The sequence below is a fragment of the Sphingomonas azotifigens NBRC 15497 genome (assembly GCF_002091475.1).
Classification (GTDB): domain Bacteria; phylum Pseudomonadota; class Alphaproteobacteria; order Sphingomonadales; family Sphingomonadaceae; genus Sphingomonas; species Sphingomonas azotifigens.
The window spans coordinates 1-108,178 of record NZ_BCTR01000035.1 but is presented as its reverse complement, the minus strand read 5'-3'; the positions used below and the strand labels follow the sequence as shown (position 1 = coordinate 108,178).

At 67.8% G+C, this 108,178-nt stretch carries 116 protein-coding genes and 1 tRNA gene; 68 read left to right on the top strand and 49 right to left on the bottom strand.

The genetic code is table 11. The annotated features are described in order from the left end of the window. Window positions 1-43: 43 nt before the first annotated feature. On the bottom strand, window positions 44-832 hold the full coding sequence (locus SAZ01S_RS13720) for an SDR family oxidoreductase (RefSeq protein WP_084582828.1): 789 nt from the start codon (window positions 830-832) through the stop codon (window positions 44-46). 122 nt (window positions 833-954) lie between these two features. Beyond that, window positions 955-2,100, bottom strand: coding sequence for an acyl-CoA dehydrogenase family protein (locus SAZ01S_RS13715; RefSeq protein WP_084582827.1), 1,146 nt, complete (start codon window positions 2,098-2,100; stop codon window positions 955-957). 147 nt (window positions 2,101-2,247) lie between these two features. On the opposite strand from SAZ01S_RS13715, the gene SAZ01S_RS13710 reads away from it, so the two are divergent. Genes SAZ01S_RS13710 through SAZ01S_RS24230 form a run of 3 tightly spaced genes read left to right on the top strand, consistent with a single transcriptional unit; the run spans window position 2,248 to window position 4,338 of the window. After that, window positions 2,248-3,705: an MFS transporter gene (locus tag SAZ01S_RS13710; RefSeq protein WP_174596117.1), complete on the top strand. Its 1,458-nt coding sequence runs from the start codon at window positions 2,248-2,250 to the stop codon at window positions 3,703-3,705. Window positions 3,706-3,720: 15 nt separating this feature from the next. After that, the gene (locus tag SAZ01S_RS24235; protein WP_174596116.1) at window positions 3,721-3,948 is read left to right on the top strand and encodes an AbrB/MazE/SpoVT family DNA-binding domain-containing protein; all 228 of its coding nucleotides are present in this window, start codon (window positions 3,721-3,723) and stop codon (window positions 3,946-3,948) included. Continuing rightward, complete coding sequence (locus tag SAZ01S_RS24230; RefSeq protein ID WP_174596115.1) at window positions 3,949-4,338, top strand: type II toxin-antitoxin system death-on-curing family toxin; 390 nt, start codon at window positions 3,949-3,951, stop codon at window positions 4,336-4,338. 62 nt (window positions 4,339-4,400) lie between these two features. On the opposite strand, the gene SAZ01S_RS24065 is transcribed toward SAZ01S_RS24230, so the two are convergent. Next, entirely contained in the window at window positions 4,401-4,556 is a 156-nt protein-coding gene (locus SAZ01S_RS24065; RefSeq protein WP_019367690.1) for a hypothetical protein, read from the bottom strand. Window positions 4,557-4,570: 14 nt separating this feature from the next. Beyond that, a complete protein-coding gene (gene aceA / locus SAZ01S_RS13700; RefSeq protein ID WP_084582826.1) occupies window positions 4,571-5,860 on the bottom strand; it encodes an isocitrate lyase in 1,290 nt (429 codons plus the stop codon). Between the two features lie 481 nt (window positions 5,861-6,341). Between aceA and SAZ01S_RS13695 the strand changes: the two genes are divergently transcribed. Both SAZ01S_RS13695 and SAZ01S_RS23700 read left to right on the top strand, forming a co-directional pair. Further along, window positions 6,342-7,724 carry a helix-turn-helix domain-containing protein gene (locus SAZ01S_RS13695; protein WP_084582825.1) on the top strand — a complete coding sequence of 461 codons (1,383 nt, stop codon included), beginning with the start codon at window positions 6,342-6,344 and terminating at the stop codon, window positions 7,722-7,724. Window positions 7,725-8,919: 1,195 nt separating this feature from the next. Further along, window positions 8,920-9,327 carry a PBECR3 domain-containing polyvalent protein gene (locus SAZ01S_RS23700; RefSeq protein ID WP_167693159.1) on the top strand — a complete coding sequence of 136 codons (408 nt, stop codon included), beginning with the start codon at window positions 8,920-8,922 and terminating at the stop codon, window positions 9,325-9,327. A 295-nt stretch (window positions 9,328-9,622) separates the two neighbouring features. Here the strand turns inward: SAZ01S_RS23700 and SAZ01S_RS13690 are convergent, their stop codons facing one another. From SAZ01S_RS13690 to SAZ01S_RS13665, 6 genes are all read right to left on the bottom strand, one after another. Further along, entirely contained in the window at window positions 9,623-11,686 is a 2,064-nt protein-coding gene (locus SAZ01S_RS13690; RefSeq protein ID WP_084582824.1) for a S9 family peptidase, read from the bottom strand. A gap of 48 nt (window positions 11,687-11,734) precedes the next feature. Further along, window positions 11,735-12,769, bottom strand: a complete 1,035-nt coding sequence (locus SAZ01S_RS13685) for a phytase (protein ID WP_084582823.1) — start codon at window positions 12,767-12,769, stop codon at window positions 11,735-11,737. Next, on the bottom strand, window positions 12,769-15,564 hold the full coding sequence (locus tag SAZ01S_RS13680) for a TonB-dependent receptor (protein ID WP_084582822.1): 2,796 nt from the start codon (window positions 15,562-15,564) through the stop codon (window positions 12,769-12,771). The genes SAZ01S_RS13685 and SAZ01S_RS13680 overlap by 1 nt, the downstream gene beginning before the upstream one ends. A gap of 267 nt (window positions 15,565-15,831) precedes the next feature. Beyond that, entirely contained in the window at window positions 15,832-16,131 is a 300-nt protein-coding gene (locus SAZ01S_RS13675) for a hypothetical protein (RefSeq protein ID WP_084582821.1), read from the bottom strand. Between the two features lie 24 nt (window positions 16,132-16,155). Continuing rightward, complete coding sequence (locus tag SAZ01S_RS13670; RefSeq protein ID WP_084582820.1) at window positions 16,156-18,990, bottom strand: M16 family metallopeptidase; 2,835 nt, start codon at window positions 18,988-18,990, stop codon at window positions 16,156-16,158. Between the two features lie 119 nt (window positions 18,991-19,109). Then, a complete protein-coding gene (locus SAZ01S_RS13665; protein WP_084582819.1) occupies window positions 19,110-20,000 on the bottom strand; it encodes a phytanoyl-CoA dioxygenase family protein in 891 nt (296 codons plus the stop codon). A gap of 264 nt (window positions 20,001-20,264) precedes the next feature. Between SAZ01S_RS13665 and SAZ01S_RS13660 the strand changes: the two genes are divergently transcribed. From SAZ01S_RS13660 to SAZ01S_RS13620, 9 genes are all read left to right on the top strand, one after another. Next, window positions 20,265-20,909 (top strand): queuosine precursor transporter, encoded by a 645-nt coding sequence (locus tag SAZ01S_RS13660; RefSeq protein ID WP_084582818.1) that lies wholly within the window; start codon window positions 20,265-20,267, stop codon window positions 20,907-20,909. Between the two features lie 20 nt (window positions 20,910-20,929). Then, window positions 20,930-21,829 carry an acetylglutamate kinase gene (argB, locus tag SAZ01S_RS13655; protein ID WP_084582817.1) on the top strand — a complete coding sequence of 300 codons (900 nt, stop codon included), beginning with the start codon at window positions 20,930-20,932 and terminating at the stop codon, window positions 21,827-21,829. 64 nt (window positions 21,830-21,893) lie between these two features. After that, on the top strand, window positions 21,894-22,196 hold the full coding sequence (locus SAZ01S_RS13650; protein WP_084582816.1) for a YggT family protein: 303 nt from the start codon (window positions 21,894-21,896) through the stop codon (window positions 22,194-22,196). Window positions 22,197-22,201: 5 nt separating this feature from the next. Then, window positions 22,202-22,510, top strand: a complete 309-nt coding sequence (locus SAZ01S_RS13645) for a DUF167 domain-containing protein (RefSeq protein ID WP_084582815.1) — start codon at window positions 22,202-22,204, stop codon at window positions 22,508-22,510. Beyond that, a complete protein-coding gene (folD, locus tag SAZ01S_RS13640; RefSeq protein ID WP_084582814.1) occupies window positions 22,500-23,375 on the top strand; it encodes a bifunctional methylenetetrahydrofolate dehydrogenase/methenyltetrahydrofolate cyclohydrolase FolD in 876 nt (291 codons plus the stop codon). The genes SAZ01S_RS13645 and folD overlap by 11 nt, the downstream gene beginning before the upstream one ends. Next, window positions 23,375-23,980 carry a Cif family virulence factor gene (locus SAZ01S_RS13635; RefSeq protein WP_084582813.1) on the top strand — a complete coding sequence of 202 codons (606 nt, stop codon included), beginning with the start codon at window positions 23,375-23,377 and terminating at the stop codon, window positions 23,978-23,980. Before folD ends, SAZ01S_RS13635 begins: the two co-directional genes overlap by 1 nt. Then, complete coding sequence (locus SAZ01S_RS13630) at window positions 23,977-24,600, top strand: MarC family protein (RefSeq protein ID WP_084582812.1); 624 nt, start codon at window positions 23,977-23,979, stop codon at window positions 24,598-24,600. The genes SAZ01S_RS13635 and SAZ01S_RS13630 overlap by 4 nt, the downstream gene beginning before the upstream one ends. 52 nt (window positions 24,601-24,652) lie before the next feature. Next, window positions 24,653-25,771 (top strand): acyltransferase family protein, encoded by a 1,119-nt coding sequence (locus tag SAZ01S_RS13625; protein WP_084582811.1) that lies wholly within the window; start codon window positions 24,653-24,655, stop codon window positions 25,769-25,771. A gap of 103 nt (window positions 25,772-25,874) precedes the next feature. Continuing rightward, window positions 25,875-26,441, top strand: a complete 567-nt coding sequence (locus SAZ01S_RS13620; RefSeq protein WP_084582810.1) for a carboxymuconolactone decarboxylase family protein — start codon at window positions 25,875-25,877, stop codon at window positions 26,439-26,441. A 235-nt stretch (window positions 26,442-26,676) separates the two neighbouring features. Here SAZ01S_RS13620 and SAZ01S_RS24060 read toward each other — a convergent pair whose 3' ends face one another. Continuing rightward, on the bottom strand, window positions 26,677-27,378 hold the full coding sequence (locus tag SAZ01S_RS24060; RefSeq protein WP_084582809.1) for an EF-hand domain-containing protein: 702 nt from the start codon (window positions 27,376-27,378) through the stop codon (window positions 26,677-26,679). A gap of 114 nt (window positions 27,379-27,492) precedes the next feature. Between SAZ01S_RS24060 and ubiA the strand changes: the two genes are divergently transcribed. Genes ubiA through SAZ01S_RS13600 form a run of 3 tightly spaced genes read left to right on the top strand, consistent with a single transcriptional unit; the run spans window position 27,493 to window position 30,569 of the window. Next, on the top strand, window positions 27,493-28,425 hold the full coding sequence (gene ubiA, locus SAZ01S_RS13610; RefSeq protein ID WP_084582808.1) for a 4-hydroxybenzoate octaprenyltransferase: 933 nt from the start codon (window positions 27,493-27,495) through the stop codon (window positions 28,423-28,425). A gap of 31 nt (window positions 28,426-28,456) precedes the next feature. Further along, window positions 28,457-29,803, top strand: a complete 1,347-nt coding sequence (locus tag SAZ01S_RS13605; RefSeq protein ID WP_084582807.1) for a TldD/PmbA family protein — start codon at window positions 28,457-28,459, stop codon at window positions 29,801-29,803. After that, window positions 29,796-30,569, top strand: a complete 774-nt coding sequence (locus SAZ01S_RS13600) for a 3'(2'),5'-bisphosphate nucleotidase CysQ (protein WP_084582806.1) — start codon at window positions 29,796-29,798, stop codon at window positions 30,567-30,569. The genes SAZ01S_RS13605 and SAZ01S_RS13600 overlap by 8 nt, the downstream gene beginning before the upstream one ends. Here SAZ01S_RS13600 and SAZ01S_RS13595 read toward each other — a convergent pair. Then, window positions 30,566-32,083: a pentapeptide repeat-containing protein gene (locus tag SAZ01S_RS13595; RefSeq protein ID WP_084582805.1), complete on the bottom strand. Its 1,518-nt coding sequence runs from the start codon at window positions 32,081-32,083 to the stop codon at window positions 30,566-30,568. The genes SAZ01S_RS13600 and SAZ01S_RS13595 overlap by 4 nt on opposite strands. A 316-nt stretch (window positions 32,084-32,399) precedes the next feature. Between SAZ01S_RS13595 and SAZ01S_RS13590 the strand changes: the two genes are divergently transcribed. Beyond that, window positions 32,400-32,720, top strand: a complete 321-nt coding sequence (locus SAZ01S_RS13590; RefSeq protein WP_064310305.1) for a hypothetical protein — start codon at window positions 32,400-32,402, stop codon at window positions 32,718-32,720. Window positions 32,721-32,747: 27 nt separating this feature from the next. Here the strand turns inward: SAZ01S_RS13590 and SAZ01S_RS13585 are convergent, their stop codons facing one another. The 3 genes from SAZ01S_RS13585 to SAZ01S_RS13575 all read right to left on the bottom strand — a co-directional run bounded on the left by SAZ01S_RS13585 (window position 32,748) and on the right by SAZ01S_RS13575 (window position 34,824). After that, window positions 32,748-33,824: a 5-(carboxyamino)imidazole ribonucleotide synthase gene (locus SAZ01S_RS13585; RefSeq protein WP_084582804.1), complete on the bottom strand. Its 1,077-nt coding sequence runs from the start codon at window positions 33,822-33,824 to the stop codon at window positions 32,748-32,750. Next, on the bottom strand, window positions 33,821-34,306 hold the full coding sequence (gene purE, locus SAZ01S_RS13580; RefSeq protein WP_084582803.1) for a 5-(carboxyamino)imidazole ribonucleotide mutase: 486 nt from the start codon (window positions 34,304-34,306) through the stop codon (window positions 33,821-33,823). The genes SAZ01S_RS13585 and purE overlap by 4 nt, the downstream gene beginning before the upstream one ends. A 62-nt stretch (window positions 34,307-34,368) precedes the next feature. After that, complete coding sequence (locus SAZ01S_RS13575) at window positions 34,369-34,824, bottom strand: DUF2721 domain-containing protein (RefSeq protein ID WP_084582802.1); 456 nt, start codon at window positions 34,822-34,824, stop codon at window positions 34,369-34,371. 241 nt (window positions 34,825-35,065) lie between these two features. On the opposite strand from SAZ01S_RS13575, the gene SAZ01S_RS13570 reads away from it, so the two are divergent. Then, window positions 35,066-36,079, top strand: coding sequence for a GNAT family N-acetyltransferase (locus tag SAZ01S_RS13570; RefSeq protein ID WP_245824853.1), 1,014 nt, complete (start codon window positions 35,066-35,068; stop codon window positions 36,077-36,079). Here the strand turns inward: SAZ01S_RS13570 and SAZ01S_RS13565 are convergent. From SAZ01S_RS13565 to lnt, 7 genes are all read right to left on the bottom strand, one after another. Further along, on the bottom strand, window positions 36,055-36,648 hold the full coding sequence (locus tag SAZ01S_RS13565) for an NUDIX domain-containing protein (RefSeq protein ID WP_084582800.1): 594 nt from the start codon (window positions 36,646-36,648) through the stop codon (window positions 36,055-36,057). The genes SAZ01S_RS13570 and SAZ01S_RS13565 overlap by 25 nt on opposite strands. Continuing rightward, window positions 36,635-37,315 (bottom strand): tRNA (guanosine(46)-N7)-methyltransferase TrmB, encoded by a 681-nt coding sequence (trmB, locus tag SAZ01S_RS13560; RefSeq protein WP_084582799.1) that lies wholly within the window; start codon window positions 37,313-37,315, stop codon window positions 36,635-36,637. The genes SAZ01S_RS13565 and trmB overlap by 14 nt, the downstream gene beginning before the upstream one ends. Before the next feature lie 50 nt (window positions 37,316-37,365). After that, the gene (locus SAZ01S_RS13555) at window positions 37,366-38,106 is read right to left on the bottom strand and encodes an EAL domain-containing protein (protein WP_084582798.1); all 741 of its coding nucleotides are present in this window, start codon (window positions 38,104-38,106) and stop codon (window positions 37,366-37,368) included. A 165-nt stretch (window positions 38,107-38,271) separates the two neighbouring features. Continuing rightward, window positions 38,272-39,033 carry an EAL domain-containing protein gene (locus SAZ01S_RS13550; protein ID WP_084582797.1) on the bottom strand — a complete coding sequence of 254 codons (762 nt, stop codon included), beginning with the start codon at window positions 39,031-39,033 and terminating at the stop codon, window positions 38,272-38,274. A gap of 93 nt (window positions 39,034-39,126) precedes the next feature. After that, window positions 39,127-39,882 (bottom strand): EAL domain-containing protein, encoded by a 756-nt coding sequence (locus SAZ01S_RS13545; protein ID WP_084582796.1) that lies wholly within the window; start codon window positions 39,880-39,882, stop codon window positions 39,127-39,129. Between the two features lie 148 nt (window positions 39,883-40,030). Further along, window positions 40,031-41,242, bottom strand: a complete 1,212-nt coding sequence (metK, locus tag SAZ01S_RS13540; RefSeq protein WP_084582795.1) for a methionine adenosyltransferase — start codon at window positions 41,240-41,242, stop codon at window positions 40,031-40,033. A gap of 73 nt (window positions 41,243-41,315) precedes the next feature. After that, window positions 41,316-42,875 carry an apolipoprotein N-acyltransferase gene (lnt, locus tag SAZ01S_RS13535; protein WP_084582794.1) on the bottom strand — a complete coding sequence of 520 codons (1,560 nt, stop codon included), beginning with the start codon at window positions 42,873-42,875 and terminating at the stop codon, window positions 41,316-41,318. A gap of 290 nt (window positions 42,876-43,165) precedes the next feature. On the opposite strand from lnt, the gene SAZ01S_RS13530 reads away from it, so the two are divergent. From SAZ01S_RS13530 to SAZ01S_RS13490, 9 genes are all read left to right on the top strand, one after another. Then, the gene (locus tag SAZ01S_RS13530) at window positions 43,166-43,741 is read left to right on the top strand and encodes a NifU family protein (protein WP_084582793.1); all 576 of its coding nucleotides are present in this window, start codon (window positions 43,166-43,168) and stop codon (window positions 43,739-43,741) included. Window positions 43,742-43,787: 46 nt separating this feature from the next. Next, complete coding sequence (locus SAZ01S_RS13525; RefSeq protein ID WP_084582792.1) at window positions 43,788-44,381, top strand: malonic semialdehyde reductase; 594 nt, start codon at window positions 43,788-43,790, stop codon at window positions 44,379-44,381. Between the two features lie 32 nt (window positions 44,382-44,413). Further along, a complete protein-coding gene (tsaB, locus tag SAZ01S_RS13520) occupies window positions 44,414-45,055 on the top strand; it encodes a tRNA (adenosine(37)-N6)-threonylcarbamoyltransferase complex dimerization subunit type 1 TsaB (protein ID WP_084582791.1) in 642 nt (213 codons plus the stop codon). Continuing rightward, complete coding sequence (locus SAZ01S_RS13515) at window positions 45,052-45,537, top strand: GNAT family N-acetyltransferase (protein WP_084582790.1); 486 nt, start codon at window positions 45,052-45,054, stop codon at window positions 45,535-45,537. The genes tsaB and SAZ01S_RS13515 overlap by 4 nt, the downstream gene beginning before the upstream one ends. Before the next feature lie 100 nt (window positions 45,538-45,637). Beyond that, on the top strand, window positions 45,638-46,054 hold the full coding sequence (locus SAZ01S_RS13510; RefSeq protein ID WP_084582789.1) for a Ros/MucR family transcriptional regulator: 417 nt from the start codon (window positions 45,638-45,640) through the stop codon (window positions 46,052-46,054). 139 nt (window positions 46,055-46,193) lie between these two features. After that, complete coding sequence (locus tag SAZ01S_RS13505; protein ID WP_010543711.1) at window positions 46,194-46,616, top strand: Fur family transcriptional regulator; 423 nt, start codon at window positions 46,194-46,196, stop codon at window positions 46,614-46,616. After that, the gene (locus SAZ01S_RS13500; protein WP_439951227.1) at window positions 46,594-47,475 is read left to right on the top strand and encodes a lysophospholipid acyltransferase family protein; all 882 of its coding nucleotides are present in this window, start codon (window positions 46,594-46,596) and stop codon (window positions 47,473-47,475) included. Before SAZ01S_RS13505 ends, SAZ01S_RS13500 begins: the two co-directional genes overlap by 23 nt. Window positions 47,476-47,659: 184 nt before the next feature. Next, window positions 47,660-48,970, top strand: a complete 1,311-nt coding sequence (miaB, locus tag SAZ01S_RS13495; RefSeq protein ID WP_084582788.1) for a tRNA (N6-isopentenyl adenosine(37)-C2)-methylthiotransferase MiaB — start codon at window positions 47,660-47,662, stop codon at window positions 48,968-48,970. A gap of 62 nt (window positions 48,971-49,032) precedes the next feature. Beyond that, entirely contained in the window at window positions 49,033-50,382 is a 1,350-nt protein-coding gene (locus SAZ01S_RS13490) for an alginate export family protein (RefSeq protein ID WP_245824851.1), read from the top strand. Between the two features lie 26 nt (window positions 50,383-50,408). On the opposite strand, the gene SAZ01S_RS24455 is transcribed toward SAZ01S_RS13490, so the two are convergent. Continuing rightward, window positions 50,409-51,014: a PEPxxWA-CTERM sorting domain-containing protein gene (locus tag SAZ01S_RS24455; protein WP_084582787.1), complete on the bottom strand. Its 606-nt coding sequence runs from the start codon at window positions 51,012-51,014 to the stop codon at window positions 50,409-50,411. Window positions 51,015-51,545: 531 nt separating this feature from the next. Here SAZ01S_RS24455 and SAZ01S_RS13480 point away from each other — a divergent pair. The 5 genes from SAZ01S_RS13480 to SAZ01S_RS13460 are packed head-to-tail and all read left to right on the top strand — an operon-like array spanning window position 51,546 to window position 54,672. Further along, a complete protein-coding gene (locus SAZ01S_RS13480) occupies window positions 51,546-52,556 on the top strand; it encodes a PhoH family protein (RefSeq protein WP_084582786.1) in 1,011 nt (336 codons plus the stop codon). A 37-nt stretch (window positions 52,557-52,593) separates the two neighbouring features. Next, a complete protein-coding gene (locus SAZ01S_RS24225; RefSeq protein WP_084582785.1) occupies window positions 52,594-52,851 on the top strand; it encodes a hypothetical protein in 258 nt (85 codons plus the stop codon). Next, window positions 52,848-53,243, top strand: a complete 396-nt coding sequence (locus SAZ01S_RS13470) for a type II toxin-antitoxin system VapC family toxin (protein WP_084582784.1) — start codon at window positions 52,848-52,850, stop codon at window positions 53,241-53,243. The genes SAZ01S_RS24225 and SAZ01S_RS13470 overlap by 4 nt, the downstream gene beginning before the upstream one ends. Beyond that, complete coding sequence (ybeY, locus tag SAZ01S_RS13465; protein ID WP_084582783.1) at window positions 53,243-53,752, top strand: rRNA maturation RNase YbeY; 510 nt, start codon at window positions 53,243-53,245, stop codon at window positions 53,750-53,752. Before SAZ01S_RS13470 ends, ybeY begins: the two co-directional genes overlap by 1 nt. Before the next feature lie 8 nt (window positions 53,753-53,760). Then, complete coding sequence (locus SAZ01S_RS13460) at window positions 53,761-54,672, top strand: hemolysin family protein (RefSeq protein ID WP_084582782.1); 912 nt, start codon at window positions 53,761-53,763, stop codon at window positions 54,670-54,672. Between the two features lie 115 nt (window positions 54,673-54,787). Here the strand turns inward: SAZ01S_RS13460 and pgeF are convergent, their stop codons facing one another. From pgeF to lgt, 4 genes are read right to left on the bottom strand one after another with little or no spacing between them, the layout of a single operon-like run. Next, a complete protein-coding gene (gene pgeF / locus SAZ01S_RS13455) occupies window positions 54,788-55,555 on the bottom strand; it encodes a peptidoglycan editing factor PgeF (RefSeq protein ID WP_084582781.1) in 768 nt (255 codons plus the stop codon). Then, the gene (locus SAZ01S_RS13450; RefSeq protein WP_084582780.1) at window positions 55,552-56,055 is read right to left on the bottom strand and encodes a GNAT family N-acetyltransferase; all 504 of its coding nucleotides are present in this window, start codon (window positions 56,053-56,055) and stop codon (window positions 55,552-55,554) included. Before SAZ01S_RS13450 ends, pgeF begins: the two co-directional genes overlap by 4 nt. Further along, complete coding sequence (locus tag SAZ01S_RS13445; RefSeq protein WP_084582779.1) at window positions 56,052-57,146, bottom strand: class I SAM-dependent methyltransferase; 1,095 nt, start codon at window positions 57,144-57,146, stop codon at window positions 56,052-56,054. Before SAZ01S_RS13445 ends, SAZ01S_RS13450 begins: the two co-directional genes overlap by 4 nt. 10 nt (window positions 57,147-57,156) lie before the next feature. Next, window positions 57,157-58,035, bottom strand: a complete 879-nt coding sequence (lgt, locus tag SAZ01S_RS13440; protein ID WP_139810073.1) for a prolipoprotein diacylglyceryl transferase — start codon at window positions 58,033-58,035, stop codon at window positions 57,157-57,159. 131 nt (window positions 58,036-58,166) lie between these two features. Between lgt and SAZ01S_RS13435 the strand changes: the two genes are divergently transcribed. The 4 genes from SAZ01S_RS13435 (at window position 58,167) to SAZ01S_RS13420 (ending at window position 63,366) form a co-directional block, all read left to right on the top strand. Next, on the top strand, window positions 58,167-60,410 hold the full coding sequence (locus SAZ01S_RS13435) for a xanthine dehydrogenase family protein molybdopterin-binding subunit (RefSeq protein ID WP_084582778.1): 2,244 nt from the start codon (window positions 58,167-58,169) through the stop codon (window positions 60,408-60,410). After that, the gene (hemH, locus tag SAZ01S_RS13430) at window positions 60,407-61,414 is read left to right on the top strand and encodes a ferrochelatase (RefSeq protein WP_084582777.1); all 1,008 of its coding nucleotides are present in this window, start codon (window positions 60,407-60,409) and stop codon (window positions 61,412-61,414) included. The genes SAZ01S_RS13435 and hemH overlap by 4 nt, the downstream gene beginning before the upstream one ends. A gap of 33 nt (window positions 61,415-61,447) precedes the next feature. After that, a complete protein-coding gene (phbB, locus tag SAZ01S_RS13425; protein WP_084582776.1) occupies window positions 61,448-62,170 on the top strand; it encodes an acetoacetyl-CoA reductase in 723 nt (240 codons plus the stop codon). Window positions 62,171-62,370: 200 nt separating this feature from the next. Next, entirely contained in the window at window positions 62,371-63,366 is a 996-nt protein-coding gene (locus SAZ01S_RS13420) for an esterase-like activity of phytase family protein (RefSeq protein WP_084582775.1), read from the top strand. A gap of 66 nt (window positions 63,367-63,432) precedes the next feature. On the opposite strand, the gene rpmB is transcribed toward SAZ01S_RS13420, so the two are convergent. After that, entirely contained in the window at window positions 63,433-63,732 is a 300-nt protein-coding gene (rpmB, locus tag SAZ01S_RS13415) for a 50S ribosomal protein L28 (RefSeq protein ID WP_084582774.1), read from the bottom strand. A gap of 148 nt (window positions 63,733-63,880) precedes the next feature. On the opposite strand from rpmB, the gene SAZ01S_RS13410 reads away from it, so the two are divergent. The 9 genes from SAZ01S_RS13410 to SAZ01S_RS13370 all read left to right on the top strand — a co-directional run bounded on the left by SAZ01S_RS13410 (window position 63,881) and on the right by SAZ01S_RS13370 (window position 70,591). Beyond that, window positions 63,881-64,129 (top strand): hypothetical protein, encoded by a 249-nt coding sequence (locus SAZ01S_RS13410; RefSeq protein ID WP_084582773.1) that lies wholly within the window; start codon window positions 63,881-63,883, stop codon window positions 64,127-64,129. 2 nt (window positions 64,130-64,131) lie between these two features. Continuing rightward, window positions 64,132-64,311, top strand: coding sequence for a YqaE/Pmp3 family membrane protein (locus tag SAZ01S_RS13405; protein ID WP_245824849.1), 180 nt, complete (start codon window positions 64,132-64,134; stop codon window positions 64,309-64,311). 249 nt (window positions 64,312-64,560) lie between these two features. After that, a complete protein-coding gene (locus SAZ01S_RS13400) occupies window positions 64,561-64,989 on the top strand; it encodes a nucleoside deaminase (RefSeq protein ID WP_084582772.1) in 429 nt (142 codons plus the stop codon). A 64-nt stretch (window positions 64,990-65,053) separates the two neighbouring features. Continuing rightward, window positions 65,054-65,557: a hypothetical protein gene (locus SAZ01S_RS13395; protein WP_084582771.1), complete on the top strand. Its 504-nt coding sequence runs from the start codon at window positions 65,054-65,056 to the stop codon at window positions 65,555-65,557. Window positions 65,558-65,633: 76 nt separating this feature from the next. Further along, window positions 65,634-66,932: a hemolysin family protein gene (locus tag SAZ01S_RS13390; RefSeq protein WP_084582770.1), complete on the top strand. Its 1,299-nt coding sequence runs from the start codon at window positions 65,634-65,636 to the stop codon at window positions 66,930-66,932. 377 nt (window positions 66,933-67,309) lie between these two features. Beyond that, a complete protein-coding gene (gene yajC, locus SAZ01S_RS13385; protein WP_084582769.1) occupies window positions 67,310-67,648 on the top strand; it encodes a preprotein translocase subunit YajC in 339 nt (112 codons plus the stop codon). Then, the gene (gene secD / locus SAZ01S_RS13380; protein ID WP_084582768.1) at window positions 67,648-69,234 is read left to right on the top strand and encodes a protein translocase subunit SecD; all 1,587 of its coding nucleotides are present in this window, start codon (window positions 67,648-67,650) and stop codon (window positions 69,232-69,234) included. Before yajC ends, secD begins: the two co-directional genes overlap by 1 nt. Before the next feature lie 12 nt (window positions 69,235-69,246). Then, window positions 69,247-70,218, top strand: a complete 972-nt coding sequence (gene secF / locus SAZ01S_RS13375; RefSeq protein WP_084582767.1) for a protein translocase subunit SecF — start codon at window positions 69,247-69,249, stop codon at window positions 70,216-70,218. 1 nt (window position 70,219) lies between these two features. Further along, window positions 70,220-70,591 carry an Mth938-like domain-containing protein gene (locus SAZ01S_RS13370; RefSeq protein ID WP_084582766.1) on the top strand — a complete coding sequence of 124 codons (372 nt, stop codon included), beginning with the start codon at window positions 70,220-70,222 and terminating at the stop codon, window positions 70,589-70,591. A 207-nt stretch (window positions 70,592-70,798) separates the two neighbouring features. Here the strand turns inward: SAZ01S_RS13370 and tgt are convergent, their stop codons facing one another. After that, window positions 70,799-71,929: a tRNA guanosine(34) transglycosylase Tgt gene (tgt, locus tag SAZ01S_RS13365; protein ID WP_084582765.1), complete on the bottom strand. Its 1,131-nt coding sequence runs from the start codon at window positions 71,927-71,929 to the stop codon at window positions 70,799-70,801. Between the two features lie 46 nt (window positions 71,930-71,975). Between tgt and SAZ01S_RS24450 the strand changes: the two genes are divergently transcribed. Next, entirely contained in the window at window positions 71,976-72,611 is a 636-nt protein-coding gene (locus SAZ01S_RS24450) for a cupin domain-containing protein (RefSeq protein WP_245824847.1), read from the top strand. A gap of 11 nt (window positions 72,612-72,622) precedes the next feature. Beyond that, entirely contained in the window at window positions 72,623-72,784 is a 162-nt protein-coding gene (locus SAZ01S_RS24055) for a hypothetical protein (RefSeq protein ID WP_167693158.1), read from the top strand. A 134-nt stretch (window positions 72,785-72,918) separates the two neighbouring features. On the opposite strand, the gene SAZ01S_RS13355 is transcribed toward SAZ01S_RS24055, so the two are convergent. The 3 genes from SAZ01S_RS13355 to SAZ01S_RS13345 form a co-directional block, all read right to left on the bottom strand. Continuing rightward, window positions 72,919-74,172: a NupC/NupG family nucleoside CNT transporter gene (locus SAZ01S_RS13355; protein WP_084582764.1), complete on the bottom strand. Its 1,254-nt coding sequence runs from the start codon at window positions 74,170-74,172 to the stop codon at window positions 72,919-72,921. 110 nt (window positions 74,173-74,282) lie between these two features. After that, complete coding sequence (locus SAZ01S_RS13350; RefSeq protein ID WP_084582763.1) at window positions 74,283-74,897, bottom strand: response regulator transcription factor; 615 nt, start codon at window positions 74,895-74,897, stop codon at window positions 74,283-74,285. Then, entirely contained in the window at window positions 74,894-76,408 is a 1,515-nt protein-coding gene (locus tag SAZ01S_RS13345) for a PAS domain-containing sensor histidine kinase (protein ID WP_167693157.1), read from the bottom strand. The genes SAZ01S_RS13350 and SAZ01S_RS13345 overlap by 4 nt, the downstream gene beginning before the upstream one ends. A 306-nt stretch (window positions 76,409-76,714) precedes the next feature. Here SAZ01S_RS13345 and SAZ01S_RS13340 point away from each other — a divergent pair, with 306 nt between their 5' ends. From SAZ01S_RS13340 to SAZ01S_RS13320, 5 genes are all read left to right on the top strand, one after another. Next, complete coding sequence (locus SAZ01S_RS13340; RefSeq protein WP_084582761.1) at window positions 76,715-77,605, top strand: ROK family protein; 891 nt, start codon at window positions 76,715-76,717, stop codon at window positions 77,603-77,605. Between the two features lie 58 nt (window positions 77,606-77,663). Next, window positions 77,664-77,740 (top strand) — tRNA-Pro (locus SAZ01S_RS13335). 104 nt (window positions 77,741-77,844) lie between these two features. Further along, window positions 77,845-78,411 (top strand): ATP-dependent protease subunit HslV, encoded by a 567-nt coding sequence (gene hslV, locus SAZ01S_RS13330; protein WP_084582760.1) that lies wholly within the window; start codon window positions 77,845-77,847, stop codon window positions 78,409-78,411. A gap of 117 nt (window positions 78,412-78,528) precedes the next feature. Next, the gene (hslU, locus tag SAZ01S_RS13325) at window positions 78,529-79,821 is read left to right on the top strand and encodes an ATP-dependent protease ATPase subunit HslU (RefSeq protein WP_084582759.1); all 1,293 of its coding nucleotides are present in this window, start codon (window positions 78,529-78,531) and stop codon (window positions 79,819-79,821) included. Window positions 79,822-80,015: 194 nt separating this feature from the next. Beyond that, window positions 80,016-82,139 carry a S9 family peptidase gene (locus SAZ01S_RS13320; protein WP_084582758.1) on the top strand — a complete coding sequence of 708 codons (2,124 nt, stop codon included), beginning with the start codon at window positions 80,016-80,018 and terminating at the stop codon, window positions 82,137-82,139. Window positions 82,140-82,159: 20 nt separating this feature from the next. Here the strand turns inward: SAZ01S_RS13320 and SAZ01S_RS13315 are convergent, their stop codons facing one another. From SAZ01S_RS13315 to SAZ01S_RS13295, 5 genes are all read right to left on the bottom strand, one after another. Beyond that, complete coding sequence (locus SAZ01S_RS13315) at window positions 82,160-82,567, bottom strand: hypothetical protein (RefSeq protein WP_084582757.1); 408 nt, start codon at window positions 82,565-82,567, stop codon at window positions 82,160-82,162. A 45-nt stretch (window positions 82,568-82,612) separates the two neighbouring features. Next, the gene (gene gloB / locus SAZ01S_RS13310) at window positions 82,613-83,347 is read right to left on the bottom strand and encodes a hydroxyacylglutathione hydrolase (protein ID WP_084582756.1); all 735 of its coding nucleotides are present in this window, start codon (window positions 83,345-83,347) and stop codon (window positions 82,613-82,615) included. Between the two features lie 4 nt (window positions 83,348-83,351). Beyond that, the gene (locus tag SAZ01S_RS13305; protein WP_084582755.1) at window positions 83,352-83,786 is read right to left on the bottom strand and encodes a VOC family protein; all 435 of its coding nucleotides are present in this window, start codon (window positions 83,784-83,786) and stop codon (window positions 83,352-83,354) included. A 63-nt stretch (window positions 83,787-83,849) separates the two neighbouring features. Continuing rightward, window positions 83,850-84,677, bottom strand: coding sequence for a tetratricopeptide repeat protein (locus SAZ01S_RS13300; protein ID WP_084582754.1), 828 nt, complete (start codon window positions 84,675-84,677; stop codon window positions 83,850-83,852). After that, window positions 84,653-85,384 carry an alpha/beta fold hydrolase gene (locus SAZ01S_RS13295; protein WP_084582753.1) on the bottom strand — a complete coding sequence of 244 codons (732 nt, stop codon included), beginning with the start codon at window positions 85,382-85,384 and terminating at the stop codon, window positions 84,653-84,655. Before SAZ01S_RS13295 ends, SAZ01S_RS13300 begins: the two co-directional genes overlap by 25 nt. A gap of 106 nt (window positions 85,385-85,490) precedes the next feature. Here SAZ01S_RS13295 and SAZ01S_RS24590 point away from each other — a divergent pair, with 106 nt between their 5' ends. After that, a complete protein-coding gene (locus SAZ01S_RS24590; RefSeq protein WP_281252161.1) occupies window positions 85,491-85,625 on the top strand; it encodes a hypothetical protein in 135 nt (44 codons plus the stop codon). On the opposite strand, the gene SAZ01S_RS13290 is transcribed toward SAZ01S_RS24590, so the two are convergent. Next, window positions 85,622-86,668: a M48 family metallopeptidase gene (locus tag SAZ01S_RS13290; RefSeq protein ID WP_245824845.1), complete on the bottom strand. Its 1,047-nt coding sequence runs from the start codon at window positions 86,666-86,668 to the stop codon at window positions 85,622-85,624. The two genes, SAZ01S_RS24590 and SAZ01S_RS13290, sit on opposite strands and share 4 nt — an antisense overlap. Before the next feature lie 220 nt (window positions 86,669-86,888). Then, window positions 86,889-87,782: a KPN_02809 family neutral zinc metallopeptidase gene (gene ypfJ / locus SAZ01S_RS13285; protein ID WP_084582752.1), complete on the bottom strand. Its 894-nt coding sequence runs from the start codon at window positions 87,780-87,782 to the stop codon at window positions 86,889-86,891. 147 nt (window positions 87,783-87,929) lie between these two features. Here ypfJ and SAZ01S_RS13280 point away from each other — a divergent pair, with 147 nt between their 5' ends. The 4 genes from SAZ01S_RS13280 to SAZ01S_RS13265 are packed head-to-tail and all read left to right on the top strand — an operon-like array spanning window position 87,930 to window position 91,881. Beyond that, on the top strand, window positions 87,930-89,081 hold the full coding sequence (locus tag SAZ01S_RS13280; RefSeq protein WP_084582751.1) for a patatin-like phospholipase family protein: 1,152 nt from the start codon (window positions 87,930-87,932) through the stop codon (window positions 89,079-89,081). Between the two features lie 25 nt (window positions 89,082-89,106). After that, window positions 89,107-89,892 (top strand): 3-hydroxybutyrate dehydrogenase, encoded by a 786-nt coding sequence (locus tag SAZ01S_RS13275; RefSeq protein ID WP_084582831.1) that lies wholly within the window; start codon window positions 89,107-89,109, stop codon window positions 89,890-89,892. Next, window positions 89,889-90,515, top strand: coding sequence for a DUF4893 domain-containing protein (locus SAZ01S_RS13270; protein WP_084582750.1), 627 nt, complete (start codon window positions 89,889-89,891; stop codon window positions 90,513-90,515). The genes SAZ01S_RS13275 and SAZ01S_RS13270 overlap by 4 nt, the downstream gene beginning before the upstream one ends. A 52-nt stretch (window positions 90,516-90,567) precedes the next feature. Further along, window positions 90,568-91,881 carry an amidohydrolase gene (locus SAZ01S_RS13265; RefSeq protein WP_084582749.1) on the top strand — a complete coding sequence of 438 codons (1,314 nt, stop codon included), beginning with the start codon at window positions 90,568-90,570 and terminating at the stop codon, window positions 91,879-91,881. Window positions 91,882-91,908: 27 nt separating this feature from the next. On the opposite strand, the gene SAZ01S_RS13260 is transcribed toward SAZ01S_RS13265, so the two are convergent. The 5 genes from SAZ01S_RS13260 to SAZ01S_RS13245 form a co-directional block, all read right to left on the bottom strand. Further along, window positions 91,909-92,520 (bottom strand): helix-hairpin-helix domain-containing protein, encoded by a 612-nt coding sequence (locus SAZ01S_RS13260; RefSeq protein WP_139810071.1) that lies wholly within the window; start codon window positions 92,518-92,520, stop codon window positions 91,909-91,911. A 257-nt stretch (window positions 92,521-92,777) separates the two neighbouring features. Next, complete coding sequence (locus SAZ01S_RS23675) at window positions 92,778-93,008, bottom strand: hypothetical protein (RefSeq protein WP_139810070.1); 231 nt, start codon at window positions 93,006-93,008, stop codon at window positions 92,778-92,780. A gap of 57 nt (window positions 93,009-93,065) precedes the next feature. Beyond that, window positions 93,066-93,482 carry a globin domain-containing protein gene (locus SAZ01S_RS13255; protein WP_084582748.1) on the bottom strand — a complete coding sequence of 139 codons (417 nt, stop codon included), beginning with the start codon at window positions 93,480-93,482 and terminating at the stop codon, window positions 93,066-93,068. Between the two features lie 92 nt (window positions 93,483-93,574). After that, window positions 93,575-94,213 carry an outer membrane protein gene (locus SAZ01S_RS13250; protein ID WP_084582747.1) on the bottom strand — a complete coding sequence of 213 codons (639 nt, stop codon included), beginning with the start codon at window positions 94,211-94,213 and terminating at the stop codon, window positions 93,575-93,577. Between the two features lie 184 nt (window positions 94,214-94,397). Further along, a complete protein-coding gene (locus tag SAZ01S_RS13245; protein WP_084582746.1) occupies window positions 94,398-95,063 on the bottom strand; it encodes a DUF4893 domain-containing protein in 666 nt (221 codons plus the stop codon). 225 nt (window positions 95,064-95,288) lie between these two features. Here SAZ01S_RS13245 and SAZ01S_RS13240 point away from each other — a divergent pair, with 225 nt between their 5' ends. The 4 genes from SAZ01S_RS13240 to SAZ01S_RS13225 all read left to right on the top strand — a co-directional run bounded on the left by SAZ01S_RS13240 (window position 95,289) and on the right by SAZ01S_RS13225 (window position 99,125). After that, entirely contained in the window at window positions 95,289-95,825 is a 537-nt protein-coding gene (locus SAZ01S_RS13240; protein WP_084582745.1) for a superoxide dismutase family protein, read from the top strand. Window positions 95,826-95,940: 115 nt separating this feature from the next. Continuing rightward, entirely contained in the window at window positions 95,941-96,411 is a 471-nt protein-coding gene (locus SAZ01S_RS13235) for a low molecular weight protein-tyrosine-phosphatase (protein ID WP_084582744.1), read from the top strand. A 22-nt stretch (window positions 96,412-96,433) separates the two neighbouring features. Next, window positions 96,434-97,561 carry a zinc-binding dehydrogenase gene (locus SAZ01S_RS13230; RefSeq protein ID WP_084582743.1) on the top strand — a complete coding sequence of 376 codons (1,128 nt, stop codon included), beginning with the start codon at window positions 96,434-96,436 and terminating at the stop codon, window positions 97,559-97,561. A gap of 172 nt (window positions 97,562-97,733) precedes the next feature. Then, complete coding sequence (locus tag SAZ01S_RS13225; protein WP_084582742.1) at window positions 97,734-99,125, top strand: methyl-accepting chemotaxis protein; 1,392 nt, start codon at window positions 97,734-97,736, stop codon at window positions 99,123-99,125. Between the two features lie 9 nt (window positions 99,126-99,134). Here SAZ01S_RS13225 and SAZ01S_RS13220 read toward each other — a convergent pair whose 3' ends face one another. Next, window positions 99,135-99,605: a monooxygenase family protein gene (locus SAZ01S_RS13220; RefSeq protein WP_084582741.1), complete on the bottom strand. Its 471-nt coding sequence runs from the start codon at window positions 99,603-99,605 to the stop codon at window positions 99,135-99,137. Between the two features lie 86 nt (window positions 99,606-99,691). Here SAZ01S_RS13220 and SAZ01S_RS13215 point away from each other — a divergent pair, with 86 nt between their 5' ends. Next, complete coding sequence (locus SAZ01S_RS13215) at window positions 99,692-100,219, top strand: TetR/AcrR family transcriptional regulator (RefSeq protein ID WP_245824843.1); 528 nt, start codon at window positions 99,692-99,694, stop codon at window positions 100,217-100,219. On the opposite strand, the gene thpR is transcribed toward SAZ01S_RS13215, so the two are convergent. After that, entirely contained in the window at window positions 100,201-100,737 is a 537-nt protein-coding gene (gene thpR / locus SAZ01S_RS13210; protein ID WP_084582739.1) for an RNA 2',3'-cyclic phosphodiesterase, read from the bottom strand. The two genes, SAZ01S_RS13215 and thpR, sit on opposite strands and share 19 nt — an antisense overlap. A 161-nt stretch (window positions 100,738-100,898) precedes the next feature. Between thpR and SAZ01S_RS13205 the strand changes: the two genes are divergently transcribed. The 3 genes from SAZ01S_RS13205 to SAZ01S_RS13195 all read left to right on the top strand — a co-directional run bounded on the left by SAZ01S_RS13205 (window position 100,899) and on the right by SAZ01S_RS13195 (window position 103,133). Next, window positions 100,899-101,666 (top strand): Bax inhibitor-1/YccA family protein, encoded by a 768-nt coding sequence (locus SAZ01S_RS13205; RefSeq protein ID WP_084582738.1) that lies wholly within the window; start codon window positions 100,899-100,901, stop codon window positions 101,664-101,666. A 133-nt stretch (window positions 101,667-101,799) separates the two neighbouring features. Continuing rightward, window positions 101,800-102,180, top strand: coding sequence for a hypothetical protein (locus SAZ01S_RS13200; RefSeq protein WP_084582737.1), 381 nt, complete (start codon window positions 101,800-101,802; stop codon window positions 102,178-102,180). Between the two features lie 11 nt (window positions 102,181-102,191). Continuing rightward, a complete protein-coding gene (locus SAZ01S_RS13195) occupies window positions 102,192-103,133 on the top strand; it encodes a cation diffusion facilitator family transporter (RefSeq protein WP_084582736.1) in 942 nt (313 codons plus the stop codon). A gap of 246 nt (window positions 103,134-103,379) precedes the next feature. Here the strand turns inward: SAZ01S_RS13195 and SAZ01S_RS13190 are convergent, their stop codons facing one another. Continuing rightward, window positions 103,380-103,751 carry a response regulator gene (locus SAZ01S_RS13190; protein WP_167693156.1) on the bottom strand — a complete coding sequence of 124 codons (372 nt, stop codon included), beginning with the start codon at window positions 103,749-103,751 and terminating at the stop codon, window positions 103,380-103,382. A 144-nt stretch (window positions 103,752-103,895) separates the two neighbouring features. Here SAZ01S_RS13190 and SAZ01S_RS13185 point away from each other — a divergent pair, with 144 nt between their 5' ends. Further along, window positions 103,896-104,081 carry a hypothetical protein gene (locus tag SAZ01S_RS13185; RefSeq protein WP_084582735.1) on the top strand — a complete coding sequence of 62 codons (186 nt, stop codon included), beginning with the start codon at window positions 103,896-103,898 and terminating at the stop codon, window positions 104,079-104,081. 4 nt (window positions 104,082-104,085) lie between these two features. On the opposite strand, the gene SAZ01S_RS13180 is transcribed toward SAZ01S_RS13185, so the two are convergent. Both SAZ01S_RS13180 and SAZ01S_RS13175 read right to left on the bottom strand, forming a co-directional pair. After that, on the bottom strand, window positions 104,086-104,796 hold the full coding sequence (locus tag SAZ01S_RS13180; protein WP_084582734.1) for an HAD family hydrolase: 711 nt from the start codon (window positions 104,794-104,796) through the stop codon (window positions 104,086-104,088). A 6-nt stretch (window positions 104,797-104,802) separates the two neighbouring features. Then, complete coding sequence (locus SAZ01S_RS13175) at window positions 104,803-106,008, bottom strand: toxic anion resistance protein (protein ID WP_084582733.1); 1,206 nt, start codon at window positions 106,006-106,008, stop codon at window positions 104,803-104,805. A gap of 189 nt (window positions 106,009-106,197) precedes the next feature. On the opposite strand from SAZ01S_RS13175, the gene typA reads away from it, so the two are divergent. Beyond that, entirely contained in the window at window positions 106,198-108,039 is a 1,842-nt protein-coding gene (typA, locus tag SAZ01S_RS13170) for a translational GTPase TypA (protein ID WP_084582732.1), read from the top strand. Window positions 108,040-108,178: the final 139 nt, after the last annotated feature.

Sequence of the window (108,178 nt, the reverse complement as noted above, 5' to 3'; positions counted from 1 at the left end):
CCGGTGCCGCGAAATGCGCTGTGGCGCATTTCCAAACAGACTGTCAGCCGTCGATGCTCGCGCCCAGCGACGCGTTGACCAGTCCGCCATCGACCGTGACGGTCTCGCCCACCAGATAATCCCCCGCCCGGCTGGCGAGGAAGATCGCGGCACCGGCCATGTCCTCGGCAACGCCGATGCGCTTGGCGGGGATCGCCTTGGCGACGCTGTCGCCATGGTCGCGCGCGGCCTTGTTCATGTCGCTGGCAAAGGCGCCCGGCGCGATCGAGGTGACGTGGATCTGGTCGCGGGCGAGGCGTGCGGCCAAGCGCTTAGTAAGGTAGATCAGCGCCGATTTCGAGGCATGGTAGCTATAGGTCTCCCAGGCATTGAGGCGCTGGCCGTCGATTGAGGTGATGTTGATCACCTTGGCCGGCCGTTCAGGCGTGCCGGCGGCCTTGAGGAGGCCATGCAGCGCCTGGGTGAGGAAGAAGGGCGACTTGACGTTCAGGTCCATCACCTTGTCCCAACCCTTTTCAGGAAAGTTCTCGAATGGCTCACCCCAAGCCGCGCCGGCATTGTTGACGAGAATGTCGAGGCGGGGCTCGCGCGCGGCCAGGTCGGCAGCGAGGGTGCGGCATCCTTCGACAGTCGACACGTCATGGGGCAGGGGGATGGCGTTCGGCCCCAATGCGGCGGCGGTCGCTTCGCAGGCGTCGGCGCGGCGCGACGACACATAAACCTTCGCGCCCGATGCGACGAACCCTTCCGCGATCATCCGCCCGATCCCGCGTGAGCCGCCGGTGACCAGCGCCACGCGCCCATCGAGGCGAAACAGCGAAGCTATGTCCATCATTTACTCCCTCTCCCCGCTGTGGAGAGGGCCGGGGAGAGGGGCAGTCTCTCGATCCCGGCCCTTCGTTTCGTGTTGCCGACTGCCCCTCTCCCACCCCTCTCCCGATTGGGGAGAGGGCCTTATCCACCGCGCTTCAGCGTCTCGCGGGCGATGATCAGTTGCTGGATCTGGCTGGTGCCTTCGTAGATGCGAAACAGCCGGACATCGCGGTACAGCCGTTCGATCCCGTAATCGGCGATATAGCCCGCCCCGCCGAAGATCTGCACCGCGCGATCGGCGACCCGGCTGACCATCTCGCTGGCGAAATATTTGGCCGCCGCCGCCTCCATGGTGGTGTTGCTTCCCGCGTCCTTGGCAGTGGCGGTTTCCAGCACCAGCGCGCGGGCGGCAAGCGCCTCGGTCTTCGAATCCGCCAGCATCGCCTGGATCAACTGGTGCTCTGCGATCGGCTTGCCGAACTGCCTGCGCTGGCTGGCATAGGCGACGCAGTCGGCGATCAGCCGTTCGGCGACGCCGACGCAGACCGCGGCGATGTGCAGCCGGCCGCGATCGAGCACCTGCATCGCGATCCGGAAGCCTTCGCCCTCCGCGCCCAGCCGGTTCGCCACCGGCACCGGCACGTCGTCGAAGCGGACATCGGCGACGCGTGCGCCCTTCTGGCCCATCTTCTTCTCGGGCTCGCCGATCGACACGCCAGGCAGGTCGCGCGGCACGAGGAAGGCGGAGACGCCGCGGCCGCCGGCTTCGTCGCCGGTGCGTGCCATCACGGTGAACAGCTGCGCCTTGTCCGCATTGGTGATGTAGCGCTTGGTGCCGCTCAGCCGGTACACGTCGCCGTCGCGCACCGCGCGGGTCTGCACCGCGGCGGAATCGGAGCCTACATCGGGTTCGGTGAGGGCAAAGCTGGTAATGACCGCTCCGCGCGCGATGCGCGGCAGCCAGTGCGCCTTCTGTTCGGGCGTGCCGGCGATCACCAACCCCTGGCTGCCGATGCCGACATTGGTGCCGAAGGCCGAGCGAAAGGCTGGGGTTGTGCGCCCCAGCTCGATCGCGACGCGGCATTCCTCGGCCATGGTGAGGCCGAGGCCACCATGTTCCTCGCCGATCGAAAGCCCGAACAGGCCGAGCGCCTTCATCTCCTCGACGATATGCTCGGGGATCGCATCCGCCGCTTCCACCTCCGCCTCCAGCGGGCGCAGCCGCTCGGCGACGAAGCGGCGGACCGTGTCGATCAGCGCGTCGAACAGCTCGGGTTCGAGGGCCATGGCCATCCTCTCGCTTCTAATTGGTGACAGGTATAGCGCGTGCAGGATCGCCTGCAAGCCATACCCGATCTTCCAAAGTGTTTCGTTTGCGAGGGCGCCCGCGCGTCTGTATCGGGGTGGGTGGGGGACGTAGTGGAGAAGCAATTGATGGAAGGTCGCATCGCCGACACCCCACCCGTGCCGCCGAGCCGGCGCGTGGCGACACCGACGATGCTCGCTTATGGCTTTGGTGCCGCGGCATATGGCGTGAAGGACTTCTGCTTCGTCACCTTCCTGCTGCTGTTCTACAACCAGGTCGTCGGGCTGCCCGCCGCGCAGGTCGGCTTCGTGATCATGTGTGCGCTGCTGTTCGATGCCTTCGTCGACCCGGCGATCGGCATGCTCTCGGACCGGACGCGGAGCCGCTGGGGCCGCCGCCATCCCTGGATGTACGCCGCCGCGCTGCCGATCGCCGCGGGCTGGCTGTTCCTGTGGAACCCGCCTGCATGGAGTCAGAGCGCGCTGCTCGGCTGGCTGTTCGTCTCCGCCGTCGTGGTGCGCACCGCCGTTTCGGCCTTCGAGGTGCCGTCGCAGGCGCTCAGCCCCGAGCTCTCCTCCGACTATGAGGAGCGGACGCGGATCATGGCCTATCGCTTCCTGTTCGGCTGGGGCGGGGGCATGGCGATGCTGATGCTCTCCTATGGTTGGTTTCTCGCCGAGCGGACTGGCCAGCCGCACGGCCAGTTCGATCGCGCGGGCTATCCGGGCTTCGCCATCGGCGGGGCGGCGCTGATGGTGGTGGCGATCCTCGGCTCGGCCTTGGGCACCCACCACGAGATCAGGAACCTGCCGCCGGTGGAAATCCAGCCCCAGCCGCTCCGCCAGAGCATCGCCGAGCTGTTCGCCACGCTGCGCAACCCGGCGTTCCTGGTGCTGATGACCGCGGCGCTCAGCTATTTCGTGGCGCAGGGCATCAGCTTCTCGATGTCCAATTACCTGTATGCCCATGTCTGGCATTTCGGGAATCTCGCGTTCCAGCTGCTGGGGGCGACCCTGTTTCTCGGCGTCGTCCTCGCCTTCCTGATCGCACCCCGAATGGCCCGCTGGCTGGGCAAGCCGACCGCCGCGACCATCGCGCTGGTCGGCGCCGTGCTGCTGCTCGTCGCACCCTATGTCCTGCGCCTCGTCGGGCTGTTCCCGGCGCCGGGCGACCGGCTGCTGCTGCCGGTGCTGTTCACCATCTTCACCGTCAATGCGACCTTTGCGGTTTCCTCGACCATGCTCGGCGCGTCGATGCTGGCCGATGTGGTCGAGCACAGCGAGGTCGAAACCGGCCGGCGTTCCGAAGGCGTGTTCTTCGCCGGCTTCTTCTTCGTCCAGAAATGCTCGAGCGGGCTCGGCATCTTCGCCACCGGGCTGATCCTCAGCCTCTCCGGCTTTCCGGACGGCGCCAAGCCGGGCACGGTGCCGGAGGGCGTGATCGACCGGTTCACCCTCATTTTCTGCGCGGTCTACCTGCTGCTCGGCGGCATTGCCGCGTTCTTCTATCGCCGCTTCCCCTTCGGCAAGGCGGAGCACGCCGCCCGGTTGGCGCAGCTGCGCGGCGTTGAAGGGAGTGCGAACTGATGTTATAACGGACGTATGACCAAGCCGCTCAAGATCATCAAGATCGGCAACTCCGCCGGTGTCATCCTGCCCAAGGAAATCCTTTCCCGGTTGCGGGTCGAGCTGGGGGATGAGCTGTTCCTCAGCGACACCGACAGCGGCGTGACGCTGACCAAGAACGATCCCGACTTCGAGGCGCAGATGAAGGCGGCGCGCGAGGTGATGGCACGTCGGAGAGCGGCGCTCCGCGAACTGGCGAAGTAAGTGTCCGACTGGGTCTGGGTGGATGTCGCGGTGGCAATCGCCGCGCATGGCGAGCAGCTTGCCGAGCATGGCGGCGCGGCCGGCATCCGCGACCGCAATATGCTGGAAAGCGCCATGGCGCGGCCGCTCAACCTTGTCGCCTATGGCGAGCCGGACATTGCGGAACTCGCGGCGGCCTATGCGTATGGCATCGCCCGTAACCATCCGTTCGTGGACGGCAACAAGCGGACCGCGGCGGTGGTCAGCGAAACCTTTCTCGTCCTCAATGGCCATGCGCTCACCTGTGACGACGTGGAGCTCGTGACGACCTTCCTGGAACTGGCGGCCGGGGCTCTGACTGTGGAAACGCTGACCGAGTGGTTCCGGCGCTGGACCGTGCCCATCGCCTGAACACGGGAAATGCCCGCCGGGCACGCGACCCGGCGGGCATCCTTTCCTCCCCAGGAAAGACGTCAGGCCACGCGGCCCAAACGGTGGTAGAGGTTGGAGAACTTCACCGATTCCGGCTTGTCCTTCACCGCCTGCAGATGGGCCCCGACGGCCTCGCGGAGCAGGCGGAAATCCTCGGTGGAAAAGACGGCGCGGCTGCGCTGCGGTTCGTTCGACATGGTACTACGCTCCTTTACGCGGCTTCGGTGGTGAACTGGGCGGCTTCGGTGCTCTCGGCGAGCGCGGTGGTGGAGCTGGCGCCCCCCGCCACGGTCTGGGCAATCGCGTCGAAATAGCCGGTGCCGACCTCGCGCTGGTGGCGCGTCGCGGTGTACCCGTCGGCTTCCGCCGCGAACTCGGCCTGCTGCAGCTCCGAATAGGCCGCCATGCCCCGGTCCCGATAGCCGCGGGCCAGCTCGTACATGCCGTAGTTGAGGCTGTGGAAGCCGGCGAGGGTGACGAACTGGAACTTGTACCCCATCGCCCCGATCTCGCGCTGGAAGCGGGCGATGTCGTCCTTGTCCAGATTCTTCTCCCAGTTGAAGCTGGGCGAGCAGTTGTACGCCAGCATCTTGTTGGGATGCTCCTTCTTGATCGCCTCGGCGAAGCGGCGGGCGTCGTCGAGATTGGGGTGGCTGGTTTCCCACCACAGCAGATCGGCATGCGGCGCGAAGGCCAGCCCGCGCTGGATGCAATGGTCGACGCCGGTGCCCTCCTTCAGCCGGAAGAACCCCTCGGGGGTCCGCTCGCCGGTGAGGAACTGGTGGTCGCGCTCGTCGATGTCCGAGGTGATCAGCTTGGCCGATTCGGCATCGGTGCGGGCGCAGATCACCGTCGGTACGCCGCACACATCCGCCGCCAGCCGCGCCGCATCGAGGTTGCGGATATGCGCCTGGGTGGGGATCAGCACCTTGCCGCCGAGATGGCCGCACTTCTTCTCGCTGGCGAGCTGGTCCTCGTAATGCACGCCCGCCGCACCCGCCGCGATGTACGACTTCATGATCTCGAAGCAGTTGAGCGGCCCGCCGAACCCGGCCTCGGCATCCGCGACGATCGGCGCGAACCAGTCGCGCGTCGCGCCGCCTTCCATATGCTCGATCTGGTCGGCGCGCTGGAGCGTCGCGTTGATCCGCCGCGCGAGCTCCGGCCCGGCATTGGCCGGGTAGAGCGACTGATCGGGGTACATCTGCCCGGCGGTATTGGCATCCGCCGCGACCTGCCAGCCCGACAGATAGATCGCCTTGAGCCCCGCGCGGACCATCTGCATCGCCTGGTTGCCCGAGAGCGCGCCGAGTGCATGGACATAGTCCTCGGTGCGCAGCAGCTCCCACAGCTTGAGCGCGCCGCGGCGGGCCAGGGTGTGCTCCACCGGCAGCGAGCCGCGCAGCTTGGCGACATCGTCGGCGGTGTAGGGGCGCTGGATGCCCTCGAATCGGCCGGTGGGGGCCGGGACCAGATCCTCGAAACGCTGCGACTGGGACATTGTTAATTCCTTGACTGACTGCCTGAACCTTGTGTGGGCAAGTTTAGGAAGTTCAGCGGTGCTTGGAATTCAACTTCGACGTCGCACAGGGTGTGGGTGTGTGGTGGGTTGCGGGGCCTCCTTGTTGTGGTGTAAAGTATTTACATATCGGGCGATCCTAGAATGAGAACGTATCAAGAACTTCCAGTGTAGGAAAGCCGGCATGGGTGGCGCTGACCTGTTCACCGTCATCCCGGCGAAAGCCGGGATCCATTGCCGCTCCAGTGCGGCAAGAGGGATGACGGAGAGGCGAATGGATCCCGGCTTTCGCCGGGATGACGGTGGAGTGCGCGTTCCCCTCCCGCTTGCGGGAGGGGCTAGGGGAGGGGATGACAGGCTCGCGTGGGACGCCGTTCCAGCAGGTGTCGCCACGTCAGCCCCTCCCCCGACCCCTCCCGCGAGCGGGAGGGGAGCGCAGGCGGACAGGGTAGGGAGAAACGACATGGCCGAACGCAAACTCTTCGCCGGGCACGCCATCCGGCGTCTCCGCTTCCAGCTCGGCGTAACCCAGGCGGCGATGGCGGAGGCGCTGGAGATTTCGCCCAGCTATCTCAACCTGGTCGAGCGCAACCAGCGGCCGATCTCCGCTGCGCTGATGCTCAAGCTGGCCGAGACCTATGACTTCGATCCCCGCCGCCTCGCCGCGGCCGAGCCCGGCGGCGGGGCCGAGGCGTTGCGGCGGCGGCTGGCCGACCCGCTGTTCGCCGATCTCGCCATCGATCGCCACCAGCTCGAGGAATGGCTGGCCGGCGCGCCCGACGGCGCCGAGGCCTTTGCCCGCGCCTATGACCGGATGGGCGGCGGCGGCCCCATGCCCGCCCCCGGCGCCGCGCAGGATCCCGGCCCCCAGGTCCGCCGCGCGATCGAGCGCTGGCGCAACCATTTCGCCGATCTCGACGCCGCCGGCGAGGCGCTGGCCGACGAACTGCGCATGGCCGGCGAGCCCTATGGCGCGATGGCCGAGCGGCTGCGGGTGAAACACCAGCTCGCCGTGCGCATCCTGCCCGCCGAGGTGATGGTCGATACGCTCAAGCGGCTCGACCTCCACGCGCGGCAGCTGCAGCTGTCCGAGGCGCTCGATCCCAGCGCGCGCGCCTTTGCGCTGGCCGAGCAGCTGGCGGTGGAGGCGCGCGACGAGATCGAGGCGCTGGTCCGCGGCGCCGCGCTCGACCGGGTGGCCGCGCGGCTGTTCCGCCGGCACTGCACCGCCTATTTCGCCGCCGCGGTGACGATGCCCTATGCCCGCTTCCTGCGCGCGTGCGAGGCGAGCGGCTATGACCTGGAGCTGCTCCAGCGGCGCTTCGGCGCGAGCGCGGCGCAAGTCGCGCACCGGCTGACGACGCTGCAGCGGGTGGGCGCGCGGGGGCTGAGCTTCTTCCTGATGCGGTTCGATCGCGCGGGGCAGGTCTCGAAACGCTATGCCGGCGCCAGCGGATCGGCGCTGGTCGAGGCGGCGGTGCCGTGCCCCTTGTGGAACGCCTATGACGCCTTTGCGCGGACCGACGAGACGGCGGTGCAGCTCGTCGAGCTGGAGGACGGCGCGCGCGCCTTCACCATCGCGCGCTGCGTGCATCCGCATGGCGGCGCCCCCGGTGGCGTGCGCCCGCGCTTCGTGATCGCGCTGGGCCTGCCGGCGGCGGAGGCGGGAACGCTGGCGGCGGCGCGCGGCGTGGACCTGGCCGGCCGCGCCGCGCCGATCGGGCTGGGGTGCCGGGCGTGTACGCGCGTCGCCTGCCCGCAGCGCTCGGCGGCGCCGGCGGGGCGGGCAGCGGCGGGGAGCGAGCGGGAGCGCGGGGTTACGGCCTTTGGGTTTGCGGGGGATTGAGGGGGTGGATGATCCTTCGCGAGGGTGCTCCTTGGTTGTCCCCCCTCACTCGGCTGGAGAGCTAGCGTCCCATTGTGCATGGTAGTCTGGCTCGTGCTTCGTAGAAGGCATTGGTAGTATTGGATCGGCGTCAGCGAGTATCTCCTTGTCCATTTCGAGCTTGCGGATAAGTCGTTCTATTTCCCCCGGCCCTACAGGTCCCGAAACGATGACGCGATAGCTGGCCGTTTTCGACAGCATGCCAGACTGAAGAACCCTCTCATGTGCGCCTATGGCTAGTTCAGCTTGTTGTCCGCTGCCCTGGTCTGCCGTGTTGTACTCTGCCGTCGCTCTTTTCTGCGATCCTCGCTGAGTATCGAGTATACCCGACGTTGCGGTGGATGAGGGTACTGGAGTCTCATTCGCATCGGGCTCGTATGCCTCACTGAGCGAGTTTACTAGCTCTGCACTCGCGAGATAAACCTTTAGAGCCTTATCCGCTGCGTCGCCCACGTAACCCTGTTGAGATAGCCACCAGCGGAGCGTTTGCGGACTGGGTGTCTCTTCACCGTGTTCAGCTACAATGCGACTGAAGAGGGGAGGGGAATGGAATGCTTCTTGAAGCGCATAAAAATAGTCACTCGAATCTTTGGGTGCATCGATTAACGCGCGTGCTGTCGCTGACACGGTGAGTGCATCTTCGCGACCTTCGATGAGGCCGTAAGCTCGCAGAGCGCCAATTTTGGAGAGCGCGCGTCCATTCAAGCTGCTGTAGCCAAGGTGGTTAGCTAGCGACGTTCTCGGGAATTTGGCACGCTTCTCCTTAGCGTACACGTCTCTAACAGCCTCAATCGAGTCGCCAAGGCTCATGCTCGGATAATTTGGGCTGCGACTGGGACTTACCGCCATAAGAGGTTCCTTATCGGGGATCAGATTGCCGTCTGTGTAATCGGGAATAAATCGGAGTTCAAGGAGTTTGTGGATTACCCTTGTGCCGCGAAATTTTTCCGCTATGTTGGCGTCAGTCTGAAGCAGGGAGTTTTGTTGCGGTCGGCGCTGGACCCCATGAATGGTGAAAATGGATGCTGGTTAAGAGGTGGCCCTGTTGCTCTGATTTTGGTCGAGCAGTAAATCTCTTGATGTAGTTTGATTTTTTCCATCGCGCAGGTCCTGTTCGTGCTCGCAAGGCTCCGGTATAGGCGATTGGAATTATAAGTTGGCCCGGAAGCCGCGTCCGCGACTGATCCCCTACCTATTCGGCGAGGTGCCGGTTGGTTCGATCAATAGTGCGCTAGAACTAGACCTAGCGCCCGGTCAGGCGGTGATGTCTATTCGCGCGCAGCAGCATGCACAGCGCCGCCATCCAAAGGACTATGCACGATGCTTCCCGCACGTGGCGAGCATCATCAATAACCCGCTGTACGTACGTGATGATTTCGTCAATGACGGTAAGATCGAGCTGGTAGGCAAGCCGCCCGCCTTGGGTGAGTATCTGCTTGTAGCCGTTGAAATCTCTCTCGACGCTGATGGTCGATATAACGTCACCTCTTTTTACCCTATCTCAGAGAAGAAGGTGGCGGCGAGACGCGAAAGTGGGCACCTGCGGCGGGTGGTGCTTTTATGAAAAAGGCCCCCTGAGTTTCCTCAGGAGGCCTCTTAGGTATAGCTCTAGCCGGTTTGCCCAATTCCGGATCTCTTCACCTCTGGTGAGGTTACTGTACCACCAACGCCATGGCATAGGTGGTGTGTGAGGAGGCTGTTCTCACCTCTGAGAGCTAATCTCGTTGGTCATTTAGATGGCTATTCCCTACCAAACTGTCAACGCTCAATCAGCTTAATCGTCCGAAAAGGTGCAGGTGATTCAACGCCGCGTTGACGCGCTCCGACCATGCCGGCTAAGAAATTGATATCGTGCGTTTTTACCCCTCCACCCCCAACTGCCAAAGCACGAACGCCATTTCGTCGGCATACTCCCGCAAGCTCTCCCACCGCCCGGACTTGCCGCCATGGCCGGCGCCCATATTGGTCTTGAGCAGGAGGATATTGTCGTCGGTCTTGGTCGCGCGCAGGCGGGCGGCCCATTTGGCGGGCTCCCAATAGGTCACGCGCGGGTCGTTGAGGCCGCCCGAGATCAGCATCGGCGGATAGGCCTGTGCCGTCACATTGTCGTACGGGCTGTAGCTGCGGATCAGTTCGAACGCCGCCTTGTCCTCGATCGGATTGCCCCATTCGGGCCACTCGCCGGGGGTGAGCGGCAGGCTCTCGTCGAGCATGGTGTTGAGCACGTCGACGAACGGCACGTCGGCGATCACCGCGCCCCATAGTTCGGGGTTCGAATTGACCACCGCGCCCATCAGCTCGCCGCCCGCCGACCGGCCGGCAATGGCGATCCGGCCCGGCGCGGTATAGCCGAGCGCGATCAGCCCCTTCGCCACGTCGACGAAATCGTGGAAGCTGTTGGTGCGCTTCTCCAGCTTGCCCTCGTGATACCAGTGCTGGCCGAGATCGTCGCCGCCGCGGATATGAGCGATGGCGAAGGCCATGCCGCGATCGAGGAACGACATGCGGCTGGTCGAGAAGCCCGGCGGGATGGCATGGCCATAGGCGCCGTACGCATAGAGATAGAGCTTGCCGGTGCCGTCGCGCGGGAAGTCCTGCGGGTAGACGATCGAGACGGGGACGGCGGTGCCGTCGCGCGCGGTGATGGTCAGGCGTTCGGTGCGGTATTTGCTGCCGTCATAGCCGCTGGGGATTTCCTGGACCTTCAGCGTCTCCAGTGCGCCGGTGGCGACGGTATAGTCGTAGACGGTGCCCGGGGTGACCATAGATTCATAGCCGAGGCGCAGCTTGTCGATCGCATATTCGGGGTTGTCGCCCAGGCCCGCGACATAGCTCGCCTCGGGGAAGGTGAGGCGCACCGGGGGGATGGCGGGGTCGTAGCGGTGCAGCTCGATCTGATCGAGCCCGTCCTCGCGGCCCTCGACGATGAAGAAATCGGCGAAGCAGGTGACGCCGGTCATGTAGAAATGGCGCGCGGGGGCAATGCGCTCGGTCCATTCGCCGGGCGCGGTTACGGGCGCGGTGACGAGGCGCCAGTTGGTGTCGGTATCGTTGGTGTGGATGAACAGCGTGCCGTCATGCTCGTCCACGTCATATTCGCGGCCCGGCTTGCGCGGGGCGACGCAGATCGGCGTGGCGGCGGGGTTGTCGGCGGGGAGCAGCCAGACCTCGCTGGTCGTGTGGTCGCCGGTGGCGATGGTCAGCCACTTGCGCGACTGGGTCTCGCCGACGGCGACGCGGTAGCCTTCGTCGGCCTCGCGGAACAGCTCCACGTCTTGCTCGACCGGCTCGCCCAGCTTGTGCCAGCGGGCATTGTCGGTGCGCCAGTTCTCGTTGGCGAGGCCGTAGAGGAAGCCCTTCGAATCCGCCGTCCACACGATCTCGGAGAGCATGCCCGAGATGGTGTCGGGGAGGAGTTCGCCGGTGGCGAGGTCCTTGACCCTAACTTCGAACCGCTCCGATCCGTTGTCGTCATAGGCATAGGCGAGCAGCCGGCCGTCGGGGCTGACCGAGATTTCGCCGAGGCGGAAATATTCCTTCCCGGCGGCGAGCGGGGTCTCGTCGAGGATCAGCTGGTCCTCGCCGCCGGCGACGGGCTTGCGCCACCAGCGGGCATATTCGGCGCCGACCTCGTGATCGGTCCAGTAGAGCCAGTCGCCGTCCTTCTGGGGGACGCTGGCCTCGTCTTCCTTGATGCGGCCGCGCATCTCCTGGAACAGCGTCTCGGAGAGCGGCTTGTGGGGCGCCATGATCGCGTCGAAATAGGCGTTCTCGGCCTTGAGATAGGCGAGCACGTCCTTGTCGGTCACTTCCGGATAGCCGGGGTCGCGCAGCCAGGCCCAGGGGTCTTCGATGGTGATGCCGTGGCGGGTGAAGCTGTGCGGACGGGTGGCGGCGACGGGCGGCGTGGGCGTTTCGGTCATGGAGCCGTTGTAGGAAGCCGGGGCGCGGGTGCAATCCCCGGCTTCGCTTCAACGCAAGGACAGCGCGGCCTTGATGTCGGCCCAGGCGGCGAGCTTGAAGTTCTGCGCCGCGGGCGGGTTGATGCCGTCCTGCGCGACGAACAGCCCGCCGGGATAGGCCGGGCCGAAATCGCCCACGATCAGCTCGATGCCGTCGGTCTGCTCGGTGCTGCCGAAGTGGCCCGGTACGATGCGGAAGCGGCCGACATAGGCGTCGTCGGCGAGGCGGTAGACCGCATAGGCATTGTCGCCCTGGCTGGAGACGAGCAGATAGCCGCCATTGTCCGGCCCTTCGGCGGCGATGGCGAGGCCCTCGGCATCGGCAACGATCTGGCGGCCGTCGGCGGCGGCGATGCGGGTGGGCACGGTGCTGCCCTCGGGGCGCGCATCGAAGCGCCACAGGCCGACATCTTCCTCCGCCACATAGAGCCGGTGGGTGCGATCATCAACGACACAGCCTTCGGACTGGGTGGCGAGCTTCATCGTGCGGACGATGTGCGGCGTGGCGCCGCTGCTGAGGTCGAGCTGGGTGATCGTGCCGTCCTTGAGGACGTTGAACGCGTAGAGATGCGCGCCGTCGCGGTAGAGGCACACGCCGTACGCTTCGCCCGCCCCGGCGGCGAATTTGCCGAGGGTGCTGAGCGTGGCGGTGGCGGGATCGAGGCGGAACAGGTCCAGCTTCGCCTGCAGCTTGTCGTTGCGATCGCTGGCGGCGACGAGGATGCCCGCCGCCCCCATGTCGCGCAGGTCGACATTGTTGACCCGGCCCGCGTCGAGGAACGAACGCTGCCTGCCGCTCAGGTCATAGACATAGAGCCCGGCCTGCTTGTCGGTGCCGACGATCAGGCTGGCGGCGGGATCGGCCGGGTTGCGCCAGACCGCCGGATCGTCGGCGGCATCGGCATTGGCGGTGCCGACCGCCTGCGTCTCGCCGCGCGCCACCACGGTGGCGGTGGGGAGCGGCGAGAACGCGGGACGCTCGGCGGTGGCGGCGCATCCCGCCAGCGCCAGCGCGGCGCAGGTGGCAAGCCCCGCGCGCCGCATCAGAAGGTCACCCGGAAGCCGGCGGCATAGCGGGCGCCGAAGCGCTCCCACTCGATCGTCTGCGCCTTGATCCGCGGCGTGGGGATGCCGGTGGCGGTGAGCAGGTTGCCCGGATCCGAATAGCGCCGGCCCGGCTGGTTGAGCACGTTCTGGGCGTCGACATAGATTTCGAAGCGCTTGTTGATCGCATAGCGCGCCGAGATGTCCATTTCCTCGTCCGAGGCCCAATAGGTGTCGCCGCCATCGGTCAGGTCGTCGGCGATCGTGTCGAGCCAGTCGCTGCGCAGCTGGTACTGGACGCGGACCGACAGGCCGTATTTCTCGTAATAGCCGCCGATATTGTAGACATAGTCCGAAGTGCCCGGCAGCCGTACCTTGCGTGCGGGGACCTTGAGGCTGGCGAGGCCGGGCTTGGTGACCTGGCTGTCGTTCAGGGTGATGTTCGTCGAGATACCGAAGCCGCCCATCCAGTCCGGCAGGCCGAGCGATCCGGTCCAGGGCTCGAGCTGGAGCTGCGCCGCCGCCTCGGCGCCGAAGATCCGGCCGTCGCCGCCATTGGTGATGCCGGTGAAGGTGTAGGACGAACGATCGATGCCGTTGCTGTCGAGCGCGTTCGAGCCGAAGGTGCGCGACTGGCGATACAGCACGTCCTCGACCTTCTTGTAGAAGACGCCGGCCATCAGATAGCCCTGCGGGCGGACATACCATTCGAAATAGCCGTCGACGCCATAGGCGCGCTCGGGCTTCACCGCCGGGTTGCCGCCCGAGATCACCTGGTTGGTATCGTTGATCACCACGTTGGGGCGGAGCTGGTCGTAATCGGCGCGCGCGGCGCCCGAGTTGAACGAAAGGCGCAGCTTCTTCGTGTCGTCGACATTGTAGTTGATGTGCAGGCTGGGGAAGGCCAGCGTCTGGCTCGAGCTGGCGGTGACCGGCCCGGCGACGGTGCCGAGCGTGGCGATCGCCTTGCCGCGATTCTCCAGTCGCTCCACTCGCACGCCGCCGAGGATCGAGCCCCAGTCATAGCGCAGCGTGCCCATCACATAGCCGGCATAGACGCGCTCGCGCACATTGTAGTTGTTGGCGGTGTTGGGGGTGAAGGCGAACTGGCTGCGCGCGGCGTTCGCCACGGTGCGCATCTTGTCGGTATCGAAATAGCGGAAAGTGTAATCCATTGGAATCTTGCCGGCGAACGGATCGCTCAGCGAGAAATCGGTGTAGTTGGCCGGCACGCCGACCGCGGTGAGCCCGGCGGCGGTGTTGACCAGGATCTGCTTCTCGTCGGCGATCTTGGTGCGCTGATCGTACTGGAAGCCCGCCTTGAACACCGCGTCGCTGCCGAGGAAGCGCGCCTCGCGCGACAGCACGACACGGCCGGTATAGGCCTTGGTGGTGTCGATCGCGTCGAGCACCGTCAGCGACGAGGCCGGCTTGGTGAAGCTGTCGATCGCGACGACGCGGGTGCCGGCCGAATAGCGGGTCGGGCCGCTCAGCTGGAGCGTGTTGAACAGCAGCAGGCGCGAGCGGTTCGGATCGCTGAAGTCATAGCCGACGGTGGGGCGCAGCGTGCGGGTGTTGGGGCTGTCCCACGCGATTTCGCCGACGACCGAGCGATCGTCCTTCGATTCGGTGTAGTTGCCCACCCAGGAGAGGTGCCAGCCCGGCGCGAAATCATGCTCGCCGACGATGCTGTTGGTGAAGATCGACTGGCGATAGGCACGCAGCGTCGAGCGCTGGCGAATGTCGATGCCGTAGATCGTGCCGCGCTGGGGCGTGTTGCCGACGCAGACATCGGCATAGCCCGAGGTGGTCGGCGTCGGGTTGATGCTGCGATCGCATTCGGCGGTGTTGGCGACGAGATCGCTCTGCCGGTCGTCGAGGTCGAAGCGATAATTGTCGCGCGCCTCGTCGTCCTTGAAGATCGTGTAGATCGAGCGCAGCGAGATGGTGTTGCGATCGTCGGGCTTGTAGTCGATCCGGCCCGAGGCCGACCAGTTGCGGCGGGTGAGGCGATACAGCTTGTTCTCGGCTTCCTGCACCCAGAAGCGGGTGGCGTTGCCGGGGCGCTGGTCCTGCGACACGCGCTCGTAATCATTCTCGAAATTGTCGGTGATCATGCCGCGCTGGAAATAGCTGCCGGAGACCAGCACGCCGAGCTCGCCTTCGCCGACCTTGAAGCGGTCCGAGGCGACGGCGGAGACTTCATATTGTTTGCGGCTGCCGAGGTCGGCGATGCCATAGCCCGCCTTGCCGGCGAAATGCGCGCCCGCATAGTCGAACGCCGAGCGGGTGATGACGTTGACGTTGCCCGCCACGGTCTCGCCGGTCATGTCGGGCGTCACCGCCTTGGAGACGACGATCTGGCTGGCGATCGCCGAGGGGATCGAATCGAAGCGCGCATCGCGGCCCTCGGGGCTGACGACGGTGATCCCGTCGAACGACAGCGTGGTCCAGTAATTGGGCGCGCCGCGCAGCGAGATGTAGCGCGCCTGGCCTTGGTCGCGCTCGACCGCGATGCCGGGCAGGCGGCTGGCGGCCTGGGCGATGTTCTGGTCGGGCAGGCGGCCGACCCCGTCCGCGGCGGCGACGGTGACCAGCGAATCCGAGGCGCGCTGGATGCGCAGCGCGAGCGCTTCCGATTCGGCGATCGGGCGGCCGCCGGTGACGATGATCTCGCTGGGCCCGCTATCCTGCGGCTCGGCGGCGGGCGCGGTCTGCGCGGCGGCGGCGGTGGCGAAGATGCAAGCAAGCGCAGACGCGCCGGACGCGAGCAGCGCCCTGGTAGTCGATATCATGAAAGCCCCCTGTTCAGCTTTGTCGGCTGAGGCCGGTATGCTGAATTGGGGTCAGTTCGGTTGCGAATCTGCAACAGTTTCGTGACAGCAACAGTTCTTTACGTTGTTGCGGTGTCACCAGCTGCACGACGATCGCCGCGATGTCGGGCGTTTAGAGAATGTCATTGCGACACCGCACCTGCGAACGGGCGCGGACGAAATTTCGCGGGTCCGCGCGCTTGCAGGACGGCAGCCCCCACCTTTGCGGGCGGGGGCTGCCGGCTGCGATCAGGCGCGGGTGCCGGTGATCGGGAAGCTGCCGAACGCGCCCGCGGTGACGGTGCCTTCGAGTGCATCGCCGGTCACGGTCGCTTCGCAGGTGAGCGTCATCGGCATCGGCACCGAAATGTCGAGCGCCCAGCTGAGCGTGTCGCCGCTCACCTTGCCGTCCTTGATCTCGGTCTGGCCCATCGCGCCGTTAAAGCTGCCGGTGAAGCTGTCGCCGTTGCTGGTGACGGTGAGCGTCGCCTGCTGGTCGCCCAGCGGCGACTTGGTCACGGTGTTCCAGCTGCCATCCACATTCGCCATTTGGGTCTCTCCTGCCTAACCTGGTTACTTGGCCGCGGGCGGGGTCTTCCCCGCCAGCGAAGCCGCGCTGATCACCTCGACAGGCAAGCCGAGGCTGTCAAGCTGCGGGCGGACCTTCGCGGCCTCGCCCACCACGACCCAAACGAAGCGATCGACGTCGAGTGCCCCGCGTGCCGCAGCGTCAAGCTGCTGCGCCGTCATCGCACGATATTTTTGCGCGATCGTGTCGTAGTAATCGTCCGGACGGTGGCGGATGTCGTTCTGCTGCATGGCGCCGAGCACGGCATTGGCGGTTTCGAATCGACCGGCGAGCTCGCGGGTGCTGCCGGCGATCTCGCGGGCGAGCTCGGCCGGGGTGACGCCGTTGGTGGTGAGGAAGCTGCGCACGTCGTCGCGGATCGACTGGATCGATTCGCCGGTGCGGTCCCCCTGGACGGGCGCATGCACCACATAGGGCACGGCGTGCTCGAACCAGTTGAACCCGCCGCCGGCGCCGTACGACCAGTGCCGTGCCTCGCGCAGGTCCATGTTGATGCGCGACAGGAAGCCACCGCCCAGCACCTGGTTGGCGGTGAGCGCGACGAGCAGGTCGCTCGCGGGATTGAGCGGCGTCATTTGCCCGGCGAGGATCAGCGACTGGGGCGAGTTCGGCCGATCGATCAGCACGATGCGCGGGCTTGCCGGTTGCGGCTTGTTCGAGAACGCCTTGGCGCCGGCGGTGCCTTCGCCATTCCAGTCGCCGAAGCGCGCGTCGAGCGCGGCCTTGACCTGCGCCAGCGGCAGATCGCTGACGACGAAGACCTTGGCCTTGTCCGGCCGGATCCAGGCGCGGTGGAAGGCGATCAGCTCGTCGCGCGAGAGCTTGGCGACCACGGCCGGATCGCCCGCGCCGTTGGCCAGCTTCGCATAGGGATTGGCCGGTCCGTAGAGCAGCCCGGGCATCGCGCGATCGGCGAGGCCCTGCGGGCTGCTGAGCTCGAACTGGATCGCGGTCAGGGTCGTGGCGCGCAGCCGCTCGACTTCCGCCGGGGCAAAGGCCGGATGGCGCACGATGTCCGAGAACAGTTCGACGCCGCCGCCCAGATTGGCACTCGGCACGCCCAGCGTCAGATAGGTGCGATCGGCCGAGCTGCCGCTGTCGATCTCCGCGCCCAGCCGTTCCTTGGCCTCGGCGATGGCGATCGAAGTGCGGCTGGTGGTGCCCTCGTCCATCAGCGACAGGGTGAGGTTCTGGGTGCCGGGCCGACCGTCCGGATCCGCGGTGGCGCCGGCATCGAAGCTCAGCACCATGCGCGTCACCGGCACCGCGGTCTGGCGGGCGTAGATCAGCTCCACGCCATTGGCGAGGCGGGTGCGCTCGACCGCGGGGAAGCGGATGTCGCGGATCGGGCCGACGTCGGGCAGCGGGCCGCGATCGCCCTTGGGGATCGCTTCCTCGGCGGCGGGCTTGGCGGGGGCGACCGCGGCCGCCTCCTGATAGGCCTCGCGCGCACCCGGCTCGACGATAATGGTGAGCGCGGGGCGGGTCAGCCACTTGGCAGCGGCGGCGCGCGCCTTGGCCGGGGTCATCTTCGCCACTTCCTCCAGCCGCTTGCGGAAGAAGCCGGGGTCGTTCGAATAGAGCAGGCCCTCGGCCAGTGCCGCCGCCTGGGCGCGGGTCGATTGCAGGCCGCGGATCGTACCGGCGACATTGGTGGTGGCGACGCGGCGCACTTCGTCCGCCGTGGGGCCCTTGGCGATCAGGTCGGCGAGGATCGCGTCGATCCGCTTCTCGACCAGCGCCGGATCGACGCCGGGCTTCACCATCGCGGCGACGGTGAAGGTGCCGGCCTGCGAAAGGGTCTCGGCACTGGCATAGGCCTGCACCGCCAGCTTCTCTTCGCGGACCAGCGCATTGGCGAGGCGCGAGCTGGCGAGGCCGCCCAGCACCTGGCCGAACACGTCGAGCGCGGCGGCATCGGGATCGTTGAGCCCGGGGATCGCCCAGTTGCGCGAGACATAGACTGCCGGCACCTGGTCCTTCAGCACCACGGTCTTTGCCGCCGGCAGCGTGGGGATGGTGACCTTGGGCAGTTCGCTCTTCGGCCCGGCGGCGATGCGGCCGAAATATTTCTCGACCAGCGGCTTCGCCTCGGCGGCGTCGATATCGCCGGAAAGCGCGAGCACGGCGTTGTTGGGGCCATAATGGTCGTGGAACCAGCCCTTGACGTCGGCGACGCTCGCCTTGTCGAGATCGGCCATCGACCCGATCACCGAATGGCCATAGGGGCCGCTGCCGAACAGCCCCTCGTACAGCGCATATTCGATCAGGCCATAGGGCTGGTTGTCGCCCTGGCGCTTCTCGTTCTGGACGACGCCGCGCTGCTCGTCGAGCACGCCCTGGGTGATCGCCGGGGTGAGCCAGCCCATCCGGTCGCTCTCGAGGAACAGCGCGCGTTCGAGCGCCGGCCTGGGCACGGTTTCGAAATAGTTGGTGCGATCGAAATAGGTGGTGCCGTTGAGATCGGTCGCGCCGACCTGCTTGAGCGGCTCGAAGAAATCGCCGGGGGCGTTCTGTGAGCCGTTGAACATCAGATGCTCGAACAGGTGCGCAAAGCCGGTCTTGCCCGCAGGCTCATGCTTCGAGCCGACATCGTACCAGACCGAGAGCGCCACGACCGGCGCCTTGCGATCGGTGTGGACGATCACCCGCAGCCCGTTCGCCAGGGTGAACTGTTCGTAGGGCAGTTTCACCTGATCGACGAGCGTGGCGAGCGGCGCGGGCGCCGTTTGGGTGGCGGGAGGCTGGGCGGCGGCGGGAAGCGGGGGCGCGGTCAGCGCAAGCAGGGCGGCACCGCAGAGCAAGGGAGAATGGCGCATGGAATGTCCCGATCGTTACGGGACGAACCATAGCCGTACGCGGGCGTACCGCAAGCAGCAGATAGGGCCCTCAACGTGTTGAGAGCCCTATCCTTGTGCGATGGCGATGCTGGGGCGGTTCAGCCGATGCGCGGCGGCGGCACGCAGGCCGCCTGGCGCGGCGTCAGCGTCTCGACCAGCCCGCGGCGCAGCGTGCGCGGCAGGCGGGCCGACTGGTACAGCTGCTTCGGGTGGCGCGAGCAATAGGAGAGGGTGAGCGACAGGCGATCGGCCTTGTCGGGGATGCCGGCGCGGTGGAACAGGCGGATGCCGTCGAACAGCATCACCGTGCCGGTCGGGCCGAGCACCGCGTTCCAGCGCTCGCGCGGCACCACTGCGTTGACTTCCTCGTCGGTGCGGAAGCCGGTGTGGAAGCCGGTCGCGTTGCCGAGTGCGATCGCGTCGTCGCGCGACAGATATTCGAACGCGCCGCCGCCCGGCTCGACCGGGTTGAGATAGATCAGCACGCGCAGCATGCGATCGTCTTCCATGTCGAGGTGCCACTGGCGGGTGCCGACCACCTTCGAATCCGCCGGCTCGCGCTTGAAGGCGCAGCTGAGATAATAGCAGGGCTCGCCCAGATAGGCCTCGGCCAGATCGAGCAGCCGCTGTTCCAGCCCGAGCGTATAGACCCAGGGCGCCTGCTGCATCAGCTCTTCGGCTTCGAGCGCGATGCGGTTCTCCGGCCAGTCCCAGGTCGAGAAATCGGTCTTGGCCAGCTTGTCGACCGCCGAGGACCAGCTTTCGGGCAGCCAGTCCAGCGCCTGTTCGACCGTGACCGCATCGTGGCGCAGCCGCTCGAGCGGGCCGGCGATGGCGGGATCAAGGTTGGTCGCGATCGTGTCGGCGAACTTGGCGCGGCGACGGGCGGCGCTGTGCCGGTACCAGGAGTTGAGCGGCCCGAAATTGAGCAGCCGGCGACGTACCGCCGCGCGATCGATCAGTCGATACAATAGCTTGTCGGCGGACATCGCCCCTTGCCCTTTCCCCAGAGTGCCGGTCGTCAATACTGCAGAATCATAAATTAGCCTATGTCAGTTTTCGCAAGCAACGGGGAATATGCACGAGCCTGTACCTAAAAGAAGCGATAACAGGCCGCCAAATCTTCCGTAGATTCTCGTGGGATTGACGCATCGCAAGGACAGCGGTGCGGCGACTCGCCGGGGCCCAGGCGGGGACGCTTCCGGCATACGCCCCATCTTCCCCGAAACGGACTTTGGCGCTAGCAACCGCCGATGGATACCCGGCTCGCGATTCCGCGCTCGCTCTTCGTCTTTTCGATTCTCTACGGCGGCATGGTGTGCATGGCCGGCGTGCTGGGGGTGAAGCAGGTCGCACTCGGGCCGCTCGCGGTGGAGGCGGGGATCTTCGCCTTTCTGCTGCTTGTCGTGTTGTCGAGCGCGGTCGCCGAGCTGCACGGCCAGGCGATCGCCACCGGGCTGGTGCGGCTGGGCTTCGTGCCGCTGCTGATGTCCGCCGCGCTGATCCAATTGGTGCTGATCCTGCCGACCGATCCGGGCATGTATCCCCCCGCCGTTGCCGCTTTCCCGATCGTCGTCGGGCAGGGGGCGCGGATGATGCTCGCCGGGTTCATTTCCTACGGCACCTCGCAGACGCTCAACGTGTTCATCTTCAACAAGCTGCGCGGGCGGGAAGGGCCGGGCGGGCTGGTCTGGTTCCGCGGCATGGTGGCGAGCGTGGTGTCGCAGATCGTCGATACCGTGCTGTTCATCAGTATCTCCTTCCTCGGCGAGCGGCCGATCCTGGCGCTGATGGGCGGCCAGATGCTCACCAAGGTGGTGCTGTCGATCGTGCTCGTGCCGTTCCTGATCACCGGCGCCGTCGCGCTCGGTCGCGCACTCGATGGACGTAAGGGCTGAGCGGCTCTAAAGGGCCGCGCATGACCGACCACGCCCCGCACCCCGCGCTGCTCGCCAAGGCCGAGACCCTCACCGAGGCGCTGCCCTATCTGCAGCGCTATGCCGGCGCCACCTTCGTCGTGAAATATGGCGGCCACGCCATGGGCGATCCCGAGCTGGCGCGCGACTTTGCGGAAGACGTGGTGTTACTGAAGGCGGTGGGGATCAACCCGATCGTCGTCCATGGCGGCGGCCCGCAGATCGGGCGGATGCTCAAGCGCCTGGGCGTCGAATCGACCTTTGTCGGCGGCCTGCGCGTGACCGACAAGGCGACCGCCGAGATCGCGGAAATGGTCCTGGCCGGATCGATCAACAAGGAAATCGTCGCCTGGATCGCCGCCGCCGGCGGCAAGGCGGTGGGCATTTCGGGCAAGGATGCGGGCCTGGTTCGCGCCGAGAAGGTCAAGCGCACCGAGGCCGATCCGCTGCAGGGGATCGAGCGGCATGTCGACCTGGGGTTCGTCGGCGAGCCGGTGGCGGTGGACATTGCGATCCTCCAGTCGCTGGCAGCCTCGGGCTTCATCCCCGTCGTCTCGCCGATCGCGCTGGGTGCGGACGGACATACCTACAACATCAACGCCGATACCATGGCCGGCGCGATCGCCGGGGCGTGCGGCGCCAAGCGCTTCTTCCTGCTCACCGATGTGCCGGGCGTGCTCAGCAAGTCCGGCGACCTGCTGACCGATCTCGATGCGGCGCGGGTCGCGGCGCTCAAGGAAGACGGCACGATTTCGGGCGGCATGATCCCCAAGGTCGAGACCTGCGTCAACGCGGTCGCCGCCGGTGTCGACGCGGCAGTGATCCTCGACGGGCGCATCCCGCACGGCATGCTGCTCGAGATCTTCACCCGCCAGGGCGTCGGCACGCTCGTCCACGCCTGATTGTTCGCCGGCAGCCCCGCGCCTATATTGCGGGCAAGTCATATCGGAGACGGAATTGCCTTCTTTGTCCCTCACGCTGCTGAGCATCGTCGCGTTCCTGCTGCAGGTGTTCACCTGGATCATCATCGCCCAGGCCATCCTGTCGTGGCTGATCGTGTTCAACGTGATCAACACGCACAACGACTTCGTCCGCTCGCTCTACACGGCGCTGCAGCGGATCACCGATCCCGTCTATCGCCCGATCCGGCGGATGATGCCCGATTTCGGCGGGCTCGACCTGTCGCCGATGGTGGTGCTGCTGATCCTGATCATCCTGCGCTCCTACATCCTCCCCTATCTCGCCGCGGTGATCCAGACCGCCGGCTGATACCCATGCCTGCCTGGCGGCCGAGCGCGACCGGAATCGAGATTGCCGTGCGCGTCACGCCGCGGGCGTCGCGCGACGTGCTGGCGGCCGGCACCGACGAGCATTTCGCCGCGCGCCTTGCCGCGCCGCCGGTGGAGGGTGCCGCCAATGCCGCGCTGGTGCCGCTGGTCGCCAAGACCTTCGGCGTGCCGAAGCGCGACGTGACGCTGATCGCGGGCGAAACCGCGCGGCTGAAGCGGCTTTCGATCGCCGGAAACGCTACGGCGCTGGAACAGATCGCCCGCAGCCTCTATGGCGAGGGGCATGACGGCTGAGATCATCGACGGCAAGGCATTTGCCGCGGGCCTGCGCGCCCGCATCGCGACCCTGGTTCCTGCATTCGAAGCGGCGGCGGGGCGCGTGCCCGGCCTTGCCGTGGTGCTGGTGGGCGAGGACCCCGCCTCCGCCGTTTATGTGCGCTCCAAGGGCAAGCAGACCCGCGAGGCCGGCATGGCGAGCTTCGAGCACAAGCTGCCCGCCGAGACCAGCCAGGAAGCGCTGATCGCGCTGGTCGACCAGCTCAATGCCGATGCGTCGGTGGACGGCATCCTCGTCCAGCTGCCGCTGCCCGGCCATATCAACGCACAGGCGGTGCTGACGCGGATCAGCCCGGACAAGGACGTGGACGGCTTCCACCCGGTCAATGCCGGGCGGCTCGCCACCGGGCTGCACGGCTTCGTGCCCTGCACCCCGCTCGGCTGCCTGATGTTGCTGGAGGACCGGCTGGGCGACCTGACCGGGCTCGACGCGGTGGTGATCGGCCGCTCGAACATCGTCGGCAAGCCGATGGCGGCGCTGCTCACCAGGGCGAGCGCGACCGTGACGATCGTCCATTCGCGCACCCGCAACCTGCCGCATTATCTGGCGCATGCCGATATCGTGGTGGCTGCCGTGGGCATCCCGCACTTCGTCAAGGGCGAGTGGCTCAAGCCCGGCGCGACGGTGATCGATGTCGGCATCAACCGCACCGACGACGGCCTGGTCGGCGATGTCGACTTCGACAGCGCGGCGAGCGTCGCGGGCGCGATCACCCCGGTGCCGGGCGGTGTCGGCCCGATGACGATCGCGGTGCTGCTGCGCAACACGCTGGTCGCCGCGCACCGCAATGCGGGCGTGCCGCTGGAGAAGGGCGCGATCTGATGCTGCTCGCGCTGTTCCTGCAGGCGGCCGCGCCGGAAACCGCGTTCGATGCCGAGCGCGCGTTCGCCGCGGCGGCGCAGGCCGAGGGGCAATGGACCGCGTTCCGGCGCTTCGCCGCGGCCGATGCGGTGATGTTCGTGCCCGAGCCGGTGAACGCGCAAGGCTGGCTGAAGGACCGCAAGGATCCACCCAAGTCCGTGCGATGGTGGGCGACGGACAGCTATGTCGCCTGCGACGGCAGCATGGCGGTGAACAGCGGCGGCTGGACCCTTCCGGACGGCTCGGGCGGTTATTTCTCGACCATCTGGCGGCGCGAGGCCGAGGGCGGCTGGAAATGGACGCTTGATCACGGCGATACGTTGCAGAAGCCCCGGCCGGTGGTGCCGATCCTTCAGGTGCGGCGCGCGGCGTGCGGGACGAAGCCGGCCGAGATCGGCGTCGCGCCCTGTCCGCCCGCGGACCGTTGCGGCCATGGCCGCTCGGCGGACGGCAGCCTGGTGTGGGAATGGGCGTCGAGCCCGGACCGGCGGCGGCTGTCGGTGCAACTTTGGAACGGAAAGCAGTTCGAACCGGTGCTGCAGGATGAGGTGCGCGCCACGCAATGATCGAGCTGTTCGTTTCCTCCTTCGTCACTTTCTTCGTCATCATCGACCCGCCCGGCTGCGCGCCGATCTTCGCGGGGCTGACGGCGGGGACCAATGCCGTGCATCGCCGCGCGATGGCGGTGCGCGCGGTGATGGTCGCCTCGATCATCCTGCTCGGCTTCGCGCTGTTCGGCGAGGCGCTGCTCCACGCGCTGGGGATCAGCCTCAACGCCTTTCGCATCGCCGGCGGCATCATGCTGTTCCTGATCGCGCTGGAAATGGTGTTCGAGAAGCGTACTGAGCGCCGCGAGGACCGCGCCGAGAAGGTGAAGGCCGAGGATCCGGTCGACATCTCGATCTTCCCGATGGCGATGCCGATGATCGCCGGGCCGGGCTCGATCGCCTCGGTGATGCTGCTGATGGCGCAGAGCAAGGGGATCGAGCAGTCGGCGGTGGTGCTGGCGGCGATGCTCGCGGTGCTGCTGCTGTGCGTGCTGGCGCTGCTGGCGGCGGGGCCGATCATGCGGATCGTCGGCGCGAAGATCGAGGCGGTAGTGTCGCGGCTGCTCGGCGTGCTGCTCGCGGCGCTGGCGGTGCAGTTCGTGATCGACGGCATCCGCGCGGCGCTGGCAGCGGGGTAGGGGAACCTGCAGATCGGTTGGCGACGGGCGCGTTTCGCTTCATACCGTCGCAATGGCATCGATCACCGAACCCGCCCCGACACCGCGCAACGCCGGCATCGATCTGGTGCGGGTGCTGATGACGATGCTGGTCATCCTGCACCACACCGCGATCGTCTATGGCGGGGCAGGGGGATGGTTCTGGCGGCAGGAGCCGAACGCATCGAACCCGCTGCTCGTCATGTTCAATGCGGTCAACCAGTCCTATTTCATGGGGCTCTTCTTCCTGCTCGCGGGCTATTACACGCCGGCTTCGTTCGATCGGAAGGGCGCCCGCCGCTATCTGGCAGACCGCTGGGTTCGGCTCGGGCTGCCGCTGCTGGCCTTCTTCTTCGTCCTGTTCCCGCTCACCGTCGCGATCGCCGATGCCGCCAATGCCAGTGATCTGCTGCGGCGCTGGGCGCAGTTGATTGCGGCCGGGGTGTTTGGCCCGGGCCCGCTCTGGTTCGCGATGGCGCTGCTGATCTTTGCGCACGCCTATGCCCTGTTCCGGGCGACGGGCGCGTTCTCGGCCAATGGCCGAACGGCGGCAGCATTGCCGCGGTCCTGGGCGATGCTGCTGGCGATGATCGCGATCGGTCTCGTAGCGTTCGCGGTACGCCTGGTCATCCCGGTCGGTCGCGAGGTGCTGTGGCTGCAGCTCGGCTATTTCCCGAGCTATATCCTGTTGTTCGTCATCGGCATTGCCGCCGCGCCGCATCGGCTGCTGGAGCGGATCGCGATGCGGGCAGCGGCCCCCTGGCTCGCGATCGCGATCCTTGCCATCGCGACGCTGCCGATCATGATTGCGGTGCACGGCGCCTCGGGCGGTTTCGAGGGCGGATGGAACTGGAATGCGCTCTTCTATGCGATGTGGGAGCCGTTCGTCGCGACGGGGGTGATCCTCGCGCTGTTCGCCTGGGCCACGGCACCGGCGCGGCGATCGGGTCCGGTGGCGCGGTGGTTCGCGGCCAACGCCTTCGGCGCGTTCGTCCTGCATCCGCCGGTCGTCGTGGCCCTCAGCAGATGGGCCGCGACGATGCCCTATGCGCCGGGGGCAAAGTTCGTCGGCGTGTCCGCAGCGGCGTGCATCGGTGCGTTCGTTGTCGCCAGTGCCGTGCGAACGATCCCGGGCGTGCGACGCGTTCTCTGAGAGGCGCCTTCTATCCCCGCGTAGGATCGCCGGAGCCAACCGCGTGCTGTAGCATTTGTGCAGCGCGGCATCTTCGCCGCGTCCAGCGAAGGACTGCACGACCATGCGCCTGCCCCTCCTGAAGCCAGACCAGCTCTCCGACGACCAGAAGCCGCTTTATGACGACATGCAGCGCGGCATCTCGTCCAACTTCAACGCCTTCGTCGCGGTGGGCGAGGACGGCAGCCTGATGGGGCCGTGGAACCCCTGGCTGCACGAGCCCCGGATCGGCGGCGCGATCTGGGAGCTGACCAAGGCGATGTCGATGGAGGCGACGCTGCCCGATCCGGCGCGGCAGGTCGCGATCCTCGTCACCGGCGCGCACTTCGATGCGGCGTACGAGATTTATGCCCATGTCGCGGTGGCCGAGACGGAGAAGATGTCCCCGGCGCGGATCTCGGCGATCTGCGCGGGGCTCAAGCCCGGCGACCTCGACGAACAGGAGAATGTCGCGTTCGACGTCGCCTATGCGCTGGTCAAGGGCGGGGTGCTGCCCGAGCCCTGCTACCGGCTGGCGGTGGATACGTTCGGCCAGCACGGTGCCAACGAACTGATCTATCTGGTCGGGCTGTACAGCCTGGTCTCGGTGACGCTCAACGGGTTCAACGTGCCGGTGCCCGAGCGGGAGTAGGGGCTTCCGTCCGCTACCCTCCGCTACCCTCAGTCACCCTCACCCTTCCGGCGCTGCGCGCCTCCCTCCCTTTCCCGCAGGCGGGAGAGGGAAGTGGTGCCCAAGCCCTCTACCGCTTGCGGGAGAGGAGCATCGGGTGAACAGCGCCCCGCGCTGTTCAGGCCCTGCCGGGGGCAGGGCCGACCCGATGCTGACCCGCCGCCGTAGGCGGTGGGGAGGGTAAGGGTGCGTGCGTTTAGCCACCCATGCCGCCGCCGCCCATGCCGCGGCCGCGGTGACCACCACCACCGCCGCCGCGTCGGCCGCCGCCCTCGCCGCCGCCGCGCCCGCCGCGGCCCTTCATCGCGCCGGTGCGGAGCTCGGGGAGCTCGGCCTTGGTGATCTTGCCGTCATGGTTGGTGTCGAGCAGGTCGAAGCGGCGCTTGGCCGCGCTCAGGAACTCGATCGTGCTGACACCGCCGTTCAGGCCGGTATCCGCCGCGGTTACCGGCTCGGGGCTGCCGAGATAGTTGAAGCGGGCAAGGCCGCTCATCACGCGGGTGGAGCCGATGTCCGCGGCCTTCACCTGGCCGTCGTCGCCCATCGTCGGGCCGCCCATTTCGAAGCCGCCGCCGCGCGCCTCGGGGGCGAGCACGGTCTCGTAATATTCGATGTCGGCGGGATCGATCTCGCCGTCGCCCTTGCGGTCGAGGATCTTGAACCAGCGCATCGCATCGGCGCGGAACTCGTCGAGCGTCAGGGCGCCGTCATGGTTGGTGTCGGCGGCGTCGAACCAGGCGTCCTGCGGTGCCTTGCCGTCGATCGTGCCGCGGAACGGCTCGCCCATCGGGCTGACGAACAGCCCGCGCGGGCGCGGTCCCCCCGGCGGCGGGCCATCCTGCGCCTGCGCGCCGCTTGCCAGCACCAGCAACAGTCCGGCCAAACCCAGCATCCGCATTGTCAAAACCCTCCGCCCGAAACCGATTCGTTCCGCTAGCTAGCGATTGTCGCAAAAATGTGCCCGAAAATTTCGGCTTGGGGGCAGGGGGCCGCTTGTGGCAGCAGGCGGCGCATGACCGGCGCTACCCCCATCACCCCCGATACCGAACATCGCGGCCTGATCGGCCTGCTGCCGCGCGGCTGGCGACCCTATGCGCTGCTCGCCCGGTTCGACCGGCCGATCGGCTGGTGGCTGCTGTTCCTGCCCTGCGGCTGGGGGGCACTGCTCGCCGGCCTGCCCAATGGCGATGGGTGGCGGATCGGGGCGATGCTGGCGGGCGCGATCGCGATGCGCGGCGCCGGCTGCGTCTACAACGACATCGTCGACCGCGACCTCGACGCGCAGGTGGAGCGCACCCGCAGCCGGCCGCTGCCCAGCGGCGCGGTGTCGGTGCGGGCGGCCTGGGGCTGGCTGCTGGCGCTGCTCGCGATCGGGCTCGGCGCGTGGCTGGCGATGCCGCTGCCGGCCAAGCTCTGGTCGCTGGCGACATTGCCGGTGGTCGCCGCCTATCCGTTCATGAAGCGCATCACCTGGTGGCCGCAGGCGTTCCTCGGCATCGTGTTCGGATCGGGCGCGTTGGTCGGGTTCGTCGCCAGCGATCCGCAGGCGGTGTTCGCCAGCCGGCAGGGCGCACAATGGTGGCTCTACGCCGGCACGATCCTGTGGGTGATCGGCTATGACACCATCTATGCGCTGCAGGACGTGGAGGACGACGCGATCGTCGGCGTACGCTCCTCGGCGCGGCGGATGGGGGCGCAGGTGCGCACCGGGGTGGCGCTGCTCTATGCCGGCGCGCTGGCGCTGTGGGGCGCGGCGTTCTGGACGGTGCGCCCCGACCCGCTGGCGCTGCTCGCGCTGCTGCCGGCGGCGGTGCATCTCGGCTGGCAGCTCGTCACGCTCCGGCCCGCCGACGGGGCCAACGCGCTGCGCCGCTTCCGCGCCAATCGCGATGCCGGCCTGCTGATGCTCGCCGCCTGCGCGGTCGTGGGTCTTTCCGGACTTTGATTTTGCGGCCTCGCGCTCCTAGATCGCGGGGATGTTGAATACCGAACAGGCCCTGGAGCGCGCCGCCGATGCGGTGGCGCGTGCCCGCCGTGCCGGGGCCGATGCCGCCGACGCCGTCTTCTCCGCCGATCGCTCGCTCTCCGTCTCCGTCCGGATGGGGGCGCTGGAGGATGTCGAGCGCTCCGAGGCCGAGGAACTCGACTTGCGGGTGTTCGTGGGCAAGCGCTCGGCGAGCGTCTCGACCAGCGACCTGAGCAGCGACGCGATCGCCACGCTGGTCGAACGCGCCGTCGCGATGGCGCGCGAGGCGCCGGAGGATCGCTGGGCCGGGCTCGCGCCGGAGGACCGGCTGCTCAAGGGCGTGCCGCCGCAGCTCGACCTCGACGACGGCGCCGAGGTCGAGCCTGCCGCGCTCAAGGCGCGCGCGCTTGCCGCCGAGGAGGCCGCGCGGGCGGTGCCGGGCGTCACCAACAGCGAAGGCGCCGGCGCGGGCGCGAGCCGGGTGCAGCTCGCGCTCGCCACCAGCCATGGCTTTGCCGGCGGCTATGCCCAGTCGAGCCACGGCATTTCCGCCAGCGTGCTCGCCGGCAGCGGCGGCGCGATGGAGCGCGACTATGCGCACCATGCCGCCCGCCACGCCGCGCTGCTCGATGCGCCGGAGGCGATCGGTCGGCTGGCCGGCGAGCGCGCGGTCGCCCGGCTCAACCCGCGCAAGATCGCCAGCGGCGCGATGCCGGTGGTGTTCGATCGCCGCGTCTCCTCGGGGCTGCTTGGCCATCTGATCGGGGCGATCTCGGGCGCGGCGATCACGCGCAAGACCAGCTTCCTGCTCGATGCGCTGGGCACGCAGATCTTCGCGCCCGGCGTGACGATCTGGGACGACCCGCAGCGCCCGCGCGGCATCCGCTCGCGCGCCTTTGACGGCGAGGGGCTGCCGGTGACCCGCATGCAGATCGTCCGCGAGGGGATGCTGGAGACCTGGCTGCTGGAAAGCGCCGCCGCCCGCCAGCTCGGCCTCGAGCCGACCGGCCATGCGACGCGCGGCGGCGGCGGCGCGCCGGGCGTGTCGCCGAGCAACCTCTATATGGAAGCGGGGCATGTGCCGGTGGAGACGCTGATCGGCGAGATCGAGCATGGCCTGTACGTGTTCGAGCTGATCGGCCAGGGCGTCAACGGCGTGACCGGCGACTACAGCCGGGGTGCCGCGGGCTTCCTGATCGAGAAGGGGGAGCTCACCGTGCCGGTGTCCGAGGTGACGATCGCGAGCAACCTCAAGGACATGTTCCGCGCCATCACGCCGGCCAGCGACCTCGAGTTCCGCTATGGCATCAATGCGCCGACGCTGCGCATCGACGGGATGACGATCGCCGGTGCCTGAGCTCGCCGCCGAGATCGCGGCGATCGCGGCCGAGGCCGGGCGTCATGCAATGGCGCGCTGGCAGAGCGATTTCGCGCGCTGGGAAAAGGCGCCGGGCAATCCGGTCTGCGCGGTGGACCTCGAGGTCGACGCGCTGCTCCGCACGCGGCTGGGGGCGCTGCTGCCCGATGCCGGCTGGCTCTCCGAAGAGACGGTGGACAATGCGGACCGGCTGGCGCTGTCGCGGCTCTGGGTGGTCGATCCGATCGACGGCACCCGCGATTATCTGCGTGGGCGGCCCGGCTGGGCAGTCTCGATCGCGCTGGTGGAAGACGGCCAGCCGGTGATCGGCGTGCTCGATGCCCCCGCGCGCGGCGAGGTGTGGACGGCGCGGGCAGGCGCGGGGGCCTGGCGCAACGGCGTGGCGCTGCACGCGGCCGAACGCTTGGAGTTGCCCGGTGCGCGGGTCCCGGCGGACCAGCTCCCCAAGGTCGACCGCGACCTGGTGACGGTGCCCAAGCCCAATTCGATCGCGCTGCGCATCGCGATGGTCGCCGCGGGCGAGGCCGATCTCGTCGCGACGCTGCGCTGGGGCCATGAATGGGACATCGCCGCCGCAGTGCTGCTCGCCCGCGAGGCGGGTGCGGCGGTGACCGATGCGCTGGGGCAGGCACTGGCGTTCAACACGCCGGCGGGCGAGGCGTACGGCGTGCTGGCGACGACGCAAGGGATCCACGCCGCCGCGGTGGCGCGGCTGGCGGACCGGGCGGACCCGGGGCAGCGCTAGGCGTTCCCGGCGACCAGCTTCCCGGCGAGCAGCTTCTCGTCGATCTTTGCCTGCGTGGCCTGGTCTTTTTCGTGCGCTTCGTCGATCGCACGCTGGTCTTCGCGTTCCTGTGCCGCCTTTTTCGCGTCGGCCTTTTTCGCGCTGTCGTCCTGGTCTGCGCTCAGCTGATCGGAGATGCTGTTGAGCATCTTGAGCGCGACATCGAGGTTCGTGGTATCCGCGCTGGACTCCGTCATGGGCAGCGTGGCGTCGGCCGGCGCGTCGCTCTTGGCGGCCGTATCCGCTTCCTTGGCCTCGGCCGCTTTCTTGGCGGCGTTGATGCGTTGCAGGAAATCTACCACGGGAGCGCCCGCGCCCGTTGCCAGTTCCAGATTGGCGCCGGTCACGTCGGCGGTGTGGTTGCTCGCTATGTCGGTGTGAACGAAATAGGCGCCGCGCATCGTCGCGCCCGAGAAGTTCACGCTGGCGACATCGGCGTTCGCGACATAGGCGCCGTCAAGGTTGGCACCGCGCAGATTCAGGTTCGCCATGCCGTTCGTCCAGGTAACGCCTTCGATCGTAGGGCCTTCGTTGGTGCCGAGAGCGTTGCCTTTCAGATTATATCCCGAGAGATCCATGCCGGAAAGATTGGAGCCTTCCAGGCTGCCGTTGGACAGGTCGTGGTCCTTCACGTCGAGATTGACGTCCCGCAGGTCGCTGAAGCGAAGCCGCAGCGATCGGTAGCTGCCGCCCTCGAACGTCGTGCCGTCGATTTTGGAAGCGACCAGGCTGATTGTGGCCGACCCCGATGCGTTGCGGAAGTCCAGATTCTCCGCCGTCGAAAACTCAACGCCAAGCAAGCCGCTGATATTCTGGAACTTTGAGCCGGACACATCGCTGCGTATGAAGGTGACCGTCTGGGCGTTGGCGTCGTTGAAGGTCGCGTTGCGCGACGTGCCGCCCTTGAAGGTGATGTTGGTCAGCGAAGCGCCGGTAAAGTCGGCGCCGTCCAGCGTGACGTTCAATTTGCCGACGATGTCGAAATTGTGCAAGTCGCTGCTGCGTATCGTTGCCTTTGAGAAATCGGCCATCTCGAAGTTGGCGTCGTTCATCGCGGTGTCGGTCATCGTGGCGCCGGAGAAGTTCGCACCCTGTGCCTGTACGCCGCTGAGGTTGGCGTTGTTGAGCGTCGCACCGGAAAGGTTCGCGCCGCTCAGGTCCGCACCGGAGAAATCGAGGCCGCTCAGGTCCATGCCCGAGAGATTGGAGCCCTTGAGGTTGGCGTTCTTGAGGTCGAGCTTGGTCAGGTCCGTGTTTCGCAGGTCCTGTCCGGCGAGATCGGCAGGTGCGGCGGGCGGCGCGGCCTGCTCGGCGATCAGCGCGGCGGCGGTGGCGGCGGCGAGCTGGGGCGGGCGTGCATCGAGCGCGGGGGCGGCGGTGGCCTCGGTCTTGGTGCTATCGGGCGCCGCGTCCTGCGTGGTCGTTGCGGCCTGCGGCACATACGGCACCTTGGACACCGAATTGATCGAAGACATCGCCTGTTCCCCCTTGAAATGACAGTCGAAAAGAGTCGAGCGTCAATATCCGGTGGAAAGGTGCCCAAAAGGTTAAGCTGTAGCTGTCGCGCGCCTCTGCTGGTGGTGCCGCCAAGTTGTGTTACAGTCTTGCTGCAAAAGCCGCGCTAGCGTTCCTTTCGGCATCCGAAATGGATGGAGTGCGAGCAGTGCCCTTTACCTTCAACCAGCGGCCTTTGGCTTGGAGACGAAGCCGGAAGGCGCCCGGAGTTCCCTGTCGAGGCGATGCCGCATCCGCCCCTGTGCCTTTGCGCGGCTGGCGTGCTAAGGGCCGCCCATGTCGAAATCCCTGAGCACCAGCGGTGCCATCGATCTGGATGGCGTGACCTATGATTGGCGTTTGCAGCGCGAACCCCATCTGTCGGACGACGAGGGCTGGAAGGGGATGACCATCGCGGTCGCCCAGCGCGATGCCAAGCGCGAGGCCTGGCTGGAGTTCCCGGCGCCCAAGCGGCTGCTCAAGGGATTGCCGCGCGGGCGTCTCCAGCTCGACGATGCGACGATCACGCGCTGCGTCCGCTCCGCGCTTTCCGCCGGCTGGGATCCCCTGTCGCGGGGCAAGCCTGAGGTGTTCGTCGTGGACTCGGAGGGCAATTGAACTGCCCCGCGCGCGGGTGACGGCGGGTTAGCCCCGCTTCACCCGCGTGACATGCCCCATCTTGCGCCCCGGCCGGGCCTGGCCCTTGCCGTAGAGGTGGAGATGGGTGCCCGGCTCGGCGAGCAGTTCGGGCCAGCGGTCCGCCTCGTCGCCGATCAGGTTTTCCATTTCCACATGGGTGCCGGTCAGCGCGGTCGAGCCGAGCGGCAGGCCGCAGATCGCGCGGACATGGTTTTCGAACTGCGAGGTCTCGGCGCCCTCGATCGTCCAGTGGCCGCTATTGTGGACGCGCGGCGCCATTTCGTTGAACACCGGGCCGGCATCGGTCGCGAAGAACTCGCAGGTCAGCACGCCGATATGGCCCAGCGCCTCGGCGACGCGGCCGGAAAGCGCCGCCGCCTCGGTCCAGTGGCGGGCGATTTCCGCCGGGGCGGGCAAAGTGGAGCGAGCGAGGATGCCGTCCTTGTGCTCGTTCCAGGGCGGCGGATAGCTGGCCAGCGTGCCGTCCAGCCCGCGCACGGTGATGATCGAGAATTCGTGGCTGAACGTGACGAAGCCTTCGAGGATCGCCGGGCGCTCGCCGATCGCTGCCCAGGCGTCCTCGGCCTCGGACGCGTCGTGCAGCCGCACCTGGCCCTTGCCGTCATAGCCGAGCCGCAGCGTCTTCAGGATCGACGGCGCGCCGATCCGGGCGATTGCATCGTGCAGCTCGTCGCGGGTGGTGACCAGCGCCCAGGGCGCGGTGCGGCCGCCGAGCTCGGCCACGAACGACTTCTCGTTGGCGCGGTCCTGCGCGATCTCCAGGCTCTTGGCGCCGGGACGCACCGGCACCTTGGCCGCGAGATGCGCGACGGGTGCCAGCGCGACATTCTCGAACTCATAGGTGATCACGTCGGCGTGGCTCGCCAGTTCGTCGAGCACGATATGGCTGTGATAATCGGCGCGGGTGAAGCTGGAGGCGGTCTGCGCGGCGATGCTTTCCTCGTCGGGGGCGAGGACATGGGTGCGATAACCGAGCTGGGCCGCGGCGACCGCGATCATCCGGCCGAGCTGGCCGCCACCGAGGATGCCGATGGTCGAGCCGGGGGGAAGCACCTCGCTCATGCCGGCTCCTCCGCGACGCTCTCGGTCTGCACGGTGCGCCAGGCGATCAGCTTTTCGGTCAGCGCTTCGTCCGAGGTGGCGAGGATCGCGGCGGCCAGCAGCGCGGCGTTCTTGGCGCCCGCCTTGCCGATCGCCAGCGTGCCCACCGGGATGCCGCCGGGCATCTGGACGATCGAGTAGAGGCTATCGATGCCCTTCATCGTCTTGGATTCGACCGGCACGCCGAGCACCGGCAGGTGGGTCATCGCTGCGGCCATGCCGGGCAGGTGCGCCGCGCCGCCGGCTCCCGCGATGATCACCTTGAGGCCGCGGTCGGCGGCGCTGGTGGCATAGTCATAGAGCCGTTGCGGGGTGCGATGCGCCGAGACGACCTTGGTCTCGTGGGGCACGCCCAGTTCCTCTAGGATCGACGCGGCGTGGCGCATCGTGTCCCAGTCGGAGGTGCTGCCCATGATGATGCCGATAAGAGGTGCGTCCGCCATTGCCTGCCCGACCGTGGAATGGAAGCGGGGTGTTAGTCAGGCAGCGCCCGCAGGGCAATGGCCTACGAATCGAGTTCGAGCAGTTCCTGGCGGACATGGATCGCCTTCAGCGACATCCGCACCTCGACGAGGAAATAGAGCAGCCCCGCGATCAGCAGCAGCATCGAGACGATGAAGGCGACCGCGATCCAGATGCCGACATGCAGGTTGGCGAGGCGCGAGACGAACATGATCGCGACGACGAAGCAGATCGCAAGCGCGCTGGCGGTGCACAGGAAGATTGCGTTGTTGATCACCGAGATGCGGCGATCGATGATGCGGAGTTCCCACACGTGCCGATCATGCTCGGGGCCGCTGGAGCGCGGGTGCAGCTCCTCGATCACCCGCGCGCGATCGACGATGCGGGCGAGGCGGCCGACCATGGTGTTGAGGAACGCGCCGATGCCGGCGAGCAGGAACACGGGCGCGATCGCGGCCTGGATCGTTTCCGAGACGGTGGAGAGATAGGGGCCTTCCATGCATGCTCCTTATGCAAGGGGTAGTGCGCGGCGTGCAAGCGGTGGCTGCACCGGATGGTAACGGATGCGGGGGTAAGACGCGCGAATGGCCCCGCCGGTCCCTGCCCGACACTGTCATCCCCGCGAAGGCGGGGATCCATTTGCCAGGACGGGCGGGGAAGAAGCCGAGGCATTCCCACCAATGGATCCCCGCCTTCGCGGGGATGACGCGTGGGGTGGGAAGGCGGTTCGCGCCGCCGCTATGCCGGGCCTCGCGGATGCGCTGGACGCGGTGGCGGAGCGGGCCCCGGAAAGCCATCGCTTCCTCCGGCGCGGGTGGTACGCCGCGGCACTGCAGGCCTATGGCGGAACGGCACGGACGCTGGTGGTGGAGACCGAAGCTGGCCCGGTGGCGGCCCTGCCCCTGGTCGCCAAGGGGCCGCGCTGGCTCGGGCTCGCCGAGATCCCCGGCTGCTACTGGCCGTTCCGCAGCTTCCCCGTGGCGGAAGGCGCGCCCCCGCCGGCAGCGGACGGGCTGCTCGGCGCGCTGGCGCGGCAGGTGCGGGCGTTGCGGATCGGGCCGGTCTGTGACGGTGACCCCGCGCTCGACTGGCTCAAGCCACGCGCGCTGGCGACCGGCTGGACGCTGCTCGACCGCCACGTGGCCGACAGCTTCCTGCTCGACATCGCGGCCGAGGGGTGGCCGCGCGGATCGACGCTGCGCAAGAACCGGCATCTGGAGAAGCATCTCGCAGGCACGGGCGCGCTCACCTGGGAATGGGGGCCGCCAGACATCGACGGGCTCGCCGATGTCGAGCGACGCAGCTGGATCGCCGCCCGCACCGACGGGCGCGACGCCAAGTTCACGGCGGACGGTCACGGCGCCTTCTGGCAGGCGGCGGTGCGCGATCCGATGCTCGCGGCCATGTTCTCCGCCGCGGTGCTGCGGATCGACGGGCGGCCGATGGCCTTCTCGTTCGACCTCGTCACCGGCACGCGCTGCTATGCCATCGCCAACAGCTATGATCCGGCAGTGGCGAAGCATTCGCCGGGCAAGCTGCTCCAGTATCGCAACCTCGTGCGGGCGCAAGAGCGCGGGGTGACGCTGGTCGACTGGGGCGCCGGCGACAGCGGCTACAAGCAGACCATGGGTGCCACCAAAGGCCCGGCGATCCGCGACTGGATCTTCGTGCGACCGGGGGTGGAGGCGCTGGCCGCGCGGCTGCTGCGCGGGCGCTGGCGGCGCAGCGGTCAGGCGGCGGGCGGCCAGCCCTGAGCGGCGAGGCGTTCGCGCAGCGCAAGAACGAGGATCGCCGTCTTCATGTCGGCCAGCGCGCCCATGCCCTTCGCCCAGAGATCGTCGAGCCGCATCTCGATGACTTCGATATCCTCATGGTCTTGGACCAGTCCGCCGCCGGCGCTGGTGCGATCGGCAAGGCTATAGGGCGCCAGATAGAGGCTCAGCCGCTCGGTGGAGACCGCCGGCATCGCGAAGAAATGGCCGACCAGATCGATCGTGCCGAGCGTGACGCCGCATTCCTCCACCGCTTCGCGCCGCGCGGTACCCTCGGCGTCCTCGCCGGGATCGATGCGGCCGGCGAGCGCCTCATAGACCGGCTCGGGTTCGCCCCGGAAGAGCAGCGGCGGCCGCGACTGGCGGACCAGCAGCACGGTGCCGCGCGCCGCATCATAGGGGAGGACCGCGACGGCATCGCCATGGTCCTCGATCTGGCGGGTGATCAGACTGCCGTCGGGGGTGCGCAGCGTCGCCAGCAGCAGCCGGCCCCACCCCTGATAGACCGTCTCGACGCGTTCGATGCGGTGGCCGGGCTCAGACCCGGACATAGCGGAAATACCACACCTCATGCCCCTGGCGGCGCGCCTTGCGCTCGTAGCGGGTCTCGGGCCAGTCGGCGGGGCGGGTGAGGAAGTCCTGCGCGGTCTTGGCCTGCCATACGAAGTCGCTGCGCTGGCCCAGCACCATCATCGCCCAGCGGCAATAGGTGGGATCGTCGGTGCCGAGGCGGAACTCGCTGCCGGGCTTGAGCTTGGCGGCGATCAGGTCGAGCGGGCCGTGGTTGACCATGCGGCGCTTGGCGTGGCGCGCCTTGGGCCAGGGATCGGGGTGGAGCAGGTAGACACGGGAGAGGCTCGCATCGGGCAGCCGCTCCATCACTTCCAGTGCGTCGCCCATGTGCAGACGGACATTGGCGAGCTCGCCGTCGCGAATATGGTTGAGCGCGCCGACCACGCCGTTGAGGAAGGGCTCGCAGCCGATGAAACCGTGCTCGGGGCGCATCGTCGCCTGGCCGGCGAGATGCTCGCCGCCGCCGAAGCCGATCTCGAATTCGAGCGGGCGATCGTCGCCGAACAGGGTCTGCGCATCGAGCGGGCCGGTTTCGGGCACGCTCACCTGGGGCAGCAGTTCCTCGACGAGCGCGGACTGGCCCTGGCGGAGCTTGTGGCCCTGGCGGCGGCCATAGAGACGGCGGAGAGTGATGGGATCGGCCATGGGGCGCAGCGCATAGTCGCGCCGCCGCGTGCTGGCAAATCCGGGCGCGTTCAGGCGGCGAGGCGGTTGGCGGCGACGGCGGCGCCCCAGCGGCGCATCGGCCGGGTGTAGCGGCGGACGCGCTGCTCGATCCGCAGCTCGCCCTCGAAGTGGCGGAGCCCGGCGGCGAATGCGGCCTGCTGCTCGGCTTCCTCGGTCGGGGCGGGGGCGACGACGGCGACGCCCATGCCGCCGGCGAGGCGAAGCACGCCTTCGACGAGGCGGGCGCGCGCCGGCGCGATGTCGAGCCGGTGGGCCAGCGCGGGCGCCAGCCGGATCAGCCGCGGTGAGCAATGCGCGAGCAGCCGCAGCGCGAGCGGGCCGGCGGCGAAGTCGCCCAGCGCGATCATCATGCCGCGATCGGTGCAGGCATGGATCAGCGCGGCGGCGGCGTCGCGATCGGTCGCCTCGTCGGCGCTGATCTCGACAATGACATGGCCGACCGGGAAGCGGTGGCGAAGCGCGGCGCGGAACAGGTGGGCGAGCAGGCGATCTGGCGTGCCGGCACGGACCTGGACCGGCACCACCAGCAGCGTGCCCGAGTCGGCAAGGCCCGCCGCGGCTGCCGCCGCGAAGACGCGGTCGAGCCGGGTCGCTTCCAGCGCGGTACGGTCTTCGCGCGGCAGGATGGCATCGACCGTATGGAAGGCGTGGCGGCGCGCATGGATGCCGGCGTGCCAGGCGAAGGGTTCGGTGCTGCCCTGTGCCGTGATCGGCTCCAGTTTGATCCGAAGATCCATCGTGTCGGCCATGGTACCTGCTCCTCTACCCGATTCTGCTGAACCTGGACCTGGGCTACCGGCTTCATGGCAACCTTCCCATTCCGTGCGTCGCCGCAGCGGATTCGCCCGGTTGGGGAATCTACGAAGCTTGAACCCCTCTCCGTCGCGAGTCCGCCCGGGTCCGCCGATTCGACGCTAGGCAGCCGCGGTCAGGCGCAGTGCCGGTCCCGGCAGCACCCCCACCTGCGGCAGCGCGATGAGGTCGCCCTGCATCAGCGTCACCTCCAGCGTGCGCAGCCGATCATGCTCGGCGCGGGTCGAGACGCCCTCCGCAATCAAGCGGATGCGCCCCTTCTTGGCGATCTCCACGACCCGCTCGACGACGATGCGCTTGGCCCAGCTGCTGCACAGGCTATGCACCAGTTCGGGGGCGAGCTTCAGCGTGTCCGGGGTGAAGGCGGAGAGCAGGTCGAGCCCCATGTTCCCCGCGCCGAAATCGTCGAACGCGATCAGGAAGCCGAGCTTGCGATAGGCCCTCATCAGTCCGAGCATCTTGTCGCTTTCGAGATTGTCGCGGTCGCTGAACTCGAACACCAGCTCGCGTGGCGGGAAGCCGAGGCGGCGGACGATGCGCAGCATGCGATCGGCATCGGCGACCGGATCGGTGATGTAGCGCGGCATCACCTTGATCGCGAGGCGGGTGTGGCGCTCGGTAATGCCCAGCGCCATCGCTTGTTCGATCGCGGCGACGCGGCAGCGCAGATCGAAGGTGGGGCGCTTGTCCTCCGCCAGCGTCTCGACGAACGCGGCGGGGCTTTCGCCCTCCGGCCCGCGGAACGTCGCCTCATAGGCCGTGACGATCAGGGTGGAGGTGTTGACGACCGGCTGGAACGCCATCGCGAACCAGTCCCGGCGAAGCGCTTCCTGAAGAGGAGCGGGGGCAATTGGGTCGAGCACGGGGCATCTCCACGCTGGATCCCCTGCGTCAATTGGTAGGCGTAAATGATTACCCGAGCGTTGATGCTGCCGCTCGGGATACTCCCGGAAGCGTCAGGCGGCGGCGGCCCGTCGGACGATGCGGGTCGGCGGCAGCCTGCCGGGGATCGGCGGTGCCACCATCTCGCCCTGCACATGGAAAATGCCGAAGCTGCGCAGGCGCTGGAGCACCGGTTCGCGCGCCACGCCGTCGGCGATCACGCGGATGCCGAGGTCGCGCAGCCGCGGTGCCAGTTCCTCCAGCATCAGCCGGCGCGACCAGCTCGAGTCGATGCCGTTGATGAGGTCGGAGTCGAGCCGCACCATTTCCGGGCGGTAGCGCACGCATGGCGTGAAGCCGACCGGATCATGGCCGAGGCCGACAAAGGCGGTGAGGCTGCCCACGCGGCGATGCCCCTCGACGAGATCGGCAAGGTGCTGGCCCGGCACATCGGCAAAGCCGTGGACGCCGAAGATCATCCGCTCGGGCACCAGGCCGGTGCGGCGCCCGGCCTCCAGCGCGGCGGCGAGCGAGGCGCCGGCGGGGGCGGCGGTGGGTGCGAGGATCGGGATCAGCAGGCGCGCGGGCATGCTGCCAAGGCCGGCATCCATCGCGCGGTACACGGCGGCGGCGGCGATGCGCCGATCGAGTTCGGCATGGCGTTCGGCAGGGATCTGGGCGAGAATCGCGTCGCCCTCTTCGCCGTCCGGCCCGCGCAGCAGCGCTTCATAGGCGTAGACGCGATCGGTGATGACGTCGTGCATCGGCCGAAAGGCCAGGTGCAGACCGGCCTCGGGTGCCGGCTGCCAGTCCTCTGCGTCGAGAACCATTCGTTCTTCCTCCACTCCCCGCATTAACCATGACGGGCCCACGATTTCTTATAGGCGGGCGGCGGGGCGAACGGCTGCGACGGCCACGAAAAAGCCCCGCGCGGCGGGTGCCGGCGGGGCCAATTCATGTTCGGATCAGAAGAACCGATCAGGCGGCGAGCGCGGCCTTCAGGTCCTCGACCAGGTCGGTGCGCTCCCAGGGGAAGAAATCGCCCTCGGGCTTGCGGCCGAAGTGACCATAGGCCGCGGTCGGCTGGTAGATCGGCTTGTTGAGGCCCAGGTGCGTGCGGATGCCGCGCGGGGTGAGGCCGCCCAGCTTCTCGATGCCCTGGATCGCCTGCTCGATCTTGTCGTCGCCGACGGTGCCGGTGCCGTGGGTGTCGACATAGAGCGACAGCGGCTTCGACACGCCGATGGCGTAGGCGAGCTGGATCGTGCAGCGCTTGGCGAGGCCGGCCGCGACGATGTTCTTCGCCAGATAGCGGGTGATGTACGCCGCCGAACGATCGACCTTGGTCGGGTCCTTGCCGCTGAACGCGCCGCCGCCGTGCGGGCTGGCGCCGCCGTAGGTGTCGACGATGATCTTGCGGCCGGTGAGGCCTGCGTCACCGTCCGGACCGCCGATTTCGAACGAGCCGGTCGGGTTGATGTGATATTCGGTCGCGTCCGAGAGCAGCTCGGCCGGCAGCAGGTCGGCAACGACCTTCTTCACATAGGCGTGGAGCTCGGCTTCCTTGTCGCCCTGGTCATAGCCCGGGGCGTGCTGGGTCGAGACGACGATCGCGGTCGCAGCGACCGGCTTGCCGTTCTCGAAGCGCAGGGTCACCTGGCTCTTGGCGTCCGGCTCGAGGAACGGCGCGGCGCCCGAATGGCGGTCGGCGGCCATGCGCTCGAGGATCTTGTGGCTGTAGTCGAGCGTCGCCGGCATCAGGTCCGGGGTCTCGTCGCAGGCGAAACCGAACATGATGCCCTGGTCGCCGGCGCCTTCGTCCTTGTTGCCGCTCGCGTCCACGCCCTGCGCGATGTGCGCCGACTGGCCGTGCAGGTTGTTCTCGAAGCGGAAGGTCTGCCAGTGGAAGCCCGACTGCTCATAGCCGATGCGCTTCACCGTCTCGCGGACGGTCTTCTCGATCTCTTCCTTGGCGCCCGGTGCCCATTCGCCATTCTCGTAGACGCCCTTGCAGCGGATTTCGCCGGCAAGCACCACGAGCTGGGTGGTGGTCAGCGTCTCGCAGGCGATGCGGGCTTCGGGATCCTTCGACAGGAACAGGTCGACGATCGAGTCGGAAATCTGGTCGGCGACCTTGTCGGGATGGCCTTCGGAAACGGACTCGGACGTGAAGAGATAGTTGGAACGCATGTAAATTCCTCAGGTTGGGAAGGATCGCCGGGCCGTTGCCATGCCCATATAAAGCTTTCCTTATATGTACTCTCTAGCGAGCCCACCGCCGATTGGCAATCGCGAACAACCCCGTAAGCGCGGCGACGATCAGCACCATCCAGTTGCCGATCTGCGCGAACAGCGTCGGCGCCAGCGGGCGCGGCAGCGGCAGGCGGAGCGCAGCGGCCTGGTTCGGCGGGATCGTGCCGAGCAGGCGGCCATGCCCGTCGATCAGCGCCGAGATGCCGGTGGGCGTGGCGCGGAGGATCGGCAGGCCCTCCTCGATCGCGCGGAGCCGGGCCTGCGCCAGGTGCTGCGGCGGGCCCCAGCTGCCGAACCAGGCGTCGTTCGAGGGGTTGAACAGGAAGTCGGGGCGATGGGCACGGTCGACCACTTGCCCTGAGAAGATGATCTCGTAGCAGATCTGGATGCCGGCATTGCCGAAGCCGGGCACGGGGATTGCGCGCGGCCCGGGGCCGGGCAGGAAGTCGACGTCGCCCATCACCAGCCGGGCGAGGCCGAGCGGCGCGAGCAGCGTGCGCATCGGCAGATACTCGCCGTACGGCACCAGGTGCGCCTTGTCGTAGCGGCCGCGGAGCATGCCCTCGGGATCGAGCGCCCAGACCGAATTGCCCGCGCCGCGCAGCTGGTTGTCACGGCCGAACTGGAGCGCGTTGCCGCCGATCAGAGCCTCGTCCCAGGGCCCCAGCACCGCGGCGATGCGCGCGCGGACGAGCAGCGGGTCCTGCCGATACCATTGCTCCGGATAGCCATATTCGACGAAGTAATCGACCATCCCCTCGGGCCAGACGACTAAGCGGGGCAGCGCGCCGGGCCTGCCGCTCAGCGCGATCATCCGGTTGAGCAGATATTCGGCATAATCGGGGCGGCTGACCGCGTCCTGGCCGATGTTCGGCTGGACGATCACCACCTCCTTGCCGCTGGCGGTGCTGATGCAGCGGATCCGGTCGCAGCGATCCGACCAGCCGAGGCCCAGCGCGAGCAGCGCCACGGCGGCGACGAGCAGCGGACGGTACTGGCGCTGGAAGGCGAGGTAGAGGCTGCCGGCGATCGCGAGCGTCATGCCGGAGAGCGCATAGGTACCGATCAGCGTCGCGAGGTTGCGCACGCCGGGCACCGGCACCCAGAGCACACCGAGCGGGTTCCACGGATAGCCGGTGAACGCCACGCCGCGCAGCCATTCGGTGACGATCCACGCGGCGGCGGCGGCGAGGACATAGCCGAGGTCGGGCTCGATCCAGCCCGATCGGGGCTTTACCTTGCGGGCGAAGAGCCAGGCCGTGCCCATCGCCAGCGCCGGGTAGATCGCCAGATACAGCGCCAGCAGCACCACGGCGGCATAGCCTAGCGCGGGCGGCATCTTGTCCTGGAAGTCGAACGCGTGCTGGATCCAGTTGTCGCCCAGCGTGAAATGGCCGAGTCCGAACAGCCAGGCGCGGAACAGCGCCGAGCGGAGCGTTCGAGCCCGGTAGACCAGCGCGAACAGCCCGGCGAAGCAGAGCAGGGCGAGCGGCCACCATTCCAGCGGCGCGAAGCCGGTGGCGGAAAGCGTGCCGAGAAGGAGCGAGGCGAGCAGCGGACGGCGAGACATCGCCGGCGGGCGTACACGATGCGGGCGGCGAGGGGGAGGGGGCTTCCCATTGCTCCCCTGCGCAGCAGGGGAGGGGGACCGCCGCCGCAGGCGGTGGTGGAGGGGCCGCGCCAGAAAGCGCGGTGGTCGGGTTCAGCGACGCACCGCACCTTTGGTGCGGCCCCTCCACCACACCGCTGGCGCGGCGTGGTCCCCCTCCCCCAGCGATGCTGGGGGAGGAATAAGGCAGCAACGCAGCGTTTCCCGCCCGCCCGCTTGATCCGGCGCAAGGACGCGCCCATGTGAGCGGCATGCTGATCGAGACCGAAGCCACGCCCAACCCCGCCACGCTCAAGTTCCTGCCCGGCAGGATCGTGATGGAGGCCGGCACCCGCGACTTCGCCAGCCCCGAAGAGGCCGAGGCCTCGCCGCTCGCCGACGCGCTGTTCGGCCTGGGCGATGTGACCGGCGTGTTCTTCGGCCGCGACTTCATCTCGGTCACCGCCGCCCCCGGCGTCGAGTGGACGGGCCTCAAGCCCGATGTGCTCGGCATCCTGCTCGATCATTTCTCGGCCAACATGCCGCTGTTCCAGCAGGGCACCGCCGCCGGCTTCAGCGTGCCGCCGGAAAGCGCCGATTTCGGCGACAATCCCGAGGATGCCGACATCGTCGCGCAGATCCGCGAGCTGATCGACACCCGCATCCGCCCGGCCGTCGCCAATGACGGCGGCGACATCGTCTATCGCGGGTTCAACGAGGGCAAGGTGTTCCTCCAGATGCAGGGCGCCTGCTCGGGCTGCCCCTCGTCGACCGCGACGCTGAAGAACGGCATCGAGCAGCTGCTCAAATATTACGTTCCCGAAGTCACCGAGGTGCGCGCGATCTAAGCGCTCGCCTCTTTCTCTTCCTCCCCGTACGAAAGGATCGCAGGCCATGGGCCAGCCGCTGAACGACGTCGCCCTCGATACGATCTTCCGCACCGCGCGGACCTTCAACGGCTATACCGATACGCCGGTGACCCAGGCCGATATCGAGGCGATCTACGACCTGCTCAAAATGGGTCCGACGTCGATGAACCAGCAGTCGGCGCGGTTCGTGTGGGTGCTCAGCCAGGAGGCCAAGGACAAGCTTGCGAGCCTGTCGAGCGGCAGCAATGCCGAGAAGATCCGCAAGGCGCCCGCCAGCGTGATCATCGGCTATGACGTGAACTTCACCGAAACGCTGCCCGAATTCTTCCCGCATGCGCCGGAAGCGAAGAACTGGTTCCCGACCGAGGAGTCGCGCCAGCCGCACGCGTTCCGCAACTCGACGCTGCAGGGCGCCTATTTCATCATTGCAGCCCGCGCGCTCGGCTTCGACACCGGCCCGATGTCGGGCTTCGACAACGCCAAGGTCGACGAAGCGTTCTTCGCCGATCAGCCGGGGGTGAAGTCGAACTTCATCTCGACGCTGGGCGTCGGCGATCCCTCGAGCGTCTATGCGCGGCTGCCGCGTCCCGCGTTCGACCGCTTCAACCGGGTGATTTGACCTGCCCCCGTTTCTTTGGCTAGCGCGGGGCGATGGCTGAAGCCCCGCGACACCTTGTGATCGAAACCGCCACCGCCGCCTGTTCGGTGGCGTTGCTGGCGGACGGCGCCGTTCTTGCCGAGCGGCACGAACTGGTCGGCCGCGGCCATGCCGAGCGGCTGATCCCGATGATCGGCGAACTGCCCGGCGGCGGCCGCGCCGACGCGATCCTGGTCGATGTCGGTCCCGGCAGCTTCACCGGCGTCCGCGTCGGCCTCGCCGCCGCGCGCGGGCTGGCGATCGGCTGGGGCGTGCCGGTGCACGGCTATTCCTCGCTGGCGCTGCTCGCCGCCACTGCGTTCGCCGGCGACTTGGCGCTCGACCGCCTGTCGGTGGTACTGGAGGGCGGGCATGGCGAGGTCTTCGTGCAGCATTTCGCCGCCCCGTTGATCGAGACCGCGCCGCTCGCGTCGCTGCGCCCGGATGCGGCGCTCGCCGCGCTCGATGGACGGCCCGCCATCGGCAGCGGCGTGCGGCATCTCGCTGCCCTGGCCGAGGGGCTGGACCTGCGCGAGGCGCTGCCCCGCGCCGCCGATGCGGTGCTGTTGCCGCCCGCTTTCACCACGCTCGCACCGCGCCCGCTCTACGGCCGCGGCCCCGATGCCAAGACGCTGGCGGAGCGGGGGCTCGCATGAGCGCCGCGCCCCAGCCGATCGAGTTGCGCGAGGGCGGGGTGCAGGATCTGCCGTCGGTGAGCCGCATCATGCAGGCGGCATTCGATCCCGCCTTTGGCGAGGCCTGGACCCAGCCGCAATGCATGGGGATGATGGCGCTTTCGGGCGTGTGGCTGCTCGTCGCGAGCATCGGCGGGCACGACTGCGGCTTCGCGATGGCGCGCGCGATGCTCGACGAAGCCGAATTGCTGCTGCTGGCGACCAGTCCCGCTGCGCGGGGCCGGGGGGTCGGCGGTGCGTTGCTGCGCGCGGTGATCGCTGAGTCGGGCAATCGCGGCGCCACCAAGCTCCATCTCGAGGTCCGTTCGGGCAATGGAGCGATCCGGCTTTATCACGGCGCAGGCTTTGAGAAGGTTGGTGAACGTCGCGGCTATTATCGCGGTATTAACGGACAAAGCTTCGATGCTCTCACTTTGGCACGTGCGCTTTCACAAAATTTATAACGATTGAGACTTGATCTCTTGCCAATCGTTGTGCTTCGAACGATAGGGCGTTTCAGGCGACAGAAAGAATAGTCGCCATGAACGGGTCGAAAGGAATATCATGGAAGCTTCATCTGAAATTCAGGAAACCCTCATCGCGCTGACCGCCGATATTGTCGCTGCGCATGTCAGCAACAACAGCGTCGCGGTGTCGGACCTGCCGCAGCTGATCTCGAACGTGCATACCGCGCTCAGCGGCCTCGGCACCGCGCAGCCGGAGCCGGAAGTGAAGCAGGAGCCGGCGGTTTCGGTGCGCGCTTCGGTGAAGCCCGACTATATCGTCTGCCTCGAGGACGGTAAGAAGCTGAAGATGCTGAAGCGTCACCTGATGACGCACTATCAGATGACCCCGGAGCAGTACCGCGCCAAGTGGAACCTGCCGGCCGACTATCCGATGGTCGCCCCGAACTATGCCGAGCAGCGCCGCAGCCTGGCGAAGAAGATCGGCCTGGGCACCAAGCGCCGCAAGACGCGCTGATCGCCCGTCCGCAAGGACCGACACGAAGGCGCCGGCCCGGACCCCCGTCCGCGGCCGGCGTTTTCGTGGGAAATACGCGATTAGCGTGACCGACCGGCTTGCCCTTTTCCGATGACGCCAATGGCGCTACAGCGGGGCCATGGCTCGCAAGATTGATCTCGAAGCGCTCTGTCACGAAAAGGGGCTGCGCATCACCGAACAGCGCAAGGTGATCGCGCGCGTTCTCTCCGACGCGGACGACCATCCCGACGTGGAAAAAGTGTATGAGCGCGCCGCCGCGATCGATCCGGGCATCTCGATCGCCACGGTATATCGCACGGTCCGCCTGTTCGAGGAGGCGGGCATTCTCGACCGCCACGATTTCGGCGACGGCCGCGCCCGCTACGAGCCCGCGCCCGAGGCGCATCACGATCACCTGATCGACGTCGAGAGCGGCAAGGTGATCGAGTTCGTCGATCCCGAGCTCGAACTGCTGCAGAAGCAGATCGCCGAGCGGCTGGGCTTCCGCCTCGTCGACCATCGCATGGAACTGTACGGGGTTGCGCTCGACCGCAAGAACTGAGCGCGCCCGGCGCCGCCGCGAGGATGCGACCCAGGGGCTGCCGACGCGGCTGACCGGCACCGAACTGGTGCGGGTGTGGTTCCGCATCGCGCGGCTGTTGCTGGCGCTGCTCGTCCACCTGCCGCTCCATTACCTGTTCCGCCTGGTGCGGCTGCCCTCGCCCTGGCCGCGGCTGTTCCTGGCGAGCGCGGCGCGGATCGCGGGCGCCAAGGTGAAGCGTGTCGGCACGCCCTTGAAGCGCGACGTGTTCTACGTCGCCAACCACATCAGCTGGATCGACATCCTCGCGCTGGGCGGGGCGAGCGGCACGGCGTTCGTCGCCAAGGCGGAGATCGGCGCGTCGCCGCTGGTCGGCTGGCTCGCCGGGCTGAACCGCACCGTCTATGTCAAGCGCGAGAACCGGATGGGCGTCGCCGAACAGATCAACCAACTGCGCGAGGCGCTGGCCGAAACCTGGGCGGTGACGATCTTCCCTGAAGGCACGACCACCGACGGCAAGTCGCTGCTGCCGTTCAAGACGCCGATGCTGCGCGTGCTCGAACCGCCGCCGCCGGGCGTGATGGTGCAGCCGGTGATGCTCGATTATGGCGCTGCGGGCGAGGACGTCGCCTGGATCGGGCAGGAGCGGGGACTGAACAACGCCAAGCGGGTGCTGGCGCGGAGCAAGCGCTTCCGGCTGCGGGTGCATTTCCTGGAGCCCTTCGACCCGCGCGACTTCCCCGGCCGCAAGGCGATCGCGGCGGAGAGCCGGCGGCGGATCGAGGCGGCGCTGGTCCGCACGCTCGGGCAGCCGCTGCGGCCGTTCCGGTTTGCGGATGATCCCATTGGGTACAAGACGCCGGCGGAAGGACAGGGCTGAACGCGCCACCTGCGTTCCCCTTCCGCTTGCGGGAGGGGCTAGGGGAGGGGCTGGAACGCTGCGGCGCTTCTACCACGTCGTTCCCTCCCCCGACCCCTCCCGCAAGCGGGAGGGGAGCGCGGACTTCTAGGGAGTCCCACAGGCCTGTTTTCTGCCGTCATTTCCGCGTATAGGCGCGCCGATCATGACCACCCCCAAGACCTATCACGTCAAGTCGTACGGCTGCCAGATGAACGTCTATGACGGCGAGCGCATGAGCGAGCTGATGGCCGCGCAGGGCCTCGTCGCCGCCGAGGCGGACCAGGCCGATCTCGTCGTCCTCAACACCTGCCACATTCGCGAAAAGGCGACCGAGAAGGTCTATTCGGAGATCGGGCGCTTGAAGCTGCGCGAGGCCGGCAAGCCGATGATCGCGGTGGCCGGCTGCGTCGCTCAGGCCGAGGGCGAGGAAATCGCGCGCCGCGCCAAGGTGGACGTGGTGGTCGGCCCGCAGGCCTATCACAATTTGCCGGACCTCGTCGCCAAGGCAGCCGAAGGCCAGCTCGGCCTCGACACCGACATGCCGATCGCCAGCAAGTTCGGCAAGCTGCCGGCGCGCCGCAAGGTGGGGCCGAGCGCGTTCCTCACCGTGCAGGAAGGCTGCGACAAGTTCTGCACCTATTGCGTGGTGCCCTATACTCGCGGCGCCGAAGTCAGCCGCCCCTATGCTGCGGTCGTCGACGAGGCCAAGGCGCTGGTCGATGCCGGTGCGCGCGAGATCACGCTGCTCGGCCAGAACGTCAATGCCTGGGGCGATGACGATGGCCGCGGGCTGCACGACCTGATCGTCGCGCTAGACCGTATCGAGGGGCTGGCGCGGATCCGCTACACCACCAGCCACCCCAACGACATGGCCGAGGGGCTGATCGAGGCGCACGCCCATGTGGCCAAGCTGATGCCGTTCCTGCATCTGCCGGTGCAGGCCGGAAGCGACCGCATCCTGAAAGCCATGAACCGCAGCCACACCCGCGATTCCTACCTCCGCATCCTCGAGCGCGTGCGCGCCGCGCGGCCGGACATCGCGCTGTCGGGCGATTTCATCGTCGCCTTTCCCGGCGAAACCGAGGCCGAGTTCGAGGAGACGCTGCAGCTGGTCGACGCGGTCGGCTATGCCCAGTGCTTCAGCTTCAAATATTCGCCGCGTCCGGGCACCCCGGCGGCCGACTGGGTCGACCAGTATCTGCCGGCGGAAGTGGCCGACGCGCGGCTGCAGCGGCTGCAGGCAGCGCTGGCGCGCGATTCGCAGGCGTTCAACGCCGCGAGCGTCGGCAAGCGCTGTTCGGTACTGATCGAGCGGGTGGGCCGCCGCCCCGGCCAGATGATCGGCAAGTCGCCCTGGCTGCAGTCGGTGCATCTCGAGACGACCGCGAAGATCGGCGACCTGATCGAGGTGGAACTGGTCAGCGCGGGTCCCAACTCGTTGGCCGGTCGCGAACTGGCGCCCGTTTCCGCGTGACCGGCGCCCACCCGCTCGCCTAAAAGCGTTCGGCCGCCAAGCGGCTGAAAGCGGGGGGCGGAGTGAAGCGGTGCGGGCAGGGCATTGCCGTGGCGCTGGCGATGGGATTGGCTGCGGCCGCCCATGCGCAGGGCGTGATGCCGCCGTCGGCCGAAGGCCTGCGCCTCGCCGCCAGCGAACGCGTTCGCTTTGAGGCGATCGACGGGCAGGCGCGCGCTGGGTTCAACAGCAGCGACGAACTGCTGAATTTCCGCACGACGCTGCTCGCCCGCTACCAGCACGGGCCGGTGGGCGTGGTGGGCGAGCTGTGGGACAGCCGCGTCTATGGCGGGAATCGCCGTTCGCCGGTGACGACGGGCGAGGTCAATACGCTGGAGCCGGTGCAGGCCTATCTGCAGCTCGACCTGGGCGATGCGCTGGGACGCGGATCGAAGCTGCGCGTCCAGACCGGTCGTTTCCTGCTCAACCTGGGGTCGCGGCGGCTGGTCGCGGCCGACGATTATCGCAACACCACCAACGGCTATACCGGCTTGCGCGTCGACTGGAGCCAAGGGGCCTGGGCGGCGACGGCGATCTACACCATGCCGGAGCGCCGGCGTCCGGACGATATCGATGCGCTCCTGTCCAACCAGCCCGCGATCGATCGCGAGGGATCGGCGCTGGTGCTGTGGGGCGGCCTTGTCAGCCGCGCCCATGCGATCGGGTCCGCGCTGATCGAGACCAGCTACTTTCATCTCGGCGAGCACGACACGCCCGGCTGGCCGACGCGCGACCGTTCGCTCGATACCGCCGGCATCCGCATCGTGCGCGACCCTGCGGCGACCAGGATCGATTACGAGGTGGAGGCGATCGGCCAGACCGGTTCGCTCTCCACCAGCCTCGCGGGGGGTGCACCGCGCCAGCAGGTGCGCGCCTGGTTCGTCCATGGGCGCCTGGGCTATAGCTGGACGGGAGCGTGGAAGCCGCGGCTGATGGCGGCATTCGACTATGCCAGCGGTGATGCGCCGGGCGGCCGCTATGGCCGGTTCGATACGCTGTTCGGGATGCGCCGCGCCGATCTGGCGCCGGCCGGGCTCTACAATGCGATCGCGCGCAGCAACGTCGTCGCGCCGTCGGTGCAGGCCGATGCGGCGCGTGGGCGGACCGAGCTGATGCTGAGCTATCGGCCCATGTGGCTGGCGGATCGTACCGACAGCTTTTCGAGCAGCGGGGTTCGCGATCCGCGCGGGCGGTCCGGCACCTTTGCCGGGCACCAGCTCGATGGCCGGGTGCGCTACCGGGTGAGCAAGGCGGTGCGGCTGGAGGGCGATGCGGTGTTGTTCGCCAAGGGCCGCTTCCTGCGCGAGGCGCCCAACGCCCCGCCGGGGTGTTGGACGAAATATGTCGCGTTCAACCTTTTGGTGAACCTGTAGCCGAGGAAATCTCGGCTACACGGGGATCACGCAAGCGCCGCCGGACGCTTGCGGCGGCCGCGCATCGCTGCGCCGGCAAAGCCGAAGCCGCCGATCAGCATCGCCCAGGCGGCCGGTTCGGGCACGGCGCCGCCGGTGGTGCCGGTCAGGCGGATGCCGGCATTCTGCTCGCGCAGGCGGCGCCAATCGCCTTCGCCGCCATGGAGGTACGCGACCAGCGGCTGGCTTACGCCACCCGGCATGTAGCTGGTGGAATCGCCGGTTGCCGAGAAGACGACGAAGTAGGAGCCCGGGCCGAGCGCCCATTTCAGCGAATCGGCGCCCTGCCAGCCGATCATGCCGGTGTTGACGAAATTGGCCGAGAACAGCAGCTTCGCCGGCACGAAATCGATCTCGCTATAGATGCTGGCGGTGAGGCGTGCGCCTTCGTCGCCGCCGATCCAGCCGAAGATGCCGTCGACCGTCACCGCCTTGGTGAGATCGAAATAGCCGGCGACGCTGTGCGTCTCGGTCACGGCCGCCGCGCGGCTGACATTGGTGCCGCCGGCACCCGTGTCGAGGATCGGTGCTGCCTGGGCGATGCCGGTCGAGGCGAGCAGGGCGGCGGCAAACGCCGCGACGGCGAACTTCATTCTGCGGTTCCTTTGCAAGAAAATGTCGACACGCTTGTACAAGCTGTGTCGGGAGCGCTCGACGGCGGCGTTGCGGGAATCCGTCTCACTCCCATGGGACTGCGTCTCAGCCCTGTCCCAAATTGATCGGCACGCCTGCGATCGCGGCAAGGGCCGAGCCGGCGTAGAACAGGAGCGTGCATGCGAGCGCGCCCCGAAGCAGATACTTCATCGCGAACCTTGATTGTTACTGATGTATGACGGTACGGTTAGCCGGTGCGGGCCGCGGTTCCAAGCCGGCCAGGGCGCGCGGCGATCCCGTTTCGGCACGCGACGACCCTCGACCCGGCCGGAGGCGCGGGAGGCAGAGTGTCGCAGCCGCGTCACACGCGCGCGGCATTGCGGACGGAACGCACGCACCCCCTGTGCAGCCGCGCCCGCGTCTGCCATCTTGTTCGACGACATGCGCCAAGGAACCTCCGCACCATGCCAAGGTTTGCCCCTCCGGGGCCGCGTGATCCCCGCGCCCCGCGCCAACACCGAAAGGACCGCATGAGCCGCAAGCCTGTCCCAGCCCAGTCGGGTGAACGTTCCCGCGTAGAGGTGACCTTCGACAAGCCCCAGCTCCTGCCGCAGCTCTTCGGAGAGTTCGATTCCAACCTGCTGATGCTCGAGGAGCGGCTGGGCGTGTACATCCACGCGCGCGGCCAGCGGGTGGTGATCGAAGGCACCGCCGAGGCGGTGGCGCATGCCCGCGAGGTGCTCCAGGAACTGCACAGCCGCGTGATCCGCGGCGAGGATGTCGATGGCGGGCTGATCGATGCGGTGATTGCGATGTCGAGCGAGCCGATGTTCACCGGGATCGTCCGCGCCGAACCGGCGGGCAACGGCGGTCCCAAGCCCGCGATCATGATCCGGACGCGCAAGAAGACGATCGTGCCGCGCTCGGTGACGCAGACGCATTACATGCGCGAGCTCGCCTCGAACGACCTGATCTTCGCGCTCGGGCCGGCGGGTACCGGCAAGACCTATCTGGCGGTGGCGCAGGCGGTGGCGCAGCTGATCACCGGCAGCGTCCAGCGGCTGATCCTGTCGCGCCCGGCCGTGGAGGCGGGCGAGCGGCTGGGCTTCCTGCCGGGCGACATGAAGGAGAAGGTCGACCCCTATCTCCGCCCGATCTACGACGCGCTCTACGACTGCCTGCCAGCCGAGCAGGTAGAGCGGCGCATCGCTAGCGGCGAGATCGAGATCGCGCCGATCGCGTTCATGCGCGGCCGCACGCTGGCCGATGCCTTCGTCATCCTCGACGAGGCGCAGAACACCACGCCGATGCAGATGAAGATGTTCCTTACCCGCTTCGGCCAGAACAGCCGGATGGTGATCTGCGGCGACCCCAACCAGACCGATCTGCCCGGCGGGCCGAATGCCTCGGGGCTGAACGACGCGGTGAACCGGCTGGAAGGCGTCGAGGGCATCTCGATGGTGCGCTTCGGGGTGGGCGACGTGGTGCGCCACCCGATCGTCGGCCGGATCGTTGCGGCCTATGAGGGCGACGGCAGTTGATCTATAATCACTGGCGCTAAGGCGGAGCGTGCGGACCATGGGTGCCATTCAAATCGACAATCCCGAGATCACGGGCCGCATCACGCGTCTTGCCCGGCGTCTTGGCATGTCGGTGGAAGCGGCGATCGAGCGCGGGCTTCGCGAGTTTGAAGAGGGGCTGGATCGCACGCGGCGCAATCCCGAAGCCCCGCAATGGCTGGTGGAATATTGGCGGGATCATCCGCTACCGCCGCCCACCGGTTTGCTGGCGGACAAGGCGTTTTTCGACGATCTTTGCGGTGAGAATGACGTGTGACGTTATTCGTCGATGCGTCTGCCCTGGTGGCGATTATTGCGGGTGAAGAAGGTGCGGCAGACTTGGCGCATCGGCTCGATGCCGACGAGCGACGGGTCACGTCGCCAATGGCGCGGTGGGAGGCGATCGTGGCCCTGCGGCGTGCGCGTGAATATGACTGGCGTTACGCGGCTGAATCGGTCGATGCCCTGCTCGCCTTGAAAGCGATTCAAATCGTTGCGATCGGCGCACTGGAAGGCCAAATGGCGCTCAATTGCTTTGCGCGCTACGGCAAGGGGCTTCACCCTGCGAAGCTCAACATGGGCGACTGCTTCGCCTATGCGTGCGCCATAACGAACGATGCGCGTCTGCTCTACAAGGGCGACGATTTCTCCAAGACGGACCTCGCCTGATGCTTGACGTTGCCGCCCTGCTCGAATCGCCCTGGCCGGAAGGCGAGTGGGAAGCGCTCGCGCTGCGCGCCGCCGAGGCGGCGATCACGCAGACGCCCTATGCCGAATGGAAGGGCTGGCCGACCGCGATCGAGGTCGCGGTGCGCTTCACCAGCGACGACGAAGTCCATACGCTGAACCGCCAGTACCGGCACAAGGACAAGCCGACCAACGTGCTGTCCTTCCCGATGATCCAGCCCGATCTGCTCGATGCGGTCACCCAGAACAGCGATGATGGCGAAGTATTGCTGGGTGATATCGTGCTTGCGCACGGCGTCTGTTCGGTGGAAGCGGAAGAGCGCGGCATTTCCGTGGACGATCATGCCACGCATCTGATTGTCCATGGCATGCTGCATCTGCTAGGCTATGACCATATCGAGGATGGCGAGGCGGAAGCCATGGAGGCGATGGAACAGGCCGCCATGGCGGCGCTGAACCTGCACGATCCCTATCCCGTACGCGAGGATTGAACACCAGCATGAACGAGGGCCCTAGTACCGGCTCGCCCGAACACCGACACGAAAATGGGGGCATCTGGCGCAGTCTGCGCGCACTCCTGTTCGGCGAGGAACAGGAAGAAACGCTGCGCGAGCGGCTGGAAGAAGCCATCGAGGAGCATGAGAGCGACGGCGGCACCGCGCCGGCCGGCGACCTCGCCCCGATCGAGCGCCAGATGCTCAAGAACCTGCTGCATTTCGGCGAGCGCGATGCCGGCGACGTGGGCGTGCCGCGCGCCGACATCATCGCGGTGGAGGAGCAGACCAGCTTCGCCGATCTCGTCCAGCTCTTTGCCGAGGCAGGGCATAGCCGCCTGCCGGTCTATCGCGAGGAGCTCGATACGATCATCGGCATGGTCCACATCAAGGACGTGTTCGAGATCCTGGCCAAGGGCGAGGCGCACCCGCCGAGCATCGCCGGGCTGATCCGCCAGCCGCTCTACGTGCCGCAATCGATGGGTGCGCTCGATCTGCTCGCGCAGATGCGAGTGAAGCGCACCCACCTCGCGATCGTGCTCGACGAATATTCGGGCACCGAGGGGCTGATCACGATCGAGGACCTGATCGAGGAGATCGTCGGCGAGATCGAGGATGAGCATGACGAGGCGCCGGCGGCGCTGATCGTGCCGATCGACGGCGGCGGCTGGGAGGCCGATGCCCGCGCCGAGCTGGAGGATGTAGCGGACACCGTCGATCCGCGGCTTGGCGAGGTGGAGGAGGATGTCGACACCATCGGCGGCCTCGCCTTCGTGCTGGCCGGGCATGTGCCCGAAGTCGGCGAATGCCTGGAGCATGACAGCGGTTGGAAGCTCGAGGTCATCGATGCCGACGAGCGCAAGGTCAACCGCCTGCGGCTGCATCCCCCCGACGTTCGGGTGGAAGACGCGGCGTAGCACATTAGCTGTCCTTCCGGCGCAAGCCGGAATCCATTGGGGTCTCCGGTACGGCTCCTGCCGCGACCGAGAGGCGACTGGATCCCGGCTTTCGCCGGGATGACGATCAGTGTGATTACCCCGCCAAACCGATCAGGCTGATCTGCCGGCCGTAATCGGGCTCGCCGCGATGCGTCGCGCGGCGGAAGCTGAAGAAGCGGTCTTCGTTGGCATAGGTGTCGAGGCCCAGCGCCTCGATCGTGCGCACGCCTGCGCGCGCCAGCCGGTGGACGACATAGGCCTCCAGGTCGAACTGGAAATGCTCGGGCCGGCCATCGGCGAAGAAGCGCTCGTTCGCCGGGTCCTGCTCGCAGAAGCGGCGGAAGAAACCGGCGTCGACCTCGTAGCTCGCCCGCGCGATGCACGGGCCGACCGCGGCCACGATCCGGTCGCTGCGTGCGCCCAGTCCCTCCATCGCGGCGATCGTCGAATCGGTGACGCCGCCGATCGCCCCCTTCCAGCCGGCATGTGCGGCGCCGACGACGCCCGCCTCGCGATCGGCGAGCAGCACCGGCGCGCAATCGGCGGTGAGGATGCCGAGCAGCAGGCCCGGCTGGTTGGTCACCAGCGCATCGGCACGCGGGCGCAGCGCCTCGTCGAACGGCGCCAGCACGGTGACGGCATCGGCCGAGTGGATCTGGAAGACCGTGGTCAGCCGCGCGCCCGGCAGCACCGCGGCGACGGCACGGCAGCGATTCTCGGCCACCGCGCCGGGCAGGTCGTCCGAACCCAGCCCGACGTTCAGCCCGGCGACGATGCCGGTCGAGACCCCGCCGACCCGTCCGAGAAAGCCGTGCGGCACGCCGTCGAGCGCGCCGGCGCGATGGACCTGCACGCCGCTCACAGCGCCAGCCGCATCAGCCGATCCTCATCGGCATGGTTGCCCACCATGAAGGCATAGGGTCCGCGATCCTCAAAGCCGTAGCGCTGGTAGAAGCGCTTGGCGCGATGGTTGTCGATATAGACGGAAAGCCAGAGTTCGGCAGCACCCCGCGCGCGGGCGGTGGCGAGCGCCCAGTCCATCAGCGCCTGGGCGGCGCCGCTGCCCTTGGCGCGATCCAGCAGGTAGAGCTGACGCAGTTCCATCGCAGGACCTTCCGGCGCGGCAGGCAGGCTGATCGGGCCCAGCTTGCAATAGCCGGCGATGCCTTCCGCATCCTCGATTACCCGGAAGGCGAAGGCCGGATCGGCCAGTTCCTCGGCCCAGCCTGCGACCGTGAACTTGGCGAGGAAGCTGGCGAGATCCTCGGCCGCATAGAGGTGCCCGAAGGTCGCCTGGAAGCTGGCGCGGAACAGCGCGTCGATCGCGGCGGCATCGGTGGGGGTGGCGTCGCGGAAGGTCATGCGAACCCCGCCGGCACCGGCCAGCCCGGCGCGGTGAGCGCGAGCACCTTGAACAGCGACCCCATCTGGTCGTCGCCTACCAGTCGGTTGCGATCGGCGGCGATGGCATCGCCGCGCTCCGGCGCAACCCGGGCCAGCGCGCGGGCGCGCTCGTCGATACCGAGCGCCTTGAGGAAATCGCCCTGGGTCACCGGGCCATGGACGGTCAGTCCCTCGGCCTCGGCGGCTTCCTTGAGCGTGCCGAAATCGACATGGGCGGTCAGGTCCGCTTCGCCCGGCGCGTCGAACGGATTGGCAAAGGCATGGCCGCGCACCGCCTGCAGCGTGTCGCCGATCGCCGGGCCTTCATAGCCATAGTCGAGGATCAGCGCCGCGCCGCCCTGGGCGAGCAACCGCTGGGCGAGCTTGCGGAGCAGCGCCACGCTGGCCGGCGAGGTCTCCAGAATCGCCCCCGGCGCGGCATCGCGGAGCGCCTGCGGGATCACCGCGTCGAAGCCGCGATCGCCGGTTACTGGCAGGAACAGCGTGTCCTGGCAGGCGACCAGCCGCTCGCGCCAGCCTTGCGCGGTATGCACCAGCTGGCGGATCGGCAGCGCGTCGAAGAACTCGTTCGCCACCACGAGCAGCGGGGCATCCTCGGGCAGACCGACCAGGTCGAGATGCCATTCGGCGTGCGGCACGCGTTCCTTCTGCGCGGCGCGGAGGACCGGGCTGGTCTCGAGGAAGTCGACCGGCGGCGCGAACCCCGCCTTGTCCATCGCGCGCAGCGCGTCCGCCGCCAGCGTGCCGCGGCCGGGGCCGAACTCGACATAACGGGCGGCGTCGGGCCGGCCGGCGCGGTCCCACAGGTCCGCCAGCCACAGGCCGAGCAGCTCGCCGAACATCTGGCTGATCTCGGGCGCCGTGGTGAAGTCGCCCCGCGCGCCCAGCGGATCGCGGGTGCCGTAATAATGCGCGTTGGCCGCACCCATGAACTGCGAGAGCGGGATCGGCCCGGCGAGGGTGATCGCCCGCGCCAGCCGCTCGGGCAGCGCGGGTTCGGCGGCATTCTCGCGGCGTTCGTCGGGGGCGGCGTCGAGCGGATTGGTCATGACGGTCCGGTCAGGCGACGCTCGGCCCGGTGATCGCCTCGACCCGCTTGCGGCGGCCGTTTGCGGTGGCGATCAGGAACAGGCCGCCCGCGATCATCGGCAGGCACAGCCACTGGCCCATGTGCAGGCCGGTGAGGTCGACCAGCCAGACGAGCTGGCGATCGGGCTCGCGGAAGAATTCGACGAAGAAGCGCGCGCAGCCATAGCCGAGCAGGAAGATGCCGGTGAGCTTGCCGGGCTGGTAGCGCGCATCGGTGCGCCAGAAGAAGAACCACATCACCGCGAACAGCAGCAGGCCTTCGAGCCCCGCTTCGTAGAGCTGGCTGGGGTGGCGGGCCGGTTCGGGGATGCCGGCGGCGACGGTGCCGCGGAACACGATCGCCCAGGGCACGTCGCCCGGCTTGCCCCAGAGCTCGCCGTTGACGAAGTTGGCGAGACGGCCGAAGAACAGCCCGAACGGCGCGCAGCACGCGACATAATCGTGGATGCGCAGCCAGTTGAGCTTGTGCTGGCGGGCGAGCCAGAGGATCGCGAGCGAGGTGCCGAGCACGCCGCCATGGAAGCTCATGCCGCCTTCCCACAGCATCAGCACCTGCAGCGGATTGTGCAGCATGTCCGGCGCGTAGAACAGCACATAGCCGATGCGGCCGCCGAGGATAATGCCGAGCGTGGCGTAGAAGACGAGATCGTCGGCATGGCGCCGCGCCATCGGCGCGCCGGGCGCGGCGAGCAGCTTCATCAGGTACAGCCAGCCGAGCAGGATGCCGCTGATATAGGCGAGCGAATACCATTTGATCTGGAAGAAATGCAGGTCGATCGCCACCGGATTGAGGTGGAGATCGGTGTAGTGAAGATGTCCGCCGGCAGCGGCAAGCAGGGTTGGCAGCACGGTATTTCCCCGGCGTGAAATGCGACAGGCCCTCGCGATAGAGCCAAAACGCCGCAAACCCAAGGGGGAGCGATCAGGCTGATCGAAAGCCCATGCTGGCGCGGGGCGCTCGCCCGCGATAGAGCCGGGCGATGGCTGGCAATACTCCACCCCGGATCAGGCTCGATCGGCGCAGGCTGTTGATCGGTGGCGGCGCGGGGCTGGGGCTGGTGGTCGCCTGGGGGCTTTGGCCGCGCAGCTATGCGCCCAACCTCGCTGCGGGGCCCGGCGAAAGCCTGTTCGGCGCCTGGCTCAAGATCGGCAAGGACGGGCAAATTCGCGTGGCGGTGCCGCAGGCGGAGATGGGGCAGGGCGTCTATACGGCGCTTCCGCAGATCCTCGCCGACGAGCTGGGCGCGGACTGGAAGCTGGTCGGCGTCGAGCCGGCGCCGCTCAACCCGCTCTATGCCAATCCGCTGGCGGCGCAGACGCTGTTCGCCGCCGCGCTGGGCGGCCTGCCCGAAAAGGTGCAGCGCAGCCATGCCGCGCGCGCCGACCTGATGCTCACCGCCGCGTCCACGTCGGTCCGTGCCTTCGAGGACGATCTGCGCCAGGCCGGCGCGGCGGCGCGGGTGCTGATGTGCAAGGCGGCGGCGCGGCGCTGGGGCGTCGACTGGCAGGCCTGCGGCACGGCCGGCAGCATGGTGATCCACGGCAACCAGCGGCTGGGGTTCGGCGAGCTTGCCGAGGCCGCGGCGCACGAGAAGGCACCGGCGCAGCCGCCATTGCGCGGCGGCGAGGCCGGGCGCCTGCACGGCCAGCCGCTGCCCCGGCTCGACGCGCCGGCCAAGCTCGACGGCAGCGCCAACTTCGCTGCCGATATCCGCCTGCCGAACATGGTGTTCGCCGCGATCCGGCAGGGGCCGGTGGGCGAGACCGAGCTGGTGCATGTCGATCGCGAGGCGGCGAACCGCGTGCGCGGGATGCTGTCGATCGTCACCACCAAGCAATGGGTGGCGGCGGTGGCGAGCAACTGGTGGGCGGCCGAGCGCGCGCTCCAGGCGCTGCGCCCGCGCTTCCGCAACGCGGCAGCGATGGTCAACGACGACAGCATCGACGCCGCGCTCGATGCCGCGCTGGACGGCGAGGGTGCGCGGATCGAGGCGAAGGGCGATCTCGCCACCGAGTTTCGCGGCGCGCGGGTGGTAACGGCGGACTATCGCGTCGGCCTTGCCCCCCATGCCCCGCTCGAGCCGATGACCTGCACCGCCGACTATGCGCATGGCCGGCTGTCGCTGTGGCTGCCGACCCAGGCGCCGGGCCTCGCGCGCGCGGCGGCGGCGAAGGCGCTGGGTCTGGATGCGGCGCGGGTGACGGTGCATGCGATGCTCGGTGGCGGCTCGTTCGGTGCCAAGTTGGAGGTCGACGCAGCGGTGCAGGCGGCGCTGATTGCGCAGTCGGTCGGTCGCCCGGTGCAACTGACCTGGCCGCGCGACGAGGATCTGCGGCGCGACCGTTTCCGCCCCGCCGCCGCCGCCCGGCTCACCGCCAAGCTGGGGCAGGGCGGCACCGTCTCCGCCTGGCTGGCGAAGATCGCCGCACCGTCCACCGGCCGCGAGCTGGCGGCGCGGCTGCTCGCCGGCGATGCGCTTGCCGCGGCGGGGCTGGCGCTGCCCGGCAAGGAAGATCCCTCCGCGGTCGAGGGCGCAGCACCGATCTATGCGATCCCGAACCTCGCGGTGGACCATCACCCGGCCGAGATCGGCGTGCCGACCGGCTATTGGCGCTCGGGCGCCCACAGCTACACCTGCTTCTTCGCCGAGAGCTTCGTCGACGAACTCGCGCATGTCGCCAACCGCGATCCGCTGTCGTTCCGCATGGCGATGCTCGGCAACCAGCCGCGGCTCGCGCGCTGCCTGCAGACCGCGGCGCAGCTCGGCGGCTGGCAAGGTGGCGAGCCGGGCAGCGGGCAGGGGCTCGCCGCGCACGCCTTTCGCGGCTCGTACATCGCGGTGATGGCCGAGGCGCACCTGACGCCGCAGCGCGAGATCGTCGTCGAGCGGCTGGTCGCGGCGGTCGATTGCGGGCGGGTGGTGAACCCCGATCTTGTCCGCCAGCAGATCGAGGGCGGCCTGTTGTTCGGCCTCGCCGCCGCGCTCGGTGCGGCGACCACGTTCAGCGAGAATATCGCCGACGTTCAGACCATCGCCGATCTCAACCTGCCGACCCTGGCGACCACGCCCGACATCACCGTGGAGATCCTGCCGAGCGGATCGGATCCGGGCGGGGTGAGCGAACTCGCCGTGCCGCCGGCCGCGCCCGCCATCGCCAACGCGTTACAAACCGCCACCGGCACGCGCTTTCGCCGCCTGCCCTTGCTATCGGATGCCGAATGACTCTGCCTGCGGCCCATCCCAAGATCCCGCCCGCGCGTGTGGGCGTGTTGCTGGTCAACCTCGGCACGCCCGATGCACCCGATCCCGATGCGGTGAAGCGCTATCTCGGCGAGTTCCTCTCGGATCGCCGCGTGGTCGAGATCCCGCCCTTGCTGTGGCAGCCGATCCTGCGCGGCATCATCCTGCGCACCCGGCCGAAGAAATCGGCGCATGCCTATAGCCAGGTGTGGCGCGAGGACGGCTCGCCGCTGGCCGCGATCACCAAGGCGCAGGCGCGCGGGCTGGAGGGCGCGTTCGGGGCGAGCGTGACGGTGCTGCACGCGATGCGCTACGGCAAGCCTGCGGTGGGCGAGCAGATCGCCGCGCTCAAGGCGCAGGGCTGCGAGCGGATCCTGGTCGCGCCGCTCTACCCGCAATATTGCGCGGCGACGACCGCGACCGCCAACGACGTGGCCTTCGCCGCGCTGATGGCGATGCGCTGGCAGCCGGCGCTGCGTACGCTGCCGCCTTATTATGACGATCCCGCCTATATCGATGCTTTGAAGGCCAGCGTCGAAGCCGGGCTCGCCGGTCTCGACTTCACCCCCGATGCGGTGATCGCCAGCTTCCACGGCATGCCGCAGCGGACGCTCGAGCTGGGCGATCCCTATCATTGCCATTGCCGCAAGACCGGGCGGCTGCTCGGCGAGGCGCTGGGCCGCGAACTGATCGTCACCTTCCAGTCGCGTTTTGGCCGCGCGAAGTGGCTGGAGCCGGCAACCGACACCACGCTCGAGGCACTGCCCGCCAAGGGCATCCGCCGCGTCGCGATCGTGGCGCCGGGGTTTTCGGCCGACTGCCTGGAAACGCTGGAGGAACTGGCGATCCGCGGTCGCGAATCCTTCCTCCGATCCGGAGGAACCGATTTCGCATATTTGCCTTGTCTCAATGACAGCGCGGCGGGCATGGAGTTGCTGCGACAGATCATCGGGCGCGAACTTGCCGGCTGGGTGAACCCCGCCTAGCCAATTCTTGGGTTTGATTGGAGAGGAATGCACATGGCACGTGTAGCGGTCGTCACGGGCGGCACCCGCGGTATTGGCGAGGCGATCAGCCTGGCGCTCAAGGAGGCGGGCATCACCGTCGCTGCCAACTATGCCGGCAATGACGAGAAGGCCGCCGCCTTCACCGAACGTACCGGCATCAAGGCCTATAAGTGGGACGTCGGCGATTTCGACGCCTGCGCCGCCGGCGTGCAGCAGGTGGAAGCGGAACTCGGCCCGGTCGACATCGTCGTCAACAATGCCGGCATCACCCGCGACGGCACCATCCTGAAGATGACCCGCGAGATGTGGGAAGACGTGATCCGCATCAATCTGGGCGGCTGCTTCAACATGGCGCATGCGGTGTTCCCGGGCATGCGCACCCGCAAATGGGGCCGCATCGTCAATATCGGCTCGATCAACGGCCAGGCCGGCCAGTACGGCCAGGTGAACTATGCCGCCGCCAAGTCCGGCATCCACGGCTTCACCAAGGCGCTGGCGCAGGAGGGCGCGCGGTTCGGCGTGACCGTTAACGCGATCGCGCCGGGCTATATCGATACCGACATGGTCGCGGCGGTGCCGGCGGACGTGCTGGAGAAGATCGTGGCGAAGATTCCCGTGGGCCGGCTGGGCCAGGCGCACGAAATCGCCCGTGCGGTGGCGTTCCTGTGTGCAGAGGAAGGCGGTTTCGTCACCGGATCGACGCTGTCGATCAACGGCGGCCAGCACATGTACTGAGCGCAAAAACAGGGGGGCCGGATCCTTGCGGATCCGGCCCCCGGCGTCTCTCGATACGCTACGCGAGAGCAAATGTACGCGTACAACCCGTTCTGATTAGAGCGGTTCCGTTGAGCGAACCCTGAACGACTTGGTTATTTGCCGTTCATCTTCGCACGTGCAGCACTGGCGGACCGGCGCGGACGCGTTAAGAAGGGCGCATGCGCTTTCGGCTCCGCCTGCTCGTCCTGCCTCCGCTGGCGCTCTCCTACCTGTTTCTCGCCGCGTCGGGCAAGGAACCGCGCATCCCGTTCGGCGACCACCCGGTGATGCATGCGGAGCAGGTGCCGCTCGCACCCGGCAATCCGGCGCTGCGTACCGTGGGTCGGCTCCAGTATCTGGGCGGATTGCGACTGAGCAGCCCCGATCTCGGCTTTTCCGGCTTTTCCGCACTCAGCGTCGACGGGGACCGAATCACGCTGGTGAGCGACCGCAGCAATGTCGTGCGCTTCCGCATGGGCGCCGACTGGCGACCGTTCGACGTTCGATTCGGCGAATTGCCCGCCGGCCCGGGCATCAGCGTGTACAAGGGCGATCGCGATTCCGAATCGCTGACCCGCGATCTGGTGACCGGCACCTTCTGGGCCGGATTCGAATCGTACAACGCGATCTTCCGGTTCGATCCGGACCTTCGCCGCGAAACCGGCCGCGCCTTTCCGCGCGCGATGAAGCGCTGGCCGCGCAACGGCGGCCCCGAATCGATGGTGCGGCTGCCGGACGGCCGGTTCCTGGTGCTCGCGGAGACCGCACGCCCGCGCGGCGGGCCGGTGTCGCAGCGCGAGGTGCTGCTGTTCCCGCACGATCCCACCCAGGGCAATCCGCAGCCGCAGCGCCTGACCTTCGAGCCCCCGCCGGGCTATGATCCGAGCGATGCGGTGCTGTTGCCCGACGGACGGCTGCTGGTGCTGGTGCGGCGATTCGCGATCCCCTCGCTGTTCACCGCGAAGATCGTCCTGGTCGATCTGCGCGGGCTGCATGCCGGGCAGGTACTGCGCGGCACCGAGATCGCCGATTTCTCGCCGCCGCTGCAGCACGATAATTTCGAGGGCCTGGCGGTGCAGCGCGAAGGCGATTCGCTGGTGCTGTGGATGGTGTCCGACGACAACGAGCATTGGTGGCAGCAGACGCTGCTGCTCAAGTTCCGGCTGGATCTCTAGGCGCCAGACACGGAAAAACCCGCCACTGCCGTGCAGTAGCGGGCCAAACCGTTGATCTGGAAAAGATCAGGCCGCTTCGGCGGTGCCGGTGGTCGCCTTGCGCACTTCGCGCTTCAGACGACGCGCGCGCAGCGAGAGATCCTCGTCGCGCGACTTCAGCAGCCAGTTGTCCAGGCCGCCGACATGCTCGACCGAACGCAGGCCGTGCGTCGACACGCGCAGACGGATGCTCTTGCCGAGCGAATCGGAGATCAGCGTGACGTTCTGCAGGTTCGGCAGGAACGTACGCTTGGTCTTGTTGTTGGCGTGGGAAACATTGTGTCCCACCTGCCGGCCCTTGCCGGTCAGCTCGCAAATGCGCGACATCGCTTCAAATCCTGAGTTGGGCAGAAAGCCGGAAAGGCCGCGCTGTTAGCGTCGATGCGCGCTGCAGTCAACCGATTCACGAGGAAGGGCGCGCAACCCGCACGCCGCCGGGGCGTTGGGCAGGTGAAACGAATAGGAGGAGATTGGGATGCGCGCAATCCTGGGATTGCTGGGGGTGTTGGTGCTGATCGCCGTGGTGCTGATCGCGCTGGGCTTCCTGAACGTCGATGTTCGCGGCGGGCAATTGCCGACGGTCGCGGCGGAGACCGGCAAGGTATCGCTCGGCGAATCGAACAGCACGGTCCGGGTGCCCACCGTCGAGATGAAGGACAAGCAGGTGAAGCTGCCGACCATCGACGTGCAGAAGGCGCCGGAACCGACGCCCTCGCCGAAGTGACGGTGCCGCCCGGCCGTCTCGCCGCGGCGGCGCTGCTGCCGCCGCTGGGCGTGTATCTGGCGGAGGGGCCGGGGCGGACGTTCCAGATCGCCTGCGGGCTCACGCTGCTCGGCTTCGTGCCGGGCGCGGGGTACGCGCTGTGGCGGTTGTTCCGGCGACCGGAGCCGCGTGCCTCTCTCTGAGGGCAGGGCGATGGCCTTCAGTCAAAATACCGAGTCATCCCGGCGGAAGCCGGGATCCATTTGCACTGATGTCGCGGTTCTTTCCCCCAGCGCACAGGGCAATGGATCCCGGCTTTCGCCGGGATGACGATGGGTCGGACGCGCGGCGGCCTTCAACTTCCAACTGGGATAGCCCCCGCTGGCTGAGAGCAGGTGACCGCCCGGCGCCGGGCCGCTAAGCCGGGGGCGATGTTTCCCTTGCCCCCTCCGATGCGCGCCGCGCTGGCCGCTGCCCGGGCTGCGGCCGAGCAGGGCGAGGTGCCGGTCGGCGCGGCGGTGGTGCGGGACGGCGCCATCATCGCCACTGCCGCCAATGCGCCGCGCGCGCGCCACGATCCGACCGCCCATGCCGAGATGCTGGCGATTCGCGCCGCCGCGCAGCTGCTCGGCCGCGACCGGCTGGAAGATTGCGACCTGTGGGTCACGCTCGAGCCCTGCGCGATGTGCGCCGGCGCGATCGCCCATGCCCGAATCGCCCGGCTCTATTATGGGGCGAGCGATCCCAAGGGCGGGGCGGTGGAGCATGGGCCGCGCCTGTTCGGCCAGCCGACCTGCCACCATCGGCCCGAAGTCTATGCCGGTATCGGCGAGGCCGAGGCGGGCGCGGTGCTGCGCGACTTCTTCCGCGCGCGGCGCTGAGGCCAGGCCGGCTGGCCGCTCCACCGCAATCGGTGTAGCGTGCGGAAAAACGGGAGAGGTACCGATGCGATCGCTGCATTGCCTTGCCGGACTGCTGCTGCTTCCCGCCGCGGCGTTGGCCTCGGAGCGGCCGATTCTGAGCTGGGGCAAGCCCGGCGTCACGCTGGAGAGCTATCGCGCCGATGCGGTCGCCTGCGGGCGCGAGGGCTATTATCTCGATGTGTCGAATACCGAGGCGGCCAAGGTGTTCCAGCAGGCATCGGCCCAGCTCGAGAACAACGAAGCCAATCTCCGGGTGGCCGGCGATCTCGACCGGACGATCCAGATCGCGGGCGATTCGAGCCGAATCGTCGAGCGCACCCGCCCGGCGGAGCGCATGCGGGAAGTGCGGACGCTGCTGCAGGACACCGTATCGAACTGCTTGCGAGCGCGGGGCTACACCCAGTTCCAGCTCACCGCGGCGCAGCAGCGACATCTTCGCGGGCTCAAGCAGGGCTCGCCGGAGCGCCACGCCTATCTGCACGGCCTCGCCAGCGACCCGGCCGTTCTGGCTGCCCAGAAGCTGTAGGCAGCGGCGCTAAATCATCTTCGCACTGCAAAAGGTTGTGAAGAGGGCGCCGCTGCGGATATGAGGGCGGTGCACCATGAGCGCGCCTTTTCCCTGGATCGACGTAGCGATCATCTTCGTGCTGATCGCGATCAACGGCATTTTCTCCATGTCGGAGCTGGCGATCGTATCCGCCCGCCCGGCACGGCTGGAGGCGCTGGCCCGACTCGGCAATCGCGGCGCCAAGACGGCGATCGAACTGGCCGAGGATCCCGGCAAGTTCCTCTCCACCGTCCAGATCGGCATCACCCTGATCGGCATCGTCGCCGGTGCCTATTCGGGCGCCAGCCTGGGCGAGCCGGTGGGCAAGCGGATCGAGGCGCTGGGCCTCTCCGCCGAACTTGCCCATACGCTGGGCATCACGCTGGTGATCGGCCTCACCACCTTCTTTTCGCTGGTGATCGGCGAGCTGGTGCCCAAGCAGTTCGCGCTGCGCTCGCCCGAGCCGATCGCGGCGGCGATGGCGCTGCCGATGCGCTGGCTCTCCTGGGGCACGGCGCCGGTCGTCTGGCTGCTCGATTCGTCGAGCGGGATGGTGTTCCGCCTGCTCGGCCTCAACCGCGAATCGGAAAACCGGGTGACGGCCGAGGAGCTGCACCTGATCGTCGCGGAGGCGAGCAAGTCGGGCGTGATCGAGGAGCATGAACGCTCGATCATCTCGGGCGTGGTCCGCCTCGCCGATCGACCGGTGCGCGAGGTGATGACGCCGCGTACCCAGGTCGACTGGCTCGACGTCGACCTCGACGGCGCCGGCATCCGCGAGGAACTGCTGGCGACGCCGCACACCCGCCTGCCGGTCGCCGAAGGCTCGATCGACGCAGTAATCGGCGTGGTGCAGGCGCGCGACATCGCCGCTGCGCTGTTCCGCGGCGAGCCGCTCGACCTGCGCAAGCTGATGCGCAAGGCACCGGTGCTGCCGGATCAGGTCGATGCTATGGACGCGCTCACCGCGCTGCGCCAGGCCGAGGTGCCGATGGGGCTGGTCCACGACGAATATGGCCATTTCGAAGGCATCGTGACGCCGGCCAACCTGCTCGCGGCGATCGCCGGCGAATTCGCATCGGATTCGGAGCCGGGCGACAACCCGCACATCGTCGTGCGTGACGACGGCTCGCTGCTGGTGGCGGGCGCGACCCCGGCCGACCAGCTGGCGGAGCGGCTGGGCATCGACCTGCCCGAGGACCGCGATTATGCGACCGTGGCCGGGCTGGCGCTGGCCATCCTCAAGCACCTGCCGGGCGAAGGCGAGGCGTTCGCCGAGCAGGGCTGGCGCTTCGAGATCGTCGACCTCGACGGCCGCAAGATCGACAAGCTGCTGGTGAGCCGCGCGGGGTAAGGGGGCTTCTAGTCCTCGTCAGGCTTGGCCGTCCGCGCCAAGGCAGCGCACATTTGAAATCTGGCACCGCGGCGCTCAAGCACAATCGTCATCCCGGCGGAAGCCGGGATCCATTGCCCTGTGCGTTTGGGGGAAAGAACTGCCACTTCGGCGCGAATGGATCCCGGCTTCCGCCGGGATGACGGAGTAATTAGGCGGAACGCGATTACCCCGCCCGTACGCGGGAGGAGCTGCTCGGTGGCGGCTTGCGCAGCATCGTCCAGTTTCGGAAATCCCCCCTCTGCCCCTTATAGTTGCACCCTCATCCCGCCCATGGTAGCGCCCGCGGCTTGAATGGGGCCATTCCGCGTCCCTACCTTCAGGCTTTTCGGGAACCCATGTTCGCCACTCCAGCATATGCACAGGCCGCAGGCGCGGCTGGTCAGGGTAGCACCCTCGCCGGGATCATGTCCGTCGCGCCGCTCGTCCTGATCTTCGTCGTCTTCTACTTCCTGATGATCCGTCCGCAGCAGAAGCGGATGAAGACGCTCCAGGATTCGTTGAAGGCCGTGAAGAAGAACGATACCGTCGTCACCGCCGGCGGCCTGATCGGCAAGGTCACCCGCGTCGACGAGACCGAGGTCGAGATCGAGCTCGCGCCGAACGTGAAGGTGCGCGCGATCAAGTCGACGCTCGCCGAAGTGCGCCCGCTGGGCGCCAAGCCTGCGAACGACTGATGCTGGATTTCCCGCGCTGGAAGGTCTGGTCGATCACCCTCGGCCTTGCCCTGATGGTCCTGCTTGCCGTGCCGAGCCTGGTGCCGGAGGGCATCCGCAAGACCTGGCCGCACTGGATTCCCCAGCCTGCCATCAACCTCGGCCTCGATCTGGCCGGTGGTTCGAACCTGCTGCTCGAAGGCGATGTCAGCGACGTGCAGCAGAGCAAACTCGAGCAGATGCGCGAGCAGGTGCGGCTGGCGATGCGCCGCGATCCGCGGGTCGACATCGGCGACATCTCGATCGCCGGCGGCAAGCTGAGCTTCATGGTCCGGGATCCGGGCAAGGTCGATGCTGCGCGCGAGAAGCTGCTGCCGATGACCAACGGCGTCGGCACCACCGGCCAGCGCGACTGGGAAATCGCCGTCGTCGATTCGACCCGTTTCGTGCTGACGCCGACCCAGGCGGGCCTGGCGCAGCAGATCGAAACCGCGATGAACGACGCGCGCGAAGTGGTCGACAAGCGCATCAACGCGATGGGCACCCGCGAGCCGACCGTGATCCGCGAAGGCAGCAACCGCATCGTCGTGCAGGTCCCCGGCCTGCAGGATCCCAGCCAGCTCAAGGCGCTGCTCGGCAAGACCGCCAAGCTCGAGTTCAAGCTGGTCGATCTGAGCGTGACCCCGCAGCAGATCGCCAGCGGCGACATCCCGGTCACCTCGCAGCTGCTCCAGTACGAGAATGGCGCGCCGATCGTGGTCAACCGCACCGCGATGATCACCGGCGACATGCTGGTCGACGCCAAGCAGAGCTATGACGAGCAGGGCCGCCCCGACGTGACGCTGCAGCTCGACGGCGCCGGCGCCAAGCGCTTCGCGCGCGTGACCACCGAGAATACCGGCAAGCCGTTCGCGATCATCGTCGACAACAAGGTGATCTCGGCGCCGAACATCAACACGCCGATTCTGGGCGGCAGCGCCTCTATCTCGGGCGGGTTCACCGTCGAGAGCGCCAACGAACTCGCCGTCGCGCTGCGTTCGGGCAAGCTGCCGATCAACCTGAAGGTCATTCAGGAATCGACCGTCAGCCCCGAACTCGGCAACGATTCGATCCGCGCCGGCGTCACCGCGTCGGTGATCGCGATCGTCGCGGTGATCGTGTTCATGGTGCTGACCTATGGCCGCTTCGGCGTCTATGCGAACATCGCCGTGACCATCAACGTGCTGATCATCCTGGCGGTGATGGGCATGCTCCACGCCACGCTGACGCTGCCGGGCATCGCCGGCTTCGTGCTGACCATCGGCACGGCGGTCGACGCCAACGTGCTGATCAACGAGCGTATCCGCGAGGAACGCCGCCGCGGCCGCAGCGTGATGCAGGCGGTCGAGCTCGGCTACAAGGAAGCCAGCCGCACCATCTTCGAGGCCAACGTCACCCACGCGATCGCCGGCGCGATCATGCTGGTGCTCGGCTCGGGGCCGATCCGCGGCTTCGCGGTGGTGCTGCTGATCGGTATCGCCAGCTCCGTCTTCACTGCCGTGGTGTTCACGCGCATGCTCGTCACGCTCTGGCTGCGCCGCAAGCGCCCGAGCGAGATCCATATTTAAGGAAGCGCCGACATGCGGCTCCTCAAGATCGTTCCCGACAACACCAATATCGGCTTCGTCCGCGTCCGGTTCATCGCGTTCGCGATCACCGCGCTGCTGACGGTCGCCGCGATCGGTCTGGTCGCGGCGCGCGGCCTCAACCTCGGCGTGGACTTTATCGGCGGCGTGTCGATCGAGGAGAAGTTCGCCTCGGCTCCGCCGCTCGACCAGCTGCGCTCGACGATCAATGCGCTCGGCTATGGCGAGGCCACCCTGCAGGAGATGGGCGGCAAGAACCTCGTCACCATCCGCCTGCCGGTGCCGCATTCGAGCGATCCGGGCGCGACCAACGCGATGGTCGAGCGGGTGAAGAGCGAAGTGGCGGCCAAGTTCCCCGGCGCCACCTTCTCCACCTACTCCACCGTGTCGGGCAAGGTTTCGGGCGAGCTGATCCGCAACGGCGTGCTGGCGGTGCTGCTGGCGATCGCCGGCATCGCGGTGTTCTCGTGGTTCCGCTACGAATGGCAGTTCGGCGTGTCGACCGCGGTGGCGATCCTCCACGACGTGCTGATGACGCTCGGCTTCTTCGCGCTGACCTGGATGGTGTTCGACCTGAACATCGTCGCCGCGGTGCTGACGATCATCGGCTATTCGATCAACGACAAGATGGTGATCGACGACCGCATCCGCGAGAACATGCGCAAGTACCGCAAGATGGGGATGAGCGAGCTGATCGACCTGTCGGTCAACGAGACGCTGCCGCGTACCGTGATGACCTCGCTCACCATCCTGATCGCGCTGGCGTCGCTGCTGATCTGGGGCGGCCATGTGCTGCGCGGCTTCACCGCCGCGATGATGCTGGGCATCGTCGTCGGTACCTATTCGTCGATCTACGTCTCGTCGTCGCTGCTGATCACGCTGGGCCTCAAGCCGGGGGTGAAGCCGGAAAAGACCGACTCGATCGCCAACAATGCCGAGCGCGTAGGCCCGCGCGATCGGCCCTGACATGAAGATCGAGCGGCGCAGCGCCGAAGGGCCGCTGATCTCGGGCTTTTCCGGCGGCGGCTTCCGGGTCGACGAGAATGTCTATCAGGGGCTGATCATCACGCCGCAGCGCGCGGACGGGTGGTCGCCGCCAGCGGTCGCCGAGCTGACGGAAGGCGACCTCGCGCCGGCCTTCGCCCTCGATCCCCAGCCCGAATTCCTGCTGCTCGGTACCGGCACCAAGCTGGTGCGGCCGCCGGTCGCGCTGGTGAAGGCGCTGGAGAAGCGCGGCATCGGCATCGAGGCGATGGACAGCCGCGCGGCGGCACGCGCCTGGGGCGTGCTGCGCGCCGAACTGCGCTGGGTCGCCGGCGCGCTCTACCCGCTGCTCTGAACGCCGCCACCGGCAGGCAGGTCCGTCATGCCAGATTGCATCGGCCGGGACCCATTGCTGCTCCCCTACATCGTCACCCCGGCGGAAGCCGGGGCCCATTAACGTCTCGCGAGCGGCTCTTGCCGAGACCGTGAGGCGAATGGATCCCGGCTTTCGCCGGGATGACGGAGGGGCGTCAGGACGAGTCCCGCTTGCCGCACCTTGCTATCAGTCCTGCTTCGCCTGGTACTTCGCCCGGAAATCACTGGCGAAGGCGGTGAGGCGCTGCTCCTCGATCGCCGCGCGCAGGTCTGCCATCAGAGTCTGGTAGAACCAGAGATTGTGCTCGGTCATCAGCATCGCGCCCAGGATTTCGCCGGCGCGGACGAGATGGTGGATATAGGCGCGGCTCCAGGTGCTGCAGACCGGGCAGGGGCAGGCCGGATCGAGCGGACCCTGGTCCTCGGCAAACCTGGCGTTGCGGATGTTGATCGGGCCGTTGCGCGTGAACGCTTGGCCGGTGCGGCCCGAGCGGGTGGGCAGCACGCAATCGAACATGTCGATGCCGCGCTCGACCGCGCCGACGATGTCGTCGGGCTTGCCGACGCCCATCAGGTAGCGGGGCTTGGTTTCGTCGAGCTGGCCGGGGGCATAGTCGAGCACCCCGAACATCGCCTCCTGGCCCTCGCCGACCGCGAGGCCGCCGACCGCGTAGCCGTCGAAGCCGATGTCTTTCAGCGCGTCTGCACTCGCCTTGCGCAGGCCCTCGTCGAGCGCGCCCTGCTGGATGCCGAACAGCGCGGCGCGGGCGGCATGTTCCTCGCCCGAATCGAAGCCGGCGCGGCTGCGCTTCGCCCAGCGCATCGAGCGCTCCATCGCCTTGGCCTGCACCTCGCGGGTCGAGGTGGTGGGGACCAGCTCGTCGAACGCCATGACGATGTCCGAGCCGAGCAGCCGCTGGATCTCCATCGAGCGTTCGGGGCTCATCATGTGGCGCGAGCCGTCGAGGTGCGAGGCGAAGGCGACGCCTTCCTCGCTGCGCTTGGTCAGCTCGGACAGGCTCATCACCTGATAGCCGCCCGAATCGGTGAGGATCGGGCGGTCCCAGCCCATGAACTTGTGCAGGCCGCCGAGCCGCGCGATGCGCTCGGCGGTGGGGCGCAGCATCAGGTGATAGGTGTTGCCGAGCAGGATGTCGGCGCCCGACGCGCGCACGTCCTGCGGCTTCACCGCCTTGACGGTGGCGGCGGTGCCGACCGGCATGAAGGCGGGGGTGCGGATCTCGCCGCGCTGCATGGCGATGGTGCCGCGACGCGCCTTGCCGTCGGTGGCGTGGATGGTGAACTGGAAACGGGGCATGCGTGGCTATTGGCGCGTTTGGTGCCGGAATCCAAGGGAGGGCGGTGTGGCGGAACAGGACGACGCGCTGCGGGCAATGGCGACGCATCGCGGGCTGAAGCTGGTCAAGTCGCGGCGGCGTAAGGCCGGGGGCGACTTCGGGCGCTATGGGCTGAAGGATGCGGGCGGGGTGGAGGTGTTCGGCTTCGGCGCGGACGGGCTGACGGCGGATGCCGAGGCGATCCGGGCCTATCTGCGCGGCGGCGTGCGGAGCGACTGGAGTACGTCCGTCGAGACGACGCCGGGGCCGAAGCGCGTGGCCAAGCCCAAGCCCGCACCCAAGCCGAGGCCCGTGCCGCCGCCCAAGCCGCGCTTCAAGCCTGTGGTCGCCAACCTGCTGCGCGACCTGCCGGAGGCGAAAAAGGAAGAGGCGTTCGAGGATCTCCTCAAGCGCCCCGGCATCCGCATCGAGCGGATCGTTTCGCGCGGGCAGGCGACACCCGAGGATGCGCCGATGGTGCAGGACTGGGACGAATGGGTGGTGCTGCTCGAAGGCGCGGCGGGAATCCGCATCGAGGATTCGGCCGAGGTGCGGCTGGGGCCCGGCGACCATCTGCTGATCGCGGCCGGGCAGAAACATTGGGTGACATGGACCGCGCGCGACCGGCCGAGCGTTTGGCTGGCCGTACATCTCGACGGATAGGAGCAGGACCCATGGCCGAACCCCTCAACCCCGGTGACGACGCCGCGCCCGGTACCCCCGGCACCGGCGAGGACGTCTGCCGCCGCTGCGGCGGCTCGGGCCGGATCGACGGCGGCGACTGCCCGAACTGCGGGGGGAGCGGCAAGGTGGTGGAGGGTATCGGCGGGGGGTGAGGTTTTCTCCCCTCCCGCTTGCGGGAGGGGCAGGGGGAGGGTGTCTGAGGGTAGCGGGCTACGCCGTCGCGGAAAGAACCTCCACGTCGCACCCCCCCTAACCCCTCCCGCAGGCGGGAGGGGGATAAGAAGGCTTACGGCAGCAGTAGCCCCGCCAGCGCCGCCGACATCAGGTTTGCCAGGCTCCCCGCGATCAGCGCCTTGATCCCCAGCCGCGCGATCACCGGGCGCTGGTTGGGCGCGAGGCTGCCGGTGGTCGCCATCTGGATCGCGATCGAGCTGAAATTGGCGAAGCCGCATAGCGCAAAGGTGATGATCGCCTTGGAGCGCGGCGCGAGGTCGGTCGCCTTGCCCAGCTCGATGAAGCCGACGAATTCGTTGAGCACCACCTTGGTGCCGAACAGGCCGCCGGCCGTGAGCGACTCGTGCCACGAGATGCCCAGCAGGTACATCACCGGCGCGAAGATCGCCCCGATGATCGCCTGGAAGCTGAGCCCCGGATAGCCGAGCCAGCCCCCCGCCATGCCGAGCAGGCCGTTGGCCAGCGCCACGAGTGCCACGAACGCCAGCACCATCGCGCCCACGGCCACCGCGATCTTCACGCCGGTGGACGCGCCGTTGGCCGCGGCCATGATGATGTTGGCGGCGCGCTCCTCCTGGAAATCCTCCTCGGCGACGCGGATGATCTCGTCCTCGCCCGACATCGGTGCATCGGCCACCGCGGGCTCGTCCGGCATGATGATCTTGGCCATCATCAGCCCACCGGGCGCCGCCATGAACGAGGCGGCGAGGAGATAGGGGAGCGACGCGGGGCCGAGCAGGCTGGCATAGGCGGCGAGGATCGTGCCCGCGACGCCCGACATGCCGACGCTCATCACCGCGAACACCTGCGAGGGGGTGAGCCGCGCGAGATAGGGGCGAATCACCAGCGGCGCCTCGCTCTGGCCGACGAAGATGTTCGCCGCGGCGCACAGCGATTCGACCTTGCTGACCCCGGTCACCTTCTCGATCGCGCCGCCGATCCAGCGGACGACCTGCTGCATGATGCCGACATGGTAGAGGATCGAGACGAGCGCGGCGAAGAAGATGATCACCGGCAGCGCGGCGATGGCGAGGCTCTGGCCGCCTAGTTCTGGCTTGGCGAGGTTGCCGAACAGCAACTGGGTACCCGCGCTGGCATAGCCCAGCAGCGCCGAGACGCCGTTGGCCATGCTGTGCAGCGCCACTTGGCCCCAGGAAGTGCGCAGGACGATGATCGCCATGCCGGCCTGCAGCAGGAACGCCGGCCCGACGATGCGCAGGCGGATCGCCCGGCGGTTGCTGGAAAGCAGGAAGGCGATCCCCAAAATCGCCAGCACCCCGAAAATGCCGATCGGGAAATGAGTCATTCTGAAGTGTTCGTCCCCATCGCCGGCGGAGTCCCGGCCAGCAAACCTGCCGAGCATACACGGGATGGCGCGTCTTGCCAGCCGCTAGCGCGCCGCGTGCCGAGACAGATCTAGCCGTCGAGCCCCGCGGCAAAGGCCAGCCGCAGCGCCTCGGAAAGACTGCGCGCCTCCAGCTTGGCCATGGCGTTGGCGCGGTGGACTTCGACGGTGCGCGGCGAGATGCCGAGATCATAGGCGATCGTCTTGTTAGGATGCCCGCGCACGAGACCGCGCAGCACGTCCTGCTCGCGCGGCGAAAGCAGGCCGATGCGGCGTTCGGCCTCGGCCTGGGTGGCGACGGCGGCGTCGCCGGCCTCGAGCCGTTCGAAGCCGCGCTCGAGCGCTGCCACCAGCGCGTCCCTTTCGAACGGCTTTTCGAGAAAGTCGATCGCGCCGCCCTTCATCGCCGCCACTGCGGTGCCGACATCGCCGTGGCCGGTCAGCACGATCACCGGCAGCTTGACGCCGCGCCTGGCGAGTTCCGCCTGCACCTCGATCCCGTCCATCTCCGGCATGCGCACGTCAAGCAGGATGCAGCCGGGACGGGCGTGCTCGACCTTGTCGAGGAACGCGACGCCCGACACATAGGTGTCGACGTCATAGCCCGAGGTGCGCAGCATGAAGCTGGTCGAACGGCGGACCGACTCCTCGTCGTCGACCAGATGGATACGCTTGCGCTCGCTCATGCGGGTTCCTCGTGTGCGGACATCAGGGTGAAGTTGAAAATGGTGCCGCCTTCGGCGCGCGGTTCGGCCCAGATGCGGCCGCCATGCGCCTCGACGATGGTCCGGCAGATCGACAGGCCGAGGCCCATGCCGCGATCCTTGGTGGTGGCGAAGGCCTGGAACAGCCGCGGCGCCTGCTCGGGCGCGATGCCGGGGCCGGTATCGGCCACCCACACGCGCACCAGGTTGCGCGGCGCCACCTCGGATCCGATGGTGATCTCGCGCACGGCGCTTTCGGCCATCGCCTCAATCGCGTTGCGGATCAGATTGACCAGCACCTGCTGGATCTGGACCCTGTCGCACAGCACCGCGGTGGCGTGCGGATCGAGCGCGTAGAAGGCGCGCACGCCCAGCTCGCGCGCGCCGGTGAGTGCCAGGCGACTGGCCTCGTCGATCAGCCGCGGCAGGTCGACCAGCCCCATATCCGCCTCGCCGCGCGCGACGAACTCGCGCAGCCGGCGGACGATGTTGCCGGCGCGTAGCGCCTCCTTGACCGATTCCGCCATCGCCTCCTGGATCATCGCCTGATCCTCGGGATCGTCGCTGTCCTGCGCCATCAGGTTGCGCCCGGCTTCGAGGTAATTGGCGATGGCGGTGAGCGGCTGGTTGAGCTCGTGCGCCAGCGTCGAGGCCATGGTGCCCATGGCGGAGAGGCGCGAGACGTGGATCAGCTCCGACTGCAGCTCCTTCAGCCGCAGTTCGGCGCGCTGCTCGTCGGTCAGGTCGCGGATGAAGCCGGTGAAGATGCGGTGGCCGTCGCTGCTCGCCTCGCCGACCTGCAGTTCCATCGGGAAGTCGGTGCCGTCGCGTCGCTGGCCGACGACGATGCGGCCGATGCCGATCACCCGCCGCTCGCCGGTGGTGAGATAGCGGGCGAGGTAGCTGTCGTGCAGCTGAGCGTCGGGCGCCGGCATCAGCATGCTGACATTGCGGCCGATCACCTCTGCCTCGGTCCAGCCGAACAGCCGCTCGGCGGCGGCGCTGAAGGAGAGCATGATGCCCTGATCGTCGATCACCACCATCGCCGAAGGCACGGTGGCGAGGATCGAGCGCAGGTGGAGCGCGCTGCCGGCGAGCGCGGTCTGCGAGGCCTTGTGATCGGTGATGTCGCGGAACACCTCGGCATAGCCCCGGAGCGACCCGTCGGGGTCGATCAGGGCGGTGAGCTGCACCTCGGCCAGATATTCGCTGCCGTCGCGGCGGACGCGCCAGCCTTCCTCGATCAGCCGTCCGGCGGCGCGGGCGCGCGCGAGATCGTGCGCCGGCTTGGCGGCGGCGGCTTCGGCATGCGGATAGTGGAGCGCGATATCGGCACCCGCCAGGTCGGCGGGAGTCCAGCCGTCGAGCAGCTCGACTCCGCGGCTCCAGCTGGCGATCTTGCCCGCCGTATCGAGCAGGATCACGCCGCGATCGGTCGCCGCCTCGAACAGCAGGGCCATCGCCGCGGGGTCGTGAGCGGGGCGATCTGTCATAAACTCCGATGGTTGTACGTGATCCTTGGCATGGCTGTACGCGTCCTCCCGCCGCCACGCTAGGATTTGATCACGATCAAAGTAAATGCCGGGTAACTACGCGATGCTTCCGCTCTTCTTGATGGAGGCCGCTATGCTCGACGTCATTGGCAGCAACTACCTGTACATGGTCCTGGCCGCGATGGGGGTGTTCACCGCCGCGCTCGCCTTTGTCAGCCTCAACGACTATCTGCATCCGCGCGATCGTTGATCGCGCGCGGTTCGAGCGGGCTTCCCCAAGCGCGCGCGGCACGCTAGCGCGGCTGCATGACTGCGAACCTCTCGATTGCCGGCCTCGAACTCGGCGGTACCAAATGCGTGGCGACTCTCGGCAGCGGACCGGACGATGTCCGCGAACAGCATGTCGTGCCGACAACCGATCCGGTGACGACGCTCGCCGCGATCGAAGCCGTTCTGGATGGCTGGAGCTTCGACGCGATCGGCATCGCCAGCTTCGGCCCGATCGAGCTCAACAAGGCGCGGCCTGACTTCGGATCGATCACCGCGACGACCAAGCCGGGCTGGAGCGGCACCGATCTGACCGGACGGCTGGCCGCGCGCTACGAAAAGCCGCTGGCGATCCAGACCGACGTCAACGGCGCGGCGCTGGCGGAGGCGCGCTGGGGTGCCGCGGCAGGGCTGTCGACGCACGCCTATATCACCATCGGCACCGGCGTGGGCGTGGGACTGGTTGCCAACGGCCAGCCGATCATGGGCTATGCGCATGGCGAGGCCGGGCATATGCGCTCGGCGCGGGCGCCGGGCGACCGTTTCGCCGGCTGGTGCCCCTTCCATGGCGACTGCGCCGAAGGGCTGCTCTCCGGCCCCGCGCTGGCGGCGCGGTTCGGCCGGCCGGGGCAGGAGGTCGGCGACGACGCGCCCGAATGGGACTATTTCGCGCATGACCTGGCGGCACTGCTCCACAACCTCGTCGTGAGCCTTGCGCCCGAGCGGATCGCGATCGGCGGCGGCGTGATGACCAAGCGGCCGGCGCTGTTTCCCGCGGTGCGGGCGAAGCTGGCGGCGATGATCAACGGCTATGGCTCGATGAAGGCCTATTGCGAGGAGCTCGATGCGCGCGTCGGCCCGCCGGGGCTTGGCGACATGGCGGGGCCGCTGGGGGCGATCGCGATGGGGCTGGAAGCGCTGGATCGGTGATTCCGGCGTTTGGGGGTTGCGTCCTGCGCCCAAGCGGCATACAGGGCGCACCCTCGGTCGGGGCGTAGCGCAGCCTGGTAGCGCATCACACTGGGGGTGTGGGGGTCGCAGGTTCGAATCCTGTCGCCCCGACCAAGCCACACCCAAGCAATCCTGAAAATCACCGGATCGTTGCGCAGACGCGGCCTTAGGGGAACGCCCCCTTTGCACACCCGCACCCGCCACCCATATGCGCGGTCATGAACGACAAGAACGCTGCGTGGCACGGCACGACGATCCTCTCCGTGCGCAAATCCGGCAAAGTGGTGATCGCGGGCGACGGCCAGGTTTCGGCGGGCAACACCGTGATGAAGCCCAATGCCCGCAAGGTGCGGCCGCTGGGCGACGGCAAGGTGATCGCGGGCTTTGCCGGCGCCACCGCCGATGCCTTTACCCTGTTCGAGCGGCTCGAGGCCAAGCTGGAGCGCCACCACGGCCAGCTGCTGCGCGCGGCGGTCGAGCTCGCCAAGGACTGGCGGACCGACAAATATCTCCGCAACCTCGAGGCGATGCTGCTCGTCGCCGACAAGGACGTGACGCTGGTGATCACCGGCAATGGCGACGTGCTCGAGCCCGAGGCGCATGAACATGGCACCGTCGCGGCGATCGGCTCGGGCGGCAATTTCGCGCTCTCCGCGGCGCGCGCGCTGATCGAGTATGAACCCGATGCCGAAGTGGTCGCGCGCAAGGCGATGGCGATCGCCGGCGAGCTGTGCGTCTACACCAACGACCGGCTGACCGTGGAGTCGCTGGACAGCGCCGGCTGAGTTCCCCTCCCGCTTGCGGGAGGGGCTAGGGGAGGGGATGCTCTCCCACCGCCCTGCCTGCTGCGGTCATCCCCTCCCCCGACCCCTCCCGCAAGCGGGAGGGGGAAAGAAGAAGACATGAACCAGAACCTCACCCCCAAGACGATCGTCGCCGCGCTCGACGCGCACATCATCGGCCAGAAGGACGCCAAGAAGGCGGTCGCGGTCGCGCTGCGCAACCGCTGGCGCCGACAGCAGCTCTCGGCCGACCTGCGCGACGAGGTGACGCCGAAGAACATCCTGATGATCGGGCCCACCGGCTGCGGCAAGACCGAGATTAGCCGCCGCCTCGCCAAGCTGGCCGACGCGCCCTTCGTGAAGGTGGAAGCGACCAAGTTCACCGAGGTCGGCTATGTCGGCCGCGATGTCGAGCAGATCGCCCGTGACCTGGTCGAAGAGGCGATCCGGCTGGAAAAGGAGCGTCGCCGCTCCGCCGTGAAGGACAAGGCCGAGGAAGCGGCGATGGGCCGCCTGCTCGACGCGCTGACCGGCAAGGATTCGAGTACCGCGACCCGCGAGGCGTTCAAGCAGCGCTTCAACGAAGGCCTGCTCGACAACACCGAAGTCGAGATCGAGGTCGAGCAGGCGCCGCAGATGCCGTTCGACATCCCCGGCGGCGCGCCGCAGATGATCAACCTGTCGGAGATGATGAAGGGCCTGACCGGCACGCCCCTCAAGCGCCGCAAATTGAACGTCCGCTCGGCCTGGGAAAAGCTCGTCGAGGAAGAGGCCGACAAGCGGCTCGACCAGGACGAGGTCAGCCGCGTGGCGCTGGCGGATGCGGAGGCCAACGGCATCGTCTTCCTCGACGAGATCGACAAGATCGCCGTCTCCGACGTGCGCGGCGGATCGGTGAGCCGCGAGGGCGTGCAGCGCGACCTGCTGCCGCTGATCGAGGGCACCACGGTCGCGACCAAATACGGACCGATGAAGACCGACCATATCCTGTTCATCGCGAGCGGCGCGTTCCATGTGGCGAAGCCCAGCGACCTGCTGCCCGAGCTGCAGGGCCGCCTGCCGATCCGGGTGGAGCTGAAGGCGCTGACCGAGGAGGACTTCGTCGCGATCCTCTCCGACACCAAGGCGAGCCTGGTGCGGCAATACGCCGCTTTGCTCGGCACCGAGGGCGTCTCGATCGACTTCACCGAGGACGGCATCCGCGCCGTCGCCAAGATCGCCGCCGAGGTGAATGCCGAGGTCGAGAATATCGGTGCTCGCCGCCTGCAGACGGTGATGGAGAAGCTGCTCGAGGAAGTCAGCTTCGAGGCCGAGGACCGCTCGGGCAGCGCGGTGGTGATCGACGCGACCTATGTCGACAAGCAGCTGGCGAGCGTGGCGCGGAACACGGATCTCAGCCGGTACGTGCTGTGAGGTGTAAGTACTAAGCCCCTCCTCCTTGGAGGAGGGGTTGGGGTGGAGGGATTCCAGAACGTCGGTTGCTCTCGGTGAGACCCGGCCCCACCCCAACCCCTCCCCTGAAGGGGAGGGGCTTAGTTCTTTGCTTCCCTCGCATCCGCCCCGACGATCTGGCAGGTTCCCCCATCGACTCGATCCCGGGGGAATCCATGAAGAAAATCGCCATCGCCATCGCCACGCTGCTGGCAGGTGCCGCCGCGGCGCCGCTGTTCGCCCAGACCGGTGCGCCCACGCCGCCGGTCGTCGCCAAGAAGCCCTACACGGTGAAGGCGCCGTTCGGCGCCACCCGCGAGGACCCCTATTACTGGCTCCGCGACGATACGCGGAAGAACCCCGAGATGCTCGCCTATCTCGCGGCCGAGAATGCCTATGCCGATGCGGTGCTGGCCGGCGAAAAGCCGATGGCCGAGACGCTCTATCGCGAGACGATCAGCCATATCAAACAGGACGACGCCAGCGTTCCCTACGCCAAGCACGGCTATTTCTACTACACCCGCTTCGATACCGGCGCCGACTATGCCGTGGTCGCGCGGCGCAAGGGCAGCATGGCCGCGCCCGAACAGATCCTGTTCGACCAGCCGGCAATGGCCAAGGGCAAGGGCTTCTTCCAGATCGGCGGGTGGCGGGTGAGCCCCGACAACACCCGCATCGCCTGGGCCGAGGACACGGTCGGCCGCCGGCAATATGTGCTGAAGGTCAAGGACATCGCCACCGGCGCGCTGCTCGCCGACACGGTGTCGAACATCGAGCCGGGGCTGGTCTGGTCCGCCGACGGCAAGACGATCTTCTATGTCGAGAAGGATCCGGTGACGCTGCTCGGCACGCGGGTGAAGGCGCATGTGCTGGGCACGCCAGCATCGGCCGACCGGCTGGTCTATACCGAGAAGGACGACACCTTCTACCTGGGCCTCGGCGCGACCACCGACGAGCGCTATATCTGCATCCAGCTCCATTCCACGGTAAGCGACGAGCGCCGTTGCGCGCCGGCCGCCAACCCCGTCGACTTCAAGCCGGTGGCACCGCGCGAACGCGACTTCCTCTACGAGGCCGATCACCTGGGCGGCCGCTGGATCATCCGTACCAACTGGCAGGCGCCGAACTACCGGATCATGGTGGTGCCCGATGCCAAGGCGGCAGCCGGTCGCGCTGCCTGGACCGATCTGGTTCCGACGAGCGATTCAGTTTTCATCGAGAGCTACCAGCCGTTCGACCGCTTCCTCGCGATCGAGGAGCGTTCGGCCGGCAACAAGCGGCTGCGCATCCTGACGCCCGCCGGCAAGAGCAGCTTCGTCGAGGCGAACGAGCCCGCCTATGTGATGAGCCTCGACGTCAACGAGGACCCGGCGAGCCCGGTGCTGCGCTACACCTATGGCTCGCTGGTGACCCCGACCACCACCTATGAAGTCGATGCCGCGACCGGCAAGCGGACGGTGCTGAAGGTGCAGCCGGTGCCGGGCTATGACCCCAGCAAGTACGTCACCGAGCGCGTCTGGGCGACGGCGCGCGACGGCACCAAGGTGCCGGTGAGCCTCGTCTATGCCAAGGGCTTCCAGAAGAACGGCACTGCCGCGCTCTACCAATATGCCTATGGCAGCTACGGCTATTCGACCGACCCGAGCTTCCGGCCGACGCTGCCGAGCATGCTCGATCGCGGCATGGTCTTCGCCATCGCGCATATTCGCGGCGGGCAGGAAATGGGCCGCAAATGGTATGACGACGGCAAGATCTTCCACAAGAAGAACAGCTTCACCGACTTCATCGACGTGACCCGTTTCCTCGTCGCGCAGGGCTATGCCGCCAAGGGCCGGGTGGCGGCAGAAGGCGGCAGCGCGGGCGGGCTGCTGATGGGCGCGGTCGCCAACATGGCGCCGCAGGACTATCGCGTGATCGTCGCCCAGGTGCCGTTCGTGGACGTGGTGACGACGATGCTCGACACCTCGATCCCGCTGACCACCGGCGAGTTCGACGAATGGGGCAACCCCGCCGAGCAGCGCTATTACGACTATATGCTGAGCTACTCGCCCTACGACAATGTGACGGCGCAGGCCTATCCGGCGATGTATGTCGGCACCGGGCTGTGGGACAGCCAGGTGCAATATTACGAACCGACCAAATGGGTGGCGAAGCTGCGCGCGACCAAGACCGACAGCAACCCGCTGGTGTTCCGCGTCAACATGGAGGCGGGGCATGGCGGCAAGTCGGGCCGGTTCGAGCGCTACAAGCAGAATGCCGAGTCGCTGGCCTTCGCGCTCGACCAGCTGAAGGTGCAGTAGGGCGGTGGGGCGGCTGCCCGTCAGCCGCCCTTTGGCCGGGTGTAGGGCGTGAAGTTGCCGAGGCGGCAATAGCCGCTCGGGATGGTCGTGCCCGGTGTCAGCACGCGGAACTGGTCGTTGCGGCACAGCTGGCTGCCGCGCATCTCGACGATCACCGTGGTCAGCGGTGCCAGCGACGGGCATTCGGCGGCGAGCGTGTTGCGATAGAGCCGCGCGCCCTGCCGATAGAGCAGGGTGCGGGTGTCGATGATCTGGGGGCCATCGGTATAGCCGGGACTGATGCAGTCCTGCGGCTTACCGGGCACCCGGTCACCCAGTGCGCTGGCGAGTTCGCGGCGCGCCTGGGCGTCGCGCTGCGCCTGATATTCGGCATTCTGGGCACAGCCCGCCAGCGCGAGCGCGCCGAGCGTGATGATGGCGATGCGCATCCTCTGTCTCCTTGCGGCCGCCGGGCCGCCTGCCGTTCCTACGACTCAGCCGGCAAAACTATCCTTCGCGGCGCGGCGCTCGGCGAGCATGCGCGCATCGGTGGCGCGGAGAAAGGGGTTGGTCGCGCGCTCGGCGGCGATCGTCGTCGGCACGGTCGCCGCGCCGGCGGCGCGCAGGCGTTCCACCTCCGCCAGACGGGTGGCGATCGCGGTGTTGTCCGGTTCGGCGACCACGGCATAGCGCGCGTTCGACAACGTATATTCGTGCGCGCAATAGACCTGGGTGTCCCCCGGCAGCGCGGCGAGGCGCTGCATGTTGGCGAACATCTGCTCGGCTGTCCCCTCGAACAGCCGCCCGCAGCCCATCGCGAACAGCGTATCGCCGATGAACAGGATCGCGTCCTGGGCAAAGTGGTAGGCGATATGGCCGGCGGTGTGGGCGGGCACCGCCAGCACCGTCGCGAGATGATCGCCGATCGCCGCCGTGTCGCCCTCGCCGACCAGCCGATCGGCGGTCGGGATCTGGGCAGCCTCGGCGGCGGGCGCGATGACGGCGCAGCCGGTCGCCGCCTTGAGCGCTTCGTTGCCGCCGGTGTGATCGGGATGCCAATGCGTGTTCCAGATCGCCGTCAGGGTCCAGCCATGCGCTGCCAGCGCGGCCAGCACCGGCTCTGCCGCACCGGGATCGACCACGATCGTCTCCGCCGAGACGGGATCGTGGACGAGCCAGATGTAATTGTCGGTGAAGGCAGGGACGCGGACGATCTGGAGCGCGGTCATGCGATCACCACTCGCCGGTGTTGGGCATCGAGGCCCAAGGCTCCTGCGGCGGCAGCGTGCCCTTCTGGAGCAGCTCGATCGAGATCGCGTCGGGGGTGCGGACGAACGCCATATGGCCGTCGCGCGGCGGACGGTTGATCGTCACCCCGGCATCCTGCAGCCGCTGGCAGGTCTCGTAGATGTCGTCGACCTGGAAGGCGAGGTGGCCGAAATTGCGGCCGCCAGTATAGGTTTCCGGATCCCAGTTATGGGTCAGCTCCACCTCGGCGCGGCCGCGGCCGGTCGCCGGATCGATGTCCGCCTCGCTCGCCAGGTAGATCAGCGTGAAGCGGCCCTTCTCGCTGGTGATGCGGTGGGTTTCCTGGAGGCCCAGCAGCTCGAAAAAGGCGATGGTCGCGTCCGGATCGGTGACGCGGATCATGGTGTGGAGAAACTTCACGGGGCACTCCATGGACTGGTGTTGTTCGCCAGATAGGGGCGGACGCCGCGCCGTTCCACCCGGCTATTGGGCCGGCGGCGCACCGAATTGCGCAAGCGCGGCGCGCGCGGCACTTGCCTGCGGACTGCCGGGGGCGGCGGCAAGCACCTTGTTCCACGCCGTCTTGGCACCGGCTTCGTCACCGCTGGCGGCAGCGATGTTGCCGGCCTCGAGCTGCACCGCGGCGTCGTCGCCGGCGCGCTTCACTGCCTCGGCGATGTCCTTTTGCGCGCGCGGCAGGTCGTTCATCCGCCGTGCGAGCGTAGCCGAGAGCAGCCAGGCGAGCGGATCGTCGCCCGCCTTGGCGATCGCGACATCGATGTCGGCGCGTGCCCCCGCGCTCTCGCCTGCGGCGACCGCGGCACGGGCCCGATCGAGATAGGCCTCGCCCAGCGCGAGACCCTTCAATTGTCCGCTCGCCAGCGCGGCGTTGATCGCGGCGCGCGCCTTGGGCGGCTGCTTGGCGGCAAGCCAGGCATTGCCCGCCTGAGTCCAATAGGTCGCGGCGCGGGGACCGTCCTTCGCCGCTTCCGCTTCGCCGGCGGCTTCCTCGAACGCGGTGGCGGCCGAGGCCCAGCGGCCCTGGTTGGCATAGGCGACGGCGAGGCACTGGCGGGCGAACATGCCGCCCTTGTCGCTGCGCCACTTCACCGCCTCGTCCACCGCGGCGGCGGGATCGCCGGTCGCCATATCCATGCATTTGGTGAAGCGTGGCGGCTCGCCCGCGGGCGCCGGTGCGGCCGCCTTGGCGGCAGCGGCGCGGGCGCGTTCGGCATCGCGCAGGATCGGCCCCGACTTGGGAGCGATCGCGGGCGTCTGCTGGGCGATCAGCAGGAGGAGGGGGAAGAGCATGCGGTACGTACGTCCTCGGTGGCGCGGAGCAGCAGGCGGATGTCGGCGTCGCGCGACAGGCGGTGGTCGCCCTGCTTGACCAGCACTAGCTGCACATCGTCTGAACGAAGCGTGTCGGCAAGCCGCAGCGCCAGCTCCCAAGGCACTTCCGCATCGCACTGGCCCTGGAGCAGCCGGACCGGGCCGTCGAAGGCGATCGGTGCCTCGAGGACCAGGTTCGCCTCGCCTGATGTCCAGAAGGGCAGGGTGGTGACCATCGGCTCGGGGCCATAGTCGCTCGGCTGCTCCAGCCGGCCGGTGTCGCGCAGCACCTGCTTCTCCGCATCGGTGAAGCCCCAGCGGGTGAAATCGGGAGCGGCGGCGATGCCGACCAGGCCGACCACGCGTTCGGGCCGCGCAAGTGCGACCAGCAGCATCAGCCAGCCGCCCATCGACGAGCCGACCAGCACGACCGGCCCCTCGACCACCGTGTCGATCATCCGCAACGCGTCGTCGCGCCAGCTCGCCAGCGTCTGGTCTTCGAAGGCGCCGGGGCTCTCGCCGCAGCCGGCATAGTCGAAGCGGAGAAAGCCCTGGCCGCGTTCGCGCGCCCAGGCTTCCAGCGCGAGCACCTTCGATCCCTTCATGTCCGAACGATAGCCGGGCAGGAAAACGATCGTCGGCGACGCGCCGGGCGTGTGGTGATGGGCGAGGGGCAAGCTGGTCATCGCCCCCGTCTAGCCGCTGCGGCCGTGCGCCGCCAGCGACGGAACCGATCACTGCAATCGGGATTGATCACACGACATTGCAGCACGACTGGAGCAGGATACGGCCATGAGCACTGTAGAAAACGCCATCGCCCTGCCGGTTCGCCGGTTCGTTCCCGGTTCGCAGTTCATCTTCGGCGCCGCCATCGCGGTGTCCGGCCTGTCGGTCCTCGCCGCGAAGCTGATCGGCGCCTTCGTCTAACCGCGTTTGGCGCACATCGTCCGCAGCGCCTGCCACTGGGCGGCGTCCAGCGCGGGGCGATAGGGGAAATTCTTCTGCACGCTCTGCGTGAAGCGCTGCGCACGCGACGGCGAGGGCGGATGCGACGACAGATAGTTGAGCAGCCTGCCCGCGAGTTCGGGCTGCTCGTCCTGCTCTGCCATGCGGGTAAACAGCGCCGCCGTCGGTCCCGGCGAAATGCCGGCACCCTGCAGGCGGCCGATCGCATAGCTGTCCGCCCCGACTTCGGCCTTGCGCGAATAGCGCGCGTTGAGCAGCGCATTGGCATAGCTGCTGGGATGGCGATCGAACCCGCCGAGCAGCAGGCGGATGCCGAAGTGGCGGACCAGCGCTTCCATGCCGTCCTGGTGCGCGAGATGGCCGAGTTCATGGGCGAGCACGCCGGCGATCTCGTCCGGCGACTGCGCTTCCTGAATGAAGCCGTCGAACAGCACCACCTGATGCCCGGGGAAGGCGACGGCGTTGACCATCGGCGCGTGCAGCACCCGGATGGTTACATTGTCGCCCTGGCGCAGCCGCGCGGCAAGCGCCTTGAGCGCGGCGTCGCCCGCCGGGCTCGAACAGGCATAGGCACCCATGCTGGCGACCATCTTGGCGCCCATGCGCTCCTCCACCGATTGCGGGATCGACCGGGCGATCAGCGGCGGGAACTTGAGCGTTGCGAGCAGTGTCAGCCCGACCAGTAGCGCCAGCACGCCCGCGATCCGCCACGGGCCGAAATGCTCGAGCCAGGCATGGTAGCGCGGCAGCTTGGGCAGGTGCACCGCGATTTCGGACGGGGGGAATTCGAGGAAGGTGATCTGCCAGCCGGGCCGGTTCTTCAGGCCGAAGGCGCGTTCGTGGTGGGACTGGCCCTGCGGCACGAGGTCGGCAAACGCATAGGGGCCGGCCTCGGCACCGTCACCCTGGAGCAGGAACTGCGTCTCGTCGGCGCCCGGCACGATCGTCGGCATCCGCCGCGACCTGCTCTGCCCGTCATAATGCCAGACCCGCGTCTCCACCATCCGCTCTCCTCAACAGGCGCCGCTGTGCGAACGGGAGGACCGTCCGTCCAGGGGGTGTCGGACCCGCATCTTCATTCCGCGCTGCTGCATCTTCGCCCCCATTCGCCGCCAGCCAATAGCGGAGAATGGTTCACGTCAAGTAACAACTGGCACGGATTCCGACCGATCGGCAGCGCGCAGCCGTCGCCGGGGGCTGCCCCGCTATGGCCCCGCGCCGCGGTCACAGCGCGGCGCTGAACGTGTCGCACTGGCGCGGATCGCCGGTGTCGAGCCCGCGCTTGAGCCAGGCCTTGCGCTGCGCCGAGGTGCCGTGGGTGAAGCTGTCCGGCACCACCGTGCCCTGCGCTTCCTTCTGCAGCGTATCGTCGCCGATCGCATTGGCGGCGGTCATCCCTTCCTCGATGTCGCCGGGATCCATTCGGTCGCGGTTGCGCGCGGCCCAGACGCCGGCATAGCAATCCGCCTGCAGCTCGAGCTTGACCGACAGGCGGTTGCCCTCGGTCTTGGACGCGCGTGCCTGTGCCTGCGAGACTTCGGACGAGGTGCCGAGCAGATCTTGGATGTGATGGCCCATCTCGTGCGCGATCACATAGTCGCGGGCGAAATCGCCCTTGGCGCCGAAGCGGTTCTGCAGTTCGTCGAAGAACGCGGTATCGAGATACACGCCGTCATCGCTCGGGCAGTAGAAGGGCCCCACTGCCGAGGTGGCGGCACCGCAACCGGTATTGGCCCCGCCCTTGAAGAAGTTGATCGTGGCGGGGCGATAATCGTTGCGGCCCATCTCCTGGAAGATCTTGGTCCAGGTGAGGTCGGTACTGCGCATCACCCGGCATGCCTCCAGCCGGCGTTCGTCGACCCGGCATACCTGCTGGCCGGACTGGCCGGCGGTGGGCGAGCGCCCGGCCGTGCCGCCGCCGCTCTGCCCCAGCATCCCGCCGCCGCCACCGAGGCCGAACATCACAAGCGCGATGATGCCGATCAGCACGATGCCGCCGCAGCCCATGCCGCGGCCGAGGAACAGGGGCAGCAGGCCGAGCAGCGGAAAGCCGCCGCCGCCACCGCCCGATCCCAGATCGCGGGCATTGTCGGTTGGATCCAGATCGTCGAGCCGCATTGGGCCTCCCCTTTGTTTGCGTGCCGTGACAATGCGCCAAGGCGGCGTGCGTTGCACGTCTTCCTAAACCGCGCGCCTAACGGGTTAGTGTCGATGCTAACGGTGCCTCGTATTGCTCTGCAGCATCGAATGGGCCAAACCGGTAGCATGGCCGACAGAGAGTCTCTCCCGCATCGTCGTCGCCGCCATGCCGCACCAGGCATGCCGCTGCCAGACACCGTCGCACTGGTGCTGCAGGGAGGGGGCGCGCTGGGCAGCTTTCAGGGCGGGGTGATCGAGGAACTCGCCGTCACCGGCATCGAGGTCGACTGGGTGGCGGGAATCTCGATCGGCGCGGTGAACGCCGCGCTGTTCGCCGGCAATCCGCCCGAAAAGCGGCTGGAGGCGATCCATGGCTTCTGGGACAAGGTAACCTCGGCGCTGCCGGAATTTCTGCCGCCGATGAGCGACCATGCCCGCGAGATCACCCATGCCTGGGCCGCCAGCGCGGTCATGTTCGGCGGAGTGCCGGGCTTTTTCAGCCCCCGGCCGATCCCACCGGCCTTCGCCACGCCGGGCACGCCCGAGGCGCTGAGCTTCTACGATACCACGCCGCTGCGCGAGACCCTCGATCAGATGATCGACTGGGACCTGCTCAACACCGGGCCGGTGCGTCTGTCGGTGGGGGCGGTCAACCTGCAGAGCGGCAATTTCCGCTATTTCGATACGCGCGACGAACGCATCGACGCGCGGCACATCATGGCGTCTGGTGCGTTGCCCCCGGGGCTGCCGCCGGTCGAGATCGATGGCTGCTGGTATTGGGACGGGGGACTCGTCTCCAATACCCCGCTGACCCATGTCCTTGATCGGCAGGAGGCCGAGATGCTCGTCTTCCAGGTCGATCTGTTCCCCGCCGCCAACGACTTGCCGCGCACGATGACCGACGTGATGGGGCGCGAGAAGGAAATCCGCTTCTCCAGCCGCACCCGTGCGATTTCCGACGAGCGGCTGCGGCTGCGCAACGCGCGCGAGAAGGTCCGCCGCCTGCTCGACCGGCTGCCGGAGCATATCGCCGACGAACCCGAGGTGCAGGCGGTACGCGAACTGGTGACCGAATATCCGGTCAACATCGTCCAGCTGATCTACCGCGCCAATGCGTGGGAGGGGGGGTCGCGGGACTTCGAATTCTCGACGCGGACGATGCACGAGCATTGGGAGGCCGGCCGCTCGGCGGTTGCGGAAACCATGGCCAATTCGCGCCTGATCGCGCAGAACATTCTCGACGGCAACACCGCCGCCTTCGATCTCACCCAGCGTTAAAAACCAGCGTTACAGGAGTATGCCGATGTTCCTCAAGGGCAAGTCCGCGGTCGTCACCGGTTCCACCTCGGGCATCGGCCTGGCCTATGCGAAGGCGTTGGCGGCTGAGGGCGCCAACGTGCTGATCAACGGCTTTGGCGACGCGGCGGCGATCGAGAAGGAGCGCGCGGCGCTCGCGGAGACGAGCGGCGGCGAGGCGCTGTACGACGCCGCCGACATGACCAAGCCCGAGCAGATCGCGGCGATGATCGCACGTGCGGAGAGCGAATTCGGCGCGGTCGACATCGTCATCTCGAACGCCGGCATCCAGCACGTCGCGCCGATCGACGAATTCCCGCTGGAGAAGTGGGACGCGATCCTCGCGATCAACCTCAGCTCCACCTTCCACCTGATGCGCGCGGCAATCCCTGGCATGAAGGCGCGCAAATGGGGCCGGATCATCTCCACCGCGAGCGCCCACAGCCTGGTGGCGAGCCCGAACAAGTCGGCCTATGTCGCCGCCAAGCACGGCCTGACCGGCCTCACCAAGACCGCCGCGCTGGAGACGGCGACCTATGGCATCACGGTGAATTGCATCTCGCCGGGCTATGTCTGGACGCCGCTGGTCGAGAACCAGATTCCGGACACGATGAAGACGCGGAACATGACGCGCGAGCAGGTAATTAACGACGTGCTGCTCGATGCGCAGCCGACCAAGGAATTCGTGCTGCCGGAGCAGGTGGCGGCGCTGGCCGTGTTCCTGTGCCGCGACGAGGCGGCGCAGATCACCGGGTCGAACTATTCGATCGATGGCGGCTGGGTCGCCGAATGATGCTGCGGTTGTTGGTTGCGTTGGGGGTGGGGGCGGCGCTGGGTGGCTGCAGCGTCTACCGCGAGTCGTCGTCGCCGGTGATGGATACCAGCCTCAACTGGCGCCGGGTGGCGACCGATATCGATCGCACCAAGCTGCGCAACTGGCGCAAGGCGTGGAGCGAGGCGCTGCCGCTCGCCCGCGCCGCCGATGCGGCGGGGATCGACGGCGATCCCGCGCTGTTCGATCCCGATCGGGCGCTGGCCGATGCGATGCCGCCGGCCGGCGCCTATCGCTGCCGCACCGTCAAGCTGGGCGGCGGCGGCACGGCGGTCAGCGCGATCGTACGCTATGACTGGCGCCCCTGCGCGATGATCGCGGACGGCGAGGTCCGCCACCTGCGCATCGAGGGCGGCGTGCAGCGGATCGACGGCAACTTCTTTCCTGACGTGAAGGCGCGCAGCGTGTTCCTGGGCACGCTGGAGGTGGGGGACGACAGCGCGCCGCTCCGCTATGGCCTCGACAACAAGCGCGACCTGATCGGCTATGGCGAGCGGATCGGCGAACAGCGCTGGCGGCTGGTGCTTCCCTATCCCGCGTTCGAATCGAAGCTGGACGTGATCGAGATCGCCCCCGCGGTTTGACAGGCGCGCGGGCAGGCGTGACACTCCGCCCGATGATCGACAAGGGGGCCGCATGTTCACGACGTTGTTGCTGGCCGGGGCGATGAGCCTCGGCACGCCTGCCGCCGTCGCCGCCGACCCGGTGCGCGATGCCACGGCCAAGGCGATGCCGACGCTGATGGCGCTCTACCGGGACCTCCACGCCCATCCCGAACTCAGCCTGCACGAGGTGCAGACCGCCGCCAAGCTGGCCGCGATCGCGCGCGCGGCCGGGTATGACGTGACCGAGAAGGTGGGCGGCACCGGCGTCGTCGCGGTGCTGCGCAACGGGCCCGGCCCGGTGTTGCTGATCCGCACCGACATGGACGGGCTGCCGGTGGTCGAGAATACCGGCCTGCCCTTCGCCTCCAAGGTGCGCGCGACCACCGACGAGGGCCTCGAGAGCGGGGTGATGCATGCCTGCGGGCACGACACCCACATGGCCAGCTGGATCGGCACGCTGCGCAACCTGGCGGCGATGAAGGACAAGTGGCACGGCACGGTGGTGATGATCGCCCAGCCCGCCGAGGAGCGGGGGCTCGGCGCCAAGCACATGCTAGACGACGGCTTGTTCACGCGCTTTCCCAAGCCTGCCTATGCAATCGCCTTCCACGACAATGCCGCCCTGCCGGCCGGGCAGATCGGCATCACGCCGGGCTATGCGCTGGCCAATGTCGACTCGGTCGATCTGGTGGTAAAGGGCGTCGGCGGGCACGGCGCCTATCCGCAGACCACCAAGGACCCGATCGTGCTCGCCGCGCGGATCGTCACCACGCTGCAGACGCTGGTGAGCCGCGAAATGGACCCGCAGCAGCCGGCGGTGGTGACGGTGGGCGCGATCCATGGGGGATCGAAGCACAACATCATCGGCAACGACGTGACGATGCTGCTGACGGTGCGCAGCTTCACCCCCGAATCGCGCAAGCAACTGCTCGACGGCATCGCCCGGATCGCGCGCGGCGAGGCGATCGCGGCGGGCGTGCCCGAAGACCGGATGCCGGTGGTGACGGTGAAGGACGAATATACCCCCGCCACCTTCAACACTCAACCGCTCGCCGGGCGGTTGCAGACGCTGTTCAACGCGCGGTTCGGCAAGGACCGGGTGGTGGAGACCAAGCCGGTCATGGGCGGCGAGGATTTCAGCCGCTACTGGCTGGCCGACCAGAGCATCCAGAGCACGATCTTCTGGGTCGGCGGCGTGCCCCAGGCGAAATGGGAGGCGGCGCAGGGCGGCAAGGCCGTGCTCCCCTCGCTGCACAGCGCCGAATGGGCACCCGATGCCGAGGCGGTGGTCAGCACCGCGACCGAGGCGCTGACGGCGGCGGCGCTCGATATCCTGAAGCGCTGATCTGCGGCCGGGCGGGACCCGGCGCGATCAGAGCTTGCCGAACACCGCCTCATAGCCGGCAATGTCGTTCGCGGCGAGGAACCGCGCCTGTTCGATCCAGCGGTCGCGCGTCATCCGGCCCTGGAAATTGCCGAGCTGGGCGTCGAGCGCCTGCGCGGCGGCTGGCTCGAGCGCGGCGAGTTGGGCGAAGCGGGTGATCCCCAGCTCGTTCAGCCGCGCGGCGAGTTTCGGCCCTACGCCCTTGAGCCGGGTGAGGTCGTCGGCATCGGCGGAAGGCGCAGGCGGGGCCGCATTGGTGTCGGCGGCCAGCGCCGCCGATGGCGCGGCGGTCGGCGTGGCGGCGGCGATCGGCTCGTCGTCGAGGCGGCTGGGTTCGGCCGCCGGCGCCGGCGCCTCCACGGTGGCGGGCGGCGGCGTCAGCGTCGCCAGCGGTTCGGGCGCATCGGCGACCTGCAACTCGCCGCGCTCCGCCAGTTCGGCGCGCGCCTGGCGCCGCCGCGCCGCGAGCCGCGTGCCCCAGATCAGCACGAACAGTGCGAGCGCGACGCCCAGTCCGATCAGCACGAACGACGTGGTCAGCCAGCCGGTCTCGCTGGTGGCGGCCACGGCGCCATAGCTTTGGGACATCTGATCGTTCATGCTCGCCGCTCCCAGGCCTTTGGTTGCCTGCCTTCCCTTAGCGCCGGATACGGCGGCGTCCAGTCGCTGGCGGTGACGAGGCGGTATACCGAGGCGCACGGACAAGCCCCCGCGGCTCTCCGCGTGACGGGGCGAAGCCCGCTGGCGTGGCGACGGCGGGGAGTAGCCGGGCTGTCGAGGCGGCCTCCAGACAGCCCGGCTTACCGCGCTTGCGCGCTACGGAGCGCACGGGCGGGGGGATTCCCGTGCGCTCCGGTTCAATGCGACCCCATTGGCTTGGGGGGAACATCGGCGACCGCCCGAGTGACGATCCGGGTCGGCCGATGGCAGTGCATACAGAACGCAAAATCGAACGTCTGACTCAACACCCAACCCTGTTTGGCGACACTCCATTCCGCCCAGGCCTCGCGCATCACCCCCAGATGGCCGCAATGTTCGCAAGCGATCTCGACCTGAGAAGTGGCGGCGGGCGCGGGCGGTTTGGTCACTTCCCGGTTCTTACCCGATCGGGCGGTCGATTTGGCAGCAACCCCCTCCAAAGCGGATCAAGTCGTCACTGCCTCGGCGGCGGTGCGCGCCTGCACCGCCATGGCGCGGCACATGCGGTGGAGCGCTTCGCTCATTTGGCGGGCGGTTTCGGGCTCGATGCCGGGATCGGCGGCGATCGCGCGGTCCATCGCGTGCGCCCATTGCGCCGCGGTTTGCGCGGTGACCCGCAGCTGGCGGTGGAAGCCCATGATGCACATGCCCGGCCGCTGCTCGAACCAGTCGCGCGGGCCGCCGAGCCAGGCAACCAGGAAGCGGGTGAGCGAATGGCGGAGCGCGCTCAGGTCCGGCTGGTGCATCGCATGGAGCGCCGCATAAGCGGGGTCCTGCTCGACCAGGTCGTAGAAGCGGTCGACGATGGCGCGGACGGACTCTTCGCCGCCGACGCGGTCGAAGGGCAGGGACGATTCGGGCATGGCGCCGCCCTTAGCCCAAAATCGGCGGGGCGGCGTTGACGCGGATCAACGGGTGCCGCCCGCTCCGTGGCGGGAGCGGGCGGCGCCGCGGATCAGAAGTGCGCGATCACACCCGCCATTGGGCGGAAGCTCTTCGCGTCGTTGAACGTGTTCATCTCGAGCCGCAGGCGCAGCCCGCTGCGGCCAGTGATGCCGCCCAGACCGATGTCCTTCGGGCCGACCTCGACGCCGACGCCGTAGGTGACCGCGTGATAATCGCGGTTGGCGGTGGGCACCTTGTCGAAATTGACCCACTGATAGCCGACCTTGCCGTAGATCAGGCCGCTATCGCCGGCGCGGAGGCCGAAGCGGCCGGCGGCGCCATATTCCCAATCGATGTCGCCGCTCACGCCCTTGGCGACGTTACCCTCGGCACCGACGAAGACCGGGCCGAGCGGCACGTTCACGCCGACCACGCCCTGCACCATCGCACCGTCGAGGCGATACTTGTTGGGCAGCACCGGGATGCCGGCATTTTCCTGGCGGTCGAAGCGTTCCCAGCCGCCGAGCACGCCGACATAGGGCTCGATGCCGAAGGCCTTGGAGCCGTCGGGCGAGCGCGGCGTATCGTCCTGCGCGGCGGTGGTGGTTGCCATCGTGCCGGCGCCGGTGGTGCCGGTGTCCTGGGCGAAAGCGGGGACGGCGAAGGGAAGCGCGGCAGCAGCTGCCGCGACGGCGATGATCGTACGCATGGGGGAAAACCTCTACGCTGGTGAAACACACATCCTCGCATCGGCCGGCAGCGAAGGGCGGGCGGGCGAAGATGGGCGGAGAATGCGCGGACGATGCGCAGGGTTGCATCGCCGCGAAGCATTCGCCGGCGTGTGTTGCAATGCGGCAACGGTTTCTGTCGCCGCGATGAACGAACGTTTGCGCTTATCCCTTGGGCTGGCCTTCCACCGGCACTGGGGTCAATTCGTAGAGGTCGACGCTGCCGGGCACCGCGCCCGGAACCGCCAGCCGCCAGCGGAACGGGCCGAACCGCTCGACCATGCCGACCACGTCACGCGCTCCGCCATTGCCATAGCCGAGGTCGTTCGCACCCGCCTTGGCCTGGCGGGCGCCCAGGAAGACGTAGCGCTTGCCGTCCGGGAACACATAGCCGGCGACGATATCGGTCCCGGTCTGTTTGGCGAGGCCGAGCGGCGCATCTTCTTCCTGCTCGTTCGCGGCGGAGATGTAGCAGAAGCCGGTGGGGCTGGGCTGCACCAGCGCGCGGCCGGCGGGGCCGGGCTTCAGGTGGAGCGTACGGCAGCGATAGGAGCCGGGCGGCAGCGCCGGGTGCGGCTGGCCGGCATCGGGATCGAGCACGGCGCCCTGCAGCTTGCGCACCGGCGCGCGCACCGTGCCGTAGAGCTGGCGCCAGCTGGCCGGCAGGTTTTCGAGCCGGGGCAGGTCGGAATCGGCGATCCGGGTTCGCCAGAGCGGCGGCGGCGGCGCCGGCTCGACGATGGCCATCGGCTGTACGCCCTTGCCTGCCCCGCCGGTCTGGCAGGCGCCGAGCATGGACAAGGCGAGCATCGTGCAGACGCGCCGGAACATGGTGGATCCCCTGTGATCGCAAGGCCGCGCGCAGCCGCGATGGCCCTTTGTTGAGGATCGTAAACGAAGGTTAACGAAAAGTGAAAGCTGCGGTGGGTTGGGCGGGAATGCGGTGAACGGATGGTCTTTGCCTGTAAGCGGATGGGACCCGCACCGGCATGCCCCCTTGGAACCACCCGCGCGAAGCGCCATTACGGATAGGCAAGGATTGGCTGGAGACGTGGAATGAACGCTTGGGGAATCGGCGCAGGTGCAGCGATGATCGGATTGCTGCTGGGCGGCTGCGCAACCAGGGCGCAGAACGAGCGCTACATGGCCGGCCACTTCCGCGCCCAGGCCGAGCTGCACGATGCCGCCGGCAAGATCGTCGGCACCGCCGTCGCCGAGCAGATCGAAGGATCGATTCGCGTGCTGGTCGATGTGAACGGCATCTCGCCCGGGCCGCACGGCGTGCATGTCCATAACACCGGCACCTGCACCCCGCCGGACTTCGCCAGCGCCGGCGGTCATTGGAACCCGGGCGCGACCAAGCATGGCAAGGAAAACCCGATGGGCCCCCATGCCGGCGACCTGCCCAACATGAAGGTCGACGAGAAGGGCCATGGCCATGTGAGCTTCACCCTGCCCGGCGGCACCTTCGACCAGCTGATGGATCAGGACGGCGCGGCGCTGGTCGTCCATGCCGGCGAGGATGATTACAAGACCGATCCGGCCGGCAACAGCGGCGGCCGCATTGCCTGCGGCGTGTTCCAGACCGTCTGAGAGCCTGTTTGAAAATGCGCTGCGGCGCATTTCCAAACAGACGCTAAGGCCCTGCGCGCCTGCCGTTGCCAGCGGGGCCGGCAGGGCGTAGCCAATACCAGAGGGCAAGGGGACCATGGCCGAGCCGGCATTCCTGTTCGTTTGCTTGGGCAATATCTGTCGCTCGCCGCTGGCCGAGGCGGCGTTCCGGGCGGCGGCGCGGGCGGCCGGGGTCGCCGCGTTCGCCGATTCCGCCGGGACCGGCGGCTGGCACGCCGGCGAGGCGCCCGACCGCCGCTCGATCGCCGTGGCGGCGAAGCACGGCATCGACATCCGCGGGCTGCGCGCGCGGCAGGTGGCGCGGAGCGACTTCGCGCGGTTCGACCATATCCTCGCGCTCGATTCGCAGAACCTCGCCGATCTGCGGCGGATCGCACCGGCGGGCAGCCGGGCGCGGCTGCGGCTGCTGCTCGACGTGGTGCCAGGCTGGGAAGGCCGGGCGGTGGACGACCCCTATTATGGCGGCCCGGAAGGCTTTGACCGCACCTGGGACGAAGTGCGCGCCGCGGCCGACCGGCTGGTGGAAGAACTCGTACAAACCCGTTGAACGAACAAGGAGGAGAGGCCCGATGGCATGCACTGGACGCGAACTGCGCTCGACGCTCAGCGAGGACGGTACGCTGCGCCTGTCGCTGGAACAGGTGACCTATGCCGATCCGGCGCCGGACGAGGTACTCGTCCGCATCGAGGCGGCGCCGATCAACCCCAGCGATCTCGGCCTGCTGCTCGGGCCGGCGCAGATCGATACGCTGCGGACCGAAGGCGCGGCGGAGAACCCGGCGGTGGTGTTCGATGTGCCCCAGGCCCGGCTCGGCAGCATGAAGGCGCGGCTCGGCCGGTCGATGCCGGTCGGCAACGAAGGCGCCGGCACGGTGGTTGCCGCGGGTGCGGACGCGGCGCAGCTGATCGGCAAGCGCGTGGCGGCGATCGGCGGCGCGATGTTCGCGGACTATCGCCTGCTCAAGGCGCGCGACGTGGTGGAACTGCCGGAAGGTACCGCGGCGGCGGACGGGGCGGCGATCTTCGTCAATCCGATGACCGCGCTGGCCTTTGTCGAGACGATGCGGCGCGAGGGGCACAGCGCGATCGTGCATACCGCGGCGGCGTCGAACCTCGGCCAGATGCTGCAGAAGATCTGCCTCGCCGACGGCGTGCCGCTGGTCAACATCGTCCGCTCCGAGGCGCAGGCGGTGATCCTGAAGGAGATCGGCGCCACCCATGTGCTCAACAGTCAGGACGCCGATTTCCGCGCGAAGCTCACCGACGCGATCGCCGAGACCGGCGCGACGCTCGCCTTCGATGCGATCGGCGGCGGTTCGCTGGGCAGCGACATCGTCCAGGCGATGGAAGCCGCCGCGGTACGCACCATGGCGGAATATAGCCGCTATGGATCCGATCAGTTCAAGCAGCTGTACATCTATGGCGCGCTCGACCTTGCGCCGACCACGCTCAACCGCCTGGCCTTCGGCTTCCAGTGGAGCGTCTCGGGATGGCTGCTGCTGCCCTTCTTCCGCAAGGCGGGGATGGAGACGCTCGCCGCGATGCGCCAGCGCGTGCTGGCGGAGCTGACCACCACCTTCGCGAGTCGCTACACCCGCACCATCGGGCTTGCCGAAGCCCTGCAACCGGAGGTGGTGCGCGCCTATGAGCGCAAGGCGACCGGCGAGAAGTTCCTGATCGATCCAGGGCTCGGCTGACCGCGGATAGCGGCGCGCTTGTGTCAATACGGGAGCGCAATGATGCAAATTGTTTCCAATATGCGTCAAAATGGACCTGACGAACCATTTGCTTCCTACAATGCACTCGGGTGGGCCTGAAGCCGCACCGGAGCGGGTCGCTACCGATGCGGCAATTGTTGAGGGATGACGAATGCTGCACTGGTTCGAGGTGAAGGCGCCAATTCGCGAAAAGCTGAAGGTCGCCTTCGGCGCGATGATCGGGATCATGGCGCTGCTTGCCGTGCTCAACCTCCTCTTGCCGCATTGGGTGATGCTGGGCCTGAACGTGGCGGTGATCGCCGTGGCGTTCGGCGCCACCCGCATGTTCACCCGGATGATCGCCGATCCCTATGTCGCCACCGTGGTGCGCATGGAAGGGCTTGCTGCCGGGGACCTGACGGCACCGATCGCCCACACCGACTATGAGGATTGCGTCGGCCGCATCTCGCGCGGGATGCTGGTGTTCCGCGATGCCGCCGTCGCGCAGCGCGCCGCTGCCGAACAGCAGGCGGAAGTGGTGCAGGTGCTCGGTCAGTCGCTCGAGCGGCTCGCCAAGGGCGACCTGACCGCGGACGTCACCGCCGATTTCCCCGGCGCCAATGCTGTGCTCAAGACGAATTTCAACGAGGCGCTGGCCGCGCTGCGCGAACTGGTGCGCTCGGTCACCCTGTCCGCCGAGACGATCAGCACCGGATCGAGCGAGATCGCCAGCGCGTCCGAGGATCTGTCGCGTCGCACCGAAAGCGCCGCGGCGAGCCTGCAGGAGACCGTGCACTCGATCAGCGAGATCGACCAGCGCCTGCGCGCCACCGCCAACGACGCCGGAAAGACCGTGGCGCGCGCCGACGGGGCGATCAGTTCGGTCCAGGCCGGTCGTGACGTTGCCGATCAGGCGGTGTCGGCGATGAGCCGCGTCTCCGAAAGCGCCAAGGGCATCGACGATGTGATCGAGGGGCTCGACAAGATCGCCTTCCAGACTCGCGTGCTGGCGATGAACGCCGCGGTCGAGGCCGGCCGTGCCGGCGAGGCCGGCCGCGGCTTCGCGGTGGTCGCCGATCTCGTTTCCGCGCTGGCGATGCGTGCCGAAGAGGAAGCGGGCCGCGCCCGTGACCAGCTCACCACGACCCAGGCCGATGTGACCGCCGCGGTCGGCATGGTCCAGCGCGTCGACGATGCCTTCGCTGCGATCGCCACCGATGTGCGCGAGGTGCACGACCTGCTCGGCAGCATGGCGACCGCCAACCAGGCCCAGGCTTCGTCGATCGGCGAGATCAGCACCGCGATCACGGTGATGGACCAGGCGACGCAGCAGAACGCCGCGATGGTCGAGGAAACCTCGGCGGCGGCGCGCAACCTGAGCGGCGAAGTCGAGGCGCTGAAGCGCCAGGCACAGGCCTTCACTGTCGACGAGGGGCACAATGCGCGGATGAGCCTGCCGCTGCGTCGGCCCGCCATCGCCAACAAGCGTGCCTCGGGCGGATCCCGCGCCGCCGCGCCGGCAGCCGCGCCCGCCATGGCGGACGGCGACTGGGCGACGTTCTGAGAATGCGGTTCAGCCCTCCGTGCCCGCATGGGCATGGAGGCGCTGCCGGGTCGACATCAGCGTGCCCACCGGCTTGGCGATCGGCGCGAACATGCCGAGGCCAAGCCGCTGGCCGGGCAGGTTGACGTACACCGCCTCGATCCCGCGTGCGCTATAGGCTTCGTGCCAGAATCCTGCACCCTGCGGGTCCTTCAGGAAATCGCGCCACCAAAGGCTGTGCGGCGCGCTGCGGGTGAACGCCTCCAGACTCGGCAGGTCGCGCCAATATTGGCGGAAGCCGACATGGTTCCAGCCGAACAGCATGCCATCCTCCGCAAGCAGCCCGTCGGGCGGGTTCTTCTTGATGTCGGTGAGCCCCCTGCCGATCCGCATCATCGCGGGGAGCGCGCGCCAGCGGCGCAGCTTGAACCCCAGAATCACCACGATCAGTTCGGGATATGCAGCGAGATCGACCGTCTCGCGGAGCGTATTGGCTTGCATGGCGAGTCTCCTTGTTTACACTGTACACAGTAGGACAAGTTTACGGTGTAAACAAGATGGAACCGGCAGAAGGATTACGGGCACGATTGATCGACGCGGCGACCGTGCTTCTGGACGAGCAGGGCGAGGGCGGGGTGACGCTGCGCGCGCTCGCCAAGGCGACGGGCGTGTCGGCGATGGCGCCCTATCGGCACTTTCCCGACAAGGCGGCGCTGCTGGGCGCGGTGGCGGAGGCGGGGTTCGCCAAACTCGCCGCGGTGCTGACCGAGGCGGATCGCGCCACGCCGGCCAAGGCGGCGCTGGTCGCGCAGGGCCTTGCCTATTTCCGGTTCGCGCAAGGACATCCGGCGATGTTCCGGCTGATGTTCGGCGGCAACCCGGGCTGCACGGTCGCGCCCAAGGAATATGGCGAGGCGTTCGCGATCCTGACCCGGCGTGTCGCCAGCCTGGCAGGCGGCGATGCCGGGCCGGCGACGCTCGCTGCCTGGGGCGTGGTGCACGGCCTGTCGACCTTGGCGCTCGACGGCAAGGTGCCGGCCGAAGACGACGTCGTCACCGCCGCGATGGCGCTGGTGGCGGACGGGATTGCGCGCGCTCAGCCCAGCAGCTTGTAACGCTCTATTGCCTCGTAGCTCGCGCCCTCGCGGCCGAGGTGGCTTTCGTACAGCAGGAAATGGTCGACGGGGAACGGCGCGCTGGCCAGGCCGGCATGCGTCTCGCAGAACGGGTCGGTGGCGCCCGCCGCCGCGCTCATCCGCGCCAGCGTGACGTGCGGCAGATAGGCGCGGCCTTCGGGGGCGAGGCCCGTCCGCACCAGCGCCTGGTCGATCTTGTGATGGAGCTGGGTGACGGTCTCGTGCGGGCGCAACCCTGCCCAGAGCGCGTTGGGGCGGCCGCGCGTATCGAAGGTGCCGACCCCGGCGAGTGCGAGCTCGAACGGCGCGAAGCGGACATTGCCCAGCGCGATCGCGATATCCTCCGCCAGCGGCCGATCGACCTCGCCGATATAGCGCAGCGTGCAGTGGAGCTGGTCGTCGCTTTGCCAGCGCGCGCCGGGCACGCCGCCGGCAAGCGCGAGCAGTCGTGCGCGAATCGCAGGGGGCGGGCGGAAGCCGACGAACAGACGATGCATCACGGCAGTTCTAGCGGACGCGCTAGCTTGTTCAAAGCGAACGAGAAGTGTGGGTACACTGTGTATCGAAACGTTGCTGCGCCCGGTTTTGCTTGAAAACCCCTGTGCCGAGGCCGATATTCACCGCATCCGGCATTGCGCCGGTCAAAGGAGTTTTTCGAATGGCTAACTGGTCCGATCCCCGCACGAACGAGTCGCCCTTCGCGACCGTGAGTGCACGCGCCGCGGCGCATGACGCGGGGCTCCGGTCGTACATGCTGTCGGTCTACAACTACATGCTGTCCGGCGTGCTGCTGACCGGCATCGTCGCGCTTGCCTTCGGCAAGGTCGATGCGCTGCAGCGCGTGCTGTTCCAGGTGGTGGAAACCAGCCGCGGCCTGTCGCTGCAGCCGACGCTGCTCGGCTGGGTCGTGATGATCTCGCCGCTGGCGATCGTGTTCGCGATGAGCTTCGGCCAGAACCGCATGTCCGAAGGCACGCTGAAGGCGCTGTTCTTCGCCTATGCCGGTCTGCTGGGCGCGTCGCTCTCGACGATCTTCGTCACCTATACCGACATGTCGATCGCGCAGGTGTTCTTCGGCACCGCCGCCGGCTTCGGCGCGCTGAGCCTCTATGGCTACACCACCAAGAAGGATCTGTCGGGCTTCGGCACCTTCCTGATCATTGGTCTGGTGGGGCTGCTCGTCGCGTCGGTCGTCAACCTCTTTCTGCAGTCGAGCATGATGAGCCTGGTGATCAGCGCCGTCGGCGTGCTGATCTTCGCTGGCCTCACCGCCTATGACACGCAGAAGATCAAGAGCATCTACAGCTATGTCGCGGGCACCCGCGAGCAGGGCAAGGTCGCGATCATGGGGGCGCTGAACCTCTATCTCGACTTCATCAACATGTTCCTGTTCCTGCTGCGCCTGTTCGGCAGCTCGCGCGACTGATCTTCGCGGAACACGGCAAGCAAGGGCCCGGTGGAGCGATCCGCCGGGCCTTTTGTTTTGCGCCCGCCTGCAGGGACGGAACGCGAATCCCGCCATGTCCGTTTAATCGGGGTAACGCTCAGGAGAGTGCAGCATGACCAGCAATCCCCTCGACCCCGCGATGGACCGGATGTCGGTCGCACCGGACCCGCAGGCTGACGACGAAAACAAGGGCCCGGCCCATTCCGCCGATGCCGGCACCGATGCTTCGATCGAGGAGCGGCTCGCGCGCGATCCGGCGAGCAAGGACGCGCGGCTCGATCGCGCACTCGACGAGTCGATGGACGCCTCGGACCCGCCCGCCTCGACCCAGCCGATCCACAACCATCAGATCCCGGAAAGCTCCGGCTATGATGCGCAGGCCGAAGCCGCCCGAGCCGAGGCGGCGCCTGCCGATGCGCAGCATGCCGAGGCCGAGGACAAGCCCGACCGCGGTCTGGTCGACAAGGCGCTGCACAAGCTCGGCCTCGACTGAGGCAGGCACGGATGGCCGCGTCTCCCGCGTCGGGCTGGCGCGCCAATATCGTGCTCTACGCGGCGCTGGCCGCAAACATCGGAATCGCCGTCGCGAAGTTCGTCGCGGCGGCGATTACCGCGTCGTCCTCGATGCTCACCGAGGGCGTCCATAGCCTGGTCGACAGCCTCAACCAGATCCTGCTGCTCTACGGCCAGCGGCGCGCCAATCGGCCGCCCGATGCCGAACACCCCTTCGGCTATGGCCGCGAACTCTATTTCTGGGCCTTCGTTGTCGCGATCCTGATCTTCGGGCTGGGCGCCGGTGTGTCGGTGTACGAAGGCTATCTCCACATCCTCGATCCGGAGCCGCTGCGCGATCCGCTGGTCAACTATGTCGTGCTCGGCATCGCCACCGCGATGGAGGGGACCAGCTGGGTGATCGCCATCCGCGAGTTCCGCGCAAGCAAGGGCGACTGCGGCTGGTGGAAGGCCATCCGCGAATCGAAGGATCCCGCCGGGTTCATCGTGCTGTTCGAGGACTCGGCGGCGCTTGCCGGACTGATCGTCGCGGGCCTGGGCGTGTGGGCCAGCCATGCCTGGCAGGATCCGCGGATCGACGGCGCCGCCTCGATCGCGATCGGGCTGATCCTGGCGGCGGTCGCGACGCTGCTCGCCCGCGAGGCCAAGGGCCTGCTGATCGGCGAGCGCGCCAATCCGGACCTGATCGCCCAGGTCCGCGCGATGCTGGAGGCCGAGCCGCGCATCACCGGCGTCAACCATGTCCGCACCATCCACACCGCGCCGGACAAGGTGTTCGTGGCGATCAGCGCCGATTTCGACGACGCGCTGGCGATGGGCGAGGCCGAGACGCTGATCGAGCGGATCGAGGCGCGGCTCAAGGCAGCGCTGCCCCAGCTGAGCTCGATCTACATCCGCCCCGAGAAGCGCGCGGACGCCGAGGTGGTGATCTAGCGACGTACCCTCCCCCTGGCCGGGGGAGGATTGAACGGCGCCCATTCCCCGATGTGCCGAGAACTCGTGGGTGCGGGCGCCTCAACGACTGCCGTCATTCCCGCGAAGGCGAGAATCCATTTGCCAGGACGCTTGGGGAAAGAACCGCCGCATCAGCGCCAATGGATCCTTCGCTTCCGCGGGGATGACGCGACAGGGTGGCTACATCCGATAGCCCTCCCGTCGGCCGGGAAGCAGTCGTCAGCCTCACGCGTCCAGCGCGTCGAGCAGCTCATAGGTGCGCAGCGGCTTCTCGAGCAGCGCGGCATAGCCGGTCGCCGCGGCTTCGGCCGAGAGGCCCGGGCTCGGATAGCCGGTCATCAGCACAGCGCGGCCGGTCCAGCCGCGTGCCTGCAGGTCGCGCAGCAACTGGATGCCGTCGCCGTCGGGCAAGCAGTAATCGGCGACCAGATAGGTTGCGGCCAGCGCGGTGGGATCGGCAAGCGAGGCGGCGGCGACGCTATGCGCGCGGACATGATAGCCATGGCCGTGGAGGAGCAACTGGGTCGACCGACGCACCCCGTCATCGTCTTCGACGAGCAACACGCTGGGGCGTTCGGCGGGGAGTGCGCTGGTCATCGAGCAAGCCTGATCGCTTCGCCTGCCATGGCGCGGCGGCGCGGTCTCTACGCAAATCTCCTAGGGTCGTCCGGTCCGATCGCGCGCTCGGCTGGCCCAAGGGGCGGTTGCGGGCGGACCGCGCATGCGGCACCTTCGCCCTCGATGTTCTTCGACGAGAATCGCGTCTGGCCGCGGCCCGAGCCGCGTCCGCCCGTCCCGGCACCGCCCGGACGGCGCGAGCGATTCCTGACGCGGATGTTTCTGGTCTACGCGCTGGTCCTGCTGCTGCTGCCGGTCAGCGCGAGCGGGATCGCCGACCTGATCCGCTACGTGCTCGCGCTGTTCTGAGGGCTTAGCCCAGCTCGTCGTCCTTGTACTTGATCTGCAGGAAGTTGCCGCGCGTCGCCAGCGCGTCGAGATCGCCCTGCGCCAGCTGTGCGGTCATTTCGGCGATTTCCTCGTCGATCACCTGCAGCCCTTGCGCCAGCTGCTGGTCGGGCGTCATGCCGTTGCGCGGTACGGTGCGGAGCGGCTCCGGCACGCGGCCATAGCCCTTGACCAGCTCGGGCAGCTGCTCGCCGATCAGCTTGCGGACTTCGTTGGCGGCGGGGGAGGACTCGTCCAGCCGGGCGAGCTGCGGCGCCAGCGTCTCCAGCTTCACCCCGATCGAGTCGACCAGCGTGCGCGCCGGGGCCGGCAGCGCCAGCCGCTGCGTCTCCAGCCAGCGTTCGGTAGTGGACGGCAGCGCCTTGAGCGGCACCTGCACCAGCTGCTCGACGCGCGGTGCGCTGGTCACCGGCAGCGAAGCGAACAGCAGGGTGGCGAGAATCAGCAGCGCCATCACCGCCAGCGCGCCGAACATGCCGAGCGGCATGAACATGCCGATGACGATCGCGGCGATGACGATCACCGCATCCGCCGCCGCGATCCGGCCCAGCCGCGCGAGGATCTCCGCCTCGCGCCGCTTGCGGGTGCGGGTGGCGAGCGCGCCTTCGGTGCGGGCGCGCGAACGCTCGATCAGTTCCTCGCCGCGGGCGAGCAGGCGGTCCACGTCACTCGGCATCGCGGCTTACATCGCCTCCAGCTTGAAACCGTCCGCCGGGCCGCTCAGCCGGTTCTGCTCGGCCCCCTCGGCGCGCGCGATATAGCCCTTCGACTTTTCGACTTCGTTCGACAGCGTGTTGACCGTCGTCTTCATGCTGTCGAGCGCCTTGAGCTTGAAGGTGTCGATCGCATCCATCGTGTCGTAGATGTTCTGGAAGGCGCGCTGCAGCGTTTCGACCGGGATGGTCGAGCTCGCCGCCTGTTCGTGGATCGCGGCGGTCTGGCTCTTGAGCAGCTGGCCGGTCGATTCGATCAGGTTGGCGGTCGTGGTGTTGAGCGCGGTGATCTGGTCGAGCACCAGCTTCTGGTTGTTCAGCGCCTGCGCGACGGTCACCGCGGTACGTAGCGCCGAAACGGTGGTGGTCGAGGCGCGGTCGACGCCCTTGATCAGCTCGACATTGTTCTTCTTGACCAGATCGAGCGCGAGATAGCCCTGCACCGTCACCGCCATCTGCGTCAGCAGGTCCTGGGTGCGCTGGCGGACATAGAAGAGCGCGGTCTCGCGGATCGCCTTGGCCTTGGCGGGATCGGTGTGATCCAGCTCGTTGGCCTTGTCCTCCAGCTTCGCGTCCATCGCCTTGGAGAGATAGATCATCTGCTCGAGGCGACCCATCGCGTTCCACAGATTGGCGCGCTCGGTGGCGATCGCGGCATTGTCCTGCAGCAGCTCGTCCTTGCCGTTGGCGAGGCTCTTGAGGATGCCGTTGATGTGGCTCTGCGACGACTGGTATTTGCGGAAATAGTTGGTCAGCGCGCCGCCGCCGAAGATCTTCGAGAGGAAGCCGTCCTTGCCGCCGATCAGCTTGCCGTTGCGCGAGGGATCGAGGTCTTCCACCGTCTTGCGCAGCGCGAGCAGGTCGGCGCCGACGCCGCTGTCATTGCCCATCGCGCGCACCGGGCGATCGAGGAAGCGGTTGGACTGGCCGGCGGCATCGCGGATTTCCTTCTGGCCCATAGCGGCGATCGCATCGACGCGCTTGCCGAATTCGGGCGAATTCACGTCCTGCGCGATCAGATCGTCGATGAAGCCGTCGACGCGCTTGTCGAGCTCGCTCTTCTTGGTGTCTTCGACCGGCACCAGCCCGGCGGCCTTTTCGGGCGCCACGGCGGGGACGGGATCCGGGGGCGTGAGCACCAGACCCTGTTCTGCGGTTTCGGTCACAGTCGCCATCGTTGCTTCTCTCTCCAACTCCGTAGGGATAACCATGCAGGCGAAGCACGTATCCCGCAAGTGTGGTATATGGCTATGGCACTATGTGTTTCAACGGGAATGCCGTTTGTAGCAGGGGCCTTCCCGCGACGCACCATTTCCGCTATGGGCCCGCCCGTACGCGCGCTTCCGCGCCAATCAGGAAATCGCATGAACCTCCGTAACGTGGCGATCATCGCACACGTCGACCATGGCAAGACCACCCTCGTCGACCAGCTCTTCCGCCAGTCCGGCACCTTCCGCGACAACCAGCGCGTCGAAGAGCGTGCGATGGACTCGAACGACCTCGAAAAGGAGCGGGGGATCACGATTCTCGCCAAGCCGACCTCGGTCGACTGGTCGCCCGACGGCACGGAAGAGAACAGCATCCGCATCAACATCGTCGACACGCCCGGCCACGCCGACTTCGGCGGCGAGGTGGAGCGCATCTTGAGCATGGTCGACGGCGTGATCCTGCTGGTCGATTCGTCCGAAGGCGCGATGCCGCAGACCAAGTTCGTCACCGGCAAGGCGCTGAAGCTGGGCCTGCGCCCGATCGTGGTCGTCAACAAGATCGACCGTGCCGATTCGCGCGTGCAGGAAGTGCTCGACGAAGTGTTCGACCTGTTCGTGACGCTGGAAGCGACCGACGAGCAGCTCGACTTCCCGGTGCTCTACGCCTCGGGCCGCAACGGCTATGCCTCGGACGATCCCGAAGCGCGCGAGGGCACGCTGACCCCGCTGTTCCAGAAGATCGTCGACCATGTGCCGCCGCCCCAGGTGGACCCGGACGCCGAGTTCAAGTTCCTGGTGACGCTGCTCGACCGCGACAACTTCCTCGGCCGCATCCTCACCGGCCGCGTCGAGAGCGGCACGGTGCGCATGAACCAGGCGATCCACGCGCTGGATAACGACGGCAACATCATCGAGACCGGTCGCGCCTCGAAGATCATGTCGTTCCGCGGGCTCGAGCGCGTGCCGGTGGAAGAAGCCAAGGCGGGCGACATCATCAGCCTCGCCGGCCTTGCCGTCGCCACCGTGTCGAACACCATCGCCGACACCTCGGTCAGCGTGCCGCTCCAGGCGCAGCCGATCGATCCGCCGACGCTGTCGATGCGCTTCGCGGTCAACGACTCGCCGATGGCGGGCCGCGAGGGCAGCAAGGTGACCAGCCGCATGATCCGCGACCGCCTGTTCCGCGAGGCGGAATCGAACGTCGCGATCAAGATCACCGAGAGCGACGAGAAGGACAGCTTCGAAGTCGCCGGCCGCGGCGAGCTTCAGCTGGGCGTGCTGATCGAGACGATGCGCCGCGAGGGCTTCGAGCTCGGCATCAGCCGTCCGCGCGTGCTGTTCCGCGACGGCGAGAACGGCCGTGAAGAGCCGTACGAGACCGTCGTGATCGACGTGGACGAGGAATTCTCGGGCACGGTCGTCGACAAGATGAACCAGCGCAAGGCCGAGATGACCGACATGCGTCCGAGCGGTGGCGGCAAGACCCGCATCACCTTCTCGGCGCCGTCGCGCGGCCTGATCGGCTATCACGGCGAGTTCCTGTCGGACACCCGCGGCACCGGCATCATGAACCGGCTGTTCGAGAAGTATGGGCCGTACAAGGGCAAGATCGAAGGCCGCAAGAACGGCGTGCTGATCTCCAACGGCGCCGGCGAAGCCCAGGGCTATGCGCTGGGTCCGCTCGAAGAGCGCGGCATCCTGTTCGTCGGTCACGGTGAGGCCCTGTACGAGGGCATGATCATCGGCGAGAACGCCAAGACGGAAGACCTCGAGGTCAACCCGATGAAGGCGAAGCAGCTGACCAACTTCCGCGCCTCGGGCGGCAAGGACGACGCGATCCGCCTGACTCCGCCGAAGAAGATGACGCTGGAACAGGCCATCGCGTACATCGACGACGACGAGATGGTGGAAGTGACCCCGAAGAACATCCGCCTGCGCAAGCGCTTCCTCGATCCGAACGAGCGCAAGCGCCAGAGCCGGGCGAAGTCGGCCGCGTAAGCGACGCTGCTACGGTGAAGAAAGGGCCCCTGCCGGTAACGGCGGGGGCTTTTTCTTTTCAGGCGGCATTTCCCACCAGAGCATTTCCTCTCCCGCGAAGCGGGGGAGGGGGACCGCGCCGCGCCAGCGGCGTGGTGGA

Coding starts and splice junctions, on each gene's coding strand:
- SAZ01S_RS13720 (WP_084582828.1), bottom strand. CDS start 832: ATGGACATAGCTTCGCTGTTTCGCCTCGATGGGCGCGTGGCGCTGGTC.
- SAZ01S_RS13715 (WP_084582827.1), bottom strand. CDS start 2,100: ATGGCCCTCGAACCCGAGCTGTTCGACGCGCTGATCGACACGGTCCGC.
- SAZ01S_RS13710 (WP_174596117.1), top strand. CDS start 2,248: ATGGAAGGTCGCATCGCCGACACCCCACCCGTGCCGCCGAGCCGGCGC.
- SAZ01S_RS24235 (WP_174596116.1), top strand. CDS start 3,721: ATGACCAAGCCGCTCAAGATCATCAAGATCGGCAACTCCGCCGGTGTC.
- SAZ01S_RS24065 (WP_019367690.1), bottom strand. CDS start 4,556: ATGTCGAACGAACCGCAGCGCAGCCGCGCCGTCTTTTCCACCGAGGAT.
- aceA (WP_084582826.1), bottom strand. CDS start 5,860: ATGTCCCAGTCGCAGCGTTTCGAGGATCTGGTCCCGGCCCCCACCGGC.
- SAZ01S_RS13695 (WP_084582825.1), top strand. CDS start 6,342: ATGGCCGAACGCAAACTCTTCGCCGGGCACGCCATCCGGCGTCTCCGC.
- SAZ01S_RS13690 (WP_084582824.1), bottom strand. CDS start 11,686: ATGACCGAAACGCCCACGCCGCCCGTCGCCGCCACCCGTCCGCACAGC.
- SAZ01S_RS13685 (WP_084582823.1), bottom strand. CDS start 12,769: ATGCGGCGCGCGGGGCTTGCCACCTGCGCCGCGCTGGCGCTGGCGGGA.
- SAZ01S_RS13680 (WP_084582822.1), bottom strand. CDS start 15,564: ATGATATCGACTACCAGGGCGCTGCTCGCGTCCGGCGCGTCTGCGCTT.
- SAZ01S_RS13675 (WP_084582821.1), bottom strand. CDS start 16,131: ATGGCGAATGTGGATGGCAGCTGGAACACCGTGACCAAGTCGCCGCTG.
- SAZ01S_RS13670 (WP_084582820.1), bottom strand. CDS start 18,990: ATGCGCCATTCTCCCTTGCTCTGCGGTGCCGCCCTGCTTGCGCTGACC.
- SAZ01S_RS13665 (WP_084582819.1), bottom strand. CDS start 20,000: ATGTCCGCCGACAAGCTATTGTATCGACTGATCGATCGCGCGGCGGTA.
- SAZ01S_RS13660 (WP_084582818.1), top strand. CDS start 20,265: ATGGATACCCGGCTCGCGATTCCGCGCTCGCTCTTCGTCTTTTCGATT.
- argB (WP_084582817.1), top strand. CDS start 20,930: ATGACCGACCACGCCCCGCACCCCGCGCTGCTCGCCAAGGCCGAGACC.
- SAZ01S_RS13645 (WP_084582815.1), top strand. CDS start 22,202: ATGCCTGCCTGGCGGCCGAGCGCGACCGGAATCGAGATTGCCGTGCGC.
- folD (WP_084582814.1), top strand. CDS start 22,500: ATGACGGCTGAGATCATCGACGGCAAGGCATTTGCCGCGGGCCTGCGC.
- SAZ01S_RS13635 (WP_084582813.1), top strand. CDS start 23,375: ATGCTGCTCGCGCTGTTCCTGCAGGCGGCCGCGCCGGAAACCGCGTTC.
- SAZ01S_RS13630 (WP_084582812.1), top strand. CDS start 23,977: ATGATCGAGCTGTTCGTTTCCTCCTTCGTCACTTTCTTCGTCATCATC.
- SAZ01S_RS13625 (WP_084582811.1), top strand. CDS start 24,653: ATGGCATCGATCACCGAACCCGCCCCGACACCGCGCAACGCCGGCATC.
- SAZ01S_RS13620 (WP_084582810.1), top strand. CDS start 25,875: ATGCGCCTGCCCCTCCTGAAGCCAGACCAGCTCTCCGACGACCAGAAG.
- SAZ01S_RS24060 (WP_084582809.1), bottom strand. CDS start 27,378: ATGCGGATGCTGGGTTTGGCCGGACTGTTGCTGGTGCTGGCAAGCGGC.
- ubiA (WP_084582808.1), top strand. CDS start 27,493: ATGACCGGCGCTACCCCCATCACCCCCGATACCGAACATCGCGGCCTG.
- SAZ01S_RS13605 (WP_084582807.1), top strand. CDS start 28,457: ATGTTGAATACCGAACAGGCCCTGGAGCGCGCCGCCGATGCGGTGGCG.
- SAZ01S_RS13595 (WP_084582805.1), bottom strand. CDS start 32,083: ATGTCTTCGATCAATTCGGTGTCCAAGGTGCCGTATGTGCCGCAGGCC.
- SAZ01S_RS13590 (WP_064310305.1), top strand. CDS start 32,400: ATGTCGAAATCCCTGAGCACCAGCGGTGCCATCGATCTGGATGGCGTG.
- SAZ01S_RS13585 (WP_084582804.1), bottom strand. CDS start 33,824: ATGAGCGAGGTGCTTCCCCCCGGCTCGACCATCGGCATCCTCGGTGGC.
- purE (WP_084582803.1), bottom strand. CDS start 34,306: ATGGCGGACGCACCTCTTATCGGCATCATCATGGGCAGCACCTCCGAC.
- SAZ01S_RS13575 (WP_084582802.1), bottom strand. CDS start 34,824: ATGGAAGGCCCCTATCTCTCCACCGTCTCGGAAACGATCCAGGCCGCG.
- SAZ01S_RS13570 (WP_245824853.1), top strand. CDS start 35,066: ATGCCGGGCCTCGCGGATGCGCTGGACGCGGTGGCGGAGCGGGCCCCG.
- SAZ01S_RS13565 (WP_084582800.1), bottom strand. CDS start 36,648: ATGTCCGGGTCTGAGCCCGGCCACCGCATCGAACGCGTCGAGACGGTC.
- trmB (WP_084582799.1), bottom strand. CDS start 37,315: ATGGCCGATCCCATCACTCTCCGCCGTCTCTATGGCCGCCGCCAGGGC.
- SAZ01S_RS13555 (WP_084582798.1), bottom strand. CDS start 38,106: ATGGCCGACACGATGGATCTTCGGATCAAACTGGAGCCGATCACGGCA.
- SAZ01S_RS13545 (WP_084582796.1), bottom strand. CDS start 39,882: ATGGTTCTCGACGCAGAGGACTGGCAGCCGGCACCCGAGGCCGGTCTG.
- metK (WP_084582795.1), bottom strand. CDS start 41,242: ATGCGTTCCAACTATCTCTTCACGTCCGAGTCCGTTTCCGAAGGCCAT.
- lnt (WP_084582794.1), bottom strand. CDS start 42,875: ATGTCTCGCCGTCCGCTGCTCGCCTCGCTCCTTCTCGGCACGCTTTCC.
- SAZ01S_RS13530 (WP_084582793.1), top strand. CDS start 43,166: ATGCTGATCGAGACCGAAGCCACGCCCAACCCCGCCACGCTCAAGTTC.
- SAZ01S_RS13525 (WP_084582792.1), top strand. CDS start 43,788: ATGGGCCAGCCGCTGAACGACGTCGCCCTCGATACGATCTTCCGCACC.
- tsaB (WP_084582791.1), top strand. CDS start 44,414: ATGGCTGAAGCCCCGCGACACCTTGTGATCGAAACCGCCACCGCCGCC.
- SAZ01S_RS13515 (WP_084582790.1), top strand. CDS start 45,052: ATGAGCGCCGCGCCCCAGCCGATCGAGTTGCGCGAGGGCGGGGTGCAG.
- SAZ01S_RS13510 (WP_084582789.1), top strand. CDS start 45,638: ATGGAAGCTTCATCTGAAATTCAGGAAACCCTCATCGCGCTGACCGCC.
- SAZ01S_RS13505 (WP_010543711.1), top strand. CDS start 46,194: ATGGCTCGCAAGATTGATCTCGAAGCGCTCTGTCACGAAAAGGGGCTG.
- miaB (WP_084582788.1), top strand. CDS start 47,660: ATGACCACCCCCAAGACCTATCACGTCAAGTCGTACGGCTGCCAGATG.
- SAZ01S_RS24455 (WP_084582787.1), bottom strand. CDS start 51,014: ATGAAGTTCGCCGTCGCGGCGTTTGCCGCCGCCCTGCTCGCCTCGACC.
- SAZ01S_RS13480 (WP_084582786.1), top strand. CDS start 51,546: ATGAGCCGCAAGCCTGTCCCAGCCCAGTCGGGTGAACGTTCCCGCGTA.
- SAZ01S_RS24225 (WP_084582785.1), top strand. CDS start 52,594: ATGGGTGCCATTCAAATCGACAATCCCGAGATCACGGGCCGCATCACG.
- ybeY (WP_084582783.1), top strand. CDS start 53,243: ATGCTTGACGTTGCCGCCCTGCTCGAATCGCCCTGGCCGGAAGGCGAG.
- SAZ01S_RS13460 (WP_084582782.1), top strand. CDS start 53,761: ATGAACGAGGGCCCTAGTACCGGCTCGCCCGAACACCGACACGAAAAT.
- SAZ01S_RS13450 (WP_084582780.1), bottom strand. CDS start 56,055: ATGACCTTCCGCGACGCCACCCCCACCGATGCCGCCGCGATCGACGCG.
- SAZ01S_RS13445 (WP_084582779.1), bottom strand. CDS start 57,146: ATGACCAATCCGCTCGACGCCGCCCCCGACGAACGCCGCGAGAATGCC.
- SAZ01S_RS13435 (WP_084582778.1), top strand. CDS start 58,167: ATGGCTGGCAATACTCCACCCCGGATCAGGCTCGATCGGCGCAGGCTG.
- hemH (WP_084582777.1), top strand. CDS start 60,407: ATGACTCTGCCTGCGGCCCATCCCAAGATCCCGCCCGCGCGTGTGGGC.
- phbB (WP_084582776.1), top strand. CDS start 61,448: ATGGCACGTGTAGCGGTCGTCACGGGCGGCACCCGCGGTATTGGCGAG.
- SAZ01S_RS13420 (WP_084582775.1), top strand. CDS start 62,371: ATGCGCTTTCGGCTCCGCCTGCTCGTCCTGCCTCCGCTGGCGCTCTCC.
- rpmB (WP_084582774.1), bottom strand. CDS start 63,732: ATGTCGCGCATTTGCGAGCTGACCGGCAAGGGCCGGCAGGTGGGACAC.
- SAZ01S_RS13410 (WP_084582773.1), top strand. CDS start 63,881: ATGCGCGCAATCCTGGGATTGCTGGGGGTGTTGGTGCTGATCGCCGTG.
- SAZ01S_RS13400 (WP_084582772.1), top strand. CDS start 64,561: ATGCGCGCCGCGCTGGCCGCTGCCCGGGCTGCGGCCGAGCAGGGCGAG.
- SAZ01S_RS13395 (WP_084582771.1), top strand. CDS start 65,054: ATGCGATCGCTGCATTGCCTTGCCGGACTGCTGCTGCTTCCCGCCGCG.
- SAZ01S_RS13390 (WP_084582770.1), top strand. CDS start 65,634: ATGAGCGCGCCTTTTCCCTGGATCGACGTAGCGATCATCTTCGTGCTG.
- yajC (WP_084582769.1), top strand. CDS start 67,310: ATGTTCGCCACTCCAGCATATGCACAGGCCGCAGGCGCGGCTGGTCAG.
- secD (WP_084582768.1), top strand. CDS start 67,648: ATGCTGGATTTCCCGCGCTGGAAGGTCTGGTCGATCACCCTCGGCCTT.
- secF (WP_084582767.1), top strand. CDS start 69,247: ATGCGGCTCCTCAAGATCGTTCCCGACAACACCAATATCGGCTTCGTC.
- SAZ01S_RS13370 (WP_084582766.1), top strand. CDS start 70,220: ATGAAGATCGAGCGGCGCAGCGCCGAAGGGCCGCTGATCTCGGGCTTT.
- tgt (WP_084582765.1), bottom strand. CDS start 71,929: ATGCCCCGTTTCCAGTTCACCATCCACGCCACCGACGGCAAGGCGCGT.
- SAZ01S_RS24055 (WP_167693158.1), top strand. CDS start 72,623: ATGGCCGAACCCCTCAACCCCGGTGACGACGCCGCGCCCGGTACCCCC.
- SAZ01S_RS13355 (WP_084582764.1), bottom strand. CDS start 74,172: ATGACTCATTTCCCGATCGGCATTTTCGGGGTGCTGGCGATTTTGGGG.
- SAZ01S_RS13350 (WP_084582763.1), bottom strand. CDS start 74,897: ATGAGCGAGCGCAAGCGTATCCATCTGGTCGACGACGAGGAGTCGGTC.
- SAZ01S_RS13345 (WP_167693157.1), bottom strand. CDS start 76,408: ATGACAGATCGCCCCGCTCACGACCCCGCGGCGATGGCCCTGCTGTTC.
- SAZ01S_RS13340 (WP_084582761.1), top strand. CDS start 76,715: ATGACTGCGAACCTCTCGATTGCCGGCCTCGAACTCGGCGGTACCAAA.
- hslV (WP_084582760.1), top strand. CDS start 77,845: ATGAACGACAAGAACGCTGCGTGGCACGGCACGACGATCCTCTCCGTG.
- hslU (WP_084582759.1), top strand. CDS start 78,529: ATGAACCAGAACCTCACCCCCAAGACGATCGTCGCCGCGCTCGACGCG.
- SAZ01S_RS13320 (WP_084582758.1), top strand. CDS start 80,016: ATGAAGAAAATCGCCATCGCCATCGCCACGCTGCTGGCAGGTGCCGCC.
- SAZ01S_RS13315 (WP_084582757.1), bottom strand. CDS start 82,567: ATGCGCATCGCCATCATCACGCTCGGCGCGCTCGCGCTGGCGGGCTGT.
- gloB (WP_084582756.1), bottom strand. CDS start 83,347: ATGACCGCGCTCCAGATCGTCCGCGTCCCTGCCTTCACCGACAATTAC.
- SAZ01S_RS13300 (WP_084582754.1), bottom strand. CDS start 84,677: ATGCTCTTCCCCCTCCTCCTGCTGATCGCCCAGCAGACGCCCGCGATC.
- SAZ01S_RS13295 (WP_084582753.1), bottom strand. CDS start 85,384: ATGACCAGCTTGCCCCTCGCCCATCACCACACGCCCGGCGCGTCGCCG.
- SAZ01S_RS24590 (WP_281252161.1), top strand. CDS start 85,491: ATGAGCACTGTAGAAAACGCCATCGCCCTGCCGGTTCGCCGGTTCGTT.
- SAZ01S_RS13290 (WP_245824845.1), bottom strand. CDS start 86,668: ATGGTGGAGACGCGGGTCTGGCATTATGACGGGCAGAGCAGGTCGCGG.
- ypfJ (WP_084582752.1), bottom strand. CDS start 87,782: ATGCGGCTCGACGATCTGGATCCAACCGACAATGCCCGCGATCTGGGA.
- SAZ01S_RS13280 (WP_084582751.1), top strand. CDS start 87,930: ATGGCCGACAGAGAGTCTCTCCCGCATCGTCGTCGCCGCCATGCCGCA.
- SAZ01S_RS13275 (WP_084582831.1), top strand. CDS start 89,107: ATGTTCCTCAAGGGCAAGTCCGCGGTCGTCACCGGTTCCACCTCGGGC.
- SAZ01S_RS13270 (WP_084582750.1), top strand. CDS start 89,889: ATGATGCTGCGGTTGTTGGTTGCGTTGGGGGTGGGGGCGGCGCTGGGT.
- SAZ01S_RS13265 (WP_084582749.1), top strand. CDS start 90,568: ATGTTCACGACGTTGTTGCTGGCCGGGGCGATGAGCCTCGGCACGCCT.
- SAZ01S_RS13260 (WP_139810071.1), bottom strand. CDS start 92,520: ATGAACGATCAGATGTCCCAAAGCTATGGCGCCGTGGCCGCCACCAGC.
- SAZ01S_RS13255 (WP_084582748.1), bottom strand. CDS start 93,482: ATGCCCGAATCGTCCCTGCCCTTCGACCGCGTCGGCGGCGAAGAGTCC.
- SAZ01S_RS13250 (WP_084582747.1), bottom strand. CDS start 94,213: ATGCGTACGATCATCGCCGTCGCGGCAGCTGCTGCCGCGCTTCCCTTC.
- SAZ01S_RS13245 (WP_084582746.1), bottom strand. CDS start 95,063: ATGTTCCGGCGCGTCTGCACGATGCTCGCCTTGTCCATGCTCGGCGCC.
- SAZ01S_RS13240 (WP_084582745.1), top strand. CDS start 95,289: ATGAACGCTTGGGGAATCGGCGCAGGTGCAGCGATGATCGGATTGCTG.
- SAZ01S_RS13235 (WP_084582744.1), top strand. CDS start 95,941: ATGGCCGAGCCGGCATTCCTGTTCGTTTGCTTGGGCAATATCTGTCGC.
- SAZ01S_RS13230 (WP_084582743.1), top strand. CDS start 96,434: ATGGCATGCACTGGACGCGAACTGCGCTCGACGCTCAGCGAGGACGGT.
- SAZ01S_RS13225 (WP_084582742.1), top strand. CDS start 97,734: ATGCTGCACTGGTTCGAGGTGAAGGCGCCAATTCGCGAAAAGCTGAAG.
- SAZ01S_RS13220 (WP_084582741.1), bottom strand. CDS start 99,605: ATGCAAGCCAATACGCTCCGCGAGACGGTCGATCTCGCTGCATATCCC.
- thpR (WP_084582739.1), bottom strand. CDS start 100,737: ATGCATCGTCTGTTCGTCGGCTTCCGCCCGCCCCCTGCGATTCGCGCA.
- SAZ01S_RS13205 (WP_084582738.1), top strand. CDS start 100,899: ATGGCTAACTGGTCCGATCCCCGCACGAACGAGTCGCCCTTCGCGACC.
- SAZ01S_RS13200 (WP_084582737.1), top strand. CDS start 101,800: ATGACCAGCAATCCCCTCGACCCCGCGATGGACCGGATGTCGGTCGCA.
- SAZ01S_RS13195 (WP_084582736.1), top strand. CDS start 102,192: ATGGCCGCGTCTCCCGCGTCGGGCTGGCGCGCCAATATCGTGCTCTAC.
- SAZ01S_RS13190 (WP_167693156.1), bottom strand. CDS start 103,751: ATGACCAGCGCACTCCCCGCCGAACGCCCCAGCGTGTTGCTCGTCGAA.
- SAZ01S_RS13185 (WP_084582735.1), top strand. CDS start 103,896: ATGTTCTTCGACGAGAATCGCGTCTGGCCGCGGCCCGAGCCGCGTCCG.
- SAZ01S_RS13180 (WP_084582734.1), bottom strand. CDS start 104,796: ATGCCGAGTGACGTGGACCGCCTGCTCGCCCGCGGCGAGGAACTGATC.
- SAZ01S_RS13175 (WP_084582733.1), bottom strand. CDS start 106,008: ATGGCGACTGTGACCGAAACCGCAGAACAGGGTCTGGTGCTCACGCCC.
- typA (WP_084582732.1), top strand. CDS start 106,198: ATGAACCTCCGTAACGTGGCGATCATCGCACACGTCGACCATGGCAAG.